We start from the raw sequence: 115,343 nt of genomic DNA, 5'->3' as shown, positions 1-115,343 counted from the left end.
GTGCTCACTTGTATTCTTACACAGGTAGTGTAAATTCAACCTCATCATATAGTGCTAATACAATTTTAATGAGTTTAAATGTTGGTAGACCTGATGTTGATGTAGTTGAAGCGTCGTACCAACTTACGGATAGTGTAGGGACTATATATTCAAAGAATTTAGTAAGAAAGATATCTGAGGTGAATGGTTTGTTAAATTTAGAATTCTTTTCGGAGTGGAGAAGTTTATATCCGATGCCAACAAAAAATTGTACATTCTCAGGAGAATTAACTCTTAGTAATGGTGTAAAATTAAGCTTTAGTACTAGTTTTTTCATTACAGAATATGATAGGATTTTTGGTCCTTCTATTTATAGAGGAACTTATTCGGGAGTTGCAGTAGAAGTTATAGAAGATACTGGAACGACAGAGGATACAGCTGAAGGGGGGGCAGAAAAGACTGTGTTATATGGTGTTTCTCAACTAGGGATTGCCGATTTTAGACGTGTAGAACAAGAAGTTTGTTGTTATGTGCCTGGAGAAGTGTCGCATATAGAAAATATCATGGCACGCGAATATAAAGAGCGTTCTACAAGAAATCTGACAGTATCTGAGCAGATTACAGAGAAAACAACAGAAAAAGAAGTAGAAAACCTAACCGATACAACTTCTACTGAGCGTAATGAGTTACAAAATGAAGCTTCTTCTATTGTAAATAGTGACAATGCTACAAGCTTTGGAGCTAATGCCAGTGTATCTACAGAGTTTGCTAAAACTAGATTTTCTGCAGGAGTTAATTATAATAACTCTTCATCAACTTCTGCTTCTGACTCTAATTTACAAGCACAAACCTATGCGCAAGAGGTTACAGAAAGAGCTTTGGAACGTGTAGTGCAAAAAATTAGTACAAAACGTACGTCTCGTATGTTACGTGAGTATGAAGAGAATAATACGCATGGATTTGACAACCGTAAAGGAGATAAGCATGTTACAGGAGTATATCGTTGGGTAGATAAGATTTACAAAAATAAATTAATTAATTACGGAAAACGTTTAATGTATGAATTTGCGTTACCAGAGCCAGCGAAGTTTTATATTGAATCGTATTTAAAAAATGGAGAAGGAAAAGAAACAACATTTGAAGGGTTAAGGGTTCTTAAGGAACCAATACATCCAAGTAAACTACATAGTACCTATGCAATTAGTAGCTCAAAAGAACTAGATGAAAATAATTATCAGCTTTTAGCTTCTGAATATAATGCAGAAATAAAAGTAAAACCAACAAAAGAAATTTATGTTAGTGAATCTTTTAAGTTAGATTCAACCAAAACAGTAAATGCTTATGAGTCGTCTTCAATTACGGGAAAAATAGAAATTCCTGAAGGCTATGAGTCGTTAGAGGTTAGTGTAAGTTATTCAGGGGTAGAAGATGATAAGGCAGCAAATGCTAAAGGCTTCTTTATCAATGTAGGAAATGTAAAAATATCAAATAGAGAAAATCAACCGAAATTACATAATGATGCTACTAAGGATATGTTAGGGCATTCTGGAAGTGTTGCGGTCTCAGCAACACAAGTTGATTTTTTCACAGGTAGTTTAAATGTAGTTATAAAGTGTGAATTAGCTAAGCAAGGTATTGAGCAATGGCAAAATGAGGCTTATAAAGCCATTATGGATGCATACAATGAACGGTTATTAGAGTATAATGAATTTATGCAATCTCAAACTACAGAAGACAAATCTAATGAAAAGAAAAAAGAATTAAGTTCTCAAATTAACCGTAGTATTGAAAAACGTGAATTAAAACGTATTGCATTAGATTTAATAAAGCATAAAGAAGTGATTACTGCTCGTGATAACTACAAAGATGATAATGGAGATGTAAATTCAAAACATGTAGTAAGGACAGAAAAGTTTCAAGAACATGCAAAAACGGTAAAATTTTTCGAGCAAGCGTTTGACTGGGAAATTATGGCATATACATTCTATCCTTATTTTTATGGAGCTGAAGATAATTGGGATGCCAATTTTGAGTATAACGAAGGTAGTGATCCTATTTTCCAAGCCTTTTTACAAAGTGGTATGGCAAGGGCTGTAGTACCTGTGCGTCCAGGTTTTGAAGAGGCTGTAAACTGGTATATGAAAACAGGAGAGACTTGGTTAGGTCAAGGTATGGTTACTGATATGGATGATGACTTGTATGTATCTGTTGCTGAAGAAATGCAAACTATTGAAGGTGAAGTGGAAGGTACTTGGGAAACGCGTGTACCAACAACTTTAACTGTGTTACAAGCAGATTCTGTAGTGTTAAAAGAAGGAGGTTTGCCATGTAATACAGATTGTGGAGACCATACTTTATTTGAATCGAGTACTGATAAAATTGGAGATGCATTAGACGGTGTAGATTATGATATTGTGGGAGAAACCAACAATGTAGCATAAGTGCAGTAAGAGGTAATCTAAAAAGGAATCTTACAAAAAGTAACTTAATTGTTAAAGATTTCTTCATTTCATACGAAATGATGATTTTTTAGAAAACCTCTTCTATACACACAGTTGCAAACCTTACCTGTAAAAAATCATTAAAACTTTAGGATAGTTTTTAGTTCCTTCCTCTTTTTAAAGAGGAGGGTTGGGTAAGGTTTGTTTTTTAATAACCTTAAAAAACAAAAAAATATGCATGCTCATGAATATGGACTCAAACAGTTTAAACACAAAACCAATTTTAAAGATTTGGTGGTGTTTTCAGATATCCAACAAAACAAAATAAAAGAAACAGAAACGCCTAGCCCCAATATATATGTAGAAATTGAAAAAGGAGTAAAAACTCCAGATAAATGGTTAATTCATTTTAATAGCCGATTGTCTGGTGAATATGGTGATTTTTTTCTAGAGAATAACCCGCCTTATGGACAAATTAGTAAACTAGAATACGAAGAAAATGATGAAAACTTTGTATTTATTCAGAATACAATCTTTGATTTTGATAACGGAACATTATCATATTACAAAATTAACGAAAAGTTTTATATACAGCTTGATAATAGTATCGATTTAGAGGAAGTAATTGTAAATGCGAACCCATCACCAACACGTAGAGATATAAAAAGTTTCGAGTATGATGCTTTTGTTACCTTGTTTATTTCTGAAGATGGTGCGCAACTATTACAAGCCTATGATACTATACGAGAGGTTAGTGCACATGAGGTGGTTATTTTCATGGAGCGTAGCTCGGGAAGTAACCTATTTGGTACAGTGTTTAGAATCAGAAAAGGAAAAAATGTAGGTTCTCTTATAGAAACTAATAGAACTCGAATTGCAGAAATTGCTAGAGCTTATGGGGTGGATGTGTTTACCAATGAGCTGAGTAAAATGTTGGAGCAAGAGCTTAATAAAACTGGAGAAAGTGAATTTTTCTTGGTGCTGGCTAAAGGAGGGAAGGTAGTACGTTGGGGTGCAGATGTAACTTTGAGCAATTTGTCGAAATTTCTAAGAAATATAGGCGAAGAAATTGACGAGTTAAAACTGGGAGAAAACTATTGGAAAACGGAAATAGAGGGAGAAAAGAATTCGAAGTACGATCCGCTTTTGCCTAAAATTAAGTTTAATGAAAGTTTTTCTTCTGAAGAAGTAGCAAACTCAATATACAAAACCTTTGTAACACCTATAGAAATACCTGTAGTAAAATTTACCGAACGCTTTAATAAGCATTGGTTGTTTAAAGAATTGATGCCCTTTAAAAGTGAACGCATAACAAAACTGTTTAAACTTATTCCTGAAATACTCAAAGAGTTTTTAGATGCACTAAAAGGAAATATACAAAACACTTACGATTTTATTAATGGGTTGCTTGTAGGACTTATCAATAGTATCATTGATTTTTTTAAATCGATCTTTGATATTTTAGCTATTTTAGTAGACGTTGTAAACGCTGTAATCCAAGCAGGAAAGTTCTTTGAAAAACCAGGGCATTACTTACGACTATTAGCTGAAGGTTTTGAAAACCTCATCGATTTAGTACTTAATGCTTTTACATTAGAAAATCTAAAAGCGTGGGTGCAGTTTTTAGTAGAAATGCCTATGGCAACTGCCAAACTAATAGTAGGGTTATTTACAAAGACATCGAACGCCAAAATTACTATAGATCCAGGTGCTCTAGGCTATTATATAGGATTTTTGGTTGGTTTTATAGCTTCTGAAGTTATAGAGTTTATAGCTACAGGAGGAACTACCAATATAGCCAAAGCTATCAAAGCTGTATTGCAATCATACAAAGAATTAGGAAAAATAGTTGCTAAAAAAACAGCAAAAGCAGTTACAGTAACTTTAGAAGCTTTTTTTGCGGTTATTAGAAAACTCAAAGAGTTTGTAAAAAACCTTCCTAAACATTTAAGTGAGCTTAAAAAATGGATTGATGAGTTGGTTGTTAAGTTGGTAAACGTGGCTAATCAATTATTCAAAGGTTTTGAAGCTGTTTTAGAGTTGTTGTATGATTTAGGAGTTGTTATTTTTGAGAAACTAGACCCAAAGACAGGTAAAGTTTTAGTAAGTCCTGATGGAATCATTTATACAATTAAACAAGGTGATAAAACCATTCTCGAGGGAACAGAAGATGCTATTCGAAAATTTGCTCAAAAAATTGATGAAATTCGTGTTAGTGGAGGTAGTAGTAAAAATAAAGTTCAGAATTACTTGAATGAGCTAGCAGAGGACTTAAGTATAAAGTATGATAAAATACTTAATAATAGAAAGTTAAAAATAACCAAAGGGAGTGCAAATAAATATGTTGACGTAGTAGATAATGAAGGTGTTTTGGTTTTTAGAGGAGATGAAAAAGAGATTGAACAATACTTAAAAGTATTGTCTAAAAGTAATGATGAATTAGCTAAGTTAATTGAAGAAATAATTAAAAAATCGAATAAATTTAATGAATATAAAGATGCTTTAAAAAGTAGAGGGATTTTTATTCGCAGGAGTAAAAGAGGATTAGTGCCTGATTATTCAAGTGTTCCTAAATATTTGTATAAAGGAGATGAAAAATATGGAAAAGTAAAAATTAAACTAACAGGTGTTGATGCTCAGGATTTTAAGATTGCAAATAAAAAAGTTGGATTAGGTAAAAAACCATCTGGTTATACATGGCATCATATGGATGATTATGACCCAGTTACAGGAGAATGCACAATGCAGCTTGTTGAAACTAAAGTTCACCGATGGTCATGCCCTCACAAAGGAGGTGCTGGTATTTGGGAAGATTTTTTTGATTTAATATATAAGAATAGAAAAAATAAGAAAAAATAAGATGAAAGATATTAAAATAACGGAAAGTGAAAAATCAATTAGTTTAAAAGAATTTAATAGTTTTCTTAATGAATTTAATCTTAAGTTACCTGATACTTACAAGGATTTTATTTTAAAACATAATGGAGGTTATCCAAAGCTTTCGGCTTATGGGAACCCTTATGAAGATGGTTTTGAGGTAGATGTGTTTTTATGTATTGATATGACATATAATAGGACTAATATTTCTGGAGATGTTATTTTACCAAGTGTGAATGATACTATAGATACTCATCAAGTATTAGAAAATAATATACCTAAATATCTGTTTTCATTTGGACTCGATGCTGGAGGAAATGATTTTTGTATTTCGATGCGAGAAGAAGATTTTGGGGCTATTTATGCTTTTTATATGGATGGGACTTCAGAAGAACCAATATTTATTTGTGATTCGTTTGAAGAGTTTATAAACGGATTGGAAGATATAGAAAAATATGAAGAAGACTAAGGAAATTAAATAATGTAAATTAAAGATTAAAATGTTAAAAACCGCCTAAAATCTTAGGCGGTTTTTTTTTGAAAAAGAAAAAGAGTAACTCGCCAAAGCTATAAAGTGAGTTACAAATTCTAATGAAAAAGTAACGAATTCTTGTTTTAACAAAATAATACCAGTGTTTTAACAAGATTTTTAAACATATGTTAATATGTTTATTATTGTAAAAATCTTCAAGCTATGAAAAACCCCACAATTAATTATGAACGGTTATTTAAAATAACACGTAACAAAAATGCTGTAAACCTGTCAGAATCCATGTCGGTTATCAATGGAAAAGCATCAAAAGAAAATTTTGAAAAGGAAGTTTATCAAATGACCTTTTGTGCTATTGTAAAAGGAAAGAAAAAAGAATGCAACCTATTGGTTACTGCCAATGAATGCATTTGTGAAGAAGAAAAAGAAAATTTACAAAACCAACTAGGAGTGGTTATTAATGGTAGTGGAATGTATTTTGAAATACTTTCTTATGAAACTAATTTTTCAATTCAGTTTGATACTGTTCACAGTGTATTTGTTGATACAGATTCAGTTCAAAACGGAAAGATCTTTTTTTTCAAAAAAGTAGTTTAGAACAACTCTAAATTAAAACATAATACATAATTATTTGTAATTTGTTTTGTTTGTTGTTGTAATATGTTGTATTTTTGCTTTGCTTTTCTAACAGTTCAATGTATTATTAACCGTTAATGTTATGCAGAAACCCAAAAAAGTTATGATTAAACCCCTTTCAGGTATAGAAAAAAGAAAAAGAATCAACAACTTACAAGTTTTGTCTGCTAACGCTTTTAAAAAATCAAACATTTGTATGAATAATTTAATATCAGTAGCGTTATCGCAGTATGGAGTAAAAGAAGTTATAGGAACAAAAGATCATCCACAAATTTTAAACTACTTTACCTCGTTAGGATTCGATGTCGCAAAATTTAAAGATGAAACCGCTTGGTGTAGTGCCTTTGTTAATTGGGTAGCTAAAAAAGCAGGTTATGAACACTCAAACAAACTTACAGCTCGTAGTTGGTTAACAGTAGGTACTTCTACTAGTAATCCGCAGTTAGGAGATGTAGTTGTTTTATGGAGAGAAGATCCTACTAGTTGGAAAGGACATGTAGGATTCTTAATAAAAGAAACGAAACGTTATGTATACCTTTTAGGAGGTAACCAAGGTAATAGTGTAAGCATTAAAGCATATCCTAAAAAGAGGGTATTAGACTATAGAAAACTGAGAAAAGATGGATAAATATTCGCATTTCATTTTTTGGTTGCTTGCTTTATTGTCGCCTTTAAATGGAGTGTTAACTACCATGATGCTATTAATAGTTGTTGATTTTATTACAGGAGCTTATGCTTCATTAAAATTGCAAATTCCTATAAAAAGTGAACGAATAGGACATACCATTTCTAAGTTTTTCATTTATAATTTGGTAATTATATCAGCCTATTTTTTAGAAAAACATATTGTAAATGAAGTTCCTTTTTTAAAAATAATAGCAGGTTTTATAGCAATTACAGAAATAAAGTCAATTTTAGAAAATTACAATAAAATTTATGGAGTAAATCCTTTTAAAGCATTGCATACTTTGTTAAAACAAGCAGGTATGCAAAGTACTTTGGAACAAACAATTGAAAAAGAAAAAAACAACGACAAAGAAAAAGTTTAGCCGCTAACAAATACAGTTTTTAGCGTCTCTTTTTTATCAAAAACAATTTAGAAACGATAAAAAAGAACAAAAATGAAACAAAACAAAGAAACTTTAAAACAATTTTTTGAGACAGGCGATAAGCCAACACAACAACAATATTACGATTTAATTGATAGCTATGTTGATGCTCAACAACCAGCAGGAGAAGCTAATCGTAGGTTTGTAATTGACGAAACAGGAGAGGTAAGTGTTGCTTCAGAGCAGCAAGTTCCAACTTATCAAGCAGGAACTAATATTATGATTGATGAAACAAACCCTTTGCAACCAGTGATTAATGCAGCTCCTAGAGTTAATATTACAGAAGGTGTATTTACACCTAGTTTTTTTGCTACAGGGTCTTCATTTTCAGTACAACAAGTAAAAGGTGAGTATTATACTATTGGAGATCGTGTTTTTGTAGATATAATATTATCAGGCGTAACGTCTGATGGTCAAGCTACTTATGGTGAAGTATATATAGCACCTAATATTGTCGGTTTCCCTATTGGAGTCTCTGTCTCAGGAACCGTTTATAATATGCATGCTCATGAGAGTTATGGTTGTTATGTAAGACATGATTTTGGAAGAATAAATATTAAAGATAGGGTTTGGGATAATGAAACTTTATACATAAACTTCTCATATACATCAAAGGAGATATTAAGCTAGTTGTACTAAAAATAAAAACAATGACAAAGAAAAAGTTTAGTCGCTAGCATTCGTTTTTAGCGCCTCTTTTTTATCAAAAACAATTTAGAAATGATAAAAAAGAACAAAAATGAAACAAAACAAAGAAACGTTAAAACAGTTTTTTGAAACTGGTGATAAGCCAACACAACAACAATATTACGATTTAATTGATAGTTACGTTGATGCTAAACAACCCACTGGAGAAGCTAATCGTAGGTTTGTTATTGACGAATTAGGAGAGGTAAGTATTGCTTCTGAACAGCAAGTACCAGAATATACTTTATCACCCATTTCAGGAACCAATACCGTTGACTTATTAAAAGACGGAGTAAGTATCTCACAAATTGATTTAACGCCTTATTTGGATAATACAAATTTAGCACGATTGGTTTCGGGAACTGTGGATGTCAATGGACAAGCAACTTTTACACGTGACGATAACTCAACTTTTAAGGTAGATTTAAGTAATTTGAAAGATAGTGTTCCTCAATACCAAGCGGGAACAAATATTACAATTGATAATACAGATCCTTTACAACCAATAATTAATGCTTCAGGTGGAGGAGCTACTGATGTAAGTAATTTAGTGCCTTATACTGGTGCTACACAAGATGTTGATTTAGGTGATAATAGAATTATCCTTGGTAAGGAAGTTACTGTAACAGATAAAAATATATCTATAAGATTTTTAGATGATAGAGAAACTACAAATCAAGTATTTGTTAAACAAAAATCATATTGGGATGGTTCATCATATATTTCTGGTGGAAATTCTTATGGTATAGGTGAGTTTGCGGTGTTCCAAAATACGGGTAAAAGTGTAAATGGATTTGGTTATCAAGCACTTTATAATAACACTGGTGACTATTCGAATGGATTTGGTTATGGAGCTTTACAGAATAATACGGGTTCCAATTCAACTGGTTTTGGAAATAGTGTTTTACAGAATAATACTGGAACAGCAAGTAGTGGTTTTGGACATAATGCATTGTTGGATAATAGTGGTGGAAATTCATCAGGGTTTGGTAACAGTGCATTACAAAATAACACTGGTTCTAATTCTAATGGGTTTGGAACATATACATTAGGACAAAATACAGGTAGTAGTTCGAATGGTTTTGGCAGTTATGCATTGTACAATAATATTGGTACTAGTTCGAATGGTTTTGGATATGGATCTTTGCAAGATAATGCTGGTTCTAATTCTAATGGATTAGGTAATTATGCTGGAAAAAATAATACTGGTAACAATAGTGTAGCAATTGGAGGTAGTGCATTGTATAATAACAGTGGTAGAAATTCAAATGGTGTAGGATACCAGGCTCTATATGATAACACTGGTGAATATGTAAATGGATTTGGTTATCAAGTAATGAAAAATAACACTGGTGCATATTCAAGTGCAATCGGAGGTAAAGCACTTTATAATAATATCGGAGTTCATGTAAATGGATTTGGATATTCGACTGGTGAATATAATTTAGGTGCATACTTTAACACTATGGGTGGATTTTCTGGTCAATGGAATACTGGTGATAAGTCTGTAGGTATTGGTGGAAGCGCATTAAGATATAATGATTTTGATTTTAATACTGCACTTGGTTATGATAGTTTCAGAGATTACATACCTGATGCAACTAGAACAAAGACATTCCAAGGTTCTGCTGTAGATTTAGCAAATGACACCATAACAATAACAGCACATGGATTTGGGTCAACTGGTGATAAAATAAACTTGATGCATTCAGACTCAAATATACTCGGTGGTTTAACGAATGTCGCAGGTATGTCAAATCAATTTGAAATAATTGATGCGAATACTATAAAATCACTAAAAGATATTACTAGTGTTGATGGTGGAACAACTTATGGATTTACACCACAATTAATTATCACAAACACAACAACTATTGGAGCAAATTCTCAACCTACAAAATCCAATCAAGTTGTTTTAGGAGATGCTAACATAGAAGAAGTAACAACAGTAGGAGATTATATAAGTACGGGTATTGGTAAAGGGATGGTATTAACAACTCCTGATGGTACAAAACAATACCGCATTAGTATTGATAACTCAGGAAACATTGTAACCACCTTAATTTAGATATATAATGGATAAAGAACAAAAAGAAGCATTAACATTTTTAATTAAATGTACAGAGTATGCACAAAGTAAAGGTGTTTTTACTTTGATGGAGGCACATAGAGTATATGACTCTATAAACACATTAGTGCCTTTGCTTGAAGAAAAAGAATAAAAAAACAAAAAGTTTAGTCGCTAGCATTCGTTTTTAGCGCCTCTTTTTTATCAAAAAAATAATAATTAAAAACAGATAAAAAAGAACAAAAATGAAACAAAACAAAGAAACCTTAAAGAAATTTTTTGAAACAGGCGATAAGCCAACACAACAGCAGTATGCCGATTTAATTGATAGCTATGTAGATAGTAAACAAGAAGCAGGAGAAGCCAACCGTAGGTTTGTTATTGATGAAACAGGAGAGGTAAGTGTAGCCTCAGAGCTGCAAGTACCAGAATATACCCTATCACCTATTTCTGGAACCAACACCGTTGATTTATTAAAAGATGGGGTAAGTGTATCACAAATTGATTTAGCACCGTATTTAGACAATACCAACTTAGCACGTTTGGTTTCAGGTACTGTTGATGCTAATGGATTAGCAACCTTTACACGAGATGATAACTCTACTTTTACAGTAGATTTGAGTAATTTAAAAGATAGTGTTCCTCAATATCAAGCAGGAACAAATATTATGATTGATAATGCCGATCCAGATAACCCAATTATAAAGACCTCAGATGCATTTGTTAATCAGGTTCAAAACATTGAAACTACGTTAACTAATAAATTAGATGTTAACGGTAATGGAAGTCAATTAACAAACGTTGATGCAATGACTATAGGAGGTAAAGATGCAGCAGGTTTTGTTGACAAAACATCTAATGAAACAATAACAGGAACTAAAAGGTTTGATACAGGAACTACAGATTATAATATAGTTTCTAATGTTTCAATTGATGGTCAAGTAGGATTGCATATTATTAATTCTGCCTTCTCAGCAGGAATATATGCACAAAATATAGGGACTGGAAATGCTATTTATTTAGACAACACAAACACAGGTGAAGCTATATTTTTAAACAATTCACTCTCTGGATATGGAATATATTTAGAGAATACAGATAATGGTAGTGGAATTTATACTAATAATGTTTCAGGAGGAACAGGAATAGGAATAGAATCCGACAACCATGGTGATGGAATAGGGATAAAGTCTAATAATCAAAGTAATACTAACGCAGGTATATATTCTTATAATGCTCTTGACGGTATTGGAGTATTAGCTGAAAACCAATCAAGCGGTCACAACATAGTTGCTAATGGAAAAACTACATCAAATGGATATAATTATGTAGGACAAAGCCAAGGAACAAACACCTTTACTGTAGATAAATTAGGTAATATAGATACAGAAGGAGAAGTTTATAGTAAAGGAATAGTAGTTGATCCATTAGGTACCACTTCAGGAATAGCAGGCTCAAACTTTACCGTTAAAAAGAAATCAACCTCTACTAGTACCAACGCTTCTCAATTTATTGATGTAGATAGACAAGCCTCTTCAACGCCTTCTAATACAAATACCAACACTTTTGGCTTGGTAGCCAGAGTTGTAAATAATTCTACAGTTGAAGATGCAGGGGTTACTGGAAGTAACTTAGTGGGGAGAAATTCTAGCTCTAGCAACTTTAATTTTGCTTATGGAACTAAAAATACAGGAGAAGCTTCAGGTAATGGTGACGGAAATTTTGTTGTTGGTACAACTAATGATAGTAAAATTACAGGTGCTGCAACTATTGATTATCTAAGAGGTATTAGCTCATCAACAATTATAGATAACACTGGTGCTACTGCTAATTATATGCAAGGAGAGCATAATTCATTAGTCTTCACAAATGGTTCAGTAGGGGAAGCAAGCGTAATGTATCTAGATATAGATGGAGGTTCAGCTACAGTAACAGGTGATTTAGCTTATATAAGAGCAGGAAACGATGCTTTACCTACTGTAAATGGAAATTCTTATTTCATCAAATCAGAAAGTACATTACCTTCTGAATTTGCAGGAAGTATAAGTACAAGTAAATTAACTTCTACATCAATAAACACAACACCAGTAACTTTCGCTAATTTACCTTCTTCACCATCTGCAGGAGATATAGCAACGATAACAGATGCAGGTTCAGTAGCGTATAGAGGAGTTGCATCTGAAGGAGGAAGTAACATTGCTTTAGTAATGTACGACGGAACAAATTGGGTATATCATTAAAATTATACCATATAAGCTACTTTGTAAAAAAAGATTAGAGCAGTGGCAGGTTAATAAATACATTAGAACCCTTGCTTGAAGAAAAAGAATAAAAAACACAAAAAGTTTAGTCGCTAGCATTCGTTTTTAGCGCCTCTTTTTTATCAAAAACAAATTTAAAAACGATAAAAAAGAACAAAAATGAAACAAAACAAAGAAACTTTAAAACAATTTTTTGAAACAGGTGACAAGCCTACACAACAACAATATGCCGATTTAATTGATAGTTATATCGATGCAAAACAACCTGAAGGAGAAGCAAACCGAAGGTTTGTAATTGACGAAACAGGAGAGGTAAGTGTAGCCTCAGAGCTGCAAGTACCAGAATATACCCTATCACCTATTTCTGGAACCAATACTGTTGATTTATTAAAAGATGGGGTAAGTGTATCACAAATTGATTTAACACCGTACTTAGATAATACTAACCTAGCACGATTGGTTTCGGGAACTGTTGATGCCAATGGGTTAGCTACGTTTACACGTGATGATAATTCTACTTTTATGGTAGATTTAAGTAACTTGAAAGATACTGTTCCACAATATCAAGCAGGTTCAAACATTACAATTGATACCACGGATCCACTACAACCCATAATTAATGCGACAGCAGGTAGTGGAGGAACTACAGATTTATCATACGATGTAGCAACGAGAACGGTAGCGTCTAGTTCAGGAACAGGTGCAGTTTTACCTCTAGCAGATGCTACTAATGCTGGATTACAAAAAGCGAATTTTTATGAAGAAGGTACTTTTACACCTGCTTTGGAAGACGCTAATGGAGCGTCTACATATAATTCTTCTATTGATGCGAGGTTTAAAAGGGTTGGGAATATTGTTCAGTTCAGTATATTTTTTAATGGAATAACTACAAATATAACTCCTTCAGGTTCTTTAAAAATAACAGGAATGCCTTTTTCAGCAGAAACAGCCCCTATGGGAACTACAATTAGTTTTAATAGAATGTTAGGTTCTGATTCGTCACAAATACCTAATTCGGGATATGTAGGGAACACAACTCTGTATCTAAGAGATCAACCAACAGGAGCTACTTTAGATTCAGGGTATATAGCACCAACTTTTACAACAGGTGTTTTTGCATTAACAGGAACATACGCAACAAACTTATATACATCATAACCAAAAAACCAAAGTCTAGCCGCTAACATTCGTTTTTAGTGGTTCTTTTTCTAGTAATTTTTAGTGTTTTATGTCATTTCGACGAGGTACGAGGAGAAATCTCTTAAAGATGAGATTTCTTGCCACTCATTCTTCGCTCTTTGAACTGACAAACATTTTTCAAAACCCTAAAACAAAATAGCATGAATTTTTTTAATAACAAAACCGATAGGTTGCTATTGGGGGTCATTATAGTGCTGTTATTTGTCAATCTTTTTAATAAAAGATATCAAAAAACAAACCCACAAACCCCAAAAATAACCGTAGTAAAAGACACGGTTTGGCAAACCAAAGTAGACACGTTTAAAGTACAAACCATCCGATACAAAAAAGTGTATGTACATAAAAATGATGTAACCAATATTGTAAAAGACACCATTTTTATAAAAGACACGACCAATTTTATAGCGGCAAAAATATATCGAGATACGTTAAAAAATACCGATATAGAGATTTACAACTACGATTTGGTAAAAGGAAAATTGTTAGATAGTCAGTTGTCGTACAAACTCAAAGTGCCACGAGAAATTACGATTACCAAAACGATTGAGCATCCAAAAACCTACAGAAGTGGCTTGTATCTCTTTACCGAAATAGGAGGAAACCCACAAACCTTTAACAACCTCAGTTTCGGATTGCAATACAACCGAAAAGGAAAATGGTTTGCTAGTTACCGATTAAATATCAACCAACTCAATCAACCTACCCACAATATAGGTGTAGGCTACCGATTGTTGAATTAAAAAGAAATATGAAAAATGACACAAGAAGAATTTGATAAACTGGTTGAACAATCGCAACCACATAAAGTATTTAATACAGAATGGAATAAATACTATTCATTACAGTTTGCAGATACCTTTTTGCCACAAGTTGGCGGTTATCAAGGAAAAGGAATGCAAATTTATGATGGTGCTAATCTATTTGGAAAAATTCGTAAAACGGAAAGGAAATTACAACCTTTAACCAATGACGATAAGTTGATTTCTATAATTGGTTACACATTTCCAGAAGGAGTGTTAGCTTCAGAGAAAAAGAACTTAGTAAAACCAGCTGCACACGAAGTATGCTTTTTTGCTGAGGTAACACAAAAAGATACGGTAAATCTAACATTTACCTATGGAGAAAATTTTAAAGAATTTTTAAAAGAACTGTCTCCAAAAAAAGAGAGTATAAACACAACAGTTCAAGAAATTAGAACGCATTTTAACAATACAATTACACATGAAAACACGACAGAATTTGTATTAAAAAGCTTAGGGGTAGAAAAAGAAGCGATTACAAAAGCCAACTACAATCAATCTTTTAGTAAGAAAGTACTGAATTACCTGGAAGAAGCCGAGATTAATGGAAAGTATAAAGTGCAAATCTTTATAAAAAAAACACAAAAAGAAGCAGGTTTGGAATCTGGAGATCTAGATTTTAAAAAAGTAAAAGTTTTTGAGCCACTACCTAACGAAGTGTTTATTTGGCTGGTAAGTGAAGACAATATCAATTTTGACACCTCATTTATTAAGATAAAGATAGGAACAGGAATAGCAAATGATTTAAAAGAAAAACAAACCACAATAAAAGAATTTGTAGGTTATTTGTCTAATCTGATAAAAGAAGAAGTAGAAAGTCAAACGTTTAGCAATTCGAAAATAAAAAAAGCTGTTGAAAAAGGATTGTTTATCCCTATTTTTAAGTTACATACTCAAGAAAAAACTAAAAATAATCCAATAGCTAAAGAAATACTAGAAACAAACCCAGTAGCTTTTTTAGCAGTTGAAGGAATTGATTATATAACTCAAGGAATTGAAAAATTTAAAGTAGCAGATAATGTATGGAACCCTCAGCTACAACCGTATACCCCTATTTTTCCAGGCAAATTAGAAAATGCATTTTTTTGCGGACTCTTTAATGGTGCTGTACAGGCATTTAAGGAGTTACCAGAGATGGCTACTTTTATAATTAAAATGTTTAATAGTGAAACTGAGTCAAAGCAATTTGTTGAAGGTGTAAAAAAGCTATTTACAGATGTAGAGGTAATTAAAGCAATAGCAAATAAAGCTATAGAAGGCTATAAAGAAGGTGTTTATACCAAGAATACTGAAAAAGTAGTTTATCAGCTAGGATATGATACTATTAAAATTGTATCATTTTTTATTGGCGCGGTTCAATTTGCTAAGACAGTAGGCAATTTGGTAAGCTTTACTAAAAAAGGATTACTTTATTTAAAAAAATATGGTAAAAAAGGGATTAATAAACTTAAAAAATTAAAACCAGATGCACGCAAGAAAATTTTTGAAAAACTAATAAGAGAAGATGATTTAACAAAGAGAATAAAAGGATATAGTTCTAAATTTGCAAAAAAAGTAAGTAAACATCTGGATGAAGCTCCTAATCAAATTACACAATTTGAGGGGTTGCATATAACAAGTAAAGAGGAATTTGGAAAGGTATACAATCCTATAACTAAAAAAGCTGAAGTACATACTTCAAACTTACCAGATAGAATTATATGGCCTAATCGTATTACTAATAATTTAAGAGGATATATTTTAACGCATAACCACCCAGGAGGAACAGGTTTAAGTATTGCCGATATTGATTTTTTTGTTAAAACTAAATTGAAAGAAATTAGGGCGGTTACACCAGAAGGAGAAGTATTTAGTCTTCGATGGAATAAAAATGTTAAAATTAAAGAGATTCAAGCAATAACTTCTAAAATAGAAGAAATACAAGATGATTTTTCTTTACTTCGTTTAATTTCGGTAGGAGATGAAGCTGTTTCAATAAAAAGAGAGTTTGAAGCTATATTTAAAGCTTTAGAAGACAAAATAATATATATTCACTACGTAAATAAATAGATTATGAAATTAGATTTTAACCTAGATTTTTTATACTACCAAGGAGAGTTAATTTTAGATGGTAGAGATGAAAAAAAAGAAGAGCTTAGACCGGACTCGATTAAATTTAAAAAATATGTAAAAGAAACAAGCATTGAAAATCTAGTAGAGTTACTTATATTAAGTTATGCTAAAAGATATGCAAATGATATTTACTGGTCGACGAGGTTTATAGGAGATTTAGATAATAATATCTCATATCCAGAAGAGCTAAATGAAGATATTGATTTTTATCTAGAAGAAAAGGAAATTAGTAAAGAAGGTATTACAAAAGTTGTTTTTAAAAAATATGATGACATAGAAAAGAACTGTTATTATACTGAGTGGATGTATTTTGAATTCACGAATCAGCAGAATATATATAGTTTAGTTGAGTCAATAAAAAAAGGACTCCAAAACGTTACTTATTCGCAAAGACAAGAAAGTTCAGATGTAATTATAGAGCCTAAAGATAGTGCCATTTTAAAAATAACTGTTTCTTCTAGTTCATTAAGAGTAGATTTAAATCCTGATAAATGGAAAGTATATAGAGGGTTTTAAATTTCACTATAAATTACATTGTTAAAATTCGTTTTAAAACCCGAACAATTAATAATTCGGGTTTTAAAACGAATTTTGTTTTGGGGTGATATTTAAAAATATATGGTCTTACTTTCTAAGGAAAAAAAGTAAGGAAATAAAAAAACCACGCAAAGCGTGGTCAACGACACAACTAATGTGTTTGTTACACTAATACAAACAACCTTTCTTGACAAGATAAAACTACGGTTAACAATTTGTAATTGTATTAATTAAGTTTTAACAAATAATCAAGTTACTGTGTTTTTTATGCTTTTAATGTTGTCTAAAAGCGTAAAACTGTTTTAAAATAGGTGGTAAAAAGTAGGTGTAGAAAGATAAAGAGAGGGGTTGTTGGAGACTAAAAATATATTTTAAGGTCTTGCTTCTAAAATAAGGTTAAATGGGGTTTGTGTGGCTAATCTAAATCGTGTAAATCCACCTTTAGTAGCAACATCTTCTAATCTTTTTTGTCCTGCTTGAGCACCTAATGCGAGTCCTACTTCTTGGTTTAAAGAACAAGGTGTACAGATAGTCGTAGAAAAAGCATAGAAAGCTCTTCCAATAGGGTTGAGGTTGTCTTCTAACGAATCATTAGCAAAAGGTTCAACAATCATACAGGTTCCATCAGGGTTTAAGGCACTTTTTACATGTTTACAAGCTCCAACAGGATCACCCATATCGTGTAAGCAATCAAAAAAGCAGATAAGGTCATAATCCTTTCCAGGAAAATCTTTAGCTGTGGCAACTTTAAAAGAGACATTATCAACATTTGCTTCTTTTGCTCTCTTTTTGGCTTGTTTTATAGATTCTTCATGAAAATCATATCCAACAAAAGTAGAATTAGGAAATGCTTTTGCCATGATAATTGTCGATGCAGCATGCCCACAGCCAATATCGGCCACCTTAGCGCCTTCTTCTAATTTTTCTACCACGCCGTCTAATTCAGGAAGCCAATTATTAATTAAGTTTCCTTCATAAGATGGACTAAAGAATTTTTCTGTACCACAGAATAAACAACTGTTATGATCTCCCCAAGAGATTCCTTCTCCTGTTTTAAAGGCCTCCTCAACTTTTGGTTCATCGTGATATATAGAAGAAAGAGCGTAGAATCCTCCCGTTAAAAAAACAGGACTTTTAGCGTTGCCAAAAACAGCTGTTTGTTCTGGCGTCATGTAAAAAGTATTGTCGCTGTTATCGTATTCTATATATCCTGAAGCTGCTTGAGCAGCTAACCATTCTCTTACATATCTTTCTGAAGTGTTTGTTTTTTGGGCTAGTTCATGTGATGTTAAAGAGTCTGATTCAGAAAGAGATTTATACAATCCTAGTTTGTCACCAAGAATAACAAGAGGGCCATTAGCTGCAGCCCCCATTTCAGTAACTACTTTGCCTAGTAAATCGTGTAGTTTCGTTTCGTTTAGTTCCATAATTAATCGTTTAGTTGTTTGTGAAAAAACCAATGAGTACTAATTCGTTAATTATGTATTTGAAAACAGAAAATAAAGAAACCCATTAGTGACGTGAGGGAGCGGAACGAATTAAGTACAAAAAAAACAAAATAACAAAGGAAAACCCTGCTAATTAGCAGGGCTTTTTACTGTTTTTTTAAAGAACCTTCGTTTATTTTGCGCGTGCGAAAGTACTTCCTAGGCCATCATAATTATTATCAGAAATTTCTAAAACATCGGGTTTTTGAAGTCTGATAATACCAGAGAGTACTATGCCTGGATATTGTTGATCATTAGAAAGCTGTATAAAACGCTCTTGTTGATGGGTATAAATTGATTTTTTCATTGCTAAGCTATAGGTGCCTTTTGAAACTACAACTCCATTTTCTGATATTGAAAATTGATAGTTTTTTAATAAAGTAAGCTGTATGCTTTTACCTAGTTTTTCAGGGGTTTTATGAATGTGATTTCCAAAACCACCATCGGTATTGGTCCAATGCCACGTACCTGTTAAATCGGAATTATCTATTTTGTTTATCTGGCTAGAAGCACATGAAACTAATGTAAAAAGAAATATATAAAGTAGGTTTTTCATGGTGAGGGTTTTTTAAAAGTTAGCGATGTTTTTTAGTTATAAGATTCTGTAGGTAAAATTAAACATATAATTACTAAAACAATATGAAATCCAATTAGTAAAAACTTCCACGTTGGTTTTTTATGAGAATTAAAGAGTAAATAGGAACTTGAATAGTAGAGATTATGCTAGAAAGAATCTCAATACCACTTTTTATTAAAATTAATATATTAGTAGATATGAAAGTGGAGGAGCAACATATTTTTTCAAACCTAAAAGTAATAAAAATACTAATGTAAAGGAAAAGATTCCTCCTCCTTTGTCGTTCGGAATGACAGTAAAAAGCTTGTTTAATAAGCAAAAGAAAAACGTCATTAGAGTTTTTATAAGAAATGCACTAATGACGTTTTTAAATGTATATAAAGTGATACTATTTATTCATAATATCTTCTATTTCGTCTGCTTCAATAGGTATGTTACGCATTAAGTTAAAAGGCTCACCAGTTTCTTGGATAACCACATCGTCTTCTAAACGAATACCAAAACCTTCATCAGGAATATAAATACCAGGTTCTACGGTAAATACCATGTTAGCTTGCATTGGCTCGTGTAACAATCCGTAATCATGTGTATCTAAGCCCATGTGATGAGAAGTACCGTGCATAAAGTATTTTTTATATGCTGGCCAATTAGGATCTTCGTTTTGTACATCGGCTTTGTCTAATAAACCTAAATCTAACAATTCCGAAGTCATTAATTTTCCAACTTCTACGTGATAGTCAGCCCAAAGAGTCCCTGGTACTAACATTTTTGTAGCGTCGTTCTTTACACGGTTTACAGCATTGTATACTGCTTTTTGTCTGTCTGTATAACGACCAGAAACAGGAATGGTACGTGTCATATCCGAAGAATAGTTAGCGTATTCAGCTCCTACATCTAACAATAATAAATCACCTGCTTTACATTGTTGGTTGTTTTCAATATAGTGCAATACATTGGCATTGTTACCAGAGGCAATAATTGGCGTGTAAGCGAATTTCTTTGAGCGGTTTCTGATGAATTCATGAATAAATTCTGCTTCAATTTCATATTCCCAAACCCCAGGTTTTACAAAGTCTAACACACGTCTGAATCCTTTTTCAGTAATGTCACAGGCAGTTTGAATTAAATCAATTTCGATTTGATCTTTTACCGAACGTAAACGTTGTAAAATAGGATTGCTTTTAGCTACCGAATGAGCTGGATATTTGTTAAATAACCATTTGGTAAAACGCGCTTCACGAGTTTCAGTTTCAACACTAGCACGATAGTGCTCGTTAGTGTTAATATATACTGTATCTGCTAAAGCCATCATTTCAGCCAATACTTTTTCTAGGTCTTGTAACCAGTGTACGTTTTTAATTCCGCTAGTTTCTAAAGCTTTTTCTTTGGTTAGCTTTTCACCTTCCCAAACAGCAATATGCTCATTGGTCTCGCGTAAAAACAATACTTCACGTAAGTTTTCTTTCGGACAATCTGGGAATAAAACCAATACACTTTCTTCTTGATCTACACCACTTAAAAAGAAAATATCACGGTGTTGTTCAAAAGGTAACGTACTATCAGCACTTACCGGGTATATATCGTTAGAATTAAAAATAGCTAAACTCTTCGGCTTCATTTGCGCCATGAAGTTTTTGCGATTTTTTATAAATAACTGGCTATTTATTGCATGGTATTTCATCTGTTAATAATTTATTGTTTTTTAAAGGTCAGATGCAACATCTAAATTATCACTTCTAGGTATAATTAAAAGTTAATTATGAATGTTTCATCATATTTTAAATAAAATTTTGATAAAGTCCCTCAAAAATACGGAAAGAAACTTTGCAAATATTAGCCATTTGGCGCTATTTTATGTTTTTTCGAATTCTGCTCATATGTCGAGTTGAAATTCCTAAAAAGGAAGCTAGATAATGTAGTGGAACTTCTTGTAATAATTTTGGTTCGTTTACGAGTAGTTTTTTATAGCGTTCTTCAGGAGTTAGAGTAAGTAAATCAATGCGATAATCATCAATTAAAAAAATTTGATTTTCTATAAAGTTATAATAAAATTGATGAAAAGCTTTGTTGTTTTTCATTAGGTGTTTAAAGTCATCAATTTTTAGTACCCAAAGTTTACAGGCACTTAATGCTTTTATGTTTTTTGGGGAAGGAGTTTGTTGTAAAAAACTTTTTAAAGAAGAAGCAAAACCATTTCTTAAGGCTAAATAGGTGGTTTTTTCTTGTCCGGAAACGGTAACAGCATATTGTAAAATGCCGCTTTCTACAAAACAGAAATAACGACAAGCTTCTCCTTTTTTTACTAAAAATTCATTTCTAGATAAGGAAAATTCGTTAAAGCAGTTAATAATTTCAGGAATTAACGTGTTTAAATTTTCATCATTTACGATGTTCTGTATGCGTTGTGTAATAGCTTTTTTTGAAGCTTCCATTTTACGGAGTAAATTTTAGCTTAAAAGTATAAAAAAAGGATGCTGTAAAAAGCATCCTTTCTAATAATTTATAAAAAGAGAGTTTATTGTAACTCAACAGTTCCCATATCGGTGTTTTCACCTAATACAGCAGTAACTCCTTCAACTGTTTTTGGAGCTAATCCAGAAGCTTCATCAGGAGTAAAAGTTACATTGTAAGTACCTGCAGGCACACCGTGTAACATAAATTTACCTTCTTCGTTTGTTACTGTTGTAATTGTATCAGTAGCTGAAGCAGCTTCAACTGCTACTTGATATTCAAAAGGATTTACCATTCCTGAAATAGCACCCGAAGTTGCTTCAGTACTCACTCTAATGGTTGGTTTTAAACTGTAAGCTCCGTTACCTTCTACTACGATAGACTTATCAACCATAAAGTCTAAGATAAAAGTATACTTAACTCCACCTACTAAGTCTTGGTGTACATTTAATTTTAATCCCGATTGTTGAGCGCTTGGGGTAGCTAACGGATATGTTTGTCCGTCTACAACAATTGAATTGTTTTCGCCTAAAACTAAACGAATTTGGCTAATTTTTCCTGATGGAATTTCAGTATCTACTAATAAAGCGTCAATTCCACCTGTTAACTCTAATAAGTTATACACTTGAGGAGTAACGTTTCCAAGGCTTTGCCAACCACCGTCTCCGTCATTTTTGTTAATCATTACATCTTGAACATCGATGTTTACTGCGTCGTAGTCACCTGGGGCGTCTACTAAACGAACAGCGACTTCTGAGGTTTGGGGGTCGTCACTAGAACAGCTGATAAAAGCGGTAAAAAAAGTTGCTAATGCAACTAGTAATAAAACATGTTTTTTCATAATTATTGGTTTTTGTAATACACAGTAATAATAACAAGAATTATACCGAAATATTGTTTTACTTGTTTAGTGAAGCTGAGTATTTCAATACCAGAAAAAAGCTTATTCGAATTAAATTATTACTTAATGTGCTGTTTTATTGTTGTTTCTCTTGTTCCGATTATTTCGCTTTTTAGGCGCATTTTTTTGTGTTTCTTCAGAAGAACTTTTTGGGTTCTTCTTCTTTTTTGGATTGAAAGAAGTTTTAAAAGGTTTCTTCTCGGGCTTTTTTTCTGAACGCTTTGGTCTCGATTGTTCAGTTTTTACTTCCTCTTTTATGGTAGATAAATCAAATCCTTCCAATTCGGAAGCGATTATTTTTTGATCCAATAATTTTTCGATACTTTTTAAATAAGCTTCTTCTTCTTGCGAAACTAATGAAATGGCTTCTCCACTAGCACCAGCTCTTCCTGTTCTACCAATTCGGTGAACATAATCTTCTGGAACGTTTGGAAGTTCAAAATTAATCACGTGCGGTAGTAGTGGAATGTCTAATCCACGAGCAGCAATATCAGTAGCCACTAGTACTCGAATAGAGTTGTCTTTAAACCCTTTTAAAGCTTTGGTTCTTGCTCCTTGACTTTTGTTACCATGTATAGCCGCGGAAGAAATACCTCTTTTAACTAGCTTTTCTGTCAACCTATTGGCTCCGTGCTTGGTTCGAGTAAAGATTAACACCTGACTCCAGTTTCCTTTCGAAATCAATTGTCCGACTAACTCAGTTTTTTTGCCCTTAGGTACTTTGTATAACTTTTGATTTACCTTTTCGGCAGTTGTATTTTCAGGAGCGGCTTCAACCATCACAGGATGGTGTAAAATACCGTGTGCTAATTTTTTAATTTCTTTTGAAAAAGTTGCAGAGAATAATAAGTTCTGGCGTTTTTCAGGTAATAAAGAGATAATTTTTTGAATATCTCTTAAAAACCCCATATCAAGCATTCTATCAGCTTCATCTAAAACTAAAATATCTACTCGTTTTAATGAAAGTTCATTTTGTTCGTGTAAATCGATTAATCTACCAGGAGTAGCAACTAAAATATCAATTCCGTTTTTAAGGGTTGCTATTTGAGAGCTAGGTTTTATTCCACCAAAAATAGCGGTAGACTTGATGTTTAAATGTTTACTGTATTCGCGTACATTATCATATACCTGAGCAGCTAATTCTCTTGTTGGAGTTAGTACCAATGCTTTAATTGGTCGGTATTTCGGATTCTTTTTTTCTGATATAAGTTGTAAAATAGGTAATGTAAATCCAGCAGTTTTACCTGTTCCGGTTTGTGCAGAAGCTAATACGTCTTTGCCTTCTAAAATAACTGGAATTGCTTTTTCTTGAATAGGAGAGGGGGTTTCGTACCCTTTTTCGGTTACCGCTTTTACTAAAGCGTTTGATAAACCTAACGATGTAAATGTCATATATATTTCTTCAGTAGTATTGAAAAAACAACACCACTATGAGCCAACAAAGGTACAGCTATTTTATTAGGCTACTTTCATAAATAAAAAAACGCCCTAAAAAGGACGTTTTTTATGTTATTGATATCTGCTTAACTTTTGGCCATTGCACTTTTAATAATACCAACAATGACTAGTAAAACGGCACCTCCAACACCACTTGCTGCAATGTTACCAATCATACCAGAAATGTCTATATTCAACATTCCTAATAATTGAGCTCCTAAACCACCACCTAAAATTCCTACAACAGAATTCCAAAGAGTACCTAAAGAAAACTTTTTTAACAAAGCACCAGCTATGTTACCACCAACGGCACCACTTAATAAGCTAATTAATAATTCCATAATTTATAATTTTTGATTAGTTAATTGGAATTAAAATAAGTGAAAAATAATTTATAAAACAAATAAAACCAGAATATTAGGTTTTTCCTAGGTGAAATAAGGCATCACCCATATTGATGATTGGAAAGTTGTTTTTAGCAATGATATAACCGCTTGTAGGAGATTTTATAGTGAAGTTTGTTTCACCGTACGTGTCCATAATGTGTCCTAAAATTTGTCCTTTTTCTACCTTCTCTCCATTTTTGATTGTTGAGGTAAATAATCCGGCAACTTTAGCACGAATCCAGTTTCGTTTGTTAATATGAATTGAGGTGGGGTTTTTAGGAACTTCAACATTATGATGAATCATGTTAAAGTGCTTTAAAACACGAAGCGTTCCATAAATACCATGTTGAATGGCATTTTCTTCTAAACGTAAAGACTCTCCTCCTTCATACACAATAACAGAAATATTATTTTTATGACACTGACTTCTAAATGACTTCGGAATAAGTTTTGAACTAAACATAAAAGGAGCATTGAAAATTTTTGCCAGCTGAAATCCTTTTTCGTCTTCAGGAGTATATCGAATCTGAGGGAAGTTATTGCGTTGTTCTCCACCAGTATGAAAATCAATAGCAAAATCTACATTATTTGTAATTTCTTTCATTAAGTAATACGCCATTCTACTTGCTAAAGATCCGGTTTTTGATCCAGGAAAACTACGATTTACATCTTTTCCATGCATATCTCTCGACATGTTTAAAAATCCAAAAATATTCAACAAAGGAACCACAATAACACACCCACGATGAATCTTATAGGATTTGTCAATTAACATTCTTCGTACTAATTCAATACTATTCACTTCATCCCCATGTAATCCTCCTTGCAATAAAATTGTAGGGCCTAAAGCTTCACCATTAAAAACATATACAGGAATTTCTATCAGAGTACCTGTAGGTAACCTATCAATTGGAATTTTGATTAGTTTAGATTCTCCTAACCCTATTTTTTGCCCACGAATTTCTACAACGTTGTTTTTAAAGTTTTGTTCGAACATGTTCTTCTAAAAATTTAACAATGGCTTTGGCAATATTATCTTTAGTATAGGTTTCAATTCCTTGTAAACCTGGTGTCGAATTTACTTCAATTAGTAAAGGACCCCGTTTTGAACGTATCAAATCAACTCCAGCTATAGGAAGTTTCAAGTACTGAGCTGCTTTAATAGCAATTTCTTTTTCTTCAGAAGTTAAAGCTTCTTTACATCCGTTGCCTCCTTTATGAATATTAGAACGAAAATCATCTTCTAAACCTTTACGTTTCATTGATGAAATAACTTTGTCGCCTACCACAAAAGCGCGAATATCTTCGCTGTTACTTTCTTTAATAAACTCTTGTAATAAAATACTTGTGTTAGTGCTATACATAGTATCGATAATAGACATAGCAGATTTTTTACTTTCTGCTAAAATAACGCCTGAACCATGTGTGCCTTCTTGTAGTTTGATAATTATTGGTACACTTTCTAATAAATCTATTTGCTCGCTAACATTTTCAGGGTCAACAGAAAAAACAGTTTGTGGAATTGGAAGCTTATTTCGACTTATTATTTGCAGGGTACGAACTTTGTTTTGAGCATTTATAATACCTGCAGAACTAGCAGTACTATACACTCCATTCATTTCAAATTCTTTTACAACAGCAGCTCCATGTTTCATGGCAGAAACACCTATTCGAGGAATAATAACATCGGGAATGTCAATAATATTCTCACTTTGATACATAATAGCAGGTTTGTCACCTCCTAGTTTAATGGAACATTTTAGATGATTTATAATCTCAACAGTATGTCCACGACGACGAGCTTCTTTGTAAATTCTTTGCGTTGAATGTATATGCTCGCTAACAGAAAGAATAAAAATAGTCATAGCCTAAAAATTGAGATAAAAACAAATCTACTAATTAAAAAGATGTGCATTGATATTCTGTTAATTTTTTTGAATTAGAATTTCCTTGCAGTATTTTCATCCCTTCTAAACCAAATTATATGAAAATCTTAGTTAGAGTTTGTGCAGTTTTATTTCCACTTGCAGTAGTTGCACAACAGTCTACTTCTTCTGAAAAAATTCAACAAGCCTTACAACAAAAGGAAGCGTTAACTCAAAGCTCAATAGTAAAAAATATATCGTTTGAAAGTATGGGGCCTACGGTGATGAGCGGACGTGTTGTAGATATTGATGTAAATCCTGAAAATCCAACAGAGTTTTATGTAGGGTATGCTTCAGGAGGCATGTGGTACACCAATAACAATGGAACTACATTTACACCAGTGTTAGATAGCTCTCCAACACAAAATGTAGGTGATATTGCTGTAGATTGGAAAAGTGGAACACTTTGGGTAGGAACAGGAGAAAATAATTCTTCTCGTTCTTCGTATGCAGGTATTGGTATTTTAAAATCTACTGATAAAGGAAAAACATGGATAAATGTAGGATTAACTGATTCGCATCATATAGGTAGAATTTTAATCAACCCGAAGAATTCAGATGAGATTGTTGTTGGGGCAATAGGCCATTTATACTCTTCAAACAACGAAAGAGGGATTTTTAAAACCACGGATGGAGGAAAGACTTGGAAGAAATCTTTGTTTATTGATGAAAATACTGGAGTTATAGATGTACAACAAGCTCCAAACAATTTTAACGTATTGTATGCAGCAACTTGGGAACGAGAACGTAAAGCGTGGAATTTTGACGGAGACGGAAAAAACTCAGCAATATACAAGTCTACTGATGGAGGGGATACCTGGAAAAAAGTTTCAGAGAATAATGGTTTTCCTAACGGAGATGGAGTCGGTAGAATAGGGTTAGCGGTGTATAATGAAAACACAGTATATGCTTTTCACGATAGTCAATTCCGAAGAAAAAAAGACCCCAAAAAAGAGGATGATTCTAATGCTTTAACGAAAGAAGATTTCAAAACCATGTCGGTTACTGAGTTTTTGGATTTAAAAGATAAAAAACTGAATACGTACTTAAAAATGAATGGTTTTCAGGAAAAATATCGTGCTGAAAATGTAAAACAAATGGTGCGATCAGGTTCAGTAAAACCAATTGATTTGGCAAAGTATTTAGAAGATGCAAATGCATTGTTATTTGATACTCCTGTAGTGGGTGCAGAAGTTTTTAAAACTACCAATGGAGGAAAAACCTGGAAAAAGACACACGAAGGTTACTTGGATGATTTGTATTATTCATACGGATATTATTTTGGAGAAATACGTGTAGACCCACAAGATGAAAATGGAATTTATGTGATGGGAGTTCCTATTTTAAAATCAAAAGATGGTGGAAAAACATTTACATCCATTAGTAAAGAAAATGTGCATGCTGATCATCAAGCGTTATGGGTAAACCCTAAGAAGCAAGGGCACTTAATTGATGGAAATGATGGAGGACTTAATATATCTTATGACGATGGTGAAAGTTGGACGAAATTAAATCAACCAGCAGTAGGGCAGTTTTATACGGTGTATGCTGATAATCAAGAAAACTATAAGGTGTATGGTGGTTTGCAAGACAATGGAGTGTGGGTAGCTAATCACAATGCGAAAATTGATAAAAGTTGGCAGCAAACGGGTAAAAATCCATACGAAAGTTTGATGGGAGGCGATGGTATGCAAGTAGCAGTTGACGATAGAAATCCAGATATAGTATATACAGGATATCAGTTTGGAAACTATTACCGAATTGATAGAAAAATAGGAGAAAACAAGTATATCCAACCAAAGCATGAGTTAGGAGAGAGTCCGTTTCGATTTAATTGGCAAACCCCTATTCACCTATCAAAACACAATCAAGACATACTGTATTTAGGAGGAAATAAATTACACCGTTCTTTAAATCAGGGAGATGATTGGGAAACCATTTCTGATGATTTAACTCAAGGAGGTAAAAAAGGAAATGTTGCTTATGGAACCTTAACTACGATCTCAGAAAGTCCGTTTCAGTTCGGGGTAATTTATGTAGGTTCTGATGACGGATTGGTACATGTAACTAAAAATGGAGGAGGAAGTTGGGATAAAATTTCAAACACATTGCCTCAAAACTTATGGGTAAGTCGCGTGATTGCTTCTAAACATAAAAAAGAACGTGTATATGTTACGTTGAATGGATATCGTTTTGATGATTTTACGCCTTATGTATACATGTCTGATGATTACGGAAAAACTTGGAAAAACATCAGTGGTAATATACCACTATCACCAGTGAATGTAATAAAGGAAGACCCAGAAAAAGAAAATATCCTATATGTAGGAACCGATAATGGTTTGTATGTGTCTTTTGATAAGGGTTCAACATGGGAAGCTTTTAGTAACGGGTTGCCGAATGTTGCAGTACACGATTTGGTAATTCAACCAAAAGCAAGGCATCTGGTAATTGGTACGCATGGGCGTAGTTTGTACAAAGCAAATATTGCATCACTACAAGAGTTTAACAATAAAGAAGCATTGTTTACTATTAAAAATATTAGAAAGAATAATTCTTGGGGAAGCTCGTGGAGTAAGTGGTTGCAACCGAATACACCCAAAGTCGTGATTCCTTTTTATACAGCTACTGATAAAGAAATTATGATAAAAATTTATTCAGATAACATTTTGGTTAATACAATAAAGACAAAAGCATTTAAAGGATTTAATGAAGTAGTGTATGATGTTACTTTTTCAGAAAAAGGAAGAAAAGAATATCTTAAGGAGTATAAAGATGCAGTAGTAAAAAAAGCTAAAAATGATAAGTACTATTTACCAAAAGGGAAGTATAAGGTTTTAATGGGTGATTTGAGCAAAACGTTTGAAATTAAGTAACTGTAACATTTGTTGGTTTTTAGGGACTAATAGGTATAAAACAAATAAATTATGAGTACACCATTGAATTATACCTGTCCTAAATGTAACAATAAAACGTATGAAGTAGCAGAAATGAGAGCTACAGGAGGTACATTATCTAAAATTTTTGATGTTCAAAACAAAAAGTTTACGAGTGTAACCTGTCAAAGATGTAGTTACACAGAGTTTTATAAGGCTAAAACGAGCGCATTGAGTAACATTTTCGATTTCTTTACCAATTAATGTTGATGTCATTACGAGGAAGATATGACGAAGTAATCTGTTTATAAGGAACTCCCAATATAAAGATTGCTTCTCCCGAAGTATCGGAATCGCAATGACGAGTAAGTAAATAAAGTAATATCACTTTTCGAAAAAACACGAAGAATGCTTTTAAATAAGGAAACATTCCTATTTTTGCAGCATGGGAATTATACGTGTAAACGACATCCGATTATTTACCAACCACGGATGTTTAGATGAAGAAGGTAAGATAGGGTCAGAATACCGAGTAGATGTAGAGGTAAAAGCCGATTTACGAAAGTCAGCACAAACAGATGCGTTAGTTGACACAGTTGATTATGTGCATTTGAATAAGATTGTAAAAGAAGAAATGGCGATTCGTTCTAAATTGTTAGAACATGTTGCGCAGCGTATTCTTGACAGAATATTCAAAGAGATTCAATTAGTTGATGAAGCGGAAGTTAGCGTAGCTAAAATAAACCCACCGATTGGAGGAAATGTCGCTGAGGTTGTCATTGTTTTGTCAGATACGCGTAAAAAGTAAAAAAAGCTTGCAAAAAAAGATAAAAGCTGTAAATTTGCAGTCCTTATTAGTATAAGGTGTCGTGGCCGAGTGGCTAGGCAGTGGTCTGCAACACCATCTACAGCGGTTCGAATCCGCTCGACACCTCAAAAAGCTCATCAATATTGATGAGCTTTTTTTATTTTAAAATAGTATTACCTAAAAAAAGAGCTTTAAAGCCCTTTTTTTTTAAAGTAAGTTAGCTGATTAAAAAAATTGTAAACAAATGAGAGTTCAAAAGTTTTTAAAAACTGTTTTTTCTGTACTAGCAATATTGCTAGCTTTTTCGTGTAATCAAAAGAAATATTCTAGAATTCAGGTTTCTTTACCTATATCAACAAAAAAAGGACCTTTAGAAAATGAGAATCTTAAAAATTGGGAATATAAAGATATAGAAACAGATACCCTTCCTGGAATTAGTTTAGAAAAAGCATATGCTACTATATTAAAAAACAAACAACCTGAAAAGGTTATTGTAGCTGTTTTGGATAGTGAGGTTGATATTAATAGTGGTTATTTCAATGGTCATATTTGGACTAATGCAAATGAAATTGCAGAGAATAATATTGATGATGATGGGAATGGTTATATTGATGATGTTAATGGATGGAATTTTTTAGGGAACACTAAAGGAGAAAATATTACAAATGCTAATTACGAATATGTAAGAATTGTTAGGAAGTATAATAACCAATTTAGAGATAAAAAAGAATCAGAAATAAACCAAGAATTGCTACCTGCCTTTCTTAAATATGAAAGAGCTAAGATTAAACTTGAATCGGAGTATACTAAAGTAACTAGAAGAGTAAAATTTGGAGAAAAAATCTTGCAAGATTTTTTAAATGCTAAAGAGGCTTTAAAAGAATATTTTCCTAATGGGAATTATACTTATGAAAAATTGAAGGAAATAGATACTGTTGGTAATGGGTTGTCTAAGCATGTTTTAGAAATAAAATCTGTGTTAGATTATAATGATTCCGAGGAGAACATGAGAAGAGTGTTGAATGATTACGGAAATGATATAAAGTATCGCTTAAATATAAAGTATAATGCACGTGGAATTTTACAAGATAGTCTAGATGATATTAGTAATAAAAGCTATGGTAGCGAAATGCTTTTTAAGAAAGCGAATAATTACACCCATGGTACTAGAATGACTAGTGTTATTCTAAGTATGGTAAATAATCAAGCTAATGAAATAGAGGTAATGCCAGTTGTAGTAGAACCACATGGAGATGCTCATGATAAGGACATAGCATTGGGAATACGGTATGCTGTTGATAATGGAGCAAAAGTGATTAATATGAGTTTTGGGAAAGAATTTTCGATGTATCCAGAAATGGTTTATGAAGCTTTGAAGTACGCAGAGGAAAAAAAAGTGTTAATTATATCTTCTTCTGGGAATGATGGAAAAGAATTGAATGATAATTTTTATAAATACCCTAATGATCAGACACTAGATAATCAAGAAGATATCTCTGATAATTTCTTAAAAGTAGGAGCATCAACTTATAGTGTAAATAAAAACATTAAAGCATACTTTTCTAATTACAGTAGTTTATATGTAGATCTTTTTGCTCCTGGCTATGAGATTTATTCTTTATTTCCTAATGGAGAAAGAAAAAAGGATAGCGGTACTTCAATCTCGGCTGCATTAACATCAAAGGTTGCCGCATTAATCTATGCATATTACCCAAATTTAACAGCTTCACAGGTAAAACATATTTTAATGGATTCTGGTTTAGAGTATAGTTTCGAAGTGAGTACCCCAACCAAAGAAGATAAAGATAAAACAACACCATTTAATCAATTATCAAAATCAGGTAGGGTTTTAAATGCTTATAATGCGTTAATTATGGCAGATAGTATATCCAGAAAATAGAACATTTCTTATAAGAAAAAGATAAAAAGATGGACTTAGGTTCATCTTTTTGTTTTTAGTTTATAGGTAGGTAGTATAAGGTTAGAAGTGTTAATATTTTAATGTAAATTTATAGAGACTAACCAACCTTTGTTATGAACAAACCCTTCATCTTTTTGCTTTTTTTCAGTTTTATTTGCAATGCTCAAATCTTTATTACACATGAAAACGATTTTTTAGCCATAGACAATAAGGATGAAAACTATACAGGAGGACTTAACATAGAGCTTCTGTTTGAAAAATTTAATTTTAAACAACCGTTTTATGAGTTAAAGGATAGTTATAATATGCAAACTATTTCTTTAGGAGGTGTAGGCTATACACCGCAAGATTTAACCTCTGTTATTCCTGTAATAGGAGATAGACCTTATTCTTCTTTGGTTTATTTGGTCTTTGGTAAAAACTCAATCAAATTGGATAATAGCGAGAGTATCTCTTCTAAATTTTTAATAGGGAATATGGGAGGTTCTGGACCCGGAAGAGTGCAATATTTTTTGCATGACGTAAATTTTTTGGGAAGTGCCAGACCGAACCCATTAGGATGGCACAATCAAATTGGTTATGATGGAAGTTTAGTTTTGAATTATAACGTGAGGTATTTGAAAAGATTAAATAAAAAACTAACACCTCAAAGCTCTTTTTTTAAAAACACCTCATATACCGTTGGTGTTGATTTAGGTAATTACATGATAAATTTACAAGGAGGATTTTTTGTAGATATTGTAAATCTGAATTCATACCCAACACTTGGTTATAGAAATATTATGATTCCTACTAAATCAAACTTTAAGTCTAATTATATTGAGAAGAAAAATTTTAGAGGAAGCTTTTTTATAAATCCTTTTGTGAGAATTGTAGGTTATAATTCTACGCTTGAGGGATTAATGTTTAATGATAAAAGTGTGTATACTATTCCTCACAGTGAGGTAAATAGGGTGTTGTTTGAGTTTAATACAGGAATTCGGTTACTATTGTGGGAAAGATTCCATTTAAAATATACTTTTACAGCAAGAACCCAAGAGTTTACTGGTGGAAAAAAGATGCATTACTGGGGTGGTGTTACCATAGGTTATACTCCAAAAAAATGGATACATTAAAACTATTTACCTAAAAATAAAAAAGCCTCAGTAATTACTGAGGCTTTCATAACTAAATATTTAACAAAGTTTATTTTATAAAAATTTTATAGGCTAAAGATGAAGCGTTTTCATCTCCAAACTCGGTTTCAACTCCATTTTTCCAAAGTTTAGCAGAAAGGTTGTTGTTTTTCTCTACATGTCCTGTAACATAGGTTTCATTATCTACCACAGCGATATCCATAGCGTAACCATGATCAACTCCGTTAGTTAAATCAGTTGCCACTCCATTTTTCCATAGTGTAGCAACGTATTTTAATTCGTTATTTCTTACATTACCAACAACATACACATCTGAACCATCAACATAAATTCCTCTAGCGGCTGCATCATAAGGTCCATTAGTTAAATAGGTTGGATTTCCATTTTTCCAAAGAGTCGCTTTTCTGTCTTCATATCCAGTAACATATACATCAGTGTCGTTAACATATACAGAAACGACACCGGAAGGGGTGCTTCCATCAGTTAAATCTGTTACTACCCCATTTTTCCATACGATTGATTTACCATCTTTATAACCAACAATATATACGTCAGATTTATGAACAAAAAGATCTCTAGCCATTATATTATCTCCAACTATGGTTTCTTGTCCATTTTTCCAAAGTTTACAAATATTTTTATTAAGAGTAGTATCCCATTCACTTCCAAGTGCATAAATGTCTGAACCAGAAACATGAATAGCATCAATTGAGCTACCATTATCAGATTCTTCATTAACATACATTGGAGTTCCGTTTTTCCAAATAACAGCTTTAGCATTTTGACCAGAAACATATGTAGATCCACAAACATAAACATCGGTATCGGTTACAAATATGTCATTAGCTTCAGAGTAAACAGTTGTTCCATCGGTTAAAAGAGAAGGGGTTCCGTCTTTCCATAGGGTTGCTATGTTCTCTTCTATACTACTATAGGTGTTACCTACTACATATACGCTTTTTTTGGGTGAGATAGGTTGGTTGTCATCACTACAAGCCGTTAGCAAAACAAAGGCTAAAGGGAGGGTTTTTAAAAAGTTTTTGAATGTTTTCATTGATTATAATTTTTAAAAGATTGTTTTGAAAGAGTTATTTAATGAATATTCCAGTAGCATAAGTATCTTTATCTCCTTCGAAAAGGTAAATAGGCTCTCCATTTTTCCACAACGTAGCGACATCATAAGAATTCATTTTGGTGTAACCTGTTACATAAGTATTATTATTGTGGATGGTTATTTTTTCAGGATAAGCATGATGTATTCCGTCAGATAAATTAGTTTCCTCTCCATTTTTCCAAAGCTTAGCTATGTGCATTTTGTTTTCTATCACGTAACCAGTAACATATACATTTTCTGAATCATCAACGATAAGGCTTCTTGGATTAGTGGAGTGATTCTCATCAGAAAGAGTTGTTATTTGTCCGTCTTTCCATAATTTAGCAATAGAGTTTCCATAGGAATAACTCTCTGTAAAAGCAATGTATACACTATTATTATGAACGTAGATACTTGTAGCATTTGAAGAATCTTCCATTGTAAGCACTCCTTCAATTAAGTTGCTTCCTTCTCCATTTTTCCATAATTTAGCTACAGGTCTATGTACAGAATTGCTTTCAAATCCAACAACATACACATCATTGTTATTAACAAAAACACCATAAGCACCTGCAGAATTTTTTCCATCGGTTAGGTAAGTGCTTACTCCATTTTTCCATAATACTGCTCTATCGTATTCACCGTCTTTTTTTTCTCTTCCTACCACATACACATCATTGTTATAAACAAAAATATCGTGAGCATAAGAGTAATCGGTCGTGTTAGATAAAGGAGTACTTATTCCATTTTTCCATACAGTAGCGGTACTATATTCATTGTTGTCATATTGTCGATTACCAACAATATATGTGTCATCTCCATTAATGTACATATCATAAACCCAAGCATCATGTATACCATCAGTTATATCAGTAGTTTTACCATCTTTCCACAGTTTAACTACACCAGCTTTTCCTTCTTCAAACTCAATTGTTGAAACATAAATACTAGGTTCTTTAATTGTAGAAGAGTTGTCTTTACTACAGGCAGTTAATAAAATAAAAGCTAAGGGGATAGTTTTTAAATAGTTTTTTAATGTTTTCATTAATTATAATTTTTTTTAAAATGTTTTTGCTATGTTATTTAATGGCTATACCTGTAGCGTAAGTATCTTTATTTTCTTCTGAGATGGTTGTTAGCTCTCCATTTTTCCAAAGTATAGCGGTATCGCGAGAACCGTTAAAACCATAGCCAGTTATATAAACGTCATTATCATGAACCAATACTTTTTCTGTAGTGGTGCTTTCTGTTCCGTTTGATAAATTAGTTACTTCTCCATTTTTCCATAATTTGGCTACCTGATTACCACTTTCGTTACTTTCATAACCTATAACATATACATTATCTAAATCATCAACATAAATACTAGTTGTATTAGCATGAGAGGTTCCATCTGTTAGGGATGATATTTGACCATTTCTCCAAAGCTTTGCAACAAATTTATTAGAGGTGTTGTATTCTTGAAAAGCTATATATATAGTGTTATTACGAACATAAATGCTTCGAGGATAGGTAGCCTGTGTTCCGTCTGTTAAGTTCATTGCTACTCCATTTTTCCAAAGAACAGCATTACGGTTTTCAGTCCCAATAATATAAACATTGCTATTATCATCAATAAATACTCCTATAGCAGATGCGTTGTGTGAACCGTCGGTTAAATTTGTTGCTACCCCGTTTTTCCAAAGTTTAGCAATATCTACACCATCTATTCTTTCTGATCCAACAATGTATACATCATTGTTTTTTATCGAAATATCATAAGCATAAGCGTTGTCTGTAGTAGTAGAAAGTTTAGTTCCAATGTTATTTTTCCAAACCATAGCTTCTTGTCTATTGCTATCGCTATTTAGTCTATTACCAACAATGTATACATCGTCTCCATTTATTTCCATGTTTCTAGCCCAAGCACTATATGTTTCATCGCTAACGGTAGTAGTCTTGCCATCTTTCCATAATTTAATTACCGCCGATTTACTATGCATTCCAAGTTCAGTGGTAGCAATGTATATAGACTCTTTTTGGGTTAAAGAATCATCATCTTTACTGCAGGCAGTTAATAAAATAAAAGCTAAGGGGATAGTTTTTAAATAGTTTCTAAATGTTTTCATTAGTAAATGATTTGTTGTTTTTTATAACGCAACAAAACTAGGTGCTTCATCAAAGCAAAAAACCACCCGATTCGGGTGGTTTTTGTATTGTTATAAAAGAGGATTGTTTACTTAAAACTAGTATTGTATTTCTCTATAATTTCTTGCTTACTTTTTAATTGTAATTTCTCATAAATCTTTTTAGTATGACCTTTAACCGTATTTAGAGAAATAAACAATTCTTTGGCTATAGAAGGATAGCTTTTTCCTTTAGCTAAAAGTTGCAAAACATCATTTTCACGTTTTGTTAATGTTTTTTCTGCAGGTTTCGTAGAAAAAGACTCCACTACTTTTCTGGCAATATTGGCACTCATAGGAGCACCTCCATTTTTTGCTTGCTCTAATGAATGAATTAAGTTCAAAGGATCTAAATTTTTAACTAAATAGCCTACAGCACCTGCACATAAAGCATCGAATACATATTCTGAATCTTCATGTACGGTAATTACCACAGCGATTAATTTTGGGTGTACTTTTTTTAATTTTTTCAACCCTTGAATTCCGTTGATACCCGGTAACTGAATATCGGTTATTAAAATATCAACATTGGTAATGTTAAAATCATTCGGGATACTTTCATAAGAAGTAAACGCACCTACAACATTATAGTTGTTGTTGAGGTTAATTATCTCTACAAAAGTGTTTAACAATGTAGTGTTGTCTTCTATGATAAGTATATTGGTCAAAAGAGTAGGCTTTTAATGTAACTTACCTGTAAAGGTAACAATAGTTTTTTCGTTATTTGATTTTACAGTTAATGAGCTATTAATTTTTTTTGCACGATTTTGCATATTCAACAATCCGTTTTTTCTTTCTAGTAGATGGTCTTTAAAACCAATACCATTATCTGTAAGTATTAAAGCAAGCTCTTTGTTTATTAAACTAAAAGAGAATGTTACTTCAGAAGCATTACTGTGCTTTAAAGCATTTGTCATTGCTTCTTTAAAGATAAAAATAATTTGTTTACTCCAGTAGTAAGGTAGCGTAACATGAGTTTTATTCATCTCCGTTTCTACATAAAAAGTTATTTCTGTATTGTTATATAGGTTTTTACCAAATTCAGTTATGTATAGAAGGACTTCGTCTAAGTTGTCACTTTCATGATTTAAAGACCAAATGAAGTCTTTCATACCAGAATACAAATAGTTGCTGTCTTCTTTTATTTTTTCAAGTTTATTGTAATTGTCGTTTTTTTCAGGGTTTTTAATCATTAGTAAATTAGTAATCATAGTAATACTAGCTAATTTATTACCTAATTCATCATGAAAGTCCTGCGCCAAGTTTTTTCTAACGGTAGAAAGTGTTTGCTTTAGCTTTTCTTTTTCATCAATAGTATTTTTTAATTCTTTATTTTTTTTGATGCTTTTTTTAAGCAGGTAGTAGCTAATAAATGTTATTATTAAACAAATTAGCATAGTAATTAAGGCATAAAACCAACTTTGCGAGTGCCAAGGGTAAATTATAGTAAAATAATAAGGTTGGGTTACAGACCAATCACTAATATTATCTTTATATCTAAAAACTATTTGGTGTTTTCCTTGGTTCAAATATTCAAAGTTTAATATGTCATAAGGAGTTTCTACCCAATTAGTATTATCAATTTTATAAGAAACCTTTAATGTTTTACCGTATAGTAAACTAATAGGTTGAATAGTAAAGACACTTTTATTCTGATTAACTTTAAGTGGAGGTAAACTATTAGGGGTAAATGCTAATGCATTATTGTACTTAAATAATCCTTGATTACCAGTAGCAAAAACATTATTGTCTTTGATTAAAACCTTTGTTATGAATGATGATTTTTGCCCTAATGTTTCGCTAATAGTATAAAACGTATCATTTAGCATTACATTCAGACCTTTTTGGGTTCCAATCCATAAAACATTGTGTTTATCAAGAGCTATATCATTCACATGGTTACTCTCTAATCCATTTTTGGTAGTAAATTGTTGTATGGAGTCATTTTTTATAGCGTAAATCCCCTTATTGGTAGCAAGGAATAATTGATCCCTGTCAGAAACAATAAAATTGTTAATTCTTTTTGTTTGAATATTGCTATTCTGATTAAACTTTTTTAAAATTTTACCAGATACTAAGTCATATATGATTAAACCTTCGCTAGAAGAAAGAGCATATAATCTATTGTTCTTAATTTCTAGTTTTTTAATTGTTGAATTACAAGAGATTTGTTGATGTAAAGCTTCGTTTTTGTAAATTGAAAGTGTAAAGTTATCTAAGTAAGCTTTGTATGGAGGAATATTGAAAAAACGATAATCTAATTGAGAAACATAGTTAAAGTTAAAACCCAAAGCTTTCTCTTTTAATTGTTTGTCTCTAGAAACTATAAAGTTTAAAGTGTTGTTTTTGGGGTGATAGACAAACGATTCAGTTAAAAAAGGTACTTTCTTTTGGTCGGTAATGTGATTGTTGTTAAAATGATAAAATGTATTGGTGGCTAATAGGTAGAGCTCGTTATTAATAATTTGAGCATCCTTAATATCATTATTACTAAAGGTTTCGGTGCTATAAAAAGAATTACTAGTATTTGGAACTACGAATGCACCATCTCCATAAGTAGTAACCCATAAATTATTTTGTCTGTCAAAAATAAAATCAGAAATCATTTTATCTGTTTTTAAATAATCAGATAAAGAAGTTAATTGTTTAGATGTTAGATTGTATTTATATAGTTTTCTGTTTGAGTTAACCAAGTCATTAGTGATAAAAAACAAACTATTGTTATGTTTTTTAATGTGTATTATTTTAGAATTATTTTTGAAATTAAATTTTATAACTTCTTTTAACTGTTTTTTAGAGCCAATATAAATTGAGTTAGTAGATCCAAGGTAAAAGTGACTTTTATCTTGACTTACAGAAAAAATGAGTTTATCTTTTAAGTATCCAAAAACTGGAGAAAGAGTGTTTTTATTAAGCATGAAAACCCCTTTTAGCTCTATTGATTTTTTTGGATTTATTTTTTCAGAAGCATGAATATACAGATTGCCATTAAGAGCTGTTTGAAAAGAGTTAATATTACTTCGATCGGTTATTTGTTTTTTTAAAAAGAGATCTGGGTTGTTTAAATTGTCACTTTTTATTACAAATTCTTTTCTTTCTTCACTCTGATATAAATAGAAATTATTTCTGTTTGAATTAGCATAAATATCTCCGTTGTTTAAAACACCAAGAATATTAATTTTTGAAATTTCATCATCTACTATATTAGATTGAATAATGGTGTCATTTTTAAAATAATGCAATCCGCCTCCCCAAGTAGCGATTGCAAATTCATTTTTTTTAAGTTCAACAATATCAATCACGTAATTTGACTTAAGCCCATTTTCATAACCATAGTTTTTAAAACTACGACCATCAAAACGAGTTAAACCATCATCTGTACCAATCCAAAGAAGACCATCACTGTCTTGTATAATACCATAAGTAATATCGTGAGGCAAGCCATCTCTGGTTGTAAAATGTTTAAAAATGGAGGTTTGAGAAAAAGTAGTATATACAGAAAACACTAAAAAGAATTTTAGAAGGAGTTTGGTTTTTAAAGTGTTTTTTATACGTGTCATTTTTTTTATAAAAACTTCAACAAAAGTATTAACTTTTGAATTTTCTTAACAAAAACCTAATAAAAATTCTGCATCTTTGTGGTTATGCGAATTTATCCGATAGAAACAGGTAACTTTAAATTAGACGGTGGGGCTATGTTTGGCGTGGTTCCGAAGTCGATTTGGCAAAAGACAAATCCAGCCGATGAAAACAACATGATTTCAATGGGCATGCGCTGTATGCTAATTGAAGATGGAGATCGATTAACCTTAATCGATACCGGAATTGGAAATAAACAATCCGATAAGTTTTTTGGGTATTATTATTTGTATGGAGATTTTTCACTAGATACTTCTTTGGCAAAATACGGTTTTCATAGAGATGATATTACCGATGTGTTTTTAACGCACTTGCATTTTGACCACTGCGGAGGAGCGATTCAATGGAATAAGGATAGAACAGGATATGAACCAGCTTTTAAAAATGCACGTTTTTGGAGTAATCAACGTCATTGGGATTGGGCAATCCATCCAAATGCCAGAGAAAAAGCATCCTTTTTAAAAGAAAATATTTTACCAATTGAAGAAAGCGGTCAATTAAACTTTTTGCATTTAAACGCAAAGGACTATGTTGGTTTTGATGTATTGTTCAAAGATGGACATACTGAAAAACAAATGTTGCCAAAAATAGAATACCAAGGAAAAACCCTAGTATTTATGGCAGATTTACTGCCTACAGCGGGACATGTTCCATTACCATATGTTATGGGATATGATACACGTCCGTTACTTACCTTAAAAGAAAAAGAAGCCTTTTTAAATGTAGCTGCAGATAAAGAGTATTACCTGTTTTTAGAGCACGATGCTTACAATGAGGTTATAACAGTGAAGCACACAGAAAAAGGAGTTCGTTTAAAAGATACATTTAAATTTACAGATATTTTTAATTAAGATAGATATTATGAGAGTTTTAAAGCCCGTATTTTACTCGGCAATTGCAGTAGCTACATTAGCTAGTTGTAAAACAGTAAGCAAAATGCCTGTGCCAGCAGGAAGTAATACAGTAGTTAATATTCCTGCTAAAAAAGCAGCATTAACTGATTATGAACAAGAAAATTGGCAACATTTAGATTTAGCAACTGACACTATTCCAGGAATGAGCGTAAACAAAGCGTATGAGTTCTTAAAAGGGAAAAAGAGTGTAAGGGTTGTTGTAGGAGTTGTTGATTCTGGGACAGATTTAAAACACGAAGATTTAGTTGATGTTGCTTGGATAAATTCTAAGGAAGTTGCAGGAGATGGTGTAGATAACGATAAGAATGGTTATGTAGATGATATTAATGGATGGAACTTTTTAGGAGATGCTTACAAAGAGCATTTAGAATATGAGCGTATCTTAATGAATCCTTCAGTGGCTGATGCAGAAACATTAGCAGAAGTAAAAGCTTATCAAGCAGAAAAAGTAGAAGAAGCAAAAAATACACTTAGTCGTTACGGAAACTTCAAAACAGGAGCTGTAGAGTCTGATAAAATTTTAACAAAATACTTTGGTAAATCATCATATACAAAAGATGAAGTTGCGGCTATTAACACCAATGATCCAGCGTTAAGTCAGGCAAAATCTTATGCGACTCAAATGTTAGGATACTTTGATACATTAACTGAAGCAAAAGAGTACTTTGAAAAAGGAATTAAAAATGCTCAAAAAACTATTGATGGAGATAATCTAAAAACTGATTATCGTACAGTTGTAGGAGATAATGCTTATGATATCAATGACAAACCAGGATATGGAAATGGTAATACTGGTCACTCAGAAAAAGAAGAGCTTCATGGCTCACATGTTTCTGGGATTATTGGAGCTAAAAGAAATAATGGTAAAGGAATGGATGGAGTTGCTGATAATGTAAAAATTATGGCAGTACGTTCAGTTTCTGATGGAGATGAGTACGATAAAGATGTTGCGCTAGGAATTCGTTATGCAGTTGATAACGGAGCAAAAGTAATCAATACGAGTTTTGGTAAAGGTTTTTCACCAAACAAAGAATGGGTTTACGACGCTATTAAGTATGCCGCTTCTAAAGATGTATTAATTGTAAATGCAGCAGGAAACGATGGTAAAAACATTGATGTTGAGAAAACATTCCCGAATGATGCTCCAGATTTAATAAATGAAGTTGCAGATAACTTTTTAACAGTTGGGGCAATGAGTGCTAGCTATAATGAAAAGTTACCAGCAAATTTTTCAAATTATGGAAAGAAGAATGTAGATGTTTTTGCTCCAGGAGTACAAGTATACTCGACAACTCCTGACAACGAATACAAGAAGTTAAATGGAACATCCTTCGCTTCTCCAGCAACTGCAGGAGTGGCAGCATTGGTTCGTTCTTATTACCCAGAATTAACAGCAAGTCAAGTAAAGCATATTTTAATGAATTCTGGTACTAAAATTGACTTTAAAGTAGTGAAGCCAGGAACAAAAGATGAATTAGTTCCTTTTGCAGATTTATCAGTTTCAGGTCGTGTTGTAAATGCTTACAATGCGTTAAGAATGGCTGATAGAATGGTAAATGGAAAATAAATCTATTTATAAACAAGCTAAAAAAGAGCATTATTTTGATGCTCTTTTTTTATTACCAAACACCTTATGCAATTAGAGTTTGATAAACAGCAACAAAAATTAAAAATTAAAGATGAAGTGCCAACACACTCGTGGTTGGTTATTTTTTTAATGCTTGTTAATGTATTTAATATGGCAATTCAGTTGTTTTTTATGAGTTACGCTAAAAACGAACTGTTATTTATTGTAATGTTGTTTTTAGGATTAATATCAGTAGCTGTGGTACTTTTTTATGTTCTACAAAGGTCATGGAAGTCGAACTACAAATTGGCTGATGTTAAGGGAATAGAAGTAAGAAAGGTATTAGGAAGAGAACGTATTTTTTTAAAATTGTTGAATGGAAGAAAACGTAGTTTTTCAATATTAAAAGATGAAAAAGAATTAGAGAATTTAAAGAGAACACTAATCTCAATGGGAATTAAACCAGTTTAATATGAAAAAAATAATTTTAGGACTTTCACTATTATCTATTGTTGCTTGTGCATCAACAAATGCAGCAAATAATAAGATGGTGAAATCACAAGACCCAGTAAGCCAAGGATATTGGCAACAACATGTAAAGTATACTATGGATATTGATATGGATGTAAAGACCTATCAATATAAAGGAACACAAAAATTGGTATACACTAATAATTCACCAGATGTATTAGACAAGGTGTTTTATCACTTATATTTTAATGCTTTTCAACCTAATTCTCAAATGGATGTTCGTTCAAGAAACATTAAAGATCCAGACAAGAGAGTAGGAGATCGCATTAGTAAATTATCGCCTTCAGAAATTGGGTATATCAAAGTAGGTTCGTTAAAACAAAATGGAGTAGCAGTGAAACACGAAACTGTTGGAACTATTTTAGAGGTTACATTAAACGAGCCAATTCAACCAGGACAAAGTGTAACGTTTGATATGGTTTTCGATGCGCAGGTACCAAAGCAAATTCGTCGTTCAGGACGTAATAATGCAGAAGGAGTGGCGTTGTCAATGACTCAATGGTATCCTAAAATGGCAGAGTATGATTTTGAAGGTTGGCATACGCCACCTTACATTGGACGTGAATTTCACGGTGTTTGGGGAGATTTTGATGTAACTCTTCATATTGATAAAAATTACGTGGTTGGAGGAACAGGATATGTACAAAACCCACAAGAAGTAGGTCATGGTTATGAAGACAAAACACAACCATTAAACCTTCCTAAAGGAAATAAATTAACATGGAAGTTTACTGCACCTAATGTACATGATTTTACTTGGGGAGCAGATCCAGAATTCATTCACGATACTTATAAAATGGATAATGGAATTGACTTGCATTTCTTTTATAAGAAAACATTAGAAACAGAGTATTTAGAAAATTGGAAAAAACTACAGTCTAAAACAGCTGAGTTAATGGAGTATTTCAGTAAACATATTGGGCAATATCCATATAAACAATATTCGGTTATCCAAGGCGGAGACGGTGGTATGGAGTATGCGATGTGTACCTTGATTACAGGAAAGCGTAAGTGGGGAAGCTTGTTTGGGGTTACGGCTCATGAATTGGCACATACATGGTTCCAATTTTTATTAGCAACAAATGAAAGTAAACATTCATGGATGGATGAAGGCTTTACAACCTATATTTCTAACAAAGCAGAAAATGAAATTTTAGGTGAAGGAAAAGAAAATCCACATGCAGGATCTTATAGAGGATATAACTATGTGGTGAGTAATAACATAGAAGAACCTTTAACAACCCATGCAGATAGGTATAATACAAATACTGGTTATGGAGTGGCAAGTTATTCTAAAGGAAACATTTTCTTAAGTCAATTAGAATATATCATTGGTAGAGAAAATGTAGCAAAAACACTAAAGAAGTACTTTGACGATTTTGCATTTAAACACCCAACACCAAACGATATCAAGCGTACCGCCGAAAAAGTTTCGGGTATTCAGTTAGATTGGTATTTGAATGAATGGACACAAACAACACATACTATTGACTATGGAATTAAATCAGTAAACGGAAAAGAAATAACCTTAGAAAGAATTGGTCAAATGCCAATGCCTATTGATGTTGAGGTAACCTATACTGATGGCTCAAAGGAATCGTTCAATATTCCGTTGCGTATGATGCGAGGTGAAAAGCCAACGAAAGCAACGATTATTACCGATTGGACTTTTGCACACCCAACCTATACTTTTACAACGAGTAAAGATGTAAAATCGGTTGAAATTGATCCGTCTAAATTGATGGCAGATGTAAATCAAGCAAACAATTTGTACGAAAAATAAGAATCAAGTTATAAAGAAGTTAATAAAAGTGGAAACCTGAATAGGTTTCCGCTTTTTTTTATTGTAAAAGTTTAATCCGTAATTTTCTTTGTGTAAATATCTCATAGATTCTATGTAATTTTGCACACTAAATTCAACTAGAAATGTCAGAAGAAAAGAAATCATTGAATTTTTTAGAGCAAATTATTGAAGAAGATTTGGCAAATGGAATGCCAAAAGAAAACTTACGCTTTCGTTTTCCACCAGAACCAAATGGTTATTTACACATTGGGCATACAAAAGCCATAGGTATTAGCTTTGGTTTAGGAGAAAAATACAACGCTCCAGTAAATCTTCGTTTTGATGATACTAATCCAGCAAAAGAAGAGCAAGAATATGTAGATGCCATTAAGCGAGATGTAGCTTGGTTAGGATTTCAATGGGAAAATGAATGTTATTCTTCTGATTATTTTCAGCAATTGTACGATTGGGCTGTTCAATTGATTAAAGATGGGAAAGCCTATGTAGATAGTCAGTCTTCGGAAGCTATGGCAGAACAAAAAGGAACACCAACTCAACCAGGAGTTGCGGGTCCATATCGTGATAGAAGTGTAGAAGAAAATCTAGATTTGTTTACACGTATGAAAAATGGTGAGTTTGATGAAGGAGCACATGTATTACGTGCTAAGATTGATATGACCTCACCTAACATGTTGATGCGAGATCCTATCATGTATCGTATCTTAAAAAAGGCACACCATCGTACAGGAGATAATTGGGTAATTTACCCAATGTATGATTGGACGCATGGAGAAAGTGATTATATAGAACAAATATCACACTCCTTATGTTCATTAGAGTTTAAACCTCACCGTGAGTTGTACAATTGGTTTAGAGATAATGTGTATGAATATAGCCAATCAGAATATCCATTAGCACCAAAACAACGAGAGTTTTCTCGTTTAAACTTAAGCTATACAGTAATGAGTAAGCGTAAGTTAATGAAATTGGTTGAAGAAGGAGTTGTTTCTGGATGGGATGATCCTCGTATGCCTACTATTTCTGGTTTACGCCGTAGAGGTTATACACCAGCATCTATTCGTAGTTTTGTGGAAACAGTAGGGGTTTCGAAACGAGAAAACGTGATTGATGTAGCGTTGTTAGAGTTTAAAATTCGTGAAGATTTAAACAAAACAGCAAATCGAGTAATGGCGGTATTAGATCCTGTAAAATTGGTGATTACCAATTATCCTGAAGGAGAGGAAGAAATTTTAATCGCTGAGAACAATCCTGAAGATGAGAATTCAGGTTCAAGAGAAGTTCCTTTTTCAAGAGAATTGTATATAGAAAGAGAGGATTTTAAAGAAGAAGCAAATAAAAAATACTTCCGTTTAACAATTGGTAAAGAAGTTCGTTTAAAGAATGCTTATATCATAAAAGGAGAGTCTTGTATAAAAGACGAAAATGGAAATATCACTGAAATTCACTGTACTTATGATCCACTGAGTAAATCGGGTAGTGGTACTGAAGAAAGTAAACGAAAGGTAAAAGGAACCATACATTGGGTGTCAAAAAAACACGCCGTAAAAGCTGAGGTAAGAGCGTATGATCGTTTGTTTTTAGATGAAGCTCCAGACAGCCATAAAGACAAAGATTTTATGGAGTTTTTAAACCCTAATTCATTAGAAAAAATAACCGCTTATGTTGAGCCAAGTTTACAATCGGCAAAGGTTGGAGACCGTTTTCAATTTCAACGTTTAGGGTATTTTAATGTTGATGATGATTCAACTTCTGAAAGTTTAGTGTTTAACAAAACAGTAGGCTTACGAGACACTTGGGCTAAAAAGAACAGTTAAACAGAAAAACAAGAATAAAAAAAGATATGTTATCCCCGTTATTTTACATAAATAACGGGGATTTTTTTAACAAAAAATTCAATTTTCACTTTTCAATAGAATATGTATCTTTACAGATTAAGGAGATAGGTAATGATTGTTTTATTATCTATTTGAAAATCAATAATAAAAATGTTTTTTGATACTGTAATAACAGGTTTAAAGAGCATTTCAAAAAAAATATACTATAGTATGAGTTGTAGCAGTTGCTCAACTAATAAAGACGGTGTGCCTAAGGGATGTAAGAGCAATGGAAATTGTGCTACAGGTACTTGTGGAAGTGGAAATAAGCTTGCCGTTTTTGATTGGTTATCGAATATGACTTTACCTACGGGTGAAGCACCATTTAATATTTTTGAAGTCCGTTTTAAAAATGGGCGTAAACATTTTTATAAAAACACGGAAAACTTGACTGTTTCAATGGGTGATATTGTTGCGGTCGAAGGATCCTCAGGTCACGATATTGGTATTGTTTCTTTGGCAGGAGAACTGGTAAAAGTTCAAATGAAAAAGCGAAAAATAGAAGCCGACAGTGAAGAGGTGAAGAAAATTTATAGAAAAGCATCACAAAAAGATATTGATGTCTGGCAAGAAGCTAGAGGAAAAGAACAAGAAACTCAAAGAAAAGGAAGAGAAATTATAAGTCGCTTAGGCTTAAAAATGAAACTTTCTGATGTTGAATATCAAGGAGACGGAACCAAAGCCACTTTTTATTATACCGCTGATGATCGAGTAGATTTTCGTCAGTTAATTCGCGATTTAGCAAGTGCTTTTTCTATTCGAGTAGAAATGCGTCAAGTTGGGATGCGTCAAGAAGCAGCTCGTTTAGGAGGAATAGGTTCATGCGGAAGAGAATTGTGTTGTTCTACATGGCTAACCGATTTTAGAAAGGTAAATACCGCAGCAGCTCGATACCAACAGTTATCTTTAAATCCGTTAAAATTAGCAGGACAGTGTGGGAAACTAAAATGTTGCTTGAATTACGAGTTAGATACATATTTAGATGCTTTACAGAGCTTTCCAAAACAAGATAAGGTTTTAAAAACCGAAAAAGGAGATGCCGTTTTTGTAAAGATGGATATCTTTAAAAAATTACTTTGGTATACATATAAAGAAGAAAGTTTTAAATGGTATAAATTATCGTTGGATCAAGTTCATGAAATTATCGATATAAACAAAAATAATGAGCTTGCTTTACCGTTAGAAGAATACGAACTAGAAATTGAAGAAGAGACAAAAGTTGATTTTGAAAATGTAGTAGGGCAAGATAGTTTAACGCGTTTCGACACACCTAAAAAAGGACGTAGTAGTAGACGAAGAACAAGAAAACCAGCTAATAAAAAAGAAGGAAATACTCCTTCTGATATTAACCAAAAGAAAAAGCCGCAAAGAAAACCATCAAAGGTAGAAGGAGAAGTAACTACAGAAAAAAAGAAAGTAGATAGTAAGAAGCCAAAGCCTAAAAGGAATCCGCAAAATAGAAAGCCTAAAACTGAAACAAAGTCAGAAGAAAAACCTACACAAGGCCAAAATAAGAAACCGAGAAACCAACGAAGAAAACCTAGTAATCAACGTAGGAAAAACAATAGCGATAATAGAAAAAACAATCCCAATGATGAAAAATAAAATTGGTCTACTTTTTTTTGTAGCTGTATTATTTGCTTCTTGTGATTCAAACAGTGTTTTTGATGAATATGTAGCACTTCCAAAAAGTTCATGGAATAAAAATAATACCATCCAATTTACCTTTCCAGTTAACGATTCTATTGGTAAAAAAAACCTGTATATAAATCTTAGAAATAATAAAGATTATGGGTATAGCAATCTTTTTTTAATAACACAAATGAATTTTCCTGATGGTCAGGTTATCATAGATACTCTAGAGTATGATATGGCAGATGTAACTGGGAAGTTTTTAGGACAAGGTTTTTCAGATATTAAAGAGAATAAACTTTTTTATAAAGAAAACATAACATTTCCTAGAACAGGAGATTATACTTTTAAAGTTCGACAAGCAATGCGTAAAAATGGAGAAATACAAGGTGTAGAAGAATTAGAAGGTATTACTCATGTAGGATTTAGAATTGAAAAAACACAATAATGACAGAGAAAAAAACAACAAACTTTAGTAAATATATCAAATGGTTTTGGGGTATTGTTTTAAGTGGCTTCCTTTTTGTATGCCTAATGTTTTTACTGGCATCATGGGGAGTATTTGGCGCACTACCTACTTTTGAAGAGTTAGAAAATCCCAAAAGTGATTTAGCAACAGAAGTAATTTCTGCTGATGGTAAAACATTGGGAAAATATTATGTAAAAGCGAATAGAACTCCAATTCAGTTTAAAGACTTACCTAAAAACATTATTAAAGCATTAGTAGCTACTGAAGATGAACGTTTTTATGAGCATTCAGGAATTGATTTTAGAGGAACGGCGAGAGCAGTAGCTAATTTGGGTAGGTCAGGTGGAGCAAGTACCATTACGCAACAGCTAGCTAAAAACCTATTTAATAAAGGAGGTTCAAGCAATATTTTTAAAAGACTTTCGCAAAAATTAAAAGAATGGGTAGTAGCTGTAAAGCTAGAGCGTCAATACACCAAAGAAGAAATCTTAACGATGTATTTAAACACACAAGATTTTATCTTTAACGCAGTAGGTATTCGTTCAGCAGCACGTATTTATTTTGGAAAAGAACCTAAAGATTTAGACTTGCAAGAAGCAGCTATTTTGGTGGCAATGTTAAAAAATCCACGACAGTATAACCCACATAGAGAGCGATCAAAAGATAAATCGCTTGAGCGTAGAAATGTGGTTTTTGCTCAAATGGAAAAAAACGGGTTCATCACAGAAAAAGAAAAAGACTCATTGCAAAAATTACCATTAAAAATAAACTTTACACCAGAGAGTCATAGCGACGGATTGGCAACGTATTTTAGAGAACATTTAAAGCAGTTTTTAAAAAAATGGGCTCAAAACAATCCTAAACCTAACGGTGAACCGTATAATATTTATAAAGATGGATTAAAAGTGTACGTAACAATTGATTCGCGTATGCAACAGTACGGAGAAGAAGCTATAGAAGAACATATGGCAAACCTTCAATCTTTCTTTGACAAAGAGCAAAAAAGAAATAGAACAGCGCCTTTTTATGATTTAGATAAAGAAGAAATTAATAGAACATTAAGAAGAGCAAAACAAAATTCTGATCGTTACAAGCGTATGAAAGCTGCTGGGAAATCAGAAAAAGAAATAGATAAAGTATTTAAAACAGAAACCGACATGCGTATTTTTACTTGGAAAGGAGAGCGTGATACGGTGATGACTCCATACGATTCTATTCGTTATTACAAACAAATTTTACGTTCTGGTTTGGTTGCTATTGAGCCACAAACAGGACATATTAAAGTATGGGTAGGAGGAATCAATAATAAGTACTTTAAGTACGATGCTGTTGATCAACAAAAACGTCAAGTAGGATCTACTTTTAAGCCATTTGTATATGCTACGGCAATTAACCAGCTAAAAATGTCACCATGTGATAAATTGCCAAACACACCATACACCATTCCAAAAGAAAAATATGGAATGCCAGAAGATTGGACTCCTAAAAACGCAAACAATAAATATGGAGGTGAAATGACATTAAAAGATGCTTTAGCAGGATCAGTAAACGCAATTACAGCACAATTAATCGATAAAGTTTCACCAATTAATGTTGTGCGACTAGCAGAATCTGCAGGGATACAATCAAAAATTGAAGCAAACCCTTCAATTGCTTTAGGAGCAATTGATTTATCATTAATGGAAATGGTAAGCGCCTATTCTACTTTCGCAAACAAAGGGTTACGTGTAAGTCCTATGATGATTACCCGAATTGAAGATAAAAATGGAACCGTATTACAAGAGTTTGTTCCTAAGACAAAAGAGGTGTTGAGTGAAGAATCAGCATATGTAATTTTAGATTTAATGAAAGGGGTTACCCAATCTGGTTCTGGAGCTCGTTTACGTTCAAATTATACGAATGCTGGAGATGCCGCTACAGGTTTTCCATATAAATTTACAAATCCAATCGCAGGTAAAACAGGTACTACTCAAAATCAATCTGATGGTTGGTTTATGGGAATTATACCAAACTTAGCAGCTGGTGTTTGGACAGGTGGTGAAGATAGAGCAACACATTTTGCAGGAATTAGATATGGTCAAGGAGCTACAATGTCATTGCCTACTTGGGCACTATTTATGCAAAAGTGCTATGCAGATAAAACATTAAATTTAAGTAAAGAAGACTTTGAAAAGCCAGAAAAGGTAAGCATCAATATAAATTGTTCAAAAACAGTAGTTGACGAAGAAGGAGGAGAGGAAAAAGAAACAAAACCAGACGATACAGATTTTTAATAAAATTAATTATCTTAGAGCAGCTGTATTTGAATTCTCTCTTGATGAGAAAAAGTTTTAAAACACAACAACTACAATGATAAATAAAAAAGTAAATAACGTACACGAAGCATTAGAAGGTGTAAAAGACGGAATGACTTTTATGTTAGGAGGTTTCGGTTTATGCGGAATACCTGAAAATGCGATTGCTGAGTTAGTAAAAATAGGAGTAAAGGATGTTACTTGTATATCTAACAACGCAGGAGTTGATGATTTTGGTTTAGGATTATTACTACAAAATCGTCAAATCAAGAAAATGATTTCTTCTTACGTAGGAGAAAATGATGAGTTTGAACGTCAGATGCTTTCAGGTGAATTAGAAGTTGAGTTAACGCCACAAGGAACCCTAGCAGAAAAGTGTAGAGCAGCACAGGCAGGATTTCCGGCATTCTATACACCAGCAGGTTACGGAACAGAAGTAGCTGAAGGTAAAGAAACACGTGAGTTCGACGGAAAAATGTATGTATTAGAACCAGCTTTTAAAGCAGATTTCGCTTTTGTAAAAGCATGGAAAGGCGATGCTGCAGGAAACTTAATTTTTAAAGGAACCTCAAGAAACTTCAATCCAAACATGTGTGGGGCAGCCACAATTACTGTTGCCGAAGTGGAAGAGTTAGTTCCAGTAGGAGAATTAGATCCAAATCAAATTCATATTCCAGGAATTTTTGTACAACGTATTTTTCAAGGAGAGAAATACGAAAAAAGAATTGAGCAACGAACTGTAAGACAAAGAAGCTAGTTATGTTAGATAAAAACGGAATAGCGAAAAGAATCGCGAAAGAAGTAAAGAACGGATATTACGTAAATCTAGGTATCGGAATTCCAACATTAGTAGCCAATTTTGTTCGTGACGATATCGAGGTAGAATTTCAATCGGAAAATGGTGTTTTGGGTATGGGACCCTTCCCTTTTGATGGGGAAGAAGATGCTGATATTATCAATGCAGGAAAACAAACGATAACGACCATGCCAGGAGCAAGTTTTTTTGACTCAGCTATGAGTTTTTCAATGATTCGTGGTAAGCATGTTCATTTAACTATTTTAGGAGCGATGGAAGTTGCTGAAAATGGTGATATTGCTAACTGGAAAATACCAGGAAAAATGGTAAAAGGTATGGGCGGAGCGATGGATTTAGTAGCCTCAGCAGATAACATTATTGTAGCAATGATGCATACAAATAAGGCAGGTGAATCTAAATTACTAAAAAGATGTTCATTACCATTAACAGGTGTAGGTTGTGTTACAAAAATTGTAACCAATTTAGCAGTGTTAGAAATTAAAGACAATAAATTCTACTTGCTAGAAAGAGCTCCAGGGGTTTCTGTTGAAGAAATCCAAGCAGCCACTGAAGGAACTCTAATAGTGGAAGGAGACATCCCGGAAATGGAGATTTAACAAAATTATAGGATTAAAAAAAGACGTAAAGCATTATGCTTTACGTTTTTGTATTTTAAATAAATAGATGAAAATAATTTCATACAACGTAAACGGAATACGTGCTGCTTTAAAAAAAGGATTTATCGATTGGTTGCAAGCAGCAAGCCCTGATGTAATTTGTATTCAAGAAACCAAAGCACATAAAGAACAATTAGATGTAGCTGAGTTTGAAAATGCAGGCTACCCTCATCATTATTGGTTTTCAGCAGAGAAAAAAGGCTATTCATCAGTAGCTATTTTCTGTAAAAAAGAGCCCAATCATGTAGCATATGGAACCGGAATTGAATCTATGGATTTTGAAGGAAGAAACCTTCGTGTAGATTTTGATGAGGTATCAGTAATGAGCATGTATTTACCCTCAGGAACTAATGGAGAACGTTTAGGTTTTAAATTTAGGTACATGGATGAGATTCTTCAATATGCAACGGAGTTGAGAAAAGAAATTCCAAACTTAGTTATTTGTGGAGATTATAATATTTGTCATGAAGAAATAGATATTCACAATCCAAAAATGAAAGGAGTATCAGGGTTTTTGCCTGAAGAACGTGAGTGGTTAGGTAAGTTTATCGATAGTGGGTTTATTGATAGTTTCCGACATTTACATCCAGAAAAACAAGAGTATTCGTGGTGGAGTTATCGTGCAAATGCCAGAACAAATAACAAAGGTTGGCGTATTGATTATAACATGGTAGCTGAACCATTAAAAGATAAAATTTCAAGAGCATATATTTTACCCGAAGCAAAACATTCAGACCATTGTCCGATTGCAGTAGAACTAGATTTATAAAACCAAGATGAAGAAATTACTAACATTACTACTTTTTACAACTTCAATCATTGCTCAACAACCTGTTGATAGTCTTTTGGTGGCTAAAGATAGTGTTGGCGTTGGTTTTATAGTAAATGACTCCATAAATCCGACGCAAACTCAAGAATTATTTTCTACTGCAGATCTAAAAATGATTGATAGCTTATTGGTAGAAGAAAAGTTTAATTCATCGTTGTTTGATAGCATTCAGTATGTAATTAATGATAAAGATATTCTTGGTAATACAACTACAATTCTTACTACAGAATTATTAAAGAAAAGGTTACACGATTTAAATGTAAAAACGCCATTTCTTTTGGAATATAATCCTGCATTAGAAAAAGTAATTAATAGTTATTTAAAGTACAGAAAGAAATATTACCCAGCATTGATGGCTCGTGCTAAATATTATTTCCCAATGTTTGAGCAATATTTAGACCAATATGATATCCCTTTAGAAATGAAGTATCTGGCAATTGTTGAGTCAGCACTTCGTCCTGATGCACGTTCAAGAGTAGGGGCTACAGGTTTATGGCAGTTTATGTATGGAACAGGAATCCAGTTTGATTTAAAAGTAAACTCGTATGTAGATGAGCGACAAGATCCTGTAAAAGCAACCATTGCAGCATGTAAATATCTAAGCCAATTATACAAAATTTTTGATGATTGGGATTTAGCTCTGGCGGCTTACAATTCAGGTCCAGGAAATGTTACCAAAGCGATAAAACGTTCAGGAGGCTATAAAAATTACTGGAATATTCGTCCGTTTTTACCTCGTGAAACAGCAGGATATGTACCAGCATTTTATGCTACAATGTACATTTTTGAGTATGCCGATAAACATAATTTATACCCAGAAGCTCCGAAAATTTTCCATTTCGAAACCGATACCATTCGTGTAAAAAGGACGGTTAGTTTTGATCAGATTTCTGAAAAAACAGGTATCGATACTGAGTTGCTATCCTTTTTAAATCCGGCTTATAAATTAGATATTATCCCATATGTAAAAGAAAAGAATTATGCTGTTCGTTTGCCTCGAAGAGATATGATGAATTTTTTAGAAAAAGAAGAAGAAATTTATATACTGGCCAATGAAGATGATGCAAAAAGAGAAAAGCCATTACCTAAGTATTTTGAAATGGATAAACGGATTCGTTACAAAGTGCGAAGTGGAGATTTTTTAGGGAAGATAGCCAATAGATTTGGGGTTAGGGTAAGTGATATTAAACAATGGAACGGTTTACGAACACATCATTTAAAAGTAGGCCAACGGTTAAGTATATACCCGAAAAAAATGGCGATTCCTAAAGAGGTTTCTAAGAAAGAATATAAAGTGCCAACAGGTAAGCATGAAGTGTATGTTGTTAAAGAAGGAGATTCATTATGGACGATTTCAAAAAAGTATCCGTCAGTTTCTGTTGAAGAAATTAAAAAATGGAACAATATTTGGAGTGTTAAAAGTTTGAAACCGGGAATGAAACTCAAAATATTTAAAAGTTAAACAACTACGAAACATAATCAACTATGAAAAAACTAATATGCTTATTTGCATTAATCTTTATAACAGTATCTTGTAAAGGAGGGAAGGGAGATTATGTATTACCAACATCAACTGGTAATACTAACAAAATACTGGTTGTTATTAAAGGTAATGATTGGGATGGTAGAATTGGAGATGAAATTCGTACAGTTTTTGGCGAACACCAAGTAGGTTTACCACAACCTGAAACATTACTATCAGTAAGCCAAATAGATCCCATAGGATTTAAAGGCTTTATGAGAAATTCAAAAGCTGTTTTAATTGTTAGAGAAGGAGAGAAAGAAAGAATAGTAGTAGAGAAAAATAAATATGCCGCACCTCAAATACTAATTTACGCAACAGCAAAGAATAAAACAGGTCTTGTGAATTTAATTCGTAACAAAGGAAAAGAGATTATTAAATTATTTAAAGACGCTGATATTCAGTTTGCACAACGCATTTTTAAAAAAGAGCGAGTAGACGAAAATCAGTTTAAAACCATTAAAAAATTAGGAGTAACAATAGATATACCAAAGAGGTTTAATTTAGTTGAAGATACAGGAGATTTCTTATGGTTACGTCAACATTTAAAAAGTGGAATTGCTAGAGGAGATGGGTCCAATAATATTTTACTGTACAGTTATCCGTTAGAAGACGAAAATAAAGTGGCTGATAATATTACTGCAATGAGAGATGTCATTGGCGAAAAATATATCCCAGGAAGTAAAGAAGGGATGTATATGATAACTGAACAAGCTTATACACCTTTTACTTATGATGCAGAAATTGACGAAAAAAAGGCATATGAAACTCGTGGTAAATGGGAAGTGAAAAATGATTTTATGGCGGGGCCATTTATTAATTATACTATCATTGATAAAGAAAACAAACGAGTAATCGTTTTTGAAGGATTTACCTATGCGCCGTCAGTAAATAAACGAGATTTTATTTTTGAATTAGAAGCTATTGGAAAATCACTAAAAATAAAATAGAACACAAGTATATACCTACCATAGGAAAAGCATCAAATATTAATTTGATGCTTTTTTGTTATATTTGGTTGTAAACCAAAACTTTATATTCTTATGAAATTTAATTTTTTAATCACGGCGCTTGCTGCATTAGTCCCAATGATTATGGGATTTATTTGGTATGGTCCTATGCTTTTTAAAAACGCATGGATGAAAGAGGTCGGTTTTACCGATGAATCTACGAAAGACTCAAACATGGGGCTTATTTTTGGGTTGGCATATGTGCTTAGTTTTTTACTAGCTTTTATTTTACAAACTTTGGTAATACATCAATGGGGAGTACAGTCAACGTTAATGGGAGAGCCAGGTTTTGTAGAGGAAACAGGCGGTGCTTATGCATATTTTCAAGAGTTCATGTCTAATTTTGGCGACCGATTCAGAACTTTTAAGCATGGAGCTTTGCATGGAACAATGATTGGGTTGTTTGTAGGATTACCTCTTTTGGGTACTCAAGCATTATTTGAAAGAAAGAGTGTTAAATATGTACTTATCAATGTAGGATATTGGGTTATAACCCTAGCGCTGATGGGAGGAGTAATTTGTCAATGGGCATAAGAGATTCTTGTGATAATAAATAAAGGAAAGCATCAATTTTTAAAAATTGATGCTTTTTTATGTAACAAAAAATAGTAAAAAAAGACATATAAAGAAATCAACCAAACAAGTAACTAAATGATTAGACATTTTTTAAAGTTGGAGTGGAAACAATTTTTTCGCTCATCATATTTTGGTAAAAGCATAGCGCTTAAAATTATCATGGGCTTTTTTGCATTATATATGCTAGCCTCATTTTTAATGATAGGTATAGGAACTTATTTTATTATTGAAAAGGAATATCCAAGTGCAGATCCTTTATTGTTTGTAAATGGTTGGCTAATTTTTGTATTAGTAGGAGATTTAATCTTTCGTTATTTAATGCAGAAATTACCAGTGTTAAATATCAAACCGCTTCTTAATTTACCGGTAAAGAAAGAGAAATTAGTACATTTTGTACTAAGAAAATCGGCGTTTTCATTTTTTAACCTAATGCCTTTATTTTTTTACGTTCCTTTTTCGATAGTATTAATTGGTCAAGGGTATAATGTTCCTGGAGTTTTAGGGTGGTTGTTTTTAATGTTTACATTGGTGTTGAGTGCTAACTACATCAATTTTCTTATCAATAAAAACAATTATGCATTAGGGATAATGATTGCCGTTTTAGGTTCGTTGTTTTTAGTTAATAAGTACGAAATATTTAGCATAACTGATCTTTTCGCACCAGTTTTTCAATCAGTATATAACAACCCTGTTTTATCTCTTATTGGAGTGTTTGTGTTAGTAGGAGTATATTATGTGAACTTTAAATTGTTGCGTAGTAAAGTATATTTAGATGATGCAATAAAAAGTAAAGAAGAAGTTGCTTCTTCGGCTGATTTGTCTTTTGTAGATAAATTAGGAGACGTGGCTCCATTTATAAAAAATGATATTCGACAAATTTGGAGAAATAAACGTACCAAAACGGTATTTTTTATGTCGTTTATATTTCTTTTTTATGGAACTATTTTCTTTGGAGAAGAAACGTACCGAGTAAAAATGCCTGCTTTTTTAGTCTTTGCAGCCATATTTGTTACAGGAGGATTTACACTTAATTATGGGCAATTTATTCCTGCTTGGGATAGCGAATATTACAATATGATTATGAGTCAGAATATTCGTTATCGAAAATTTTTAGAAAGTAAATGGTACTTGATGGTAGTTGTTTCATTAACACTATATTTATTAAGTATTCCTTATGCTTACTTCTATGGATTAGATATTTTTTTGATGATAACAGCTGGAGCCATTTTTAATATTGGGTTTAACTCATTGTTTTTGTTATTTGCAGGTTCTTTTAACAGAAAACGAATAGACTTAAACAAAAGCGGATTTTCTAACTATCAAGGTACCAGTGCAACGCAGTTTTTAATTATAATTCCAATTATGGGAGTGCCTATGTTGTTGTTCTGGGTTTTTAACAAGTTTGTAAGTTTTAATGCAGGAGTTTTAGCTATTGCTATTGCAGGAGTACTTGCATTAGCATTTAAAAACTACTTTATGAACTTGATAGAAAACAGGTATATCCAAAATAAATACGCAGCAATTCACGCATTCAGCCAAAAATCATAACTAAACTTAAAATAGCATAAAATGATATCAATAGATAATATTTCAAAAACATACGGAACCACACAAGTTTTAAACCTTGAAAACTTACAAATACCAAGTGGACAATCTTTTGGATTGGTAGGAAATAACGGAGCAGGAAAAACAACATTATTTAACTTGTTGTTAGATTTGATTCGACCAACAACAGGTAAAATTGTAAATAACGAAGTAGTTGTAAATAAGAGTGAAGATTGGAAAACATTTACAGGGTCGTTTATTGATGAAACTTTTTTAATTGGCTACTTAACTCCTGAAGAATATTTTGATTTTGTAGGCGATTTACGAGGAATGAATAAAGCAGATGTTCAAGGGTTTTTAAGTCAGTTTGAAGAGTTTTTCAACGATGAAATTTTAGGAAAGAAGAAATACTTACGAAGTTTAAGTAAAGGAAATCAGAAAAAAGTAGGTATTGTTGCAGCAATGATGGGAAATCCACAAGTAGTTATTTTAGACGAACCTTTTGCTAATTTAGATCCTACCACACAAATTCGATTAAAAAAACTAATTAAAACCTTAACTGATAATAAAGAGGTTACTGTATTAGTTTCTAGTCACGATTTAAGCCATGTAACTGAAGTTTGTGAGAGAATAGTAGTTTTAGATAAAGGACAGGTGGTAAGAGACATCAACACATCACAAGAAACCTTGCAAGAATTAGAGAGTTATTTTTCTGCTTAAAATAAGGTTAAAATCACCTTATAATTATTATTTTTACCTTTTTACGTACAAAAAACACGATTATAACGTTGTTGTACAGTAAAAGCATTATCGTATGAGAAAAGGGGGCAAAATAATAATATTCAGTGTTTTAGCAGCTATCGTGTATTCGTGTAGTGTAAAAAAAGATGCTTTTGTAAACCGAAGTTATCACGCAGTTACCACTAAATACAATGTGCTTTTTAATGGAGAACAGGCTTATTTAAAAGGGCTTAAAGAAATTCAAGATAAGCATGAAGATAACTTTTGGAAACGTCTGCAAATTGAACCTATAACTTTTGATGAAAGTGTAATAGATACTAAAGTCTTAACACCTGGTACAGGGTTTGATGCTACTGAAGAAGAAGAAAATAAAAATTTAACTCCTTTTGAAAAAGCAGAAGAAAAAGCAGTAAAGGCCATTCAAACCCACTCTATGAATATTAATGGTTATGAAAAGAATAGCCAGATAGATGATGCGTATTTGTTGTTAGGGAAAGCAAGATATTACACACAACGTTTTATCCCAGCTTTAGAGGCTTTTAATTATGTTATTGCGAATTATCCAAAAGCAAATTTAAATTACGAGACAAAAATTTGGAGGGCTAAAACAAACATTCGTTTAGACAATGAAAAAAGAGCAATTGAAACACTTCGATTATTGTTAGATGTTTTAGACGAAACTGAAAAGATAAACAAATCAACAAAAGAACATGCCTATACAGCCATGGCTATGGCGTATGAAAAAACAGATACCATTCAAAAAGTGGTAGATTATCTGAAATTAGCAACAAAAACACACTACAATAAAGAACAAACAGCTCGTAATATGTTTGTGTTAGGACAAATTTATAGTGAGTTAAACAGAAAAGATTCTGCACGAATGGTGTTTAAAAAACTAGCAGAAAGTAGAAAAGCACCACACAGATTTCGTATTAGGGCTGATATTGAATTAGCCAAGAATACTCCGAATGATTCCGCATCGATAGTTGTGTTAGCTAGATTAAAGAAGTTAATAAAAAACACGGACAATCGTAAGTTTTTAAACGCTTTATATTATCAAGCAGGTGTTTTAGAGGAGGGAAGAAACAATCCAGAGAAAGCAGCAGAGTATTATAAAAAATCGTTAGAAGCTAAACACAATAATAATTATCAAAAAACCTATGCCTATGAACGTTTGGGTGATATGGCTTTTGGAAAAGAAGATTATTTGTTAGCAGGATCGTATTACGACAGTGTAATGCAAGTGGTTTCAAAAGAGTTCGACCAAGAAAAAAGAATACGAAGAATTCGTAGAAAAAATAAAGGGCTTACTACTTTAAGAAAGTATGAAGAAACAGTAAAAAAGAATGATAGTATTCTTAAACTTGTAGCGATGACCCCAGATGAAAGAACTTCTTTCTTTGAAGCATACATCGAAAAAATCAAAAAAGAAGACGAAGAAAAAAGGCAACAGTTATTAAATGCTCAAAATTTTGGAAGTAGTTTTGGAGGAGGAGCTTCTATAAATAATAGTTCCAACAAAGGCAAGTGGTATTTTTATAACACACAAGCATTAGGTTTTGGTAGGGCGGAGTTTCAAAAGATATGGGGAACACGTCCGTTAGAAGATAATTGGAGACTATCTGATAAATCTATTAATGTTATTGATGATATAGCTACCAATGAAGAAACAAAAGTAAACAAGAGGTATGAACTTTCTACTTATTTAGATGTCATTCCTACAGATGAAAAAGTGATTGCTGATTTGGTTTTAGAGCGTAACGATGCGTTGTATCAATTAGGATTGATTTATAAAGAGCAGTTTAAAAATTCTTCATTAGCCATTAAAAATTTAGAACGTTTAAATGAAGTACGTACAAATAACCAATTAGAATTACCTATAAGTTATCATTTATACCAAATTTATAAAGAAGAGAACAACTTAGCTAAAGCTGATGAGTATAAGAATATCATCTTACAAAAGTACCCAGAAACAAGATTTGCTCAAATAATTAAGAACCCTGATACTAAGCTTGTAGAGGAGAAAAAAGAAGATGAAATTTTAAATAAATACAAAGAAATATATTACACATATAAAGAAAATAAGTTTGAAGAAGCTGTTACTGAGGTAGATAATTTTTTACCAACGCTAAAAAATTCAAATTTAATTCCTAAGTTTGCACTCCTAAAAGCCTTGGCTATAGGTAAGTATCAAAATAAAGAAACGTATAAGCAAGCGTTAGAATTTGTAGCTGTTAGTTACGCAACTACAGAAGAAGGTAAAAAAGCAAAAGAAATTATAGAACAATTAAATAAAAAATAAACACCCTTAAATTCCCCAAATATGTTTAGTAAAGAAAACAAAAAAGCAGGCGAGAATAAAGTTGCAGAAAGAAATGTTATTGGACAAAACACTAAAATAACTGGAGAAATAATTTCAGAAGGAGATTTTAGAATCGATGGAACTTTAGAAGGAACTATACAAACCAGCGGTAGAGTAGTTATAGGTAATACAGGTCTTATTAAAGGAAAGGTAGAATGTACTAATGCTGATGTAGAAGGTAAATTTACAGGAGAGTTGTCGGTGTCAAATACCTTAACTGTTAAATCTTCAGCGATAATTAATGGTGATGTAGTAATAGGTAAACTTTCTGTTGAACCAGGAGCAGCATTTAACGCTACGTGTGCTATGAAAGGAGCGGTAAAAGAATTAAATAAAAATGAGCAAGGACTCAAAGAAAAAACCGCTTAGTAAATACATTCGATTCACAGGAATCGGACTTCAAATGGGTTTAACCATTTATCTAGGAAGTTTACTAGGTGAATGGTTAGATTCCAAATATCCTAACGACGATCAACTATATACCAAAATATGTACATTGGTGGCAGTTTTTGGAGCCATGTTTTCTGTGATTCGTCAAGTTTCAAAAATATCAAAAGAGAATGATTAAACGCATTTTGTATTTTCTTACTGCTATTATTTTATTGTTTACAGTAAGTTATTTTCCACATGATTATATTGTAAATTCAAAAGAAATTCACTTATCATTTTCGTTAATATCGATATATTTATTTCATGTTGTTGCGGCAATTATTGTGTACTCAATTGTTGAGTTTGTTGCTGAAAAATTACCAAATCAAGCAGGGTATGCTTATTTAGCCTCTATTTTTTTAAAAATAGGGCTCTTTGTTTTAATTTTTCAAGCATCAGTATTTGTGAATGAACAACTTTCTAAACCCGAGAGAATTTCTTTGGTAATTCCTTTGTTCTTGTTTTTAATAGTTGAAGCTATAGCAGTTTCAAAACTATTGAATAACAAATAGTTCTGTTTTTTAATGTTAAAAATTTCCACTTTAAAAAGTTTGAGAAAACTAAGCTAAAAAAAGATTTGTAGTTTTAATTAAATGTGTACCTTTGCACGGAAATTTAGAGACCATAATTCTATATTTAGTAAGGTATGACGATAGCAAAAAAACCTATCTATTTTTTAACGGTATTAGCAATAGTATTTAGTTCATTTACAGCGTTTGCTGGAGGTGGAGAGACTTCAGGTAAAGAAGGGCAGATTAACACTCAAGAGGGGATAAATGCCTACATTAAACATCACTTAGCGGATTCACACGATTTTACATTGTTTTCGTATACAAACGATGCAGGTGAACGTAAACATGTTGGTTTTCCGTTACCAGTAATTGTTTGGACTAGCAAAGGATTGAAAACATTTATGTCTTCTGCGTTCCATCACAATGATGATGGACACGTAGTTGTAGAAAAAGACGGAGTTAAGTTAGCTAAAATTCATAGCAAGATTTACGAATTAGAAGAAGGTGCTGAACATGTTTCTTTTGATGAGCATCACCATGCAACAAATGCACACAAAGCGTTAGATTTTTCTATTACTAAGAGTGTAATGGGAATGTTGTTAGCTGGTTTGTTAATGTTTTTAGGATTTGGTTCGTTAGCTAGAGGTTATAAAAAAGGAGCGATTCCAACAGGGGTTGGAAGAGTGTTAGAGCCATTAGTATTATATGTAAGAGATGAGATTGCACGACCAAATATTGGTGAAAAGCATTACCGTAAGTTTATGGGCTTCTTGTTAACTGTATTTTTCTTTATCTGGATTTTAAATTTAATGGGATTAACTCCATTAGGGTTTAACGTTACAGGTCAAATTGCAGTAACAGTTTGTTTAGCTTTATTTACTTTTATAATCGTACAGTTTAGTGGTAATAAAGATTATTGGAAACACATCTTTTGGATGCCAAACGTACCAATTCCAATGAAAATCATCTTAGCACCTATCGAAGTGTTAGGTATGTTAACGAAGCCATTTGCATTATTAATACGTTTATTTGCAAACATGACTGCAGGTCACTTCGTAGTAATGAGCTTAATTGCTTTAATGATTACATTAAAGAGTCAATTCGGAGCAGTTGGTTCAACTGGATTATCATTAGCGTTAGCATTGTTTATTTCAGTAATTGAAATATTGGTAGCGTTCTTACAAGCATTTATTTTTACAATGTTATCATCGTTATTTATTGGAATGGCGGTAGAAGAACACGACCATCATTAATTTAGAATTAAGAATTTGTTTAATTTATATAAATCAAGATAAGTATGGTAACTTATAATTTAATTGGAGCAGGATTAATCGTAATCGGTGGAGGAATCGGATTAGGTCAAATCGGTGGAAAAGCAATGGAAGGAATTGCTCGTCAACCTGAGGCAGCTGGTAAAATCCAAACAGCGATGATCATCATCGGAGCATTATTAGAAGGTTTAGCATTTGGTGCTTTAATCTTAGGAAAATAATTCCGACACAAAACAGCAGTAAAACATTTTCCTGTAACGGTTGGTTGCAGGAAATGTTTTCAAATTAAACAAAACAAAATAATTAAAAAGAATAAATTTCATATACAATGGATCAGTTATTAAATGATTTTTCTCCAGGGTTGTTTATTATGCAAGCAATCATTTTAGTAATCTTACTTTTCTTAATGATTAAGTTTGCTTGGAAACCTATTATGAACTCTTTAACAGAAAGAGAAGAAGGTATTCAAAACGCATTAGATCAAGCAGAGAACGCTCGTAAAGAAATGCAAAATTTACAAGCAGATAATGATAGATTGTTAAAAGAAGCAAGAGCTGAGAGAGATGCAATGATGAAAGAAGCTCGTGAAATTAAAGATACCATTATTGCTGAAGCTAAAGAAGAAGCGCATGAACAAGCGACTATTTTAATCGAAAATGCTAAAGCGACTATTAAACAAGAGCAACAAGCAGCTATTGCTGAGTTAAAGAAGAAAGTTGGAGACTTATCTATCGAAATAGCTCAGAAAGTTGTGAGAAAAGAATTAGCTTCACAAGACGATCAATTAAGACTTGTTGAAGGAATGTTAGAAGAGGTTACTTTAAACTAATCAGTAGATGAAAGAAGCAAGACCAGCATTACGTTACGCCAAAGCAGTTTTAAACTTAGCTAAAGATACAGGAAGTGAATCTTTAGTAAACGATAATATGAAGTTAATCGTAGATACAATTGCTGGAAGTGACGATTTAAAAACGATGCTTAAAAGTCCTGTAATTAAAGCTGCAGATAAGCGTAAAGTTTTAAATGCACTTTTTGATGATAAAGTAGATAACATCGTAAAAGGGTTATTTAATTTATTAGGGGAAAATAAACGTATGTTAATGTTAGATTCTATTGCTAGGCAATATTCTATAATATACGATTATTATAAGAGCATGCAAGTTGCTAAAGTTACTACAGCGGTAACTTTAACAAAAGAAATAGAAGATAAAATACAAGCAAAGATTGTAGCACTTACAGGAAACAATGCGAGTATTGAAAATATAGTAAATCCTGATATTTTAGGAGGATTTATCTTACGTGTTGGAGATATGCAGTACGATGCAAGTATCTCTAATCAATTTAATAAGTTAAGGAGAGAATTTGACAACAGTCATTACATTCCAAAAATTTAATTATACATCAAAAGAAATAAGATGGCAGCAATTAAACCAGCTGAAGTATCAGCAATTTTAAAGGAACAATTAACAAATTTTGAGTCTAAGGCTTCATTAAACGAAGTAGGGACTGTATTACAAGTAGGTGATGGTATTGCACGTGTTTATGGATTATCTAACGTACAATACGGTGAATTAGTAGAATTCGATAACGGATTAGAAGGTATCGTATTAAACTTAGAGGAAGATAATGCAGGGGTTGTATTATTAGGAGCTTCAACTTCAGTAAGAGAAGGGTCTACTGTAAAGCGTACAGAAAGAATTGCTTCTTTAAGAGCTGGAGAAGGAATTGTAGGACGTGTTGTAAATACATTAGGACAACCAATTGATGGTAAAGGACCAATAGAAGGAACTACTTATGAAATGCCTTTAGAGCGTAGAGCTCCAGGAGTAATTTTTCGTGAGCCAGTAACTGAACCTTTACAAACTGGTATCAAGTCTATCGATGCAATGATTCCAGTTGGTCGTGGTCAACGTGAGTTAATTATTGGTGACCGTCAAACAGGTAAATCAACAGTTGCTCTTGATACTATCTTAAATCAAAAAGAATTTTATGATGCAGGACAACCAGTGTACTGTATCTATGTAGCTATCGGTCAAAAAGCTTCAACAGTAGCAGCTATTGCTAACATGTTAGAAGAAAAAGGAGCGTTAGCATATACAACAATAGTTGCTGCAAATGCATCTGATCCTGCTGCAATGCAAGTATACGCACCTTTCGCAGGAGCTGCAATTGGTGAATATTTCCGTGATACTGGTAGACCAGCTTTAATTATTTATGATGATTTATCTAAACAAGCTGTTGCTTACCGTGAAATTTCATTATTATTAAGAAGACCACCAGGACGTGAAGCATATCCTGGAGATGTATTCTACTTACACTCAAGATTATTAGAGCGTGCTGCAAAAGTTATCAATGATGATAAAATTGCAAGTGAAATGAATGATTTACCAGATTCTTTAAAAGGAATTGTTAAAGGTGGAGGTTCTTTAACTGCATTACCAATTATTGAAACACAAGCGGGAGACGTATCAGCATATATTCCAACAAACGTAATTTCGATTACCGATGGTCAAATTTTCTTAGAGTCAGATTTATTCAACTCTGGGGTTCGTCCAGCAATTAACGTAGGTATCTCTGTATCACGTGTAGGAGGTAACGCACAGATTAAATCAATGAAGAAAGTATCAGGTACTTTAAAGTTAGATCAAGCTCAGTACCGTGAATTAGAAGCATTCGCTAAGTTTGGTTCTGATTTAGATGCTGCTACCATGAACGTAATTGAAAAAGGTAAGCGTAACGTAGAAATCTTAAAGCAAGCTCAAAACGATCCTTATACTGTAGAAGATCAGGTAGCTATCATCTATGCAGGTTCTAAAAACTTGTTAAAAGATGTACCTGTAAATAAGGTAAAAGAATTTGAAAGAGATTATTTAGAGTACTTAAATGCTAAGCATAGAGATGCTTTAGATACTTTAAAAGCAGGGAAATTAACTGATGAAGTGATTGATACTTTAACAGACGCTGCTAAAGAAATTTCAGCTAAATTCTCAGCTTAATAATACTAAAAACAACATCCCCGTGTAACAACGGGGGTTTTATAAATTTTAGGTTCAATTAAATGGCAAACTTAAAAGAAATACGTAACAGAATTACTTCGATTAAATCAACAATGCAGATTACCTCTGCCATGAAAATGGTATCGGCTGCTAAGTTGAAAAAAGCTCAAGATGCAATTACAGCAATGCGTCCGTATTCATCAAAGCTTACCGAATTATTACAAAGCTTAAGCGCTACTTTAGATAGTGATGCAGGTGGTGTATATTCAACACAAAGAGAAGTAAATAAAGTTTTATTGGTTAGCATAACTTCAAACAGAGGTTTATGTGGTGGTTTTAACTCATCTATCATTAAAGAAACAGTTAAAACAATCAATAAAAAATATAACGATGTTGCTGTTGATATACTGACTATTGGTAAAAAAGGAAATGATATTTTATCAAAAGATTATACGATTATTGAAAACAGAAATGATGTTTTTGATGATTTAACTTTTGATAACGTTGCTCAAATTGCTGAACAGTTAATGAATTTATATGTAGATGGTTCTTATGATAAAATAGAAATCATTTACAATAGATTTAAAAACGCAGCTACTCAAATACCGCAAGTAGAACAATTCTTACCAATTCAACCTGTAGAAAGCGATGCTAATGTGAATTTAGATTACATTTTTGAGCCTTCTAAAGAAGAGATTGTATTAGAATTAATTCCAAAGTCATTAAAAACGCAATTATACAAAGCAATTCGTGATTCATTTGCTGCCGAACACGGTGCTCGTATGACTGCAATGCATAAAGCAACAGATAATGCTACGGAATTACGTGATGAGTTATTATTAACTTATAACAAAGCTCGTCAAGCTGCTATTACAAATGAAATTTTAGAAATCGTTGGTGGAGCAGAAGCTTTAAATAACTAAGAATACTTATTAAAGTTATATAAAAAAGGTTGTCTATTAAGACAACCTTTTTCTTTTGCATTATATTTATATTCTACTCAAAATCTGATGAATGATAATAGTTTTCAGGAGTAATTGGGTATGATCCATCTTCAAAAAACTGATTCATAATTCGAGTTGTAACAGGACTAATACCAATACTTACACCATCAACATCATGCGGGTATGTCATGTTAGAAGAGTGGTTATAACCAATGGTATGACCTATTTCGTGAGCTGCAATAAAACCTGTTTCTTTACGAATATAGTCTCTAAGTACATGTTCGGCAAAGCCCAGAGTAGAACCACCTCCTAAGCCAGAAACATTAACAACTTTACCACAGTTATAACGTGTTTTGTTAATAATAGAGTTATAAGCGGCTTCCTTTTCACTTTTTGTTAATGGAGTTGTTCCGTCATTGCCTATGATGTTTTCATTCATAAACTCATTTTTAAAATCGTCAGAAGCAAATATTAAACCTAGATTAATCATTAAACCTGAAAAACGGCGAATATCTTTAGCGCTAATGTCCTCAGCCCAATTATTACTGGTGTCATTCTCTGGATCGAAATCATGATATTTTATGACCCATTTTAATTTGTTTAAGCCTTTAAGTTGTTGAATAACCTCGCTATCACCAGTAAAGTCAAAAGAAATATCACTAGGATTTATACCTGTTTCTTTAAACATCGAAAGATCAACTTCTTGGTTACTTGTATTTAAAAATAAAGAAGTGTTATCTATAAAAGGATAATTAATTTCCTGCTTACCATGAGCTCTTATCTTATCAATTTTAAATAGCTTAATGGGTTTAAGGAATCCTTCTGTTTCAATTGTCGCGGTAATTGTAATGTCTTCTATATCTATAGGAGCGAAATTAGCCACTTCAATAGTGGTGTTATCAATAGGTTTTACTCGTATTACTTTACTAATTTCATAAGCTCTCCATTCTGAAGTCATTGTAGATAACTCTTCACCATCTTGAAACATGAGGCTAGAGTTGGTTTCAGAATCAAACGAGTAGTTTTTAAGATCAACATTAGGAATAGTTTCTTTATCACTACAGGATAGGATTAAGAATGAACAAACCAAAGTTCTAAACAGTACTTTCATATATTATAATTTAAGGGGTTTATTTCGCGAATATAAAACTTACAAACCATTACTTTTTGAAAGTTTTTATTTCTTAGAAATTCTCCTAAAGAGAAAGCAAGTATAAATTCAGTGTAGAAAACTAGCTAACGAAAAAATTAAGCAGAGGCTAGGCTTTTTGAAACCACGGATTTTTTAGAATTCTTTTTTGTTAAATACAGATAAACCAACAAAGGAATCATCCCATGTGGCAATCTGTAAATCATTAAGTATGTGTATTGATGTACAATGCTTAAAGAGATGTCATAATGCAAGCCACTTATAATTCTGGCAAAAGCCGTTATAAAACCCCAAAAACAAGCATATACCAAAACAGGTCTTGAAAATTTAGGAATGAATATGGCAATAGCGATGACAAAATCTAAGATACCAGCTAAAAATAGTAGGTTTTTAGCCATTTCCTCTTGAATAGGTAATATATTTAACGTCATTGTAACAAAGTCGCCTGGTAAAGGATAAAAAACACCAATAGCGTACATTCCATGACAAGTAAAGGTTAACGCAATAAAAATTTTTAAGTAAAAAACTAAGAGCGAAGTATTTTTATCTTTTAAGAAGTATAATAAAGCAACAGGTACTCCAAACTGAATTGTATGCTCAAAAAACATTATTAAATGATAAAACTTATCCTTGGTAATCATCAAAGCCAAAAAAATTAAACTTACAGCTCCCAATGTTAAAACATTACCCATCCATTTTTTTGAGTTTTCATTAATTGCAATTGAAATGACGGCGCATATTACATACAATATACCAATGCTTCTGGTTAAAATTTGTATAGCGTAATCTGTGTTTAGGTTGGTAACATATGATTGCCAAGTAGTATCAAAAACAAAGTTAATTATAGGTTCTAGTAATTTTTGATCCCAAAAGAAACTTCGATAGGGAGCATCCCAAAATAAATGTTGATAGGCTCTTCCGAAAAAGATAAAAAAAGAACTAATTTTTAAGAACTGAAGAAGGGTTTTGTTATTCATGAATAAAGGTTTAAACAAATGTAAATATAGGGCTATCGTACTTTGTTAAAATAAGATTAGTAAACTATAAAACTATAGTTAGATTAATGTTAACCAGATTATTATATGATTAAATTTAATAAAAATAACCGATTGAATTGAAAAGGAAAAAATATATTTGTTTAACTAACTATAAAATTATAAATCCCCCTCACTATGAAAAAAACTATTTTCGCACTGTTATTTTTAGTCATTCTTAGTACTTATGGATCTAATGATAAGTACCGATTAATTATTACAGACAATCCTGCAACCACTATAATGATTGGTTGGAATCAAATTTCAGGATCCACCCCAGTTGTATACTATGGAACGACTGATAATGGGGCCAATTGGTCAAATTATCCAAACTCTAAATCAGTAAATCGTTCTGTTTCTTATAAAGGAATGAATAACAACTTTGCCCAATTAACAGGATTAACTCCCAATACAAACTACTATTTTGTAATTAAAGACAGCGAAGGTGTAAGCAGTCGTTTTTGGTTTAAAACTGCTCCGAGCACTAATGATAAAATGTCGTTTATTGCAGGTGGTGATTCAAGAAACAACAGAACACCAAGAAGAGATGCTAATTTATTAGTCTCTAAATTAAAACCAACGGCGGTATTTTTTGGAGGAGACATGACTAATGGAGATTCTAATTCTGAATGGCAAGACTGGTTTAATGATTGGCAATATACTACTGCAAGTGACGGAAGAATGTTTCCTATAGTGCCAACAAGAGGAAACCATGAAGGATCAAACAATAGTATTTATAACTTATTTAATGTTCCTTCAACGAGTGTTTATTACGATATCACATTCGGAAATAATCTATATACAATTTATACGTTGAATTCAGAGATTTCTGCTGGTGGCACTCAGTATTCATGGTTAAGCCAAAAGTTGAATGCTAATAATTCTATATGGAAGTCTGCTCAATACCACAAACCTATGCGTCCGCATGTATCATCAAAATCAGAAGGAAATGATGAGTATTCAAGTTGGTCTCAATTGTTTTATGATAAAGGAGTGAATTTGGTATTTGAATCAGATTCTCATACCGTAAAAACTACATGGCCGGTAAAACCTTGTTCTAGTGGAAGCAATTGTGATGAAGGGTTTGTTAGAGATGATGTTAATGGAACTATTTATGTTGGAGAAGGTTGCTGGGGAGCACCGTTACGTTCATCTGACGATTCAAAAAACTGGACAAGAAATGCGAGTACATTTAATCAGTTTAAATGGATTTTTGTAGAAGAATCTAAAATAGAAGTTAGAACAATTAAGGTAGATAATGCAAGTAGTGTAGGTGCTGTTTCAAATCAAAACCCATTTACAATACCATCAAATTTAGATATATGGACCCCATCTAATGGTAGTGTGGTAACAATTACGAATAATAATGTTAGCTATCCAGAAGTTACCATTACGAGTCCATTATCAGGATCATCACATACAGTAAATAGTTCGGTAACAATAGCTGCTACTGCTACAGATAGTGATGGAACTATCTCAGACGTTAAGTTTTATGTAAACAATTCGTTGTTAGGAACTGATTCTAATACTCCATATTCGTATAACTGGGTTCCTAGTGTTGACAACCAATCATATACGATTAAAGCAGTAGCAACAGATAATGAAGGTAATGAAACAACCTCTGAAGAAGTAACAGTTTTTGTAGGAAACGTTTCCAAAACAGTAACATCAACAATAAATAGCACAAATGATGATGCTGAGCAATATGAGTCGTCAGGAACCATGTATATGAATAGCTCTGATTTGGAATTGGTATACGACGGAAGTTCAAAAGGAAATCAACATATAGGATTGTTATTTAGAAACTTAAATATACCAGCAGATGCTACAATAACGAATGCGTTTATACAATTTACTACAGACGAAACAAATTCGGGAAGTACATCATTGGCAATAAAAATTCAAGATTCATCAAATGCACCAGATATAACTTCTCAAAGTTATAATATTACTTCAAGAAGTTATTATAGTCAGTCGGTTTCGTGGAGTCCAAACCCATGGAATTCGATTGGAGCGTCTGGTACAAATCAAAGGACACCAAGCTTAAAAACGTTAGTACAATACATTGTAAACAAATCTAATTGGAGTTCGGGTAATTCAATGATGTTTTATATTTCAGGAACAGGTGAGCGAACAGCAGAATCATATGACGGAAGCAGTTCTAATGCGCCAAAGTTGGTAGTTACTTATAGTACTGGAAGCTCTGACAATGGAGGTGGTGGAGAAATACCAAGTTGTGAAGATTTAAGTATAACCATTACATTCGATAAGTACTCTTCTGAAACTTCTTGGACTTTGAAAAATAGTAATGGAGAAACAGTTTTAAGTGGAGGTAACTATACCCAAGGAAATGGAGAATCTGTTACTGTTTCAAAATGTTTATCTGTTGGGTGCTATGATTTTACCATTAAAGATGAGTATGGAGATGGTATTTGTTGTAGTTACGGAAGTGGTTCGTATGAAATAACCAATAGTAATGGTGAAGTTTTAGCTTCGGGAGGAAGTTTTGGCTCTTCTGAAACCAAACAAGTATGTTTAAACACTTCAGCGAGAATACAACTAAAAAAGGCACAAGACGAAACAACAAAAAGTTCAAAAATAAATATTTTTCCAAACCCAGTATTTGATAGAGTTTATATAAGAGGAGGAAATAATACAGTTCTATGGACTGCTAAAATAGTAGATCTCTCAGGAAGAAAATTGATAGAAATTCCAGTGATTAATAATTCAATTGATCTATCTATAATTCCAAATAAGAGAGTATATGTTCTGGAAATTTATGACGAATCTGGACAAAAGAAACTTTCTGAAAAAATAGTAAAAAAATAGAAAATTTTTAAAAATTGGAAAAGACGGAAAGCATTAACTTTCCGTCTTTTTTATTTTAAATTTGCTCCATATTTAATAAAAAAATTATGAAAAAGAATTTATTGTTTTTATTTGCTGTGGTTATAACTGGTTTTTGTAATTCTCAAGAAATAGTAGAGAAAGATAAAAAAGAATATGCAGATGTTCCTTTTGCTATAATAGAGGAAGTTCCTGTCTTTCCAGGGTGTGAAAAAGTTTCACTTCAGAGAGAAAAAAAAGGTTGTTTAAACTCAATGATGCAAAAACACATTGTAGAAAATTTTAATTTAAATATTGTAAGTTGCTTAGAAGAAAAAGAAGTTTATAATGAAGAAAAGAAGATTTATGAGAAACGATGTGTCAATGTTCTTAGTCGAGGAAAGAAAAGAATTTATCTTCAATTTAAAATAGGTAAAACAGGAGAAATAGAAGATATTTTTGCTAGAGCTCCACATCCAAAACTAAAGGAAGAAGCGATAAGAATAGCAAAACTACTCCCTCAAATGAAACCAGGGTTACAAAAAGGGAAACCAGTTAGAGTTGGTTATACCTTGCCTATCACATTTAATGTTGAATAGTTTACAACAAAAAAAAGCGAACCAATTTGGTTCGCTTTTTTTTTACAATAATTTTTGAATTGTTTTTTTAATTGAATTAACATCTATTCCACAAACTTCTTGCAATTGCTGAATGGTTCCATGATGAACAAATTCATCAGGAACTCCTAATAGTTTAATTTTTCCTTGATAATTTACTTCGGAAGCATATTCTAATACAGTACTCCCAAATCCGCCTTTAATGGTGCCGTCTTCAACAGTGATAATTGTATCAAACTTTTTGAAAATATTCTCTAAAAGTTGTTTATCTAAAGGCTTTACAAAACGTAAGTCGTAATGAGCAATCACTTCTTTATTTTCAAGCTGATTAATCGCTTCTGAGACATTATCAGCAATAGTTCCGATAGATAACACTGCTAATTTAATTCCTTCTTTTAAACAGATTCCTTTGCCAATTTCTATGTTCTCGAATGGAAGTTGCCATTGCTCTAATTTTCCTTTGCCTCTCGGATACCGAATCGCAATCGGATGTTCCAATCCTTGTTGAGCGGTAAACATCATATTACGTAGCTCAATTTCGTTACGAGGAGCAAATACAATCAGATTTGGGATACAACTTAAATAGGTCAAATCAAAAACTCCGTGATGTGTTGCTCCATCTTCACCAACCAATCCCGCTCTGTCCAAGCAGAAAATTACTGGTAAGTTTTGCAAAGCTACATCGTGAATTATTTGGTCGTAAGCGCGTTGTAAAAATGTAGAGTAGATATTACAAAAAGGAATTAACCCTTGGGTAGCCATACCTGCAGCTAAGGTTACTGCATGTTGTTCAGCGATACCGACATCAAAAGTTCGGTTAGGAAAAGCTTCCAACATAAATTTTAACGAACTTCCTGTTAACATGGCTGGAGTAATACCCACAATTTTTTCGTTTAGCTGAGCGAGTTCAACTATAGTTTTACCAAAGACATCTTGAAATTTGGTATACTTACTTTCTTCTTTTGGTAATACATCTCCAGAAACTTTATCAAACTTTCCAGGTGCATGGTATTTTACCTGATCTTGTTCAGCTTGTCGTAATCCTTTTCCTTTGGTGGTGATTACATGCAGAAATTTTGGACCTTGAATGCTTTTTAGGCGGTTTAATTCTGATAATAATTCATCAAAATTATGCCCGTCGATGGGACCAGAATAATCGAAGTTTAAGGCTTCGAAAATATTGTGTTGTTCAACTTCTAATCGAGGTGATTTTATTTTCGTTAAATAATCATTTAAAGCACCTACGGATGGATCAATTCCAATGGCATTATCATTCAGAATAACTAAAAGGTTAGCATTGGTGTCTCCTGCATGATTTAAGGCTTCAAAAGCCATTCCGCTTGCAATAGAAGCATCTCCAATAACAGCAATGTGATGCTTTTCAATACCTTGCAATTTAGAAGCAATAGCCATTCCTAAAGCTGCCGAAATAGCGGTAGAGGAGTGACCAACACCAAAGGTGTCGTATTCACTTTCAGAGCGTTTTGGAAAGCCTGAAATACCGTCGAACTGACGATTGGTATGAAAAACATCTTTTCTTCCTGTTAAAATTTTATGTCCGTATGCTTGATGTCCCACATCCCAAACTAACAAATCGTTTGGAGTATCAAATAAATAATGGAGAGCGATGGTGAGTTCTACCACACCTAAACTTGCACCTAAATGCCCTTCTTTTGTGGAAACCACATCAATAATAAACTCACGCAATTCTTGGGCGAGCTGTGGTAATTCTTCTGATGTTAGCTTACGTAAATCAGCAGGAATTTGAATGTTTTTCAATAGGTCGTTCGACATATAGCAAAAGTACAAAAAGGTAGAGATTCCTAACTTTTTAGACTAAAAACTTTGTAGTTTTGTTGTATGAGCAAATTGTACTTGGTACCCACACCGATTGGAAATTTAGAAGACATTACGTTACGAGCGCTAAAAGTCTTACAAGAAGTAGATTATATTTTAGCTGAAGATACGCGTACGAGCGGAAAACTGCTAAGGCATTTTGATATTTCTACACCTATGCAATCGCACCATATGCACAACGAACACAAAACGGTAGAAACAATTGTAAGACGTTTGCAAAGTGGTGAAACTTTTGCATTAATCTCTGATGCTGGAACTCCCGCAATTTCAGATCCTGGTTTTTTATTAACAAGAGCTTGTGTACAACATGGTGTTGAGGTAGAATGTTTACCAGGAGCTACTGCTTTTGTACCTGCATTGGTAAACTCTGGGTTACCTAATGATAAGTTTGTTTTTGAAGGATTTTTACCTGTTAAAAAAGGACGCCAAACTCGTTTAGAATTCTTGGCTGAAGAAACGCGCACGATGATTTTTTATGAGAGTCCACATAAATTATTAAAAACTCTTGCAAATTTCGCGGAGTATTTTGGTGAAGACAGACAAATATCGGTTTCTAGAGAATTGACAAAATTATTTGAAGAAACCAAAAGAGGAAGTGTAAAAGAAGTACTAGCATATTATACAGAAAAGCCTGCTAAAGGCGAGATTGTAATTGTGGTTGAGGGTAAGAAGTAGATAAATTAAAGTTTTATAATAACCCTAACTTTTGTTCGTGTTGAGTTTCTTATTTTTGTAGTTCTTTAAAAAGAATAGATGTCTACATTTCATAAACTACGTATTGAAAAAATAATAAAAGAAACACCAGAAGCTGTTTCTATTTTATTTACCGTTCCGGCAGAGTTAAAAGAAGATTATACTTTTATTGCAGGACAATATATCACTGTAAAAGCTATCTTAGACGATAGGGAAATAAGAAGAGCATACTCTATCTGTGCTTCACCGAATAGTGAACAAATTAAAGTGGCTGTAAAAGCAGTTGATCATGGAACATTTTCAACCTATGCAACTACAAAGTTAAAAGAAGATACTTTTTTAGAGGTCTCTGAACCAGAAGGGAAATTTTTGTTAGAGCCTCAGGCACAAAAGAATTACATTGCATTTGCTGCGGGTAGTGGAATTACTCCTGTTTTATCAATGGTGAAAGCAGTGTTAGAAAATGAGCCTACATCAACATTTACATTAGTGTTTGGAAATAAAAAAGCAGAAAGCACTATATTTTATGATGAGTTGAATGACTTAGCGACTAAATATCCTACTCAATTTAATTTACACTATGTGTTTAGCCAAGAGGTGAGAACTAATAGTAAATTAGGTAGAATTGATAAAGGGCTTGTAAATTATTTTGTAAAGAACCTTCATAAAGATATTTCTTTTGATTCGGCATATTTATGCGGCCCAGAAGAAATGATTAAAACAGTTTCTAATACACTTCAAGAAGACGGGTTTGACGAAGAAAATATCTATTTTGAATTATTTACAGCTACTATTTCAGAAGAAGAAGCAGCACTACATATTCCGGATGGAAAATCGGAGGTTATAGTGATGTTAGATGATGAAGAGCACAGCTTTACAATGGATAAAACAGATACTATTTTAGCGGCCTCTTTACGTCATAAGCTAGATGCTCCATATTCGTGTCAAGGGGGGGTTTGTAGCAGCTGTATAGCAAAGGTTACTGAAGGTAAAGCTGTAATGGCAAAAAATTCTATTTTAACAGATGATGAATTAGAAGAAGGTTTGGTACTTACCTGTCAAGCGCATCCTACAACGCAGAAGATAGTGGTAGATTTTGATGATGTTTAAGTAAAATCATAATTTTATAGCTATGGATTTCTATGATTTTAAAAATGCTTTTTTAGTAGGTGTTTTTATGGCTTTTATGATAGGGCCAGTATTTTTTATGTTGATTAAAACCAGTATTTTAAAAGGGGCTAGAGCAGCCATTGCTTTTGATTTTGGAGTGATTTTAGGCGATATCTCTTTTATGTTAATTGCCTATTATGGTAGTAGAAGTCTGTTAGAAGAAATAAAAGATGATCCAAGACTATTTCTTATTGGTGGTTTGGTACTTATTGTGTATGGGTTACTTACGTATTTAGATAAAAATAACAAAAAAGAAACAGAAGTTTCTGATGTAATAATTCCAGAGAGTAACAATTATATAAAATTAATGTTTAAAGGCTTTTTTTTAAACTTTATTAATATTGGAGTCTTAGCTTTTTGGTTAGGGTTAATTGTAGTTATAGGTCCTACTTATGATATGAATCCAAAGTACTTAGTTTGGTATTTTGGAACGGTAATAGCAGGATATGCTCTTACCGATTTAGGAAAAATATTATTAGCTAAACAGTTAAAAAGTAGGTTGACTCCTTTAGTAATTTATCGTATAAAAAGAGGGATGGGAGTATTGTTAATTGTTTTCGGAGCTGTATTAATGCTGAAAGGATTTATTCCGAAAGGAAAAATTGATAATCTAATTGAAAAAGTAGAATCAATAGATTAAAAACCGATAATGATTTTGGCTATTGAAAAGTAAATTAAAATTCCAAAAATATCATTGCTGGTCGTAATAAAAGGTCCAGTAGCAATTGCAGGGTCAATACCATATTTATCCAAAGCTAAAGGGATAGAAGTGCCTACCAAACCTGCTACAATAATTACTGAAAATAATGAAATAGCGATAGCAATAGCTACCTGAAAATCTCCTTTAGTTATCCACACAAAAAAGAATAGTAAAATAGCGAGAATTACTCCGTTTAACATCGCCAATGAAATTTCTTTTAATAGACGATTCCATAAAGAACCCTTAATTACATCATTCGCTAAGCCTTGTACTATAATTGCTGATGATTGTACACCAACATTACCAGCCATTGCAGCAATTAAAGGCGTAAATAAAAAGAGTATAGGACTCTTTTCCATAGCATCTTGAAAAATTCCCATAATACTTGCGGCACTTAAGCCTCCAATCATACCTAAAAATAACCAAGGTAACCTTGCCTTTGTTAATTGTAAAATGCTATCCTCCGAGTCAACATCTTGCGTAATACCCGCAGCTAATTGATAATCTTTTTCGGCCTCTTCTTTAATTACATCAACAATATCATCAATGGTAATCCTTCCGACTAAAACCCCCAACTCATCTACAACAGGAATGGCTTCAAGATCATATTTGCGCATTATATTAGCGACTTCTTCTGCTTTATCATGTACGTTTACAGAATCTACCTTAGGAATATAAACATCGGATATTTTTGAACGGGTAGAGGCCATTAATAGATCTTTTAATGATAAACGCCCCTTTAATTTTCCTCCATCATCTACTACATAAATAGAGTGTACTCGGGTTACCTCTTCAGCTTGTTGACGCATTTTTTTTACACAGGTAAGTACATTCCAGTTCTCATTCACTTTTACCAATTCTTTCGCCATTAACCCTCCTGCTGAGTCTTCGTCGTAACGTAATAATTCAACAATTTCTTTGGCGTGTTCACGATCTTCAATTTGTTGAATAACTTCTTGCTTACGATCTTCGGGTAATTCGGCAATAACGTCGGCAGCATCATCGGTGTCTAGCTCATCTATTTCTTCGGCAATTTCTTTGGCTGAAAGTTGTCCCAGAATTTTTTCGCGCACTTCTTCATCAACATCCATCAACACGTCTGATGTTGTCTCACTATCTAGTAAACGAATAATATATACAGCCTCATCAAACGATAACTCGTCTAATACCTCTGCAATATCAGCGTGGTGAAAGTCTGAAAAGAATTCAGAAAGGGTACTATCTTTCTGGTTTAGTATTAGATCTTGTACGTTTTCTAATAAGTCTTTAGTGATCTCTAATGCCATCGTTTACGATTTTACTCGATAATCGAGATTTGAATATTCCGAAATCTAATTTAAAGCTAAAGAAAGGGCTACTTTACCTTTTAATAATCTCTTAACTATTGTCCTGAGCTATTTTTTGTGTCAATTCAATGAATCTTTGTACCGATAATTGCTCGGGACGCATCGCAAATATAGGGTCTTCTTTTAAGCTATCCGAAAGATTGAAAGATTTTAAGCTTGAACGCAACATTTTTCTTCGTTGATTAAAGGCTGTTTTTACTACTCTGAAGAATAACTTTTCGTCAACAGGAAGTGTATAGTTTTCTTTTCTAATAAGACGAATAACTCCAGAATCTACCTTAGGAGGCGGGTTAAACACAGATGGAGGTACGGTAAATAAATATTCAGCATCATAAAAAGCTTGTGTTAATACCGATAATATTCCGTAAGTTTTATTACCCTCTTTCTCGGCAATTCGTTGCGCTACTTCTTTTTGAAACATTCCTGAAAATTCAGGAACAAACTCACGGTTTTCTATAGCTTTAAAAACAATCTGTGACGAAATATTGTAAGGGAAGTTTCCAATAATAGCTACTTGTTGCTGATTAAAAATCTCTGTAAAATTCTTCTTTAAAAAATCACCTTCAATAATAGTAAATTTTTCTGATGAGGTATTGAGTTTTATGTGTTCAACAGGAAAGGTTTCTTGTAAATAGGTTACTGATTCTGAATCTAGTTCCATTACCGTAACTTTTGGCTTTTTTTCCAGTAAATATTTGGTTAAAACGCCCATTCCAGGACCAATTTCTAACACGTTATCATACCCTTTTTCGGTAAGTGTATCAGCTATTTTTTTAGCGATATTTTCATCGTTTAAAAAATGTTGTCCTAAATGTTTTTTAGCTCTTACGGTCATATTTATTTAATTTCAAACATATTAATAGTGTAATCTAAAAGTTTTATATCACCACTATCTCCATGTCCAGGTATAACAGTTCTTATATTGGGGTAACTTTCTTTTATTTTTTTAACAGTTGATGACCAATCTTTAATATTAGCATCGTTTAAGTTTCCTTTTGAGGCATTGTTAGCCTTTATTAAACACCCTCCGAAAAGAATATTGTCATTAGGGAAGTAGCCTACTATATTGTCTTTTGTATGTCCTTCTCCAAAAAACTGCGCAATTACTTTTTTATCTCCTAAAAAAAACTCCTTTTTCCCATTGAATGAGTTTTGTGGTAAACTGGCATCTTTTTCATTAATTAGCTCGGTTGTTGCTTGGTTAGCATAAGAAGGAACACCATTTTTATGAAACACTGATAAGCCACCAACACAATCTACATGAAAATGTGTTGGAATGATAGCTTTAATCTCACACTTTAAAGAGTCTTTTACCCATTTAATTAATTCTTCTGTGGCTTCTATAGTCGTAGGAGTGTCAAAAATTAATGCCTCGTTATCATTTACTACCACCATTCCATTACAAGGAACATTTCCATAAGTTTCTGTTTTTAAAAATGAAATATGTTGGTAGGTATTAGGTGATGTTTTTACAATTTTAAGATTTTTTAAATCTTTCTTATTTATTTCTTGCTTACAACTAAAAAGAATCAAAGAGATAAGCGGTAGCACAAAAAGTCTTTTCATTATTTTAATTACTAGTTACAGTTGGATAAAACTCATTTACTACTTTTAACTCGGTACGAAAAGCAAGCATTTTATCAGCAAACTTTTTTAATCCGTCGTTACGCAATTTTTCAGCGCTGTATTTGTAGTAATTGTCTAAGTCTTCACGAGTTTTTGCAGTATATTGAATTGAATAGGTGATACCTCCCATTTCTTCTTCTACTAAAACTTGTGTCATTTTTGCACTTAAAAAATGTCCTGTAGCCAATACTTCTGGGATATGGCTCTCAATCCATGTTAACCATTCTGCGTGTATGCTTTCATCTATGTTTACTGTTACGTTGTATATGTACATGCTTCTTATTTTTTATTTGAAATGTTAGAATTGATACATTGTCAAATTTTACAATTGATTTGCTAAATATCGTCTCCTCTTAATTTTCTATATTTTTTTCGAGCGTCTACTAAATAGATGCTTGATGGGTGGTCAAAAATAATCTTTTGATAGTATTCTTTAGCCTTTTCTGGGTTATTTAATTCGTTATTGTATAACTCAGCCATATGATAATACACGTCATCTACATAAATCCCATTTTTATCTAAAGCTATGATTCTAGCATAATTTAAAATAGCTTCGTCATATTGTTTTTTCTTAATAAACAATTGGGCTTGTTTAAATAGTGCTTCGTCTTCAATAGGTTGTCCTTTAAAGGTTATTATAATATTATTTAAAATAGCTATAGCTTCGTCGTTTTTATTCTGAAAAGCTAACAAATCGGCTTTAGCATATTCTTTTAACCCAGATGAAATACTGTCTTTAGGTTCATTATCAGAAATGGTTAAAAATAAATCGGCTGCATCATTTGCAATAAGTTGGGTTGCAGATCCTTTTAAAATTTTTAGTTGCGCTTTAGCCCACTTAAAATCATTCTTAAAATAAGAAGTTTGTGCCACTTTAAAACGAGCTTCTTGACCTAGATAATGGTTTTTAAATTGTGTTTGTACCTGAGAAAAATAAATTAAAGCTGTATTAAATTTACCCATGTACACTAAAACATCTCCTAATTTTAATTTTATAGAGGCTTTAATAAACTTTGAATTAGCAAAAGTTAATGCGTTTTTTAAAATGAGAGAAGCCTTTTGCGGATTGTTTTTTGTAAATGTTAAATAGTTAGCATATGCTATTTGAGTAAACAGAGTTTTACTATTAATTCCGTATTCTTTAAAAATAGTATTAAAGCGTTCATCAATATTGGGTTGTTTGGTAGCAATTGCTATTTTTAAGTTGTTATTAATAGCTCTAAACTTATCTTGTGGGTAGTTGGTTTTTTCAATAATTATATCGAAACATTTCTTTGCTGTTTCGTAATCTTTATTTTCTAGTGCAATTTCGCCTAACTCATTAATTTTTCCTAAGTTGTCAGGATTTCTAGCCAATAAAGCTTTGTTTTGAATAAATGCTTTGCTGTATTGTTTTTGTGTAATAAATAGCCAAGCAAGTAAATCGTTCCAAATATCTTTAGGATTACTTATTGATTTTCGTAATAATGCTTTTTTAAACAAAATATTGTTTTCATTTTCACTATCGTCATTAATGTATTTGCCTGTATAGCGTTTTACATTGTTTAGATAATTATCGTTTTTATCAACTAAGCTTATGTAAGATTCAAACATTTGTTCAAAATCTCCTTTTTCACCATAAATTTGAGCTAATTGAAAACCATAATTAGCCTTTGGGTTGTTCAACATTACTTTTTGATAAACTTCAATAGCAAAATCTAATTTGTTATAATTCTTAAATAACCCAGCAATTAAAGATCCGTAATTAGTTTTTTTATCGATTGATTTAATTGCTATTTGATAGTGATAGTTGGCGTTGTCTATTTTTTCTTGGCGTTCAAAGTTGTAGCCAAGAATTACATGTAAGTATGTTAAGTTAGGTTTTTCTTTTAGTTTTTGAGTAAGAAGGTTCTCTGCAGTAGTAAATTGCTCAGTTTCTTGATAACAGGTAATTAATCTTTTTAAGTAATTCGTATTGTAAGGACTTTGATTGTATAGTTCTTTATACAGCTGAATTGCCTTTTCATATTCATTATTTCTAAAATAATTTTCAGCAATAATAAACTCATTTTGTTGTGCGTAACTAAATAAACTTAAAATCAGTAAATTAAATAAAATAATGGCTCTTTTCATCTATCAAAAATACAGAACATAATTGTTAAAATACTATTAAAAGTGGTGGTTTTTTGAAAAGTAATGTAACATTTTGGCACGAACTTTGTCTTATTGATAACAACAATTAAACAATGTATACTATGAAAAACTTTACTACACAATACGAGATAGCAAAGCAGAATGCAAACGAGTTTATGAGAAAAGGTCAAATAACTCAATATTTTGAAGCATTACTAGAAATGAACAAGTACAAGAGATTAATGGTAGCTGTAGTTGCCAACTAAACATATTTTTTTCAATGGGGATTGATTAATTAAAAATCCCAAGCATCGTAATTGAGGCTTGGGATTTTTTATTTTATAAACGAAAATTTTTAATCAATCATATCAAAACCACAATAAGGAACTAATACTTCTGGAATTTTAATTCCGTCAGCAGTTTGATAGTTCTCTAAAATACCTGCCAAGACACGAGGTAAGGCTAAAGAGCTTCCATTTAAGGTATGTACTAGTTGGCTTTTACCTTCTTTGTTTTTAAAGCGTAATTTTAAACGATTAGCTTGGAAGGTTTCGAAATTTGAAGCCGAACTAATTTCTAACCAACGTTCTTGTGCGGTTGAGTATAACTCAAAATCGAATGTTAGGGCAGAGGTAAATCCTGTATCACCACCACACAAGCGTAAAATACGATAAGGTAATTTTAACTCGCGTAAAATTTCTTTAATGTGTTCTACCATTCCATTTAAGGCATTGTATGAATTATCAGGATGTTCAATACGAACAATTTCAACTTTATCAAATTGGTGTAAACGGTTTAATCCACGAACATGCGCTCCATAACTTCCTGCTTCACGACGGAAACAAGGTGTATAACCTGTTACAGTAATTGGTAAATCGCTTTCTTGTACTAAATCACCTCTAAACATATTAGTAACAGGTACTTCTGCTGTTGGTATTAAGTATAAGTTGTCACCTGTTACATGGTACATTTGTCCTTCTTTATCAGGTAACTGACCTGTACCAAAACCTGAAGCCTCATTTACCAAATGAGGAACTTGTACTTCGTTATAACCCGCAGCAGTATTTTTATCTAAGAAATAGTTGATTAAAGCACGTTGCAAACGGGCTCCCTTTCCTTTGTATACAGGAAAACCAGCACCTGTAATTTTTGCGCCTAAGTCAAAATCGATAATGTCATATTTCTTTGCCAATTCCCAATGAGGTAACGCATTTTCTCCTAAATCAGGAATAATTCCTTCTTTAAAAATTTCTTCATTATCCTCTTCGTTTTTTCCTGCTTTTACAGAAGCATGAGGTATATTGGGAATTTGGTATAATAACTCGTTTAGTTTGTCAGCAGCGACATTTAATTCTTCTGTTAATTGCTTAGATTGCTCTTTTAACTCACCAGTTTTTTCTTTTAACTGATTAGCTTTTTCAATTTCACCAGATTTAAAAAGACCACCAATTTCTTTGGATATTTTGTTCGATTCAGCTAAAATATTATCTAAAGAAACTTGCGTAGTTCTACGCGTTTCATCAGCAGTTAATACTTCTTCAATAATTGTTTCGGCATCAGCAAAATTACGTTTTGCTAATCCGTCTAAAACAGTTTGTTTGTTTTCTCTAATAAACTGAACCTGTAACATCTTTTTATTTTTTTTAGAAAAGCAAAGATAAAAGAAGCAAGAGACTTAAGCAATGCTAGAGGCTAATTGTTTTTGAGGTAGTTTAAAGAAGTTTGTTTGTCTTTTTGTAGTTGAGAAATTAAATCAGGAACAGAATCGAATTTTTGTTCATCCCTTAAAAAATACAATAGCTCGATAGTTAATTCTTTGTCGTACAAATTTTGATTGAAATCGAAAAAGTGCACTTCAATGGTTTGGTGCTCACCATCAACTGTTGGTCGGTTACCAATATTCATCATTCCATAGATAGTAACATTCTCTATTACAGATTTTACTACATACACTCCTGTTTTCGGAATCAATTTATAACTTTCGGCAACATCAATATTAGCAGTAGGAAATCCTATTTTCCCGCCTAATTGTTTCCCGTTCACTACTTTTCCAGTAAGAGAAAAATTGTATCCTAAATAATCGTTAGCAGTTTTTAAATGTCCGTTGGCAAGTGCTCTTCTAATTTTGGTAGAGCTTACAGCAACTTCATCAATGTCTTGAGCAGGAATTTCTTCAACAGTAAAATCGTACAAGTGTGAATATTCGGTTAACTGTTCAATGTTACCTTCCCTGTTTTTTCCAAAATGATGATCATAACCAATAATCAGTTTTGAAATATTGAGTTGGTTAACTAAAACATCGCGAACAAACTCTAATGCAGTAAGTCTAGAAAATTCTTTACTAAAAGGGTGAATGATTAAATAATCTAATCCTAGTTTTTCAAGATGTTGCGCTCGTTCATCAATAGTGTTAATCAATTTAATTGTAACATCCTTTTGTAACACCATTCTTGGGTGTGGAAAAAATGTGAGTAATACCGATTTTTTACCACTAGATTTTGCTTCATGCACCAGTTTTTCAATGATTTTTTGATGCCCGATATGTACACCATCAAAAGTACCAATGGTAACTATTGTTTTTTGGGTAGGAATGAAGTCGAAAATTGAATGTGTAATTTCCAAGGTTACAAATAAATTTAGGCAAAAATACAATTTGTATAAGAGGATAGATAATAATTCAGGAATAAATTATAAAATTTAGAATTAGTAAACTTTTTCGTAATAAATTATTAGAATTGTAAAAAAAAAAGCTAAATATTTCGCAAATGAAAAAAAATTGTATTTTGCACTACAGTTAACAAATTATTTTACATTATGATGAAAAAACTATTACTTGTTGCATTTGTGCTGTTTGGCACAGCAATAATGGTTGCTCAGACTACCGTTACAGGTACAGTCAAAGACGCCTCGTTAGGAGAGCCAATACCGGGAGCAAACATTAAGGTTTCAAGAAAAGCAGTAGGTACTTCTACTGATTTTGACGGTAAGTTTACTATGACGGTAACAGATACCCCACCGTTTACTATTGAAATCTCTTCTTTAGGGTATCAACCAAAAACTGTTGAAATAACAACAAATAACCAAGTGGTTGAGGTTAGTTTAACAGAAAATGCAACTTCTTTAGATGAAGTAGTTGTATCGGCTTCGAGAACACCAGAACGTGTTATGGAATCACCCGTAACTATTGAGCGTTTTGATTCAAGAGCGATTAAGAATACAGCTTCTGCATCGTACTACGATGGATTAGAAAATTTAAAAGGAGTAGATGTCAATTCAGGTGGTTTAACTTTTAAAACAGTGAACACCCGTGGTTTTGCTACTTTTGGTAACGAGCGCTTTGTTCAGTTAGTTGATGGGATGGATAATGCATCTCCAGCATTGAACTTTGCAATAGGAAATTTATTAGGGATTTCTGAAGTAGATGTAAAAAGTGTTGAAATTTTGCCTGGTGCTGCTTCAGCATTATATGGTGCCAATGCATTTAACGGTATCATGTTAATGCGTAGTGAAAATCCTTTTAACGAACAAGGAATTAGTGTTGGGTTAAAAGCAGGATTAACAAGTCAAGAAGCAGCGGGAGATAATGGTTATTATGATGCTACAATTAAAATGGCACATGCTTTTGATGATTACTTTGCGGCTAAAGCTAGCTTTTCTTACTTAAAAGGAGAAGAATGGCATGCAACTGATTATAGAAATACTACAGGTATAGGTGGAACTTATATTGCAGGCACTAGTCATGCTGATGATCCGAACTACGATGGAGCGAATGTGTATGGAGATGAAGTTTCTGTTAATTTAGGAGGAGCTATTGGAAAGGTTAGTAGAACAGGATATAGAGAAGTAGACTTAATGTCTAACGAAGCTAAAAGTGTAAAATTCAATGGAGCTATTCATTATCGTCCTTTAGGTAATGACCGTGTTGAAATTATTTGGAATTCTAAATATGGTAGAGGTAATACTATCTATCAAGGACAAAACCGTTATAACTTAGCGAACTTCTTTATGGAGCAACATAAGTTAGAAGTAAGAGGTAAAAACTTCTTTGTAAGAGGGTATTATGCAGGTGAAGACGCAGGAGATTCATACGATACTCGTTTCGCTGCTATTAACATAAACAGTAAATGGAAATCTAATTCTGATTGGTTCCAACAATATGCAGCTGCGTATTTAGGTGCTATACCAGGTGTTCCAGCTTCAAATCATGCAGCTGCTAGGGCAGTAGCTGATACAGGTAGACCAGAACCTGGTTCGGCAGAGTTTACAAGATTGTTTAATGAAGTAACTTCGGATCCAGATTTATTAACAGGTTCAAAGTTTAGAGATAACACAAGTTATTACCATGCTGATGGTAACTTAAATTTACGAGATTATATCGATTGGGCTGAGGTACAAGTAGGAGGGTCATATAGACAATACAGATTGAACTCTTATGGAACTATTTATACCGATAGTGATGGTCCAATTAAATATGGAGAGTATGGGTTATACACTCAAATTCAAAAGAAAATGATGGATGATCGTTTAAAGTTCACGGGGTCTGTTCGTTATGATAAGTCAGATAATTTTGATGGAAATGTTACTCCAAGGGTTTCGTTAGCATACGCAGCAGGAGAAATGAAAAATCATAACTTCAGAGCATCGTTCCAAACAGGATTTCGTAATCCAACGACACAGGATCAATATATAGGCTTAGCAACTGGAGCAGGATTTATTTTAGGAACAGCTCCAGATAATATTGGGCGTTTTTCTGCGCCAGCAGTAACAACAACGGGAACATTTACATTAACAGGTCAAGATGTGTTTGATAGAGGATATTCTGCTAACTCAATAGCAAATGGGAATCCTACTTTGGCGACTACCGATTTAGTTGAGCCGGAAAAAGTAAAATCTTTTGAGGTTGGTTACCGTGCAGCACTTCCATTAGGAAAAAATAAGTTATCGGTTGATTTTAGTACTTACTACAACATGTATTCTGATTTTATTTCTAATAAGGACGTAGTTGTATTAGTAGACCCTAACACACCAGTTACAGTTAGTAATTTAACAAATAGAGACTTAGTAAGAACTTTTAGCGTAAAAACAAACTCAACTGTAGATGTTGATTCTTATGGAGTAGGTTTAGGATTGAATACTAAAATTTTTAACGGATTTGATGTAGGGTTAAACTATACATGGTCTAAGTTTGATTTTGACCAAGCTTCTGATCCAGATTTTGAAGCTGGTTTTAATACTCCAGAACATAAAGTTAAGATGCAGTTTGGACACCCTAACCTATTTGAAAATTTTGGATTTAATGTTAGTGCTCGTTGGCAAAATGAATTTTATTGGCAATCTACTTTCTTAGAAGGTACAGTTGATGAAAGAACTGTTATTGATGCGCAAATTAACTATTCTATTCCTTCAATTAAGTCTGTGTTTAAAGTAGGAGGTTCTAATTTAACAGGTGAAGAGTACTTAAGTGCTCCTGGAGTTGGTGCTGTAGGTTCTCAATTTTATATCTCTTGGACAATCAATAACTAAAAAAAATTAACAATGAAAAACACATTAAAATATACATTTTTATCTGCGTTATTTTTAGGTTTTGTTGCCTGTGATGTAGATAATAACTTACCAGAAATAAAAGGAGAGGCAGAAAGCACTATAGCGTTAAGTGCAGGTAGTGCAGACTTTTCAAAGTATGTTGCCATTGGAGCATCTTTTACAGCTGGTTTTACAGACAATGCTTTGTTTAAAGCAGGTCAAGAAAATTCTTTTCCAAATACTTTAGCTAAAAAATTTGCGATGGTAGGCGGAGGAAATTTTACACAACCCTTAATGAATGATAATTATGGAGGTTTAATTTTAGCAGGAAATCCTGTACTACATCCAGTAACTGGAGAAAGGTTATTTGATGTAAGATTAACTTTTAATGGTGAAGGGCCAACATCTTTAAGTAATGTTAACCCAATGGCAATATCTACTACAGACTTTGCACTAAATAACCCAACAGGACCATTTAATAATGTAGGGGTACCAGGAGCAAAAAGTACACATTTTATTGCACCAGGATATGGGAATTTAGCTAATTTCCCAGCAGCAGCTAATCCTTATGCTGTAAGAGTGGCTGGAAATACAGATGCTTCTATTATTGAATTAGCAGTTAGCCAAAGCCCAACATTTTTTACGTTATCTGAGTTTGGAGGAAACGATGTGTTAGGATATGCTGTCTCTGGAGGAGACGGTTCAAGCCCAATTACATCTACAGCAACCTTTGATTTTGCTTTAGGCACGGTTGAAACGGCCTTAAAAGCAACTGGGGCAAAAGGTGTAGTGGCAAACTTACCATATATTACAAGTTTGCCTCATTTTACAACTGTACCGTACGCACCGTTAGATCCAAGTAACCCAAGTTTTGGTTCACAAATACCTACGTTAAACAATGTTTTTGGAGCAATCAATGGTGTTTTTGCAGCGCTAGGAGTTCCGGAGCGTTCAATAGTTTTTGCTACAGATGCAGCTAGTGCTGTTGTTATTAAGGATGAATCATTAGTGTATATTGGAGATCAAATGACGCAAGCTTTTTTAGCTAGCCCAACTTTTCCTCCTTTTGTAGCAAGTTTTGGGTTACCTACAGACGATACTACTTTACAGAAAGTTGCTGGTTTATTAGGAGCTTATTACGGGCAAGCAAGACAAGCAACAGCTGATGATTTACTAGTGTTACCTAGTAAGAATGTGATAGGAGAGATAAATACGGATTCTGTTCAATTTTTAATGTCTCAAGGTTTACCACAACAGTTAGCAGGAATGTTTTCTGTAGAAGGGGTATCTTTACCATTGGAAGACAAATGGGTTTTAGTTCCTAGTGAGCAAGCGGAAGTTCAAGCTGCTACAGATGCCTATAATACAAGTCTTAAGACAATGGCTGATGCAAACGGGTATGCTTTCGTAGATTTTAAAGCAATTTTACAGGAAGCTTCTACAGTTGGTTTAGAGTTTGGAAATTACAACATGAATACTAGTTTGGTAACTGGTGGTTTAGTTGGTTTGGATGGAATTCACTTAACAGGTAGAGGATATGCTTTAATGGCTAATAAAATGTTAGCAGCTATTGATGCAACGTATGGATCTAACTTTACTATTGGAAAAGATGGTTTAGCAAAACCGGATAATTACCCAACAAACTATTCACCTACTTTACAGTAATATATAGAATATTAAAAAAGCTGAGGATTAATCCTCAGCTTTTTTTTTGTCCTTATCATTATTGATAATGTATTTTTTATACTTTCCATCTTTATATCTATGATAAATAAATAAGGGCATTAATATAAAAGACATAAATAAGACTCCTAAACCCATTACTATTTGAGCTTTTGGATGTTCAATATTTAATAGATAAGCTCCTATTACCATCCATAATAAAAAGATAATGAATAATATTTTGAGTATTGTTTTCATACAAAGTAGTTTTCTATTGCAAAAATAAAAATCCTAAACAGTTATGTTTAGGATTCTTGTTTTATTTTGTGATTTTTAAAGACTATGCTTCTATTTTTTGTAGCCAAGAACGTATGTTGACTTCTTGCTTAATAATGTCGCTTAATTCTTTTATTTTAACACGTTTTTGCTCCATAGTGTCTCTATGACGAATGGTAACCGTATTGTTTTCTATTGTATCATGATCTACAGTGATACAGAAAGGTGTTCCTGCAGCATCTTGACGACGATATCTTCTACCCACAGCATCTTTTTCATCGTAAGAAACATTGAAATCCCATTTTAAATCATCAACAATCTTACGAGCTATTTCTGGCAAACCATCTTTTTTAACCAATGGTAAAATAGCTGCTTTAGTTGGTGCTAAAACGGCAGGTAGTTTTAATACAGTTCTAGTAGTGCCATTTTCTAGCTCTTCTTCTTGTAATGAATTTGAGAAAACAGCTAAGAACATTCTGTCTAAACCAATTGATGTTTCTACTACGTATGGTACATAGCTTTTGTTTTCTTCTGGATCAAAATACTGTAATTTTTTTCCAGAATATTCTTCGTGTGCTTTTAAGTCAAAATCGGTACGAGAATGAATTCCTTCTAATTCTTTGAAACCAAAAGGAAATTTAAACTCAATATCGGCAGCTGCATCGGCATAATGGGCTAATTTTTCATGATCATGGAAACGATAGTTGTCACCCCCCATTCCTAAAGACAAGTGCCATTTTAAACGAGTTTCTTTCCATTTTTCATACCATTCTTTTTGAGTTCCTGGTTTTACAAAAAACTGCATTTCCATTTGCTCAAATTCGCGCATTCTAAAAATAAACTGGCGAGCCACAATCTCATTACGAAAGGCTTTTCCAGTTTGTGCAATTCCGAAAGGAATTTTCATACGACCTGTTTTTTGCACATTCAAGAAATTTACAAAAATTCCTTGTGCTGTTTCAGGGCGTAAATATACTTGCATAGAACTGTCAGCGGATGCTCCTAATTGTGTTCCAAACATTAAATTGAACTGCTTTACTTCTGTCCAGTTTTTAGAACCAGTTAGTGGATCCGCAATTTCTAATTCTTCAATTAAAGCTTTAACATCAGCTAAATCTTCATTTTCTAATGATTTTGCTAATCGACCAAGAATTGTGTTGATTTTTTCTTGATAGCCTAAAACCCTTCCGTTAGTTGAAACAAATTCTTCTTTATTGAAAGTTTCTCCAAAACGTTTAGCAGCTTTCGCTACTTCTTTATCAATTTTCGCTTCAATTTTCGCACAATAATCTTCTACTAAAACATCGGCTCTGTAACGTTTTTTAGAATCTTTATTGTCGATTAATGGATCGTTAAAAGCATCTACGTGACCTGAGGCTTTCCAAGTGGTTGGGTGCATTAATATCGAAGCATCTATGCCGACAATATTTTCATGCATTTGTACCATTGCTTTCCACCAATATTCACGAATATTTTTCTTTAATTCTACTCCGTTTTGAGCATAATCGTATACTGCACTTAGTCCATCATAAATTTCAGATGATTGAAATACATAACCGTACTCTTTAGCGTGCGATAATACTTTCTTAAATTGATCTTCTTGTTTTGCCATTCTGCAAAAATAAAATAAGGATTTAAACTAAAGGCATTGAAAAAGAAAAAAGTGAAGAATTACATAGAACTCTTCACTTTTTATGTTTTATTAGGTGCTAAATACTATTTATCGTAGATTTAAAGTAGTGTTTCCTGCATAAACACCATCTACAAAAGCACTAATTGTATATTTACCTTTTTTAATATCATCTCGATTTACCAAAACTAAAGATACTAAGCTTAATTTAGTGTTGTTATAATTGACTTCTAAAGAGTCTGTATATTCAATTTGGCTTCCATTTTTCAAAGCAGTTTTTCCTTTAGAAGCAACAACTTTTTTGTCTTCATTAATAATTTGAATGTGAACAAATTTTTCACCAGGGCTTGTAATAGGATTTTCTAAAAGATCAAAGTTAATTCTAAACGCATCTGTTCTGCTCGATCTAGATGTAGAAGTTAATTTCCCGCTACTGCGTTCTTTCATAGCAATAGCACTTACAGGACTTGTTTTAATTATTCCTCCAATAGCTACTTTAGCTTCAAGTTCTTTATTTTTTTCAGATAAAGTTATGTTAGCACTGTCTTTTTGTTGTAAAATTTCGTTGGCAATAACATTTTCTTGAGTCAATGCTTCATTTGCACTATTTAAAGAGTCTATTTGTATAAAGAGTTTTTTGTTTTCACGTTCTAAACTAGCTAACCTTCTACGGTATTTTCTTATTAGATTAAAGTTTTCAGATTTTAAACCTTTTATAGAGTCACTTAAGTTTTTCATTTTAGTTAACTCCATATTTAATCTATCGGCTAACTGTTTTTTTTCTACTACAACACCTGTGTAGTCTTTAATCATCTCATCTAAGTCTTGCTGTAATTCAGCTTTTTCTTCTTGAAATATTTTATAAAGATTTTGGTATTGATTTGATTTTTGAAATGAGTAATAAACAAGGAATAATGATAAGATTGCTAATACAATAATTAAAGCATTTTTCTTTTTTTGTTGGTTCATGATTTAGGGGGGATTGATTTAGTTAATTTTAATATGTGTTTTTTATTTAAGTGCTATAGTGTTGTTACCGACATGAACACCATTTACAAAAGCATTAATATGGTATATACCGGTATTTATTTTATCATTACTAATATTAACGAGAGAAACTATTGATAATTGTTCGTTTTGATATTCAGTAATAAGTACATCACTGCACCATATTTTTTTGTTGTTTTTCAAATGTACTTTTTTTAGAGGAGAAACAACATTGTCACGTTCATCTAATATTTGAATGCCTATTTCTTTAGGACCAGAATTTATGATTTTATTTTCTAATAAATCAAATGTTACTTTAAAAGCATCCGTTTTGTTAGACCTAGTTGTTGAGGTGTATTTTCCGTTTTTTCTTTTTTTCATAGCTTTCGCTTTTATAGTTGAAATTTCAATTACTTCTGCACTCGCAATTTTTTCTTTTAAAACTTGTTTTTCTTTATGTAAAAAACGGTTTATAGATTCTAATTTAGTGTTTTGGTTCTCTTTTTTAAGTAAGGCTTTATTAACACTGTCGTTTTTTGAAAGTAGATTGTCGTTAATTTTATTAAGAGAGTCAATTTTAGAGAACAATATTTTGTTTTCTGAAACTAGTTCTTTTGTTTTTTTACTGTAATATCGGATAAACTTATAGTCTGTTTCTTTTAAATTTTTAACAGAATCTCTAAGTTGAACCACCCTGTGAATTTTATCTTTTAATTTTAAAGAAAATTCATTCTTTTTATAATAAGTTTCTTTATAGTCTGTTATAATTGATGTTAGTTCAGACTCTAACTCGTTTTTTTCAAGTTCAAAAACTTTTTTTAGTTCAGTATATTCTTCAGCGTTTTGATAGGATAAAAATCCTATAACAATCACTAAGAGAAGTAAAAAGGCGGTAAAGCCTTTATGCTTTATTTTTGAAGGGGTCATCATTACAAAAGATGGATATGATGAATAATTTTTTTATAATTCGGGCTAATATACTATTTATTTTTTAACACATTTATAAATAAAAGCAGGAGGGAAGTTTAAAGGCTCGAAACTTAAATTGATGCTGTCTCCAAAAACTTCTTTTAACTTTTTATAATAGCTTAAGCTATATTGATATTGAATAAATAAGCCTTTAGGTTCAAGAAAGTTGTAGCTTTTTACTAAAATAGAATGAGATATTTCTTTTGGAATAATAGTTAAAGGTAAACTAGAAACAATATAATCGGTTTTAGAGTAGCCTAGTTTTTCAATTTCTCCTTTAATATTTTCTGCTGAAGCTTTTAAAACAATTAATTGAGGATGTTTTATCTTTTTTAATTCTTTATAAAAAGCGTCATTAATCTCAAAACAAATTAATACAGTATTGGGTTGAATTTTTTTTAAGATGTGTCTTGTTATAGCGCCATTGCCAGGGCCGAGTTCTACAATTACTTCTGCAGTATTAAAATTAAGATCTTCTAGCATTTTATTTGCCAGATACTTAGAACTAGGAACTACGGTTCCTGATGTTTTATAATTTTTTACAGCTTCTTTAAAAAAATTAAACTTTTTACCCAAAATATCGTTTTCTTGTTGTTTTTTGTATCTTTCTTATAAAAAAATGGCTTGTAAAGATGCAATTTTTAAAAGATATATTCTATTTATTTTATCCTAATCTATGTGTTAATTGTAAAATCGTATTATTACCTAACGAACAATTTTTGTGTATCGCTTGTAAAAACGAACTACCAATTATAGACGATAATGAGTATGTAAATGTTACATTAACATCAACTTTTTATGGAAGAGTACCAGTACAAAACGTGCGATCTTTTTTGTATTATCAAAAAGGCGGGATTACACAAAAGCTTATTCATCAGCTAAAATATAAGAACCAAGCTGATATAGGAAGTTTTATTGGTGATTGGTTTGGAAGCCAATTAAAAGAATCAAAAATTTTTAACAATGTTGATTACATTGTTCCTGTACCATTACATCCTAAAAGACAGAAAAAAAGAGGGTATAATCAAGTAACATTGTTTGGGAATAGCTTGAGTGAAACGTTGAATATTGAATATAAACCTAATATACTGCTTAGAACTTCTATAGCTAAAACACAGTCATTAAAACAACGGTTTGAACGATTTTCAGATAACAAAACAAAATTTAAACTCGTTAATAATACAATTTTTGAGAACAAACATGTTTTGTTGATTGATGATGTAATAACCACTGGAGCAACATTAGAAGCTTGTGCCCATGAACTGTTGAAAACTAAAAACATAACGATTAGTATTGCTACCATGGCATATACGCAAAAAGGCTAATAGCATTCAATCTTAATTTACTACTTTTGAATTTGGATTTAAAACCACCAATTTGTGAAAAATAAACACCTTGTTTTAGTAACTTTTTTTGCTTTAGTAATCAGTAGTTGTGCACGTAAAGGAAGACCAGAAGGAGGGCCAAAAGATGAAACGGCACCAATTATGGTTACAGCGAATCCGCCTTATGAAACTATTCATTTTGATGATGATAACATCCGTATTGAGTTTGATGAATATATTGTTTTAAAAGATTTACAAAAGCAATTGGTGATTTCACCACCAATGAAAAATCCACCACTAATTACACCACAAGGAACGCCAAGTAAATACATCAATATAAAAATATTAGATACTTTACAGCCTAATACTACGTATACGTTTAACTTCGGAAATGCGGTTCAAGACAATAACGAAAACAATAAGTTAGAGAGTTTTAAATATGTGTTTTCTACAGGAGACTATATCGATTCTTTAAAGATTAAAGGAACAGTTGCCGATGCATTTGATAAAAAGGAAGTAAAAGAAGTGAGTGTATTGTTGTATAAGTTAGATAGTGTTTATAATGATTCAATTATTTATAAGAAAAAACCAAATTATGTGACCAGCACGCTAGATTCTACAAATTTTGAATTTAGCAATTTACGTGAAGGGAAGTATTTAATGTTGGCTTTAAAGGAACCTGGTAATGACTATGTTTTTAATAGCAAAACAGATAAGATTGGTTTTGTTGCAGACACCATTACATTACCTGCTGATAGCGTGGTAAGCAAACCAATTCGGTTTTTTAAAGAAGTTCAACCTTACGAATTTAAGAGAGGGAAAGAGGTGACAAAAGGGAAAATTCAGTTTGGTTTTGAAGGGAAACAAGAAAACATGAATGTTGAGTTGTTATCTGAAGTTCCACAAGACTTTAAGTCGTTTTCTGAATTTGAAGAAGATAAGGATACACTAAACTATTGGTATACACCAATAGAAAGAGATTCGTTGAATTTTGTAGTAAGTAATCAAAATTTTAAAGATACCATAACCGTTCGTTTACGTAAAAATAAGATAGATTCGTTATCAGTTTCTTCAAGTGTAAGAGGAGTTTTACACTTAAATGATACCATGTTTATTCAAACCAACAATCCAATTGTTTCTTTTGATAAGTCTAAGTTTTCATTGATTGATAAAGATACTGTAGATGTAGCTTTTGAATTGAAAAAACAATCGATTAACAAACTAGCGGTGTTGTTCGATAAGAAACCAAAGCAAGGTTATATCTTTAAAGGATTGCCTCAAGGAATAACCGATGTTTATGAAACCACAAACGACACTTTAGATTATAAATTTACCACGCGTGCTGTAGATGATTATGGTAGTATTGTGTTAGATGTTAAAAAAGAAACGCCTTATCCAGTTATTGTCCAATTGCTAGTTAAAGATGAGGTAATAGAAACAGTTTATCTTTCAGAATCTAAAAAAGTAGAGTTTACCTTATTAGATCCCAAAGAATACAGAGTGAGAGCTATTATTGATGAGAATAATAATCATGTTTGGGATACAGGAAACTTTTTAGAACGTAAACAACCAGAGCAAATACTTTATTTAGAAACTGTGTTTAAGTTAAGAGCTAACTGGATTCAAAACGAAACATTTGTAATTAAATAAATTGCATTAAGTAAAATAATGAGAAGTTTTATACCTTATAACTTCTCATTATTTTTGTCTTATTCTTTTGAAATGATGTAGATTGTCAACTCTGTTGTTTATAACAGTTCTTCACAATAAAATCCATGATGTTGTAATGCTTTTAAGACGGCATCAGCTTTAACCTTTTGGGTTTCTACTCGAAGAATATTATCACAATCCTCTAGGTCAAAATTCCAGCAGTCGTTTTTGGCAATTAAACGGCTTAATGTAGGTTGCACAATTTTTATCTCCTTGTTTTTTGTAACAGATGTTTTAAATACTAAAACTGTTTTCATTTCAAATGATTTTGATTAACGTTCATAAAAATATGGAGGTTCAATACCTAGGGCACGTAAATAAACATAGCCTTGTCCGCGATGGTGGATTTCATTATCAATAAAATAGAAGATTGACGACCAAACCGTACCTTCATATTGACCAAAAATTTTAATGTTTTGCTGAAATTGCTCTGGTTTTATCTGCTCCCAATAGGTGTTTATCTCATTGGTAGCTTCATCCCAAAGTTCAAGAATTTTTACTTTTTTATTACCGTGGTCTACCTGTTCAATTAATTCTTGGATTTTTCCGGTAGCAATTTCTTTGATGCCAGGACCCGCTATACCTAAAAGCTCCATAACCATTTCAGCAAAAGGGCGCATGCCTCCTATAGAATAGTTAAAAAAGGCTTCCTCAGGAAAAGCTTCAATAACTCTTCGGGTTAAACCTCGGTGTCCTTGCCAATGTTTTAATAAATCAGAAGGTGTAATTCCTTGTTCTAATAATGTGCTTGTTGTTGATTCCATAATTGTAATTTTTATTATTTGAAACCAAAATTATTATGGGGAGGTGACAGCTTTATGTCAGCAGGAAAAAATAAATTTTAAAAAAATACTATTGACAAGCTGTTGTCACTTGAGGTATGTTTATTTGTATACCATAAGAAGTGAAATCATTATGTTGAAGCCAAAATTTAAAACATACTTCAACCTGAAGTCCTATCTTTGGGAAATATGTTATTGCATTATGAGTATAGATACGGTAAAACGTTTTGATAGAATTATAGCTATTCTTATCCAATTGCAGTCCAAGCGTATTGTAAAAGCACAAGAATTAGCTGATAGGTTTGAGGTTAGCCTACGCACCATTTATCGCGATATACGAACGCTTGAAGCTTCAGGAGTGCCTATTATAAGTGAAGCAGGGGTTGGTTACTCTATTATGGAAGGATATCGTTTACCACCTGTTATGTTTACGAAAGAAGAAGTAGGTAGTTTTGTGGCTGCCGAAAAGTTAATGCAAAAGTTTGTAGATAAATCGTTGGGGAATTACTACGAATCTGCCATGATGAAACTAAAATCGGTATTGCGTGGTCGTGAAAAAGATTGGATTTCTGCTTTAGAATCGCAAATATTGGTCGATCCCACGAATAAATTATTTAATGATAGTTTGCCAAATGCACTAGAAACGTTGTTTGAAAGTATTGCCGAAAAAAGGCAGGTGTTTTTAAAATATCAAGCGTTAAATAGTGAAACTCCTTCTGAACGTTTTGTTGAACCTGTTGGTATTTATCATGAATCAGGGTTTTGGTATGTATTAGCCTTTTGTCATTTAAGAAATGATTATAGACAGTTTAGAACTGATAGAATGTTGGCTATTAAATCAACTCAACATAATTTTACTAGAGACCATATTACCTTAGACGAATATCGAGATCAATATCAAAATGTCCCGAAAACGAAAATTGTTATTTCCGTTGATAAAAGTGTAGTACGGTATATAAACAACAGTAAAAGACAATACGGCTTTGTATCTGAAAAAGTAAAAGGGAATCAAGTAGAAATGACTTTTATGACACCCTATGTTGAACACGGATTTTCAAGATGGTACATCGTGTTTTCAGATTATGCTAAAATTCTTGAACCTGAGAGTTTAAAACTTCAGGTTCAAGATATTTTAGAAAAAGCGATTGCTAAACTTTAATGCGCTTCTAACCAATTAGCTCCTGTATCAATTTCAACATCTAACGGAACGCTCATCTTAAAAGCATTTTCCATTTCTTGTTTAATGATAGGTTTAATAATATCTATTTCATCTTTATGTGCATCAAAAACCAATTCATCATGTACTTGTAGTAGCATTTTTGACTTAAAGTTTTCTTGCTCAAAACGTCTGTAAATGTTAATCATGGCAAGCTTAATAATATCGGCAGCAGAACCTTGAATAGGTGCATTTACGGCATTTCTTTCTGCCGCACCACGAACAATAGCATTACGAGAATTAATATCTTTTAAATAACGACGACGTCCTAAAACAGTTTCTACATAGCCATGTTCACGAGCAAAATTTACCTGTTCGGCAATGTAACTTCTTAATTTAGGATACGTAGCATAATAGGTGTCAATTAATTCTTTGGCTTCTGAACGAGTTAAATCAGTTTGATTACTCAACCCAAAAGCAGAAACTCCATAAATAATTCCGAAGTTTACAGTTTTAGCATTGCTTCGCTGCTCACGAGTTACTTCTTCAATAGGAACATTAAATACTTTAGCAGCAGTAGAAGCGTGAATATCTTCACCATGCTGAAAGGCTTTAATCATAGTTTCTTCTTCGCTTAAAGCAGCGATAATTCGTAATTCAATCTGACTGTAATCTGCTGCTAATAAGACATAATTTTCATTTCTAGGGATGAATGCCTTACGTACTTCTTGTCCGCGTTTTGTACGGATTGGAATGTTTTGTAAGTTCGGGTTGTTTGAACTTAAACGTCCAGTAGCAGCTACCGCTTGTGCATACACTGTATGTACTCTTCCTGTTTTTGGATTAATCTCATTAGGAAGTGCATCAACATAGGTGCTTTGAAGCTTTTTATACTGACGATATTCTAAAATATCAGCTACTATCTGATGGTCTTTCGCTAAATAAGAAAGTACATCTTCTGCAGTCGAGTATTGTCCTGTTTTTGTTTTTTTAGGTTTGTCAACTAATTTTAGTTTATCAAATAGAATAGGACCTAATTGCTTTGGAGAAGCAATGTTAAATTCTTCACCAGCTTGCTGGTAAATATTTTGTTCTAACTGTAGAATATCCTTGGTTAACTCTACTGATAAGGACTTTAAAAAGGCAGTGTCTAAGTTAATTCCTTCAATTTCCATCGCTGATAATACAGACACTAACGGAGTTTCAACATCATTAAATAGTTTGGTAACGTTTCCGCTTTCTAGCTCCTTAGAAAAATGTTCTTTTAATTGATAGGTTACATCAGCATCTTCTACTGCATATTCAGTTTGTTTAGATAACTCAACTTCACGCATAGAAAGTTGATTTTTACCTTTTTTACCAATTAATTCAGTAATTGAAACGGGTTGGTAATTTAAATAAGTCTCTGAAAGTACATCCATATTATGACGCATATCAGGATTGATAAGGTAATGCGCAATCATGGTGTCAAATAACTTCCCTTTTACAGGCATATCATAATTTGACAATACTTTGATGTCATATTTTAAATTATGGCCAATTTTTTCAATTGTTTCTGCTTCAAAAAATGAACGGAATTCCTCTAAAATAGTTTTAGTTTCTTCCTGATCTTCTGGAAAAGCAACATAGTACCCTTTATTAGCTTCCCAAGAAAAAGCAATTCCAATTAATTCAACCTCTAGGGCTTTTAAACCTGTCGTTTCGGTATCAAAACATACGGAGTTTTGTTGTAATAATTTTTCTAATAAAAGTTTTCTTGAAAGTGGTGTGTTGATTAATTGGTAAAAATGCTTGGTGTTTTCAATGGTTTTATATCCGTTGATGTTGGTTTCTTCTGAAGTATTTCCACTACCTGGAGTAGCAAACAGGTCAAATTGACCAGAAGTGCTTGCTTTAGCAGCTTTTGGTTTCTCAGTTACGTTTGAATTTATTCCATCTTGACTTTCTTCAGAAGGAGCGAATGTTTTTAAGAAATTATCTGTTAAACGACGGAATTCTAAATCGGTAAAAATTTCTTTAGTAGCTTCAATATTAGGTTGCTCAAAAATTAGTTTGTCTAACTCTAGTTCAACAGGAACATCTAGCATAATAGTAGCTAGTTGTTTTGAAAGTAAACCAAGTTCAGCGTTAGCTTCAATCTTTTCTTTCATTTTGCCTTTTAATTCATGAGTGTTGGCAAGCAATCCCTCCATAGAACCGTAAGCAGCAATAAACTTTTTAGCTGTTTTTTCACCCACGCCAGGTAACCCAGGAATATTATCAACAGAATCACCCATCATACCTAAAAAGTCGATTACTTGCAACGGGTCTTCAACTTCAAACTTAGCTTTTACTTCTTCAATACCCCATTTTTCATAACCATTTCCCATACGAGGTGGACGATACATAAAAATATTGTCAGACACCAATTGAGCAAAATCTTTATCTGGTGTTACCATGTAGGTTTGTAAACCTTCTTTTTCAGCCTTTTTAGCTAGGGTTCCTATAATATCATCAGCTTCATATCCTTCTTTTACAATAGCAGGAATTTTCATCGCTTCTAATATTTTTTCAATATAAGGAATTGCAATACGTATGGCTTCTGGAGTTTCTTGGCGGTTGGCTTTATAATCACCAAAAGCTTCTACACGATCTACACTTCCTCCTTTATCAAAACATACTGCTAAATAATCAGGCTTCTCACGTTTTATTACATCCATTAAAGAATTGGTAAAGCCCATAATGGCTGAGGTATCTAATCCTTTTGAATTGATACGTGGATTTTTAATAAAAGCATAATAGCCTCTAAAAATAAGAGCATATGCGTCGAGTAAGAAAAGTCGTTTTTGATTTGCCATGATATATGTTAAGCCTGTTGAAATAAATTATTGATACCGATGTGTTTACAAAAAAAAGTCGGTAATTATAGCTATTGTGTACTTTGCAGGTAAAGCTACAAAACTTTAACAAGATGTTAAAAACCAATTTTAAGAATCACAGTATCTTTGTTTTTTGTAAATAAAAAAATATGTCTCGTTGGTTAGTAACACTTCTCATCATTTCTGCGTTAATTATTGTTTTTGAAGCATATGCTTTTCAGGCAATAAGAACGTTGACAAAAAGTAAGTTTATTCGTTATGGATGGTTATCATTAGGGCTTTTAGCATACCTAAATTTCTTTTATGTAATTCTTACTTCAGATAGAAGTTCTGGACAAACCAAAGAATTTCAGTGGGCTGTTGGAATCCTTTTAGTAGTGTTGTTACCTAAGCTAATCATATTGATAATTATGTTTGGGGAAGATGTGGTGCGCTTGATTCAAAAAGGAATTTCGTTTTTTTCAAAAGAAGAAACCAAAACGCTTGCCAGTAGAAGAAGCTTTATAGCAAAGGTAGCTTTAGGGTTAGCGGCTATCCCTTTTGCTAGTTTGTTGTATGGTATTTTTAAAGGGAAGCACAATTATAAAGTACTGAAATACCAATTAAAGTTTAAAGATTTACCTGAAGCTTTTGACGGTTTTACTATTTCACATATTTCTGATATTCATTCGGGAAGCTTTGATAATAAAGAGAAAATCCAGTATGGAGTAGATTTGATTAACCAACAACAATCTGATGTTATTTTATTTACAGGTGATATTGTAAATAATTTTGCCCACGAGATGAATGATTGGATACCTGTGTTTTCTCAATTAAAGGCCTCTGAAGGTAAATATTCAATTTTAGGGAATCATGATTATGGAGATTATTCTAAATGGAATTCACTAGAAGAAAAGAAAGCTAATTTTAAAGCGGTAAAAGAAATTCATCCTAAAATCGGATTTGATTTATTGTTGAATGAAAACCGTTATATTGAAAAAAATGGGCAAAGAATAGCTCTGGTAGGAATTGAAAACTGGGGGAAAGGGTTTAACAAAGCAGGTGATTTGCAAAAAGCATCTGAAGGAATTTTGCAGGATGACTTTAAAATATTGCTTTCTCACGATCCAAGTCATTGGGAATATAAAGTAAAGGAAGACAATTTTAACTATCAACTTACGTTAAGTGGTCATACACATGGTCTACAAATCGGAATAGAAATTCCTGGATGGATTAAGTGGAGTCCTGCTAAATATATATATAAACAATGGGCAGGTTTATATGAAGAATTTGGAAGGTATATTAATGTAAATAGAGGGTTTGGATACCATGCTTTTCCGGGTAGAGTAGGAATTTGGCCTGAAATTACCGTAATTGAGTTAAAAAAAGCTTGATTTACAGCTTTTTTAAGATTAAAATAATATTTACCTAACAAAAAATTAGTAATTTTAGACTCCTTACTGATAAAACTTATGCAAAAGATGACAAAGTTTGGTGAAATTATAAGTATTAACAAACCAGTGTTAATTGATTTTTATGCAGATTGGAGTGAGCTAGAACCTAGTTTAGACACACTTCGTGATGTTGCTGCTGCTTTAGGAGACAAAGCAAAAGTTATCAAGATAGATATTAAAAAGAATGAAGTTCTTGCTGAGGCTTTGCGTGTAAAAGGAAATCCGACATTTATGATTTATAAAAATGGCGAGATGAAGTGGCGTCAAACAGGTGAGCAGGATGCGAATACATTAATAGGTTTGGTACAACAATACGTTTAAGTTATCACCTTGAATTCATAACCTCTTCCTGAAAATTCTTGTAGTAGTATAGGTAGTGTATAATATAGCTTATCACTAGCTTTTATACTGTCGTGAAAAACGACGATGCTTCCGTTTTGCGTATTTCTAAGCACATTTTGCAAACAATTTTCCTTCGAAATACTTTTGTCAAAATCAGCCGATAATACATCCCACATAATAATTTTATAACCTTTTACTATCAATTGCTTAGCTTGACTGTTTTTGATTTTTCCATAGGGAGGTCTAAAAAGTTTTGTCTTCTGATTACTTAATAAGCTCTCACATTTATCAATGTTTTCATAATAAGTAGTATTGCTACTTTTCCAGCCATTTAAATGATTAAAAGTGTGGTTTCCTACCGAATGCCCTTCATTAACAATTCTTGAAAAAATAGATGGGTGTTTTTGAATATTATCACCAATACAAAAAAAGGTAGCTTTTGCATTGAATTGTTGAAGCTGTTCAAGTACAAATTCAGTGACTTCAGGTATAGGGCCATCATCAAAAGTGAGGTAGATTTCCTTTTTATCAGAAAAAAAAGACCACGTATACTTAGAAAGCAGTTGTTTAAGTATACGTGGTGTTTTTATAAAATAGAACCTCATTAAATTAAGGTTTAATAGTATCTAGCCCTTGAGGTAACTCAGGTTCTTCATCAGGCATTAAATGACTAAATAAACGAGCATGTGTTATATAGTCTTCAAAAACTTTTTTACCGTAGGATTCGTCTTTGTCGTATCGAGTAACTTGCTGAACTAAATTTTGATACATATACAAAGTTGTTTCTAAATTATCGATAATCAACTCAATGTCATTTCCTTTAAAAGTACTGTAATACTGAAGTTTTTGTTTGAAAATGTCTGCCAAAGTTTCAGCAGTTTCACGCGCTTTATCAATATCACCAATACGATAATATAATTCTGGGTAACCTAAAGAGAAATTGTAGTGGTCAAAATCTTTAATAGGCATTTTATGTAATGATAAATCTAATACCTCTTTAGCTTTTAAAGAGTCTCCTTCTTGTAAAAACTCTTCTGATAAACGAATCAAATTGTTGCGCAATGAAATTGAATTTCGTTTACTTTGTTCATCTAAGTATATTTCACCGTTGTTAATGGTTTTCCAATCCCATTTTTTAACATTAGCGTACATTTTTTCTGGGTCTATACGTCCCATGTCAAAAATTGTTTTTCCTTGGTTAGAGGTTTTAATAGGCACTAGTTTGTAGGCCATTCCGTCTAATTGTAAATAATCTTTTAACCAGATGTATTCTTCATCAGCATTGGCACCACCAGTAAAATAAATTGGACGTTTCCAGTCGAAGTTGTTTAAAATGTCTAACATTAAAAGTCTCGCTTTTGATAGCCCTTGAGAATCAACAGTAATGTCTATATGATCTACAATTTTATCAGCATCTTTTTGCGCTACTAATCCCGTTTTCAAAACATTTTCTTTGTTTACAGGAATACGAATTCTGTTAGTAGGATAGAATTTTTCTTTCGAATCCTCTCCTGTTTCTAAATAGGTTGCGTCATTATCACTAGCAATCCAACGCATAAAATCGTTTAAAGAAAGAATAGAATCTTTTAATTGTGGTATAGGATAATAGTATGCTACGTCTAAGGTTCCGTATTTATATTGATCGTGTGTCAACTGCGACGGAATAGGGTCAGCATCATAAGTTTTCTTTTTCATTTGGTCGATATACCAATCTGTTTGAAAAAGACTTGTATTTACAATTTTAATATCTCTACGGATTCCTTCTACTTGTTGCATGTACCATAGCGGGAAGGTGTCGTTATCACCAATCGTAAAAAGGATAGCATTCGGGTCGCAACTTTCTAAATAGGTTTGTGCATTCAGTTGTGCTAAATAACGATCAGATCTATCGTGATCATCCCAGTTTTGAAAGCCCATTAAAGTAGGAACAGCTAATAACGAAACTACAGAAACTGCGATAGCTACTACTTGTTTGTTGGTATACTTTTTAAAATAATCATATAAGGCAAGAACCCCAAAACCAATCCATATAGCAAATACATAAAACGAACCAACTACGGCATAATCACGTTCACGTGGCTCGAACGGTTTAGGATTGGTGTAAAATATAATAGCAAACCCAGTGAATACAAAAAATAGGGTTAGTGCATAAAAATTCTTTTTGTCTTTGTTAAGTTGGTATAACAAACCGAGAATACCTAAAAGAAAAGGTAAAAAGAAGTAAGTGTTACGTCCTTTGTTATTCTTGATGTTATCTGGTAAGTTCTCTTGAGAGCCTAAACGAGCTTCATCAATAAATTTAATACCACTTAACCAGTTACCGTTTTCAATATCTAAGTGTCCTTGAATATCGTTCTGACGTCCAACGAAATTCCACATAAAATAACGCCCGTACATATAGCCAAATTGATAATCAATCATGAACTTCATATTTTCTATAAAGGTAGGACGTCTTTTACTACGAGCAGGAATTCCAGCAATACTTTTGTATTGTTGCTCAGAAGCAGGATTTACCATACGAGGAATAAATCCTTTGTGTTTGCTTGAATAATTAGGAAGTACGTTTTTATATTTATTAACAATAACATACTTGCCATCTATTTTTTCGTACTTAGGTTTATCATCTTTATAAGGATTGTCAGGATCTTGTTCTCTATCCTTAGCTACAGAATAGTAATTGTCGTAAAAAACATTAGCATCGCCATATTGTTCACGATTATAGTAAGCTAATAATTCACGCGCGCTCGATGGATTATTTTCATTAATGATGGTGTCAGCATTCGCACGTATTGGTAACATTAACCAAGACGAAAACCCAATCATGATAAACAACACAGATAATATCAATGTATTTGCTGTAACAAAGTTCTTTTTACGTGTGTATTTTAATCCGAAAAAGAAGAGCCCAATTAAAATAAGTCCCGCAATGATAGTTCCTGAATTATATGGCAATCCTATTTGATTGATGAAAAATAATTCGGTAACACTAAAGAATTCTAAGGTAAAAGGGAATAGGAACTTGAATACAAAGGCTAAAACTAATATAGCAACTAGGGTTGCAATCGCTGTTGTTTTTACTGTGATGTCTTTATATGTTTTGAAGAAATACAATAAAACAATGGAAGGAATTACTAGTAATGACAAGATGTGTACTCCAAAAGACAATCCTACTACAAAACTGATTAGTACTAACCATTTATTCCCTCTAGGAGTGTTTAGTTCACTTTCCCAACGTAACCCTAACCAGAATAGTAGTGCCATTAAGAAAGATGACATAGCGTATACTTCACCCTCCACTGCACTAAACCAAAAGCTATCAGAAAACGTATATGCTAAAGCACCTACTAATCCACTACCTAATACAGCGATTGCCTCATTTTTACTAAATTTCCCATTTTTTACAGCCATTTTTCTAGCCAAATTGGTAATGGTCCAGAACATAAATAAAATGGTAAAAGCACTAGCTAATCCTGACATAAAGTTGACCATTCTAGCCCATTGACTAGGGTCGCTACTGAACATAGCAAAAAAGGCACCCAGCATTTGGAATAAAGGAGCCCCAGGAGGGTGTCCTACTTCTAAATTTACTGCGGTTGATATGTATTCTCCACAATCCCAAGAGCTTACTGTAGGTTCAAGGGTTAGAGTATAAGTGATTAACGCTACTGCAAATGAAACCCATCCTAAAATGATGTTCCATTTTTTATAGTTAAACTCAGTCATAGTTTTTTATCTAGATATAAAGTACGAATGTATTAATTACTTATGATTTTTTGTTGATAACAAAAATATAATTTTGAGTAAATTCATAACTCGAGAACTGATATAAAGTTGTGTTAAATGAAAAAAAACACAAAAAATTTGTCAAAATAAAAGTTTGTATTATATTTGCACCCGCAATAAGCAATTGGCCTATGGTGTAATGGTAACACACCGGTTTTTGGTACCGATATTCAAGGTTCGAGTCCTTGTAGGCCAACAAAATCCTTACGAACTTCGTGAGGATTTTTTTATAAAAAGTGTTTAATGATTTCTAAATATAAAACTTTGTTTTTATATTTGCACTGTAAACATTGGCCCATGGTGTAATGGTAACACACCGGTTTTTGGTACCGATATTCAAGGTTCGAGTCCTTGTGGGCCAACTAAAAAGTCTTAACTGAATAAGTTAAGGCTTTTTTTATTTGCAACAAATTCACGTAGTAGTCGTCTTCAATTAAAACACTTTTATTATGAAACGAATTGCAACCATCTTTTTCTGCTTTTTTGTGTTAAGTTCTTTTGCACAAAAAGAAAATTTTAAAACATTTTATCAATCTAATAAAGATAGAGCAGAGGTATCTTTAAATATTCCTAGTTTTTTTGCTAATATGTTCATCTCTGATGAAGATACTGATGAGTTTGGGGTTTTCTTAAAGAAATCTAAAAACTATAAAATCATGGTGTTCAATAATAATATGGCTTCAGTACAAAAAGATTTTAAAAAATTTGCACGAAGAAATAAATTGAAAACTTTAGTAAGAGTTAAGGATGGTAACGAAAGAGTTACAGTGTATTTTAGAGAAACAAAAGATCGTATCAAAGAAATTATTGTGAATGTATATAATAAGAGCGACGAGTTAGTTTTATTAGGAATTAAAACCAACCTTACGATGGATGAATTATCAGCTATGGTAGAAGCATCTACCAAAAGCAAAAGCATAGCTTCAAATTAAAAGATTTCTGAGTTCCTTGAGCGTAGCCGAAGGGAGGCATATAAATTAGTATTATAGAAAACTCCGACTGATAATGTCGGAGTTTTTTTATTAACTAAGCAATGCTTTTAAGCTTTCTACTACCGTTTTACTGTTTCCAATAAAAATTTGATCGTCAACAATAAAAACGGGACGTTTTAAAAAAGTGTATTCGTCTAAAATATACTGACGATAGTCTGCTTCACTAACATCTTGATTTTTTAAGTCCATTTCTTTATACAGTTTTGCTCTCTTGTTAAATAAGCTTTCGTAACTGTCGGTTAAAGCACGCATTTCTTCTAATTGAGAAACAGTAATAGGATTGGTTTTTATTTCTTGCTTTTCAAAACCGTCTAGATTCACTTCTTTTAAAATTCTACGGCAAGTATCACAGGTTTGTAAAAAATAAACTTTCTTCATGTATGTAAGCTTTTATTGTATTGGTTATAGCGATTAGTTTTAACCATTAAATAACAAACACTCATTGTAGGTTTTCATGGCTAAATAGGTATCTTTGAAATAGCTAAAATAAGTAGAAAAATGAACAAACAATTTGAAGTTTTAAAAAAATCAAGAGACTTAGTTTTAAAAAGAATAGAAGGTTTATCACACGAACAGTTACATGTAATTCCAGAAGGATTCAACAACAATATTGCTTGGAATGTAGCACACTTAGTAGTTACACAGCAATTATTACATTACAAATTATCTGGATTGGATTGTTTGGCACCTGATGAGTTAATAGAAGGATACAGAAAAGGAACCTTTCCTACCAAAGATTTTACTGAAGAAGAATTTGAAGAAGTAAAAGAGTTGTTAATTGGATTGCCAGATACCTTACAAGAAGATTATGAAGAAGGAATTTTTAAAGAATATCAAGAGTACGAAACGAGTACAGGTTTTGTGATAGATTCTTTTGAAAGCGCTATGACTTTTAATAACTTACACGAAGGAATGCATTTAGGAGTTATCATGAATTTGACCAAATTGGTGTAAAAACTCGTGAATTCGACATTCATTCAGATGAAAAACAATAAATGTCAATAGATGAAATTCAATACGAAAACCATACATGGGGGTCAACAGCATGAAGAAGCAACAGGTTCGGTAATGCCTCCCATATTTCAAACGTCAACCTATGCGCAATCAAGCCCAGGGGTAAACAAAGGATATGAGTATTCACGAGCAGCTAACCCTACACGTACTGCTTTAGAAAAAGCTTTTGCATCTCTTGAAAACGGAACACATGGATTTGCTTTTTCCTCTGGTTTAGCAGCAATTGATTGTGTATTACGAACTTTGAATTCAGGTGATGAGGTAATTGCAGGAGATGATATTTACGGAGGGACGTATCGTATGTTTACCAACATGTTTGAAAAATACGGATTGAAATTTCGGTATGTTGATATGAATGAAGTTGGCAATGTAATCAAAGCAATTTCTGATAAAACAAAGCTGATTTGGTTGGAAACTCCCACAAATCCGCTAATGAAAATTGCAGATATTGAGGAAATAACCAAAGCTGTAAAAGCAAAAAATACTGACATTCTAGTAGCTGTAGACAATACATTTGCAACTCCCTACTTACAGCGTCCGTTAGATTTAGGAGTTGATATTGTAATGCATTCAGCTACCAAATATTTAGGAGGACATTCTGATTTGGTAATGGGAGCTTTAATGGTTAAAGATGCTCAATTAGCGGAAGAATTACATTTTATACAGTTTGCTGCGGGTGCGATTGCTGGACCTATGGATTCGTTTCTAGCTCTACGTGGAATAAAAACCTTACACTTACGTATGCAACGTCATTGTGAAAATGGAAAAGCAGTTGCTGAATATTTAGAGGAGCATCCAAAAGTAGAGAGAGTGTTTTATCCAGGGTTGAAAAACCATCCAAATTATGAAGTAGCTAAAAAGCAAATGAATGATTTTGGAGGCATGGTTTCTTTCCGTTTAAAAGATCAGAGTAAACAAGCAGCTTTAACTTTTTTAGAAAACACTAAAATTTTTACCCTGGCTGAATCGTTAGGTGGTGTAGAAAGTTTGGTAAGTCACCCGGTAACAATGACACATGCTTCAATTCCTGAAGCAGAACGTTTAAAAATTGGGATTACTGACTCTTTAATACGATTAAGTGTTGGAGTAGAAGATATAGACGATTTATTAGCCGATTTAGAACAAGCGCTATCTAAATAAATAATAAAAAACAAAAAATGAAAAAATCCGAAGTATATAACCTTTGGGTTTTTTTATACCATCAATATAAAATATACCGTTCAGTATATTTTATATATATTTGTATCTCAAACTTTTTTGAAAAATGTCTAAATCAGAAAGAACAAAGGCTTTTATAATAGAAACAGTGGCTCCTATTTTTAATAAGAATGGTTATGCAGCCATGAGCTTATCTAAAATTACTGAGGCTACAGGTTTGACTAAAGGAGCTATTTATGGACATTTTGAAAACAAAGAAGAATTAGCTATAGAATCGTTTAAGTTTTCAGTAAGAAAAGTACTAAAAGACCTTAATGAAACTGTTAATAAGGGTGAGACACCTTTAAAAATGTTACTTAACGTGGCACTTTTTTATGAAGGTTATTATGAATACAATAAGCAATTTGGGGGTTGTCCTATTTTAAATATCGGTGTAGATGCTAACAATCAAAATAAGGTAATTGCTCAATTGGTTCAATCGTATAATCACAGGATTTTAGAGAAGTTTTCTCTGCTAATTGAAAGAGCAAAAGAAACTGATGAAATTAAAAATTCAATAGATAGTATGCTATACGCTAAACGCTTTTTTTATATGATTGAAGGAGCGGTGTATATGACACATATTATGAATGATGAAAGTTACTTAAAAGATGTATCTACAGTATTACAGCAAATAATAAAACAAGAATTACAGAAATAATATTTTTTTAACCATTAATATACCAATTGGTATATTTTAAATTTTACAGTATGGAAATCCCAAAAATTTTAGAAAGCAAAATAAAAATTAGATTTCAAGATTGCGATCCTTTTAATCACTTAAATAATGCTTCCTATTTCAATTATCTTATTAATGCTAGAGAAGATCAGTTGATTGCTAATTACAATTTAGATATTTACCAACATGGAAAAGAAAGAGGAAAGAGTTGGGTAGTAGGTTCACATCAAATAGCGTATTTAAAGCCAGCAACCTTAATGGAAACGGTAACGATAGATTCGCAGTTAATTCATTATGGAGCTAAAAACTTATTGGTAGAAATTAGAATGTGGAATGAAAATAAGACAGAATTGAAAGCGATACTTTGGAGTTCTTTTGTGTATTTTGATTTGATAAAATTAACTTCGGCAAAACACTCAGAAGATTTATTGGAGTTGTTTGAAAATGCTGTTCTACCAGTAGAACAAACAAGTTTTGAAGAAAGAACAAAAAGTTTTCGATTACAGAAAGCTGTATAAAAAAAGACCTGCAAAATGCAGGTCTTTTTTATTTATCGCAAAAGCTAAAATTATTTAGCTGCTGCATATCTTCTTTCTACTTCGTTCCAGTTGATTACTTTAAAGAAAGCCTCAATGTAATCAGGACGACGGTTTTGGTAGTTTAAGTAATAAGCGTGTTCCCAAACATCTAATCCTAAGATAGGAGTTCCGCCACAAGTAACACCTGGCATTAATGGGTTGTCTTGGTTAGGAGTAGAGCAAACTTCTACTTTTCCTCCTTTGTGTACACATAACCAAGCCCACCCTGAACCAAATTGAGTAGCAGCTGCTTTAGAAAAAGCATCAATAAACGCTTCTTTCGATCCGAATTCAGCATCGATAGCATCTTTTAATTCTCCAGATAAATATCCTCTATCTTCTGGGTTCATTACTGTCCAGAATAAAGAGTGGTTATAAAAACCACCTCCGTTATTACGAACAGCAGCATTGTTCATATCTAAATTAGTTAAAATATCTTCAATAGATTTTCCTTCTAAATCTGTACCTGCGATTGCATTGTTTAAGTTGTTTGTATATCCGTTGTGGTGCTTAGTATGGTGAATCTCCATAGTTCTAGCATCTATATGTGGTTCTAAAGCGTCGTAAGCGTATCCTAATTCTGGTAAGTTAAAAGCCATAATTATTTGTTTTTTAATAGATTAATTTTTTCGTTTTTCCGAATGTAAATTTAATCCAAAAAAATAAGGCAAACAACTGTTTGCCTTATGGATAATTTATTTGAGTATAAATAATAATTATTCTTTAGTATGTTGGTTTATCATCAGCAGAAAATTCATTCATAAATTCTTCAGCTTTTTCAACCATTTGTATACTACCACAATAAAAAGGTACACGTTGGTGTAGTTCGGTAGGTTTAATGTCCATAATTCTTGTAAAACCATCAGAAGCTTTTCCACCTGCTTGTTCACAAATAAAAGCCATAGGATTACATTCGTACAATAAACGTAACTTTCCTTTAGGGGTTATGGCTGTGGCCGGATAAATATATACGCCACCTTTAATCATGTTTCTATGAAAATCTGAAACCAATGAGCCGATGTAACGTGCTGTATACGGACGATTATCAGCTTCGTTTAATTCTTTACAATACACCAAGAAACGTTTCATTCCTTCTTGAAAATGGGTAAAATATCCTTCACTTACTGAATAAATTCTACCTATTTCTGCAAACTGCATATTTGGGTGCGATAAGTAAAAAGTACCAATGGCAGGGTTTAAGGTAAATCCATTCACTCCATTACCAGTTGTAAAAACTAACATGGTTGAGGTACCGTAAGCAACATACCCTGCAGCTACTTGCTCACTACCTTTTTGTAAGAAATCTTCTTTGGTAACAGGAGTTCCAACAGGAGAAATTCTTCGGTAAATAGAAAAAATAGTTCCAACAGATACGTTTACATCAATGTTAGATGATCCGTCTAAAGGATCCATTAACAACACATATTTGTTCTCGTTAGCTTTGTTTTGACCTTCAACAATTACAAAGTCGTCTTCCTCTTCACTAGCAATACCACAAACAATTTCACGATTAATCAATGTTTGTTTAAACAAATCATTCGCTAAAACATCTAGTTTTTGCTGTGCTTCACCTTGTACGTTAATATCACCAGCAGCTCCTGTAATATCAACCAATCCAGCTTTTCTAATTTCGTGATTTACTACTTTAGCAGCTAAACGAATAGAATTTATTAAACGAGATAATTCACCAGAAGAATATTTAAAATCTTTTTGTTTACTGATGATAAACTCACCAAGAGTCATGTGCTTGTTGTCCATGTTAAATATTTGTGTTGCGCGTACAAAGATGCCAACTTTTTAGGGTACCTACAACGATTTAGAAAATTTATTTTCATACATTTTATAAATTGTGAATAGCCAATTAGTTTTTATATTAAATAAACAATGTATTTTATCTATATTCGCAGTTGTTAAAAAAAAACTTAAAATTATATGAAAAAATTATTACTCATAGTAGCGTTCATATCATACGCTAATTCTTTTGCTCAAAGTGCTGATTTAGATAAAGAATATTTCAAGGTTTCCTACGTGCAACTTCCTGAAAATCCTATATTAGAGAACGATAAAAGAACATACTCTATTAACCTTAGAGAAGTGGCAATAGAAGGGTTTTCAAGAGTGAATAACCCAGGGACATTAGATATTGATTACAATTTTAGCGGTACAACAATAACCAATGCAAAGATTGATAAAATTAAGCACGAAAAGAAAGATAAAGATGGAAATGTAACCTCTACATGGTACACATACAAAGCTAAGGCTAGATTTACTTCAAGTGCAGGAATTACGGTTATTAATGCTTTAACGAAAGAAAGTTATAATAAAGCGTTTCAAGAAAGTTCAGATTATGTAAGTGACGCTTTTTCTAGCTACTATAAGGCAGAAAGACATTATGCTAATAACAAATACGATATTAAAAATAACCATGCATCTAAGCATAAGGCTACCATCAAAAACAGAGTGAAGGCACATTTAAATGATAAGTATGGTTATGTGCCTTATTCTGAAAATAAGTATTTATGGATTTTAGGCTCTAAGAGACATCCAGAATATGCAAAGCATCACGAGGCGTTCCAAAAAGTAAAAGAAGCTTTTGAGAAAATGAAATATGATGAGCCCACAGATAAAATAGCTAAAGAACTAGAGCCTGTAATTGCTTATTTTAATGATGTTGTTCCAAGGTTTGAAGGGAAAAAGCGTAAGTTAAGAAAAGTAAGGTATGCTAGTTATTATAACATAGCAAAAATGTACTATTATTTAGATATGCCTGAAAAGACAAAAGAGTATGCTCAGAAAATAATTGATAACGATTATGATAAGTCTGACGGTAAATATTTAATTAAATCTGCTGAGAGCCTTATTGAGACTTTAAAGAGAAATCAAATGACTTCACGTCATATGGAAGTGCTTACAGAAGACCTTAGAAATGAGGAAGAAATAGCAGAAGTGGTAGAAGAAGAACAATCAAAAGAAAATAAAATCAGTTTAGAGTTACAAAAGGCATATTTAGTTTCTGCTAAGAACGATACACTTTTTGTTAATGTTAATAATGAAGATATCTCAAAAATAGGCCATACAATTAAAACAGTTCAGTTAGATAGTAAAGGGGAGTTAGTGGGTGTATTAACTACAAAAGCGAGTAAGTGTAAAGAAGTTTTATTTATAGATGGAACTCGATATAAAAGTATTAAGTTTAAAGAATCTTCAGTTAAATCGGGATCAGTTGATTTAGGTCAAGCAGCTTTAGGAGGGGCTTCTGGTAAATTGTGTAAAGTACTTTTCGAATCAGACAAAATAGGATTATACAAGTTTAACAACAAAGAATTAGTAATTCTTCCTACAGGAAGTGAAAAAGGAAAGTCTACTTCGGGAATGGGCTTTGTGTTTGGATTCAATAAAAATTTAGCTAAACTAGCTAAAGATTGTCCTTCGGTAGCCCAAAAAGCAAAATCAAAAGCTTATAAAAATACAGAGGAAAGCTTAGTGAAGTTTTGCGAAGAGCTAACTAATTGTGGAGGAGACCAAGTATCAAAATAAAAGCCAACAGGCAATAAAGTTAAAAGCAACCTTTTTAAGGTTGCTTTTTTTATATCTTAGAATTGAAAATTCAACAAAAAAATATGATGTGTTTTAATTTTTTATTTGTTTTAACAGAATATTTTAAGAGAAGTATCTTTACCCAAAAATTAAGAAATGAGTTTTATTATTAGAGCAGGAGAACAAAAAGACGCGCAAGCTATTTTAGATTTAATTATTGAGTTAGCTGTTTTTGAAAAGGAACCGAATGCGGTTGAGGTTACGGTTGAAGACATCATTAAAGATGGTTTTTCAGATACACCTAAATTTAAAACCTTTGTAGCTGAAGAGAATAATAAAGTTATAGGGATGGCATTGTTTTACGAACGCTATTCTACATGGAAAGGAAAGGCAATTCACTTAGAAGATTTGATGGTAACACAATCTAGAAGAGGAATTGGAGCAGGAAAAGCATTGTATACATCGGTGCTTAACTACGCTTATGA

General features: G+C 32.5%; 102 protein-coding genes and 3 tRNA genes (2 of these 105 running past the window's edge). 68 read left to right on the top strand and 37 right to left on the bottom strand.

Features of this window, described 5'->3' with window-relative positions; all coding sequences use genetic code 11:
- From DFQ07_RS04825 to DFQ07_RS04765, 14 genes are all read left to right on the top strand, one after another.
- Nucleotides 1-2,420, top strand: the 3' portion of a protein-coding gene (locus DFQ07_RS04825; RefSeq protein WP_133535144.1) for a hypothetical protein. It extends 1,135 nt beyond the left edge of the window; the window shows 2,420 of its 3,555 coding nt (coding positions 1,136-3,555); its start codon lies off the left edge, out of view; the stop codon is at nt 2,418-2,420.
- Nucleotides 2,421-2,654: 234 nt separating this feature from the next.
- Nucleotides 2,655-5,279 (top strand): HNH endonuclease signature motif containing protein, encoded by a 2,625-nt coding sequence (locus tag DFQ07_RS04820; RefSeq protein ID WP_133535143.1) that lies wholly within the window; start codon nt 2,655-2,657, stop codon nt 5,277-5,279.
- Nucleotide 5,280: 1 nt separating this feature from the next.
- Nucleotides 5,281-5,766, top strand: a complete 486-nt coding sequence (locus tag DFQ07_RS04815) for an SMI1/KNR4 family protein (protein WP_133535142.1) — start codon at nt 5,281-5,283, stop codon at nt 5,764-5,766.
- A gap of 225 nt (nt 5,767-5,991) precedes the next feature.
- Nucleotides 5,992-6,384 carry a hypothetical protein gene (locus tag DFQ07_RS04810; RefSeq protein WP_133535141.1) on the top strand — a complete coding sequence of 131 codons (393 nt, stop codon included), beginning with the start codon at nt 5,992-5,994 and terminating at the stop codon, nt 6,382-6,384.
- A 142-nt stretch (nt 6,385-6,526) separates the two neighbouring features.
- Nucleotides 6,527-7,051 (top strand): TIGR02594 family protein, encoded by a 525-nt coding sequence (locus DFQ07_RS04805; protein WP_317126687.1) that lies wholly within the window; start codon nt 6,527-6,529, stop codon nt 7,049-7,051.
- On the top strand, nt 7,044-7,472 hold the full coding sequence (locus DFQ07_RS04800; protein ID WP_133535140.1) for a phage holin family protein: 429 nt from the start codon (nt 7,044-7,046) through the stop codon (nt 7,470-7,472). The genes DFQ07_RS04805 and DFQ07_RS04800 overlap by 8 nt, the downstream gene beginning before the upstream one ends.
- A gap of 72 nt (nt 7,473-7,544) precedes the next feature.
- Nucleotides 7,545-8,162: a hypothetical protein gene (locus DFQ07_RS04795; RefSeq protein WP_133535139.1), complete on the top strand. Its 618-nt coding sequence runs from the start codon at nt 7,545-7,547 to the stop codon at nt 8,160-8,162.
- A 109-nt stretch (nt 8,163-8,271) separates the two neighbouring features.
- Nucleotides 8,272-10,287, top strand: coding sequence for a beta strand repeat-containing protein (locus tag DFQ07_RS04790; RefSeq protein WP_133535138.1), 2,016 nt, complete (start codon nt 8,272-8,274; stop codon nt 10,285-10,287).
- Between the two features lie 7 nt (nt 10,288-10,294).
- Nucleotides 10,295-10,441: a hypothetical protein gene (locus DFQ07_RS15490; RefSeq protein ID WP_166627719.1), complete on the top strand. Its 147-nt coding sequence runs from the start codon at nt 10,295-10,297 to the stop codon at nt 10,439-10,441.
- A gap of 91 nt (nt 10,442-10,532) precedes the next feature.
- Nucleotides 10,533-12,527, top strand: coding sequence for a beta strand repeat-containing protein (locus DFQ07_RS04785; RefSeq protein ID WP_133535137.1), 1,995 nt, complete (start codon nt 10,533-10,535; stop codon nt 12,525-12,527).
- A gap of 180 nt (nt 12,528-12,707) precedes the next feature.
- Entirely contained in the window at nt 12,708-13,706 is a 999-nt protein-coding gene (locus DFQ07_RS04780; protein WP_133535136.1) for a hypothetical protein, read from the top strand.
- 182 nt (nt 13,707-13,888) lie between these two features.
- Entirely contained in the window at nt 13,889-14,488 is a 600-nt protein-coding gene (locus DFQ07_RS04775) for a hypothetical protein (protein ID WP_133535135.1), read from the top strand.
- Between the two features lie 15 nt (nt 14,489-14,503).
- Nucleotides 14,504-16,597, top strand: coding sequence for a hypothetical protein (locus DFQ07_RS04770; protein WP_133535134.1), 2,094 nt, complete (start codon nt 14,504-14,506; stop codon nt 16,595-16,597).
- Between the two features lie 3 nt (nt 16,598-16,600).
- Nucleotides 16,601-17,176, top strand: coding sequence for a hypothetical protein (locus tag DFQ07_RS04765; RefSeq protein WP_133535133.1), 576 nt, complete (start codon nt 16,601-16,603; stop codon nt 17,174-17,176).
- A 392-nt stretch (nt 17,177-17,568) separates the two neighbouring features.
- On the opposite strand, the gene DFQ07_RS04760 is transcribed toward DFQ07_RS04765, so the two are convergent.
- From DFQ07_RS04760 to DFQ07_RS04720, 9 genes are all read right to left on the bottom strand, one after another.
- Complete coding sequence (locus DFQ07_RS04760; protein WP_133535132.1) at nt 17,569-18,624, bottom strand: class I SAM-dependent methyltransferase; 1,056 nt, start codon at nt 18,622-18,624, stop codon at nt 17,569-17,571.
- A 193-nt stretch (nt 18,625-18,817) separates the two neighbouring features.
- Nucleotides 18,818-19,240, bottom strand: coding sequence for a hypothetical protein (locus tag DFQ07_RS04755; RefSeq protein WP_133535131.1), 423 nt, complete (start codon nt 19,238-19,240; stop codon nt 18,818-18,820).
- Between the two features lie 409 nt (nt 19,241-19,649).
- Nucleotides 19,650-20,942, bottom strand: a complete 1,293-nt coding sequence (locus DFQ07_RS04750) for an aminopeptidase P family protein (RefSeq protein ID WP_133535130.1) — start codon at nt 20,940-20,942, stop codon at nt 19,650-19,652.
- 166 nt (nt 20,943-21,108) lie between these two features.
- Nucleotides 21,109-21,693, bottom strand: coding sequence for a Crp/Fnr family transcriptional regulator (locus DFQ07_RS04745; protein WP_133535129.1), 585 nt, complete (start codon nt 21,691-21,693; stop codon nt 21,109-21,111).
- 83 nt (nt 21,694-21,776) lie between these two features.
- The gene (locus DFQ07_RS04740) at nt 21,777-22,553 is read right to left on the bottom strand and encodes a DUF4382 domain-containing protein (RefSeq protein WP_133535128.1); all 777 of its coding nucleotides are present in this window, start codon (nt 22,551-22,553) and stop codon (nt 21,777-21,779) included.
- Between the two features lie 123 nt (nt 22,554-22,676).
- Nucleotides 22,677-24,005, bottom strand: coding sequence for a DEAD/DEAH box helicase (locus tag DFQ07_RS04735; RefSeq protein WP_133535127.1), 1,329 nt, complete (start codon nt 24,003-24,005; stop codon nt 22,677-22,679).
- A 131-nt stretch (nt 24,006-24,136) separates the two neighbouring features.
- On the bottom strand, nt 24,137-24,391 hold the full coding sequence (locus DFQ07_RS04730; RefSeq protein WP_133535126.1) for a hypothetical protein: 255 nt from the start codon (nt 24,389-24,391) through the stop codon (nt 24,137-24,139).
- A gap of 76 nt (nt 24,392-24,467) precedes the next feature.
- Entirely contained in the window at nt 24,468-25,433 is a 966-nt protein-coding gene (locus DFQ07_RS04725) for a succinylglutamate desuccinylase/aspartoacylase family protein (RefSeq protein ID WP_133535125.1), read from the bottom strand.
- Nucleotides 25,414-26,301 (bottom strand): RimK family alpha-L-glutamate ligase, encoded by an 888-nt coding sequence (locus DFQ07_RS04720; RefSeq protein ID WP_133535124.1) that lies wholly within the window; start codon nt 26,299-26,301, stop codon nt 25,414-25,416. The genes DFQ07_RS04725 and DFQ07_RS04720 overlap by 20 nt, the downstream gene beginning before the upstream one ends.
- 119 nt (nt 26,302-26,420) lie before the next feature.
- Between DFQ07_RS04720 and DFQ07_RS04715 the strand changes: the two genes are divergently transcribed.
- The 6 genes from DFQ07_RS04715 to DFQ07_RS04690 all read left to right on the top strand — a co-directional run bounded on the left by DFQ07_RS04715 (nt 26,421) and on the right by DFQ07_RS04690 (nt 33,081).
- Complete coding sequence (locus tag DFQ07_RS04715) at nt 26,421-29,237, top strand: sialidase family protein (protein ID WP_133535123.1); 2,817 nt, start codon at nt 26,421-26,423, stop codon at nt 29,235-29,237.
- A gap of 51 nt (nt 29,238-29,288) precedes the next feature.
- Entirely contained in the window at nt 29,289-29,501 is a 213-nt protein-coding gene (locus tag DFQ07_RS04710; RefSeq protein ID WP_133535122.1) for a zinc ribbon domain-containing protein, read from the top strand.
- 181 nt (nt 29,502-29,682) lie between these two features.
- Nucleotides 29,683-30,045, top strand: coding sequence for a dihydroneopterin aldolase (gene folB, locus DFQ07_RS04705; RefSeq protein WP_133535121.1), 363 nt, complete (start codon nt 29,683-29,685; stop codon nt 30,043-30,045).
- A gap of 55 nt (nt 30,046-30,100) precedes the next feature.
- Nucleotides 30,101-30,171, top strand: a tRNA-Cys gene (locus tag DFQ07_RS04700).
- A 118-nt stretch (nt 30,172-30,289) separates the two neighbouring features.
- On the top strand, nt 30,290-31,945 hold the full coding sequence (locus DFQ07_RS04695) for a S8 family serine peptidase (RefSeq protein WP_133535120.1): 1,656 nt from the start codon (nt 30,290-30,292) through the stop codon (nt 31,943-31,945).
- Nucleotides 31,946-32,079: 134 nt separating this feature from the next.
- The gene (locus DFQ07_RS04690; protein WP_133535119.1) at nt 32,080-33,081 is read left to right on the top strand and encodes a lipid A-modifier LpxR family protein; all 1,002 of its coding nucleotides are present in this window, start codon (nt 32,080-32,082) and stop codon (nt 33,079-33,081) included.
- Nucleotides 33,082-33,151: 70 nt separating this feature from the next.
- Here the strand turns inward: DFQ07_RS04690 and DFQ07_RS04685 are convergent, their stop codons facing one another.
- The 5 genes from DFQ07_RS04685 to DFQ07_RS04665 all read right to left on the bottom strand — a co-directional run bounded on the left by DFQ07_RS04685 (nt 33,152) and on the right by DFQ07_RS04665 (nt 39,920).
- Nucleotides 33,152-34,156 carry a hypothetical protein gene (locus DFQ07_RS04685; protein WP_133535118.1) on the bottom strand — a complete coding sequence of 335 codons (1,005 nt, stop codon included), beginning with the start codon at nt 34,154-34,156 and terminating at the stop codon, nt 33,152-33,154.
- Nucleotides 34,157-34,190: 34 nt separating this feature from the next.
- Nucleotides 34,191-35,240 carry a hypothetical protein gene (locus DFQ07_RS04680; RefSeq protein ID WP_133535117.1) on the bottom strand — a complete coding sequence of 350 codons (1,050 nt, stop codon included), beginning with the start codon at nt 35,238-35,240 and terminating at the stop codon, nt 34,191-34,193.
- 34 nt (nt 35,241-35,274) lie between these two features.
- Nucleotides 35,275-36,303, bottom strand: coding sequence for an NHL repeat-containing protein (locus DFQ07_RS04675; RefSeq protein WP_133535116.1), 1,029 nt, complete (start codon nt 36,301-36,303; stop codon nt 35,275-35,277).
- A 107-nt stretch (nt 36,304-36,410) separates the two neighbouring features.
- The gene (locus tag DFQ07_RS04670; RefSeq protein WP_133535115.1) at nt 36,411-37,028 is read right to left on the bottom strand and encodes a response regulator; all 618 of its coding nucleotides are present in this window, start codon (nt 37,026-37,028) and stop codon (nt 36,411-36,413) included.
- Between the two features lie 12 nt (nt 37,029-37,040).
- Nucleotides 37,041-39,920 (bottom strand): ligand-binding sensor domain-containing protein, encoded by a 2,880-nt coding sequence (locus tag DFQ07_RS04665; RefSeq protein WP_133535114.1) that lies wholly within the window; start codon nt 39,918-39,920, stop codon nt 37,041-37,043.
- 84 nt (nt 39,921-40,004) lie between these two features.
- On the opposite strand from DFQ07_RS04665, the gene DFQ07_RS04660 reads away from it, so the two are divergent.
- The 26 genes from DFQ07_RS04660 (at nt 40,005) to atpG (ending at nt 67,273) form a co-directional block, all read left to right on the top strand.
- Nucleotides 40,005-40,850 carry an MBL fold metallo-hydrolase gene (locus tag DFQ07_RS04660; protein WP_133535113.1) on the top strand — a complete coding sequence of 282 codons (846 nt, stop codon included), beginning with the start codon at nt 40,005-40,007 and terminating at the stop codon, nt 40,848-40,850.
- A gap of 10 nt (nt 40,851-40,860) precedes the next feature.
- Entirely contained in the window at nt 40,861-42,480 is a 1,620-nt protein-coding gene (locus DFQ07_RS04655) for a S8 family peptidase (RefSeq protein ID WP_133535112.1), read from the top strand.
- A 66-nt stretch (nt 42,481-42,546) separates the two neighbouring features.
- Nucleotides 42,547-42,951 (top strand): hypothetical protein, encoded by a 405-nt coding sequence (locus DFQ07_RS04650; protein WP_133535111.1) that lies wholly within the window; start codon nt 42,547-42,549, stop codon nt 42,949-42,951.
- A gap of 1 nt (nt 42,952) precedes the next feature.
- A complete protein-coding gene (locus tag DFQ07_RS04645; RefSeq protein ID WP_133535110.1) occupies nt 42,953-44,794 on the top strand; it encodes a M1 family metallopeptidase in 1,842 nt (613 codons plus the stop codon).
- 143 nt (nt 44,795-44,937) lie between these two features.
- Nucleotides 44,938-46,629: a glutamine--tRNA ligase/YqeY domain fusion protein gene (locus tag DFQ07_RS04640; RefSeq protein ID WP_133535109.1), complete on the top strand. Its 1,692-nt coding sequence runs from the start codon at nt 44,938-44,940 to the stop codon at nt 46,627-46,629.
- Nucleotides 46,630-46,860: 231 nt separating this feature from the next.
- Nucleotides 46,861-48,294 carry a PSP1 domain-containing protein gene (locus DFQ07_RS04635; RefSeq protein WP_133535108.1) on the top strand — a complete coding sequence of 478 codons (1,434 nt, stop codon included), beginning with the start codon at nt 46,861-46,863 and terminating at the stop codon, nt 48,292-48,294.
- Nucleotides 48,281-48,769, top strand: a complete 489-nt coding sequence (locus DFQ07_RS04630) for a gliding motility lipoprotein GldH (RefSeq protein ID WP_317126685.1) — start codon at nt 48,281-48,283, stop codon at nt 48,767-48,769. The genes DFQ07_RS04635 and DFQ07_RS04630 overlap by 14 nt, the downstream gene beginning before the upstream one ends.
- Nucleotides 48,769-51,063, top strand: coding sequence for a penicillin-binding protein 1A (locus DFQ07_RS04625; protein WP_133535107.1), 2,295 nt, complete (start codon nt 48,769-48,771; stop codon nt 51,061-51,063). The genes DFQ07_RS04630 and DFQ07_RS04625 overlap by 1 nt, the downstream gene beginning before the upstream one ends.
- Before the next feature lie 76 nt (nt 51,064-51,139).
- Nucleotides 51,140-51,841, top strand: a complete 702-nt coding sequence (locus DFQ07_RS04620; protein ID WP_133535106.1) for a CoA transferase subunit A — start codon at nt 51,140-51,142, stop codon at nt 51,839-51,841.
- Between the two features lie 2 nt (nt 51,842-51,843).
- Entirely contained in the window at nt 51,844-52,497 is a 654-nt protein-coding gene (locus DFQ07_RS04615) for a 3-oxoacid CoA-transferase subunit B (RefSeq protein ID WP_133535105.1), read from the top strand.
- A 67-nt stretch (nt 52,498-52,564) separates the two neighbouring features.
- Nucleotides 52,565-53,326: an exodeoxyribonuclease III gene (locus DFQ07_RS04610; RefSeq protein WP_133535104.1), complete on the top strand. Its 762-nt coding sequence runs from the start codon at nt 52,565-52,567 to the stop codon at nt 53,324-53,326.
- A gap of 7 nt (nt 53,327-53,333) precedes the next feature.
- Entirely contained in the window at nt 53,334-54,848 is a 1,515-nt protein-coding gene (locus tag DFQ07_RS04605; RefSeq protein ID WP_133535103.1) for a lytic transglycosylase domain-containing protein, read from the top strand.
- 23 nt (nt 54,849-54,871) lie between these two features.
- Nucleotides 54,872-55,858, top strand: coding sequence for a DUF4837 family protein (locus DFQ07_RS04600; RefSeq protein ID WP_133535102.1), 987 nt, complete (start codon nt 54,872-54,874; stop codon nt 55,856-55,858).
- A gap of 93 nt (nt 55,859-55,951) precedes the next feature.
- Nucleotides 55,952-56,452, top strand: coding sequence for a DUF1761 domain-containing protein (locus DFQ07_RS04595; protein ID WP_133535101.1), 501 nt, complete (start codon nt 55,952-55,954; stop codon nt 56,450-56,452).
- 117 nt (nt 56,453-56,569) lie between these two features.
- A complete protein-coding gene (locus DFQ07_RS04590; protein ID WP_133535100.1) occupies nt 56,570-58,042 on the top strand; it encodes a DUF5687 family protein in 1,473 nt (490 codons plus the stop codon).
- Between the two features lie 21 nt (nt 58,043-58,063).
- Nucleotides 58,064-58,759, top strand: a complete 696-nt coding sequence (locus DFQ07_RS04585; RefSeq protein WP_133535099.1) for an ABC transporter ATP-binding protein — start codon at nt 58,064-58,066, stop codon at nt 58,757-58,759.
- A gap of 94 nt (nt 58,760-58,853) precedes the next feature.
- Nucleotides 58,854-61,082, top strand: a complete 2,229-nt coding sequence (porW, locus tag DFQ07_RS04580) for a type IX secretion system periplasmic lipoprotein PorW/SprE (protein WP_133535098.1) — start codon at nt 58,854-58,856, stop codon at nt 61,080-61,082.
- Between the two features lie 21 nt (nt 61,083-61,103).
- Nucleotides 61,104-61,511, top strand: a complete 408-nt coding sequence (locus tag DFQ07_RS04575; protein ID WP_133535097.1) for a bactofilin family protein — start codon at nt 61,104-61,106, stop codon at nt 61,509-61,511.
- Nucleotides 61,480-61,710, top strand: a complete 231-nt coding sequence (locus DFQ07_RS04570; protein ID WP_133535096.1) for an AtpZ/AtpI family protein — start codon at nt 61,480-61,482, stop codon at nt 61,708-61,710. Before DFQ07_RS04575 ends, DFQ07_RS04570 begins: the two co-directional genes overlap by 32 nt.
- Complete coding sequence (locus tag DFQ07_RS04565; RefSeq protein WP_133535095.1) at nt 61,703-62,083, top strand: DUF6168 family protein; 381 nt, start codon at nt 61,703-61,705, stop codon at nt 62,081-62,083. The genes DFQ07_RS04570 and DFQ07_RS04565 overlap by 8 nt, the downstream gene beginning before the upstream one ends.
- Before the next feature lie 134 nt (nt 62,084-62,217).
- Complete coding sequence (gene atpB, locus DFQ07_RS04560) at nt 62,218-63,336, top strand: F0F1 ATP synthase subunit A (RefSeq protein ID WP_133535094.1); 1,119 nt, start codon at nt 62,218-62,220, stop codon at nt 63,334-63,336.
- Nucleotides 63,337-63,380: 44 nt separating this feature from the next.
- The gene (gene atpE, locus DFQ07_RS04555; protein ID WP_093670707.1) at nt 63,381-63,575 is read left to right on the top strand and encodes an ATP synthase F0 subunit C; all 195 of its coding nucleotides are present in this window, start codon (nt 63,381-63,383) and stop codon (nt 63,573-63,575) included.
- 107 nt (nt 63,576-63,682) lie between these two features.
- Nucleotides 63,683-64,183, top strand: coding sequence for a F0F1 ATP synthase subunit B (locus DFQ07_RS04550; RefSeq protein ID WP_133535093.1), 501 nt, complete (start codon nt 63,683-63,685; stop codon nt 64,181-64,183).
- Between the two features lie 7 nt (nt 64,184-64,190).
- A complete protein-coding gene (gene atpH, locus DFQ07_RS04545) occupies nt 64,191-64,748 on the top strand; it encodes an ATP synthase F1 subunit delta (RefSeq protein ID WP_133535092.1) in 558 nt (185 codons plus the stop codon).
- Between the two features lie 21 nt (nt 64,749-64,769).
- Entirely contained in the window at nt 64,770-66,350 is a 1,581-nt protein-coding gene (gene atpA, locus DFQ07_RS04540; RefSeq protein WP_133535091.1) for a F0F1 ATP synthase subunit alpha, read from the top strand.
- 62 nt (nt 66,351-66,412) lie between these two features.
- The gene (atpG, locus tag DFQ07_RS04535) at nt 66,413-67,273 is read left to right on the top strand and encodes an ATP synthase F1 subunit gamma (protein WP_133535090.1); all 861 of its coding nucleotides are present in this window, start codon (nt 66,413-66,415) and stop codon (nt 67,271-67,273) included.
- 73 nt (nt 67,274-67,346) lie between these two features.
- On the opposite strand, the gene DFQ07_RS04530 is transcribed toward atpG, so the two are convergent.
- Nucleotides 67,347-68,405: a hypothetical protein gene (locus tag DFQ07_RS04530; protein WP_133535089.1), complete on the bottom strand. Its 1,059-nt coding sequence runs from the start codon at nt 68,403-68,405 to the stop codon at nt 67,347-67,349.
- Nucleotides 68,406-68,542: 137 nt separating this feature from the next.
- Nucleotides 68,543-69,421 (bottom strand): hypothetical protein, encoded by an 879-nt coding sequence (locus DFQ07_RS04525; protein ID WP_133535088.1) that lies wholly within the window; start codon nt 69,419-69,421, stop codon nt 68,543-68,545.
- 195 nt (nt 69,422-69,616) lie between these two features.
- Here DFQ07_RS04525 and DFQ07_RS04520 point away from each other — a divergent pair, with 195 nt between their 5' ends.
- The gene (locus DFQ07_RS04520) at nt 69,617-72,307 is read left to right on the top strand and encodes an Ig-like domain-containing protein (protein WP_133535087.1); all 2,691 of its coding nucleotides are present in this window, start codon (nt 69,617-69,619) and stop codon (nt 72,305-72,307) included.
- A gap of 86 nt (nt 72,308-72,393) precedes the next feature.
- Nucleotides 72,394-72,903, top strand: a complete 510-nt coding sequence (locus DFQ07_RS04515; protein ID WP_133535086.1) for an energy transducer TonB — start codon at nt 72,394-72,396, stop codon at nt 72,901-72,903.
- 42 nt (nt 72,904-72,945) lie between these two features.
- Here the strand turns inward: DFQ07_RS04515 and DFQ07_RS04510 are convergent, their stop codons facing one another.
- Nucleotides 72,946-74,715: a 1-deoxy-D-xylulose-5-phosphate synthase gene (locus DFQ07_RS04510; protein ID WP_133535085.1), complete on the bottom strand. Its 1,770-nt coding sequence runs from the start codon at nt 74,713-74,715 to the stop codon at nt 72,946-72,948.
- 66 nt (nt 74,716-74,781) lie between these two features.
- Between DFQ07_RS04510 and rsmI the strand changes: the two genes are divergently transcribed.
- From rsmI to DFQ07_RS04495, 3 genes are all read left to right on the top strand, one after another.
- Nucleotides 74,782-75,453, top strand: a complete 672-nt coding sequence (gene rsmI / locus DFQ07_RS04505; protein ID WP_133535084.1) for a 16S rRNA (cytidine(1402)-2'-O)-methyltransferase — start codon at nt 74,782-74,784, stop codon at nt 75,451-75,453.
- A 78-nt stretch (nt 75,454-75,531) separates the two neighbouring features.
- The gene (locus tag DFQ07_RS04500; protein ID WP_133535083.1) at nt 75,532-76,581 is read left to right on the top strand and encodes a ferredoxin--NADP reductase; all 1,050 of its coding nucleotides are present in this window, start codon (nt 75,532-75,534) and stop codon (nt 76,579-76,581) included.
- Nucleotides 76,582-76,603: 22 nt separating this feature from the next.
- The gene (locus tag DFQ07_RS04495) at nt 76,604-77,281 is read left to right on the top strand and encodes a LysE family translocator (RefSeq protein WP_133535082.1); all 678 of its coding nucleotides are present in this window, start codon (nt 76,604-76,606) and stop codon (nt 77,279-77,281) included.
- Here the strand turns inward: DFQ07_RS04495 and mgtE are convergent.
- The 5 genes from mgtE to DFQ07_RS04470 form a co-directional block, all read right to left on the bottom strand.
- Nucleotides 77,278-78,627 carry a magnesium transporter gene (gene mgtE / locus DFQ07_RS04490; RefSeq protein WP_133535081.1) on the bottom strand — a complete coding sequence of 450 codons (1,350 nt, stop codon included), beginning with the start codon at nt 78,625-78,627 and terminating at the stop codon, nt 77,278-77,280. The two genes, DFQ07_RS04495 and mgtE, sit on opposite strands and share 4 nt — an antisense overlap.
- A 91-nt stretch (nt 78,628-78,718) precedes the next feature.
- Nucleotides 78,719-79,522 carry a 16S rRNA (adenine(1518)-N(6)/adenine(1519)-N(6))-dimethyltransferase RsmA gene (gene rsmA / locus DFQ07_RS04485; RefSeq protein ID WP_133535080.1) on the bottom strand — a complete coding sequence of 268 codons (804 nt, stop codon included), beginning with the start codon at nt 79,520-79,522 and terminating at the stop codon, nt 78,719-78,721.
- Between the two features lie 2 nt (nt 79,523-79,524).
- Nucleotides 79,525-80,253: a subclass B1 metallo-beta-lactamase gene (gene bla / locus DFQ07_RS04480; protein WP_133535079.1), complete on the bottom strand. Its 729-nt coding sequence runs from the start codon at nt 80,251-80,253 to the stop codon at nt 79,525-79,527.
- A gap of 4 nt (nt 80,254-80,257) precedes the next feature.
- Entirely contained in the window at nt 80,258-80,587 is a 330-nt protein-coding gene (locus DFQ07_RS04475) for a DUF4286 family protein (protein ID WP_133535078.1), read from the bottom strand.
- Between the two features lie 62 nt (nt 80,588-80,649).
- On the bottom strand, nt 80,650-82,425 hold the full coding sequence (locus DFQ07_RS04470) for a tetratricopeptide repeat protein (RefSeq protein ID WP_133535077.1): 1,776 nt from the start codon (nt 82,423-82,425) through the stop codon (nt 80,650-80,652).
- A gap of 122 nt (nt 82,426-82,547) precedes the next feature.
- On the opposite strand from DFQ07_RS04470, the gene DFQ07_RS15485 reads away from it, so the two are divergent.
- Entirely contained in the window at nt 82,548-82,691 is a 144-nt protein-coding gene (locus tag DFQ07_RS15485) for a hypothetical protein (protein WP_166627718.1), read from the top strand.
- A gap of 89 nt (nt 82,692-82,780) precedes the next feature.
- Here the strand turns inward: DFQ07_RS15485 and serS are convergent, their stop codons facing one another.
- Entirely contained in the window at nt 82,781-84,055 is a 1,275-nt protein-coding gene (serS, locus tag DFQ07_RS04465) for a serine--tRNA ligase (protein WP_133535076.1), read from the bottom strand.
- Nucleotides 84,056-84,117: 62 nt separating this feature from the next.
- Nucleotides 84,118-85,047 carry a bifunctional riboflavin kinase/FAD synthetase gene (locus DFQ07_RS04460; RefSeq protein WP_133535075.1) on the bottom strand — a complete coding sequence of 310 codons (930 nt, stop codon included), beginning with the start codon at nt 85,045-85,047 and terminating at the stop codon, nt 84,118-84,120.
- A gap of 192 nt (nt 85,048-85,239) precedes the next feature.
- Between DFQ07_RS04460 and DFQ07_RS04455 the strand changes: the two genes are divergently transcribed.
- Nucleotides 85,240-87,948, top strand: coding sequence for a TonB-dependent receptor (locus tag DFQ07_RS04455; protein WP_133535074.1), 2,709 nt, complete (start codon nt 85,240-85,242; stop codon nt 87,946-87,948).
- Nucleotides 87,949-87,960: 12 nt separating this feature from the next.
- Nucleotides 87,961-89,613, top strand: a complete 1,653-nt coding sequence (locus DFQ07_RS04450) for an SGNH/GDSL hydrolase family protein (protein ID WP_133535073.1) — start codon at nt 87,961-87,963, stop codon at nt 89,611-89,613.
- A gap of 27 nt (nt 89,614-89,640) precedes the next feature.
- Here the strand turns inward: DFQ07_RS04450 and DFQ07_RS04445 are convergent, their stop codons facing one another.
- From DFQ07_RS04445 to DFQ07_RS04425, 5 genes are all read right to left on the bottom strand, one after another.
- On the bottom strand, nt 89,641-89,868 hold the full coding sequence (locus tag DFQ07_RS04445) for a hypothetical protein (RefSeq protein ID WP_133535072.1): 228 nt from the start codon (nt 89,866-89,868) through the stop codon (nt 89,641-89,643).
- An 82-nt stretch (nt 89,869-89,950) separates the two neighbouring features.
- Nucleotides 89,951-91,498: a glycine--tRNA ligase gene (locus tag DFQ07_RS04440; protein ID WP_133535071.1), complete on the bottom strand. Its 1,548-nt coding sequence runs from the start codon at nt 91,496-91,498 to the stop codon at nt 89,951-89,953.
- Between the two features lie 108 nt (nt 91,499-91,606).
- A complete protein-coding gene (locus tag DFQ07_RS04435; protein ID WP_133535070.1) occupies nt 91,607-92,485 on the bottom strand; it encodes a hypothetical protein in 879 nt (292 codons plus the stop codon).
- A gap of 42 nt (nt 92,486-92,527) precedes the next feature.
- Nucleotides 92,528-93,433 carry a hypothetical protein gene (locus DFQ07_RS04430; RefSeq protein ID WP_133535069.1) on the bottom strand — a complete coding sequence of 302 codons (906 nt, stop codon included), beginning with the start codon at nt 93,431-93,433 and terminating at the stop codon, nt 92,528-92,530.
- Nucleotides 93,434-93,487: 54 nt separating this feature from the next.
- Nucleotides 93,488-94,048, bottom strand: coding sequence for a class I SAM-dependent methyltransferase (locus DFQ07_RS04425; RefSeq protein WP_243743932.1), 561 nt, complete (start codon nt 94,046-94,048; stop codon nt 93,488-93,490).
- Between the two features lie 56 nt (nt 94,049-94,104).
- Between DFQ07_RS04425 and DFQ07_RS04420 the strand changes: the two genes are divergently transcribed.
- The gene (locus DFQ07_RS04420) at nt 94,105-94,797 is read left to right on the top strand and encodes a ComF family protein (protein ID WP_133535068.1); all 693 of its coding nucleotides are present in this window, start codon (nt 94,105-94,107) and stop codon (nt 94,795-94,797) included.
- A gap of 54 nt (nt 94,798-94,851) precedes the next feature.
- Nucleotides 94,852-96,447 carry an Ig-like domain-containing protein gene (locus tag DFQ07_RS04415; protein ID WP_243743931.1) on the top strand — a complete coding sequence of 532 codons (1,596 nt, stop codon included), beginning with the start codon at nt 94,852-94,854 and terminating at the stop codon, nt 96,445-96,447.
- 98 nt (nt 96,448-96,545) lie between these two features.
- On the opposite strand, the gene DFQ07_RS04410 is transcribed toward DFQ07_RS04415, so the two are convergent.
- Complete coding sequence (locus DFQ07_RS04410; RefSeq protein WP_133535067.1) at nt 96,546-96,764, bottom strand: hypothetical protein; 219 nt, start codon at nt 96,762-96,764, stop codon at nt 96,546-96,548.
- Nucleotides 96,765-96,779: 15 nt separating this feature from the next.
- Complete coding sequence (locus DFQ07_RS04405; protein ID WP_133535066.1) at nt 96,780-97,271, bottom strand: DinB family protein; 492 nt, start codon at nt 97,269-97,271, stop codon at nt 96,780-96,782.
- 220 nt (nt 97,272-97,491) lie between these two features.
- Between DFQ07_RS04405 and DFQ07_RS04400 the strand changes: the two genes are divergently transcribed.
- The gene (locus DFQ07_RS04400; RefSeq protein ID WP_133535065.1) at nt 97,492-98,448 is read left to right on the top strand and encodes a helix-turn-helix transcriptional regulator; all 957 of its coding nucleotides are present in this window, start codon (nt 97,492-97,494) and stop codon (nt 98,446-98,448) included.
- Here DFQ07_RS04400 and polA read toward each other — a convergent pair.
- Nucleotides 98,445-101,282, bottom strand: coding sequence for a DNA polymerase I (polA, locus tag DFQ07_RS04395; protein WP_133535064.1), 2,838 nt, complete (start codon nt 101,280-101,282; stop codon nt 98,445-98,447). The two genes, DFQ07_RS04400 and polA, sit on opposite strands and share 4 nt — an antisense overlap.
- Nucleotides 101,283-101,452: 170 nt before the next feature.
- Here polA and DFQ07_RS04390 point away from each other — a divergent pair, with 170 nt between their 5' ends.
- On the top strand, nt 101,453-102,676 hold the full coding sequence (locus tag DFQ07_RS04390; RefSeq protein ID WP_133535063.1) for a metallophosphoesterase: 1,224 nt from the start codon (nt 101,453-101,455) through the stop codon (nt 102,674-102,676).
- Between the two features lie 87 nt (nt 102,677-102,763).
- On the top strand, nt 102,764-103,057 hold the full coding sequence (locus tag DFQ07_RS04385; RefSeq protein ID WP_133535432.1) for a thioredoxin family protein: 294 nt from the start codon (nt 102,764-102,766) through the stop codon (nt 103,055-103,057).
- On the opposite strand, the gene DFQ07_RS04380 is transcribed toward DFQ07_RS04385, so the two are convergent.
- Nucleotides 103,054-103,683, bottom strand: coding sequence for a polysaccharide deacetylase family protein (locus tag DFQ07_RS04380; RefSeq protein ID WP_133535062.1), 630 nt, complete (start codon nt 103,681-103,683; stop codon nt 103,054-103,056). The two genes, DFQ07_RS04385 and DFQ07_RS04380, sit on opposite strands and share 4 nt — an antisense overlap.
- A gap of 4 nt (nt 103,684-103,687) precedes the next feature.
- The gene (locus tag DFQ07_RS04375; protein WP_133535061.1) at nt 103,688-106,801 is read right to left on the bottom strand and encodes a DUF2723 domain-containing protein; all 3,114 of its coding nucleotides are present in this window, start codon (nt 106,799-106,801) and stop codon (nt 103,688-103,690) included.
- A 185-nt stretch (nt 106,802-106,986) separates the two neighbouring features.
- Here DFQ07_RS04375 and DFQ07_RS04370 point away from each other — a divergent pair.
- The 3 genes from DFQ07_RS04370 to DFQ07_RS04360 all read left to right on the top strand — a co-directional run bounded on the left by DFQ07_RS04370 (nt 106,987) and on the right by DFQ07_RS04360 (nt 107,793).
- Nucleotides 106,987-107,057, top strand: a tRNA-Gln gene (locus tag DFQ07_RS04370).
- A gap of 95 nt (nt 107,058-107,152) precedes the next feature.
- Nucleotides 107,153-107,223 (top strand) — tRNA-Gln (locus DFQ07_RS04365).
- A gap of 87 nt (nt 107,224-107,310) precedes the next feature.
- Nucleotides 107,311-107,793, top strand: coding sequence for a DUF4252 domain-containing protein (locus DFQ07_RS04360; RefSeq protein WP_133535060.1), 483 nt, complete (start codon nt 107,311-107,313; stop codon nt 107,791-107,793).
- A 90-nt stretch (nt 107,794-107,883) separates the two neighbouring features.
- Here DFQ07_RS04360 and DFQ07_RS04355 read toward each other — a convergent pair whose 3' ends face one another.
- Nucleotides 107,884-108,231 carry an arsenate reductase family protein gene (locus DFQ07_RS04355; protein ID WP_133535059.1) on the bottom strand — a complete coding sequence of 116 codons (348 nt, stop codon included), beginning with the start codon at nt 108,229-108,231 and terminating at the stop codon, nt 107,884-107,886.
- 120 nt (nt 108,232-108,351) lie between these two features.
- Between DFQ07_RS04355 and DFQ07_RS04350 the strand changes: the two genes are divergently transcribed.
- The 4 genes from DFQ07_RS04350 to DFQ07_RS04335 all read left to right on the top strand — a co-directional run bounded on the left by DFQ07_RS04350 (nt 108,352) and on the right by DFQ07_RS04335 (nt 111,261).
- Nucleotides 108,352-108,807 carry a DinB family protein gene (locus DFQ07_RS04350; RefSeq protein ID WP_133535058.1) on the top strand — a complete coding sequence of 152 codons (456 nt, stop codon included), beginning with the start codon at nt 108,352-108,354 and terminating at the stop codon, nt 108,805-108,807.
- Between the two features lie 51 nt (nt 108,808-108,858).
- On the top strand, nt 108,859-110,007 hold the full coding sequence (locus tag DFQ07_RS04345; protein WP_133535057.1) for a cystathionine gamma-synthase: 1,149 nt from the start codon (nt 108,859-108,861) through the stop codon (nt 110,005-110,007).
- A 124-nt stretch (nt 110,008-110,131) separates the two neighbouring features.
- A complete protein-coding gene (locus tag DFQ07_RS04340; RefSeq protein WP_133535056.1) occupies nt 110,132-110,725 on the top strand; it encodes a TetR/AcrR family transcriptional regulator in 594 nt (197 codons plus the stop codon).
- A 50-nt stretch (nt 110,726-110,775) separates the two neighbouring features.
- The gene (locus DFQ07_RS04335) at nt 110,776-111,261 is read left to right on the top strand and encodes an acyl-CoA thioesterase (RefSeq protein ID WP_133535055.1); all 486 of its coding nucleotides are present in this window, start codon (nt 110,776-110,778) and stop codon (nt 111,259-111,261) included.
- 50 nt (nt 111,262-111,311) lie between these two features.
- Here the strand turns inward: DFQ07_RS04335 and DFQ07_RS04330 are convergent, their stop codons facing one another.
- Both DFQ07_RS04330 and fbp read right to left on the bottom strand, forming a co-directional pair.
- Nucleotides 111,312-111,920 carry a superoxide dismutase gene (locus DFQ07_RS04330; protein ID WP_133535054.1) on the bottom strand — a complete coding sequence of 203 codons (609 nt, stop codon included), beginning with the start codon at nt 111,918-111,920 and terminating at the stop codon, nt 111,312-111,314.
- Nucleotides 111,921-112,044: 124 nt separating this feature from the next.
- The gene (gene fbp, locus DFQ07_RS04325; RefSeq protein WP_133535053.1) at nt 112,045-113,079 is read right to left on the bottom strand and encodes a class 1 fructose-bisphosphatase; all 1,035 of its coding nucleotides are present in this window, start codon (nt 113,077-113,079) and stop codon (nt 112,045-112,047) included.
- A 174-nt stretch (nt 113,080-113,253) separates the two neighbouring features.
- Here fbp and DFQ07_RS04320 point away from each other — a divergent pair, with 174 nt between their 5' ends.
- Together DFQ07_RS04320 and DFQ07_RS04315 are read left to right on the top strand one after the other, a co-directional pair.
- Nucleotides 113,254-114,858: a hypothetical protein gene (locus DFQ07_RS04320; protein WP_133535052.1), complete on the top strand. Its 1,605-nt coding sequence runs from the start codon at nt 113,254-113,256 to the stop codon at nt 114,856-114,858.
- 156 nt (nt 114,859-115,014) lie between these two features.
- Nucleotides 115,015-115,343: the 5' portion of a GNAT family N-acetyltransferase gene (locus DFQ07_RS04315; protein WP_133535051.1), read on the top strand. 154 nt of this gene lie beyond the right edge of the window; 329 of the gene's 483 nt are visible here — the first part of the coding sequence; it begins with the start codon at nt 115,015-115,017; the stop codon falls past the right edge of the window.

Source organism: Tenacibaculum caenipelagi, assembly GCF_004363005.1.
Classification (GTDB): Bacteria; Bacteroidota; Bacteroidia; order Flavobacteriales; family Flavobacteriaceae; genus Polaribacter; species Polaribacter caenipelagi.
This window is presented reverse-complemented; position numbering and strand designations above follow the sequence as displayed.

Coding starts and splice junctions, on each gene's coding strand:
- DFQ07_RS04820 (WP_133535143.1), top strand. CDS start 2,655: ATGCATGCTCATGAATATGGACTCAAACAGTTTAAACACAAAACCAAT.
- DFQ07_RS04815 (WP_133535142.1), top strand. CDS start 5,281: ATGAAAGATATTAAAATAACGGAAAGTGAAAAATCAATTAGTTTAAAA.
- DFQ07_RS04810 (WP_133535141.1), top strand. CDS start 5,992: ATGAAAAACCCCACAATTAATTATGAACGGTTATTTAAAATAACACGT.
- DFQ07_RS04805 (WP_317126687.1), top strand. CDS start 6,527: ATGATTAAACCCCTTTCAGGTATAGAAAAAAGAAAAAGAATCAACAAC.
- DFQ07_RS04800 (WP_133535140.1), top strand. CDS start 7,044: ATGGATAAATATTCGCATTTCATTTTTTGGTTGCTTGCTTTATTGTCG.
- DFQ07_RS04795 (WP_133535139.1), top strand. CDS start 7,545: ATGAAACAAAACAAAGAAACTTTAAAACAATTTTTTGAGACAGGCGAT.
- DFQ07_RS04790 (WP_133535138.1), top strand. CDS start 8,272: ATGAAACAAAACAAAGAAACGTTAAAACAGTTTTTTGAAACTGGTGAT.
- DFQ07_RS15490 (WP_166627719.1), top strand. CDS start 10,295: ATGGATAAAGAACAAAAAGAAGCATTAACATTTTTAATTAAATGTACA.
- DFQ07_RS04785 (WP_133535137.1), top strand. CDS start 10,533: ATGAAACAAAACAAAGAAACCTTAAAGAAATTTTTTGAAACAGGCGAT.
- DFQ07_RS04780 (WP_133535136.1), top strand. CDS start 12,708: ATGAAACAAAACAAAGAAACTTTAAAACAATTTTTTGAAACAGGTGAC.
- DFQ07_RS04775 (WP_133535135.1), top strand. CDS start 13,889: ATGAATTTTTTTAATAACAAAACCGATAGGTTGCTATTGGGGGTCATT.
- DFQ07_RS04770 (WP_133535134.1), top strand. CDS start 14,504: ATGACACAAGAAGAATTTGATAAACTGGTTGAACAATCGCAACCACAT.
- DFQ07_RS04765 (WP_133535133.1), top strand. CDS start 16,601: ATGAAATTAGATTTTAACCTAGATTTTTTATACTACCAAGGAGAGTTA.
- DFQ07_RS04760 (WP_133535132.1), bottom strand. CDS start 18,624: ATGGAACTAAACGAAACGAAACTACACGATTTACTAGGCAAAGTAGTT.
- DFQ07_RS04755 (WP_133535131.1), bottom strand. CDS start 19,240: ATGAAAAACCTACTTTATATATTTCTTTTTACATTAGTTTCATGTGCT.
- DFQ07_RS04750 (WP_133535130.1), bottom strand. CDS start 20,942: ATGAAATACCATGCAATAAATAGCCAGTTATTTATAAAAAATCGCAAA.
- DFQ07_RS04745 (WP_133535129.1), bottom strand. CDS start 21,693: ATGGAAGCTTCAAAAAAAGCTATTACACAACGCATACAGAACATCGTA.
- DFQ07_RS04740 (WP_133535128.1), bottom strand. CDS start 22,553: ATGAAAAAACATGTTTTATTACTAGTTGCATTAGCAACTTTTTTTACC.
- DFQ07_RS04735 (WP_133535127.1), bottom strand. CDS start 24,005: ATGACATTTACATCGTTAGGTTTATCAAACGCTTTAGTAAAAGCGGTA.
- DFQ07_RS04730 (WP_133535126.1), bottom strand. CDS start 24,391: ATGGAATTATTAATTAGCTTATTAAGTGGTGCCGTTGGTGGTAACATA.
- DFQ07_RS04725 (WP_133535125.1), bottom strand. CDS start 25,433: ATGTTCGAACAAAACTTTAAAAACAACGTTGTAGAAATTCGTGGGCAA.
- DFQ07_RS04720 (WP_133535124.1), bottom strand. CDS start 26,301: ATGACTATTTTTATTCTTTCTGTTAGCGAGCATATACATTCAACGCAA.
- DFQ07_RS04715 (WP_133535123.1), top strand. CDS start 26,421: ATGAAAATCTTAGTTAGAGTTTGTGCAGTTTTATTTCCACTTGCAGTA.
- DFQ07_RS04710 (WP_133535122.1), top strand. CDS start 29,289: ATGAGTACACCATTGAATTATACCTGTCCTAAATGTAACAATAAAACG.
- folB (WP_133535121.1), top strand. CDS start 29,683: ATGGGAATTATACGTGTAAACGACATCCGATTATTTACCAACCACGGA.
- DFQ07_RS04695 (WP_133535120.1), top strand. CDS start 30,290: ATGAGAGTTCAAAAGTTTTTAAAAACTGTTTTTTCTGTACTAGCAATA.
- DFQ07_RS04690 (WP_133535119.1), top strand. CDS start 32,080: ATGAACAAACCCTTCATCTTTTTGCTTTTTTTCAGTTTTATTTGCAAT.
- DFQ07_RS04685 (WP_133535118.1), bottom strand. CDS start 34,156: ATGAAAACATTCAAAAACTTTTTAAAAACCCTCCCTTTAGCCTTTGTT.
- DFQ07_RS04680 (WP_133535117.1), bottom strand. CDS start 35,240: ATGAAAACATTAAAAAACTATTTAAAAACTATCCCCTTAGCTTTTATT.
- DFQ07_RS04675 (WP_133535116.1), bottom strand. CDS start 36,303: ATGAAAACATTTAGAAACTATTTAAAAACTATCCCCTTAGCTTTTATT.
- DFQ07_RS04665 (WP_133535114.1), bottom strand. CDS start 39,920: ATGACACGTATAAAAAACACTTTAAAAACCAAACTCCTTCTAAAATTC.
- DFQ07_RS04660 (WP_133535113.1), top strand. CDS start 40,005: ATGCGAATTTATCCGATAGAAACAGGTAACTTTAAATTAGACGGTGGG.
- DFQ07_RS04655 (WP_133535112.1), top strand. CDS start 40,861: ATGAGAGTTTTAAAGCCCGTATTTTACTCGGCAATTGCAGTAGCTACA.
- DFQ07_RS04650 (WP_133535111.1), top strand. CDS start 42,547: ATGCAATTAGAGTTTGATAAACAGCAACAAAAATTAAAAATTAAAGAT.
- DFQ07_RS04645 (WP_133535110.1), top strand. CDS start 42,953: ATGAAAAAAATAATTTTAGGACTTTCACTATTATCTATTGTTGCTTGT.
- DFQ07_RS04640 (WP_133535109.1), top strand. CDS start 44,938: ATGTCAGAAGAAAAGAAATCATTGAATTTTTTAGAGCAAATTATTGAA.
- DFQ07_RS04635 (WP_133535108.1), top strand. CDS start 46,861: ATGAGTTGTAGCAGTTGCTCAACTAATAAAGACGGTGTGCCTAAGGGA.
- DFQ07_RS04630 (WP_317126685.1), top strand. CDS start 48,281: ATGATGAAAAATAAAATTGGTCTACTTTTTTTTGTAGCTGTATTATTT.
- DFQ07_RS04625 (WP_133535107.1), top strand. CDS start 48,769: ATGACAGAGAAAAAAACAACAAACTTTAGTAAATATATCAAATGGTTT.
- DFQ07_RS04620 (WP_133535106.1), top strand. CDS start 51,140: ATGATAAATAAAAAAGTAAATAACGTACACGAAGCATTAGAAGGTGTA.
- DFQ07_RS04615 (WP_133535105.1), top strand. CDS start 51,844: ATGTTAGATAAAAACGGAATAGCGAAAAGAATCGCGAAAGAAGTAAAG.
- DFQ07_RS04610 (WP_133535104.1), top strand. CDS start 52,565: ATGAAAATAATTTCATACAACGTAAACGGAATACGTGCTGCTTTAAAA.
- DFQ07_RS04605 (WP_133535103.1), top strand. CDS start 53,334: ATGAAGAAATTACTAACATTACTACTTTTTACAACTTCAATCATTGCT.
- DFQ07_RS04600 (WP_133535102.1), top strand. CDS start 54,872: ATGAAAAAACTAATATGCTTATTTGCATTAATCTTTATAACAGTATCT.
- DFQ07_RS04595 (WP_133535101.1), top strand. CDS start 55,952: ATGAAATTTAATTTTTTAATCACGGCGCTTGCTGCATTAGTCCCAATG.
- DFQ07_RS04590 (WP_133535100.1), top strand. CDS start 56,570: ATGATTAGACATTTTTTAAAGTTGGAGTGGAAACAATTTTTTCGCTCA.
- DFQ07_RS04585 (WP_133535099.1), top strand. CDS start 58,064: ATGATATCAATAGATAATATTTCAAAAACATACGGAACCACACAAGTT.
- porW (WP_133535098.1), top strand. CDS start 58,854: ATGAGAAAAGGGGGCAAAATAATAATATTCAGTGTTTTAGCAGCTATC.
- DFQ07_RS04575 (WP_133535097.1), top strand. CDS start 61,104: ATGTTTAGTAAAGAAAACAAAAAAGCAGGCGAGAATAAAGTTGCAGAA.
- DFQ07_RS04570 (WP_133535096.1), top strand. CDS start 61,480: ATGAGCAAGGACTCAAAGAAAAAACCGCTTAGTAAATACATTCGATTC.
- DFQ07_RS04565 (WP_133535095.1), top strand. CDS start 61,703: ATGATTAAACGCATTTTGTATTTTCTTACTGCTATTATTTTATTGTTT.
- atpB (WP_133535094.1), top strand. CDS start 62,218: ATGACGATAGCAAAAAAACCTATCTATTTTTTAACGGTATTAGCAATA.
- atpE (WP_093670707.1), top strand. CDS start 63,381: ATGGTAACTTATAATTTAATTGGAGCAGGATTAATCGTAATCGGTGGA.
- DFQ07_RS04550 (WP_133535093.1), top strand. CDS start 63,683: ATGGATCAGTTATTAAATGATTTTTCTCCAGGGTTGTTTATTATGCAA.
- atpH (WP_133535092.1), top strand. CDS start 64,191: ATGAAAGAAGCAAGACCAGCATTACGTTACGCCAAAGCAGTTTTAAAC.
- atpA (WP_133535091.1), top strand. CDS start 64,770: ATGGCAGCAATTAAACCAGCTGAAGTATCAGCAATTTTAAAGGAACAA.
- atpG (WP_133535090.1), top strand. CDS start 66,413: ATGGCAAACTTAAAAGAAATACGTAACAGAATTACTTCGATTAAATCA.
- DFQ07_RS04530 (WP_133535089.1), bottom strand. CDS start 68,405: ATGAAAGTACTGTTTAGAACTTTGGTTTGTTCATTCTTAATCCTATCC.
- DFQ07_RS04525 (WP_133535088.1), bottom strand. CDS start 69,421: ATGAATAACAAAACCCTTCTTCAGTTCTTAAAAATTAGTTCTTTTTTT.
- DFQ07_RS04520 (WP_133535087.1), top strand. CDS start 69,617: ATGAAAAAAACTATTTTCGCACTGTTATTTTTAGTCATTCTTAGTACT.
- DFQ07_RS04515 (WP_133535086.1), top strand. CDS start 72,394: ATGAAAAAGAATTTATTGTTTTTATTTGCTGTGGTTATAACTGGTTTT.
- DFQ07_RS04510 (WP_133535085.1), bottom strand. CDS start 74,715: ATGTCGAACGACCTATTGAAAAACATTCAAATTCCTGCTGATTTACGT.
- rsmI (WP_133535084.1), top strand. CDS start 74,782: ATGAGCAAATTGTACTTGGTACCCACACCGATTGGAAATTTAGAAGAC.
- DFQ07_RS04500 (WP_133535083.1), top strand. CDS start 75,532: ATGTCTACATTTCATAAACTACGTATTGAAAAAATAATAAAAGAAACA.
- DFQ07_RS04495 (WP_133535082.1), top strand. CDS start 76,604: ATGGATTTCTATGATTTTAAAAATGCTTTTTTAGTAGGTGTTTTTATG.
- mgtE (WP_133535081.1), bottom strand. CDS start 78,627: ATGGCATTAGAGATCACTAAAGACTTATTAGAAAACGTACAAGATCTA.
- rsmA (WP_133535080.1), bottom strand. CDS start 79,522: ATGACCGTAAGAGCTAAAAAACATTTAGGACAACATTTTTTAAACGAT.
- bla (WP_133535079.1), bottom strand. CDS start 80,253: ATGAAAAGACTTTTTGTGCTACCGCTTATCTCTTTGATTCTTTTTAGT.
- DFQ07_RS04475 (WP_133535078.1), bottom strand. CDS start 80,587: ATGTACATATACAACGTAACAGTAAACATAGATGAAAGCATACACGCA.
- DFQ07_RS04470 (WP_133535077.1), bottom strand. CDS start 82,425: ATGAAAAGAGCCATTATTTTATTTAATTTACTGATTTTAAGTTTATTT.
- DFQ07_RS15485 (WP_166627718.1), top strand. CDS start 82,548: ATGAAAAACTTTACTACACAATACGAGATAGCAAAGCAGAATGCAAAC.
- serS (WP_133535076.1), bottom strand. CDS start 84,055: ATGTTACAGGTTCAGTTTATTAGAGAAAACAAACAAACTGTTTTAGAC.
- DFQ07_RS04455 (WP_133535074.1), top strand. CDS start 85,240: ATGATGAAAAAACTATTACTTGTTGCATTTGTGCTGTTTGGCACAGCA.
- DFQ07_RS04450 (WP_133535073.1), top strand. CDS start 87,961: ATGAAAAACACATTAAAATATACATTTTTATCTGCGTTATTTTTAGGT.
- DFQ07_RS04445 (WP_133535072.1), bottom strand. CDS start 89,868: ATGAAAACAATACTCAAAATATTATTCATTATCTTTTTATTATGGATG.
- DFQ07_RS04440 (WP_133535071.1), bottom strand. CDS start 91,498: ATGGCAAAACAAGAAGATCAATTTAAGAAAGTATTATCGCACGCTAAA.
- DFQ07_RS04435 (WP_133535070.1), bottom strand. CDS start 92,485: ATGAACCAACAAAAAAAGAAAAATGCTTTAATTATTGTATTAGCAATC.
- DFQ07_RS04430 (WP_133535069.1), bottom strand. CDS start 93,433: ATGATGACCCCTTCAAAAATAAAGCATAAAGGCTTTACCGCCTTTTTA.
- DFQ07_RS04420 (WP_133535068.1), top strand. CDS start 94,105: ATGCAATTTTTAAAAGATATATTCTATTTATTTTATCCTAATCTATGT.
- DFQ07_RS04410 (WP_133535067.1), bottom strand. CDS start 96,764: ATGAAAACAGTTTTAGTATTTAAAACATCTGTTACAAAAAACAAGGAG.
- DFQ07_RS04405 (WP_133535066.1), bottom strand. CDS start 97,271: ATGGAATCAACAACAAGCACATTATTAGAACAAGGAATTACACCTTCT.
- DFQ07_RS04400 (WP_133535065.1), top strand. CDS start 97,492: ATGAGTATAGATACGGTAAAACGTTTTGATAGAATTATAGCTATTCTT.
- polA (WP_133535064.1), bottom strand. CDS start 101,282: ATGGCAAATCAAAAACGACTTTTCTTACTCGACGCATATGCTCTTATT.
- DFQ07_RS04390 (WP_133535063.1), top strand. CDS start 101,453: ATGTCTCGTTGGTTAGTAACACTTCTCATCATTTCTGCGTTAATTATT.
- DFQ07_RS04385 (WP_133535432.1), top strand. CDS start 102,764: ATGACAAAGTTTGGTGAAATTATAAGTATTAACAAACCAGTGTTAATT.
- DFQ07_RS04380 (WP_133535062.1), bottom strand. CDS start 103,683: ATGAGGTTCTATTTTATAAAAACACCACGTATACTTAAACAACTGCTT.
- DFQ07_RS04375 (WP_133535061.1), bottom strand. CDS start 106,801: ATGACTGAGTTTAACTATAAAAAATGGAACATCATTTTAGGATGGGTT.
- DFQ07_RS04360 (WP_133535060.1), top strand. CDS start 107,311: ATGAAACGAATTGCAACCATCTTTTTCTGCTTTTTTGTGTTAAGTTCT.
- DFQ07_RS04355 (WP_133535059.1), bottom strand. CDS start 108,231: ATGAAGAAAGTTTATTTTTTACAAACCTGTGATACTTGCCGTAGAATT.
- DFQ07_RS04350 (WP_133535058.1), top strand. CDS start 108,352: ATGAACAAACAATTTGAAGTTTTAAAAAAATCAAGAGACTTAGTTTTA.
- DFQ07_RS04345 (WP_133535057.1), top strand. CDS start 108,859: ATGAAATTCAATACGAAAACCATACATGGGGGTCAACAGCATGAAGAA.
- DFQ07_RS04340 (WP_133535056.1), top strand. CDS start 110,132: ATGTCTAAATCAGAAAGAACAAAGGCTTTTATAATAGAAACAGTGGCT.
- DFQ07_RS04335 (WP_133535055.1), top strand. CDS start 110,776: ATGGAAATCCCAAAAATTTTAGAAAGCAAAATAAAAATTAGATTTCAA.
- DFQ07_RS04330 (WP_133535054.1), bottom strand. CDS start 111,920: ATGGCTTTTAACTTACCAGAATTAGGATACGCTTACGACGCTTTAGAA.
- fbp (WP_133535053.1), bottom strand. CDS start 113,079: ATGGACAACAAGCACATGACTCTTGGTGAGTTTATCATCAGTAAACAA.
- DFQ07_RS04320 (WP_133535052.1), top strand. CDS start 113,254: ATGAAAAAATTATTACTCATAGTAGCGTTCATATCATACGCTAATTCT.